At 59.0% G+C, this 115,343-nt stretch carries 87 protein-coding genes, 1 tRNA gene and 1 riboswitch; of the genes, 22 read left to right on the forward strand and 66 right to left on the reverse strand.

The annotated features are described in order from the left end of the window. Window positions 1-522: 522 nt before the first annotated feature. From AAY81_RS08235 to AAY81_RS10280, 8 genes are all read right to left on the reverse strand, one after another. The gene (locus AAY81_RS08235) at window positions 523-753 is read right to left on the reverse strand and encodes a NifU family protein (protein ID WP_066663823.1); all 231 of its coding nucleotides are present in this window, start codon (window positions 751-753) and stop codon (window positions 523-525) included. Between the two features lie 104 nt (window positions 754-857). Beyond that, window positions 858-2,312 (reverse strand): LCP family protein, encoded by a 1,455-nt coding sequence (locus AAY81_RS08240; RefSeq protein ID WP_066663826.1) that lies wholly within the window; start codon window positions 2,310-2,312, stop codon window positions 858-860. A gap of 6 nt (window positions 2,313-2,318) precedes the next feature. Further along, a complete protein-coding gene (murA, locus tag AAY81_RS08245) occupies window positions 2,319-3,596 on the reverse strand; it encodes a UDP-N-acetylglucosamine 1-carboxyvinyltransferase (RefSeq protein WP_066663829.1) in 1,278 nt (425 codons plus the stop codon). A gap of 192 nt (window positions 3,597-3,788) precedes the next feature. Then, on the reverse strand, window positions 3,789-4,664 hold the full coding sequence (tsf, locus tag AAY81_RS08250) for a translation elongation factor Ts (protein WP_066663832.1): 876 nt from the start codon (window positions 4,662-4,664) through the stop codon (window positions 3,789-3,791). Between the two features lie 61 nt (window positions 4,665-4,725). Beyond that, window positions 4,726-5,502: a 30S ribosomal protein S2 gene (gene rpsB / locus AAY81_RS08255; protein WP_066663835.1), complete on the reverse strand. Its 777-nt coding sequence runs from the start codon at window positions 5,500-5,502 to the stop codon at window positions 4,726-4,728. Window positions 5,503-5,723: 221 nt separating this feature from the next. Further along, window positions 5,724-9,911 (reverse strand): S8 family serine peptidase, encoded by a 4,188-nt coding sequence (locus AAY81_RS08260; RefSeq protein ID WP_066663844.1) that lies wholly within the window; start codon window positions 9,909-9,911, stop codon window positions 5,724-5,726. Continuing rightward, window positions 9,901-12,765, reverse strand: coding sequence for a S8 family serine peptidase (locus AAY81_RS10275; protein ID WP_169815807.1), 2,865 nt, complete (start codon window positions 12,763-12,765; stop codon window positions 9,901-9,903). Before AAY81_RS10275 ends, AAY81_RS08260 begins: the two co-directional genes overlap by 11 nt. A 35-nt stretch (window positions 12,766-12,800) precedes the next feature. Further along, window positions 12,801-15,701 (reverse strand): S8 family serine peptidase, encoded by a 2,901-nt coding sequence (locus AAY81_RS10280; RefSeq protein WP_082867936.1) that lies wholly within the window; start codon window positions 15,699-15,701, stop codon window positions 12,801-12,803. A gap of 306 nt (window positions 15,702-16,007) precedes the next feature. On the opposite strand from AAY81_RS10280, the gene dmsD reads away from it, so the two are divergent. Then, on the forward strand, window positions 16,008-16,670 hold the full coding sequence (gene dmsD / locus AAY81_RS08275) for a Tat proofreading chaperone DmsD (RefSeq protein WP_066663846.1): 663 nt from the start codon (window positions 16,008-16,010) through the stop codon (window positions 16,668-16,670). A 504-nt stretch (window positions 16,671-17,174) separates the two neighbouring features. Here the strand turns inward: dmsD and AAY81_RS08280 are convergent. After that, window positions 17,175-18,287: a coiled-coil domain-containing protein gene (locus tag AAY81_RS08280; RefSeq protein WP_066663848.1), complete on the reverse strand. Its 1,113-nt coding sequence runs from the start codon at window positions 18,285-18,287 to the stop codon at window positions 17,175-17,177. 521 nt (window positions 18,288-18,808) lie between these two features. Between AAY81_RS08280 and hpf the strand changes: the two genes are divergently transcribed. Continuing rightward, window positions 18,809-19,369: a ribosome hibernation-promoting factor, HPF/YfiA family gene (gene hpf / locus AAY81_RS08285; protein ID WP_066663850.1), complete on the forward strand. Its 561-nt coding sequence runs from the start codon at window positions 18,809-18,811 to the stop codon at window positions 19,367-19,369. 367 nt (window positions 19,370-19,736) lie between these two features. Here the strand turns inward: hpf and AAY81_RS08290 are convergent, their stop codons facing one another. From AAY81_RS08290 to tatA, 18 genes are all read right to left on the reverse strand, one after another. Continuing rightward, window positions 19,737-21,269, reverse strand: a complete 1,533-nt coding sequence (locus AAY81_RS08290) for a helix-turn-helix domain-containing protein (protein WP_066663851.1) — start codon at window positions 21,267-21,269, stop codon at window positions 19,737-19,739. A gap of 57 nt (window positions 21,270-21,326) precedes the next feature. Then, entirely contained in the window at window positions 21,327-22,322 is a 996-nt protein-coding gene (locus AAY81_RS08295) for a 4Fe-4S binding protein (RefSeq protein WP_066663852.1), read from the reverse strand. Continuing rightward, complete coding sequence (locus tag AAY81_RS08300) at window positions 22,319-22,915, reverse strand: 4Fe-4S dicluster domain-containing protein (protein ID WP_240480572.1); 597 nt, start codon at window positions 22,913-22,915, stop codon at window positions 22,319-22,321. Before AAY81_RS08300 ends, AAY81_RS08295 begins: the two co-directional genes overlap by 4 nt. 2 nt (window positions 22,916-22,917) lie before the next feature. Next, window positions 22,918-23,658, reverse strand: coding sequence for a TorD/DmsD family molecular chaperone (locus AAY81_RS08305; protein WP_066663855.1), 741 nt, complete (start codon window positions 23,656-23,658; stop codon window positions 22,918-22,920). Between the two features lie 185 nt (window positions 23,659-23,843). After that, window positions 23,844-24,656 (reverse strand): DmsC/YnfH family molybdoenzyme membrane anchor subunit, encoded by an 813-nt coding sequence (locus AAY81_RS08310; RefSeq protein ID WP_066663857.1) that lies wholly within the window; start codon window positions 24,654-24,656, stop codon window positions 23,844-23,846. A gap of 13 nt (window positions 24,657-24,669) precedes the next feature. Then, entirely contained in the window at window positions 24,670-25,302 is a 633-nt protein-coding gene (locus AAY81_RS08315; protein ID WP_066663858.1) for a 4Fe-4S dicluster domain-containing protein, read from the reverse strand. Then, complete coding sequence (locus AAY81_RS08320; protein WP_066663859.1) at window positions 25,292-28,006, reverse strand: molybdopterin-containing oxidoreductase family protein; 2,715 nt, start codon at window positions 28,004-28,006, stop codon at window positions 25,292-25,294. The genes AAY81_RS08315 and AAY81_RS08320 overlap by 11 nt, the downstream gene beginning before the upstream one ends. A gap of 47 nt (window positions 28,007-28,053) precedes the next feature. Continuing rightward, a complete protein-coding gene (locus AAY81_RS08325) occupies window positions 28,054-28,770 on the reverse strand; it encodes a hypothetical protein (protein ID WP_066663860.1) in 717 nt (238 codons plus the stop codon). Between the two features lie 431 nt (window positions 28,771-29,201). Further along, window positions 29,202-30,035, reverse strand: a complete 834-nt coding sequence (rhaD, locus tag AAY81_RS08330) for a rhamnulose-1-phosphate aldolase (protein WP_066663861.1) — start codon at window positions 30,033-30,035, stop codon at window positions 29,202-29,204. A 137-nt stretch (window positions 30,036-30,172) separates the two neighbouring features. Continuing rightward, window positions 30,173-30,655, reverse strand: coding sequence for a hypothetical protein (locus tag AAY81_RS08335; RefSeq protein ID WP_066663863.1), 483 nt, complete (start codon window positions 30,653-30,655; stop codon window positions 30,173-30,175). A 70-nt stretch (window positions 30,656-30,725) separates the two neighbouring features. After that, window positions 30,726-32,393, reverse strand: coding sequence for an FAD-dependent oxidoreductase (locus AAY81_RS08340; protein ID WP_066663866.1), 1,668 nt, complete (start codon window positions 32,391-32,393; stop codon window positions 30,726-30,728). A gap of 130 nt (window positions 32,394-32,523) precedes the next feature. After that, window positions 32,524-34,041 (reverse strand): helix-turn-helix transcriptional regulator, encoded by a 1,518-nt coding sequence (locus AAY81_RS08345; protein WP_066663871.1) that lies wholly within the window; start codon window positions 34,039-34,041, stop codon window positions 32,524-32,526. 139 nt (window positions 34,042-34,180) lie between these two features. After that, window positions 34,181-34,954: an amino acid ABC transporter ATP-binding protein gene (locus tag AAY81_RS08350; RefSeq protein WP_066663874.1), complete on the reverse strand. Its 774-nt coding sequence runs from the start codon at window positions 34,952-34,954 to the stop codon at window positions 34,181-34,183. 12 nt (window positions 34,955-34,966) lie between these two features. Beyond that, window positions 34,967-35,620, reverse strand: a complete 654-nt coding sequence (locus tag AAY81_RS08355; RefSeq protein ID WP_066663876.1) for an amino acid ABC transporter permease — start codon at window positions 35,618-35,620, stop codon at window positions 34,967-34,969. Window positions 35,621-35,773: 153 nt separating this feature from the next. Next, entirely contained in the window at window positions 35,774-36,583 is an 810-nt protein-coding gene (locus tag AAY81_RS08360; protein WP_066663879.1) for a transporter substrate-binding domain-containing protein, read from the reverse strand. A 276-nt stretch (window positions 36,584-36,859) separates the two neighbouring features. Beyond that, window positions 36,860-38,155, reverse strand: coding sequence for a molybdopterin-guanine dinucleotide biosynthesis protein B (mobB, locus tag AAY81_RS08365; protein WP_082867938.1), 1,296 nt, complete (start codon window positions 38,153-38,155; stop codon window positions 36,860-36,862). Between the two features lie 133 nt (window positions 38,156-38,288). Then, entirely contained in the window at window positions 38,289-39,509 is a 1,221-nt protein-coding gene (locus AAY81_RS08370; protein ID WP_066663881.1) for a 4Fe-4S binding protein, read from the reverse strand. A 231-nt stretch (window positions 39,510-39,740) separates the two neighbouring features. Further along, complete coding sequence (gene tatA, locus AAY81_RS08375; protein ID WP_066663890.1) at window positions 39,741-40,019, reverse strand: twin-arginine translocase TatA/TatE family subunit; 279 nt, start codon at window positions 40,017-40,019, stop codon at window positions 39,741-39,743. Window positions 40,020-40,381: 362 nt separating this feature from the next. Between tatA and AAY81_RS08380 the strand changes: the two genes are divergently transcribed. Further along, window positions 40,382-41,794 carry a helix-turn-helix transcriptional regulator gene (locus tag AAY81_RS08380; RefSeq protein WP_066663899.1) on the forward strand — a complete coding sequence of 471 codons (1,413 nt, stop codon included), beginning with the start codon at window positions 40,382-40,384 and terminating at the stop codon, window positions 41,792-41,794. A gap of 44 nt (window positions 41,795-41,838) precedes the next feature. Here AAY81_RS08380 and yihA read toward each other — a convergent pair whose 3' ends face one another. The 4 genes from yihA to AAY81_RS08400 form a co-directional block, all read right to left on the reverse strand. Beyond that, window positions 41,839-42,435 carry a ribosome biogenesis GTP-binding protein YihA/YsxC gene (yihA, locus tag AAY81_RS08385; RefSeq protein WP_066663901.1) on the reverse strand — a complete coding sequence of 199 codons (597 nt, stop codon included), beginning with the start codon at window positions 42,433-42,435 and terminating at the stop codon, window positions 41,839-41,841. A 9-nt stretch (window positions 42,436-42,444) separates the two neighbouring features. Continuing rightward, window positions 42,445-43,116 carry a hypothetical protein gene (locus AAY81_RS08390; protein ID WP_066663903.1) on the reverse strand — a complete coding sequence of 224 codons (672 nt, stop codon included), beginning with the start codon at window positions 43,114-43,116 and terminating at the stop codon, window positions 42,445-42,447. Between the two features lie 78 nt (window positions 43,117-43,194). Continuing rightward, a complete protein-coding gene (gene panF, locus AAY81_RS08395) occupies window positions 43,195-44,688 on the reverse strand; it encodes a sodium/pantothenate symporter (protein ID WP_066663906.1) in 1,494 nt (497 codons plus the stop codon). Further along, the gene (locus AAY81_RS08400; RefSeq protein WP_066663911.1) at window positions 44,681-44,944 is read right to left on the reverse strand and encodes a YhdT family protein; all 264 of its coding nucleotides are present in this window, start codon (window positions 44,942-44,944) and stop codon (window positions 44,681-44,683) included. The genes panF and AAY81_RS08400 overlap by 8 nt, the downstream gene beginning before the upstream one ends. A gap of 132 nt (window positions 44,945-45,076) precedes the next feature. On the opposite strand from AAY81_RS08400, the gene AAY81_RS08405 reads away from it, so the two are divergent. From AAY81_RS08405 to AAY81_RS08415, 3 genes are all read left to right on the forward strand, one after another. Then, entirely contained in the window at window positions 45,077-46,726 is a 1,650-nt protein-coding gene (locus tag AAY81_RS08405) for a hypothetical protein (protein ID WP_066663912.1), read from the forward strand. Window positions 46,727-46,900: 174 nt separating this feature from the next. After that, entirely contained in the window at window positions 46,901-48,121 is a 1,221-nt protein-coding gene (locus AAY81_RS08410) for an LL-diaminopimelate aminotransferase (RefSeq protein ID WP_066663914.1), read from the forward strand. Between the two features lie 233 nt (window positions 48,122-48,354). After that, a complete protein-coding gene (locus AAY81_RS08415; RefSeq protein ID WP_066663916.1) occupies window positions 48,355-48,987 on the forward strand; it encodes a GyrI-like domain-containing protein in 633 nt (210 codons plus the stop codon). Between the two features lie 847 nt (window positions 48,988-49,834). On the opposite strand, the gene AAY81_RS08420 is transcribed toward AAY81_RS08415, so the two are convergent. From AAY81_RS08420 to ribD, 5 genes are all read right to left on the reverse strand, one after another. Then, a complete protein-coding gene (locus AAY81_RS08420; RefSeq protein WP_066663918.1) occupies window positions 49,835-50,506 on the reverse strand; it encodes an HAD family hydrolase in 672 nt (223 codons plus the stop codon). Between the two features lie 110 nt (window positions 50,507-50,616). Next, complete coding sequence (gene ribH / locus AAY81_RS08425) at window positions 50,617-51,084, reverse strand: 6,7-dimethyl-8-ribityllumazine synthase (protein WP_177168493.1); 468 nt, start codon at window positions 51,082-51,084, stop codon at window positions 50,617-50,619. A gap of 48 nt (window positions 51,085-51,132) precedes the next feature. Continuing rightward, window positions 51,133-52,353, reverse strand: coding sequence for a bifunctional 3,4-dihydroxy-2-butanone-4-phosphate synthase/GTP cyclohydrolase II (locus AAY81_RS08430; protein WP_082867940.1), 1,221 nt, complete (start codon window positions 52,351-52,353; stop codon window positions 51,133-51,135). A 46-nt stretch (window positions 52,354-52,399) separates the two neighbouring features. After that, window positions 52,400-53,107 carry a riboflavin synthase gene (locus AAY81_RS08435; protein ID WP_066663923.1) on the reverse strand — a complete coding sequence of 236 codons (708 nt, stop codon included), beginning with the start codon at window positions 53,105-53,107 and terminating at the stop codon, window positions 52,400-52,402. Beyond that, entirely contained in the window at window positions 53,107-54,321 is a 1,215-nt protein-coding gene (gene ribD / locus AAY81_RS08440; RefSeq protein ID WP_082867941.1) for a bifunctional diaminohydroxyphosphoribosylaminopyrimidine deaminase/5-amino-6-(5-phosphoribosylamino)uracil reductase RibD, read from the reverse strand. The genes AAY81_RS08435 and ribD overlap by 1 nt, the downstream gene beginning before the upstream one ends. A 163-nt stretch (window positions 54,322-54,484) precedes the next feature. After that, window positions 54,485-54,618: riboswitch (FMN riboswitch) on the reverse strand. Between the two features lie 118 nt (window positions 54,619-54,736). Between ribD and AAY81_RS08445 the strand changes: the two genes are divergently transcribed. After that, window positions 54,737-55,870, forward strand: coding sequence for a zinc ribbon domain-containing protein (locus AAY81_RS08445; protein ID WP_082867942.1), 1,134 nt, complete (start codon window positions 54,737-54,739; stop codon window positions 55,868-55,870). A 163-nt stretch (window positions 55,871-56,033) separates the two neighbouring features. Here the strand turns inward: AAY81_RS08445 and AAY81_RS08450 are convergent, their stop codons facing one another. From AAY81_RS08450 to AAY81_RS08470, 5 genes are all read right to left on the reverse strand, one after another. Further along, entirely contained in the window at window positions 56,034-56,567 is a 534-nt protein-coding gene (locus AAY81_RS08450; RefSeq protein ID WP_066663928.1) for a flavin reductase family protein, read from the reverse strand. A 192-nt stretch (window positions 56,568-56,759) separates the two neighbouring features. Further along, window positions 56,760-57,638 (reverse strand): NrfD/PsrC family molybdoenzyme membrane anchor subunit, encoded by an 879-nt coding sequence (nrfD, locus tag AAY81_RS08455; protein ID WP_066663930.1) that lies wholly within the window; start codon window positions 57,636-57,638, stop codon window positions 56,760-56,762. Between the two features lie 6 nt (window positions 57,639-57,644). Next, a complete protein-coding gene (locus AAY81_RS08460; RefSeq protein WP_066663933.1) occupies window positions 57,645-58,184 on the reverse strand; it encodes a 4Fe-4S dicluster domain-containing protein in 540 nt (179 codons plus the stop codon). Then, window positions 58,184-60,358 (reverse strand): molybdopterin-containing oxidoreductase family protein, encoded by a 2,175-nt coding sequence (locus AAY81_RS08465; RefSeq protein WP_066663936.1) that lies wholly within the window; start codon window positions 60,356-60,358, stop codon window positions 58,184-58,186. Before AAY81_RS08465 ends, AAY81_RS08460 begins: the two co-directional genes overlap by 1 nt. Window positions 60,359-60,382: 24 nt before the next feature. After that, the gene (locus AAY81_RS08470; RefSeq protein WP_066663940.1) at window positions 60,383-61,099 is read right to left on the reverse strand and encodes a 4Fe-4S binding protein; all 717 of its coding nucleotides are present in this window, start codon (window positions 61,097-61,099) and stop codon (window positions 60,383-60,385) included. Between the two features lie 310 nt (window positions 61,100-61,409). Here AAY81_RS08470 and AAY81_RS08475 point away from each other — a divergent pair, with 310 nt between their 5' ends. After that, the gene (locus AAY81_RS08475; protein WP_066663943.1) at window positions 61,410-63,527 is read left to right on the forward strand and encodes an aldehyde ferredoxin oxidoreductase; all 2,118 of its coding nucleotides are present in this window, start codon (window positions 61,410-61,412) and stop codon (window positions 63,525-63,527) included. An 86-nt stretch (window positions 63,528-63,613) separates the two neighbouring features. Here the strand turns inward: AAY81_RS08475 and AAY81_RS08480 are convergent, their stop codons facing one another. Then, window positions 63,614-65,185, reverse strand: a complete 1,572-nt coding sequence (locus AAY81_RS08480; RefSeq protein WP_066663946.1) for a response regulator transcription factor — start codon at window positions 65,183-65,185, stop codon at window positions 63,614-63,616. Window positions 65,186-65,393: 208 nt separating this feature from the next. Here AAY81_RS08480 and AAY81_RS08485 point away from each other — a divergent pair, with 208 nt between their 5' ends. Both AAY81_RS08485 and AAY81_RS08490 read left to right on the forward strand, forming a co-directional pair. Further along, entirely contained in the window at window positions 65,394-66,170 is a 777-nt protein-coding gene (locus tag AAY81_RS08485) for a hypothetical protein (RefSeq protein WP_066663948.1), read from the forward strand. Between the two features lie 13 nt (window positions 66,171-66,183). Next, complete coding sequence (locus tag AAY81_RS08490; protein WP_066663957.1) at window positions 66,184-66,798, forward strand: iron-sulfur cluster assembly scaffold protein; 615 nt, start codon at window positions 66,184-66,186, stop codon at window positions 66,796-66,798. A gap of 14 nt (window positions 66,799-66,812) precedes the next feature. Here AAY81_RS08490 and AAY81_RS08495 read toward each other — a convergent pair whose 3' ends face one another. Then, window positions 66,813-68,276: a helix-turn-helix transcriptional regulator gene (locus AAY81_RS08495; RefSeq protein ID WP_066665163.1), complete on the reverse strand. Its 1,464-nt coding sequence runs from the start codon at window positions 68,274-68,276 to the stop codon at window positions 66,813-66,815. A 217-nt stretch (window positions 68,277-68,493) separates the two neighbouring features. Between AAY81_RS08495 and AAY81_RS08500 the strand changes: the two genes are divergently transcribed. From AAY81_RS08500 to AAY81_RS08510, 3 genes are all read left to right on the forward strand, one after another. Next, window positions 68,494-70,215 (forward strand): FAD-dependent oxidoreductase, encoded by a 1,722-nt coding sequence (locus tag AAY81_RS08500; RefSeq protein WP_066663959.1) that lies wholly within the window; start codon window positions 68,494-68,496, stop codon window positions 70,213-70,215. Window positions 70,216-70,645: 430 nt separating this feature from the next. Beyond that, window positions 70,646-71,650 carry a Fic family protein gene (locus AAY81_RS08505; RefSeq protein WP_169815808.1) on the forward strand — a complete coding sequence of 335 codons (1,005 nt, stop codon included), beginning with the start codon at window positions 70,646-70,648 and terminating at the stop codon, window positions 71,648-71,650. A 114-nt stretch (window positions 71,651-71,764) separates the two neighbouring features. Beyond that, complete coding sequence (locus AAY81_RS08510; RefSeq protein ID WP_082867945.1) at window positions 71,765-72,745, forward strand: Abi family protein; 981 nt, start codon at window positions 71,765-71,767, stop codon at window positions 72,743-72,745. Window positions 72,746-72,948: 203 nt separating this feature from the next. On the opposite strand, the gene AAY81_RS10475 is transcribed toward AAY81_RS08510, so the two are convergent. Next, a complete protein-coding gene (locus tag AAY81_RS10475; protein WP_156501509.1) occupies window positions 72,949-73,164 on the reverse strand; it encodes a hypothetical protein in 216 nt (71 codons plus the stop codon). A gap of 60 nt (window positions 73,165-73,224) precedes the next feature. On the opposite strand from AAY81_RS10475, the gene AAY81_RS10480 reads away from it, so the two are divergent. Both AAY81_RS10480 and AAY81_RS08530 read left to right on the forward strand, forming a co-directional pair. Further along, window positions 73,225-73,536, forward strand: a complete 312-nt coding sequence (locus AAY81_RS10480; protein WP_156501510.1) for a hypothetical protein — start codon at window positions 73,225-73,227, stop codon at window positions 73,534-73,536. 700 nt (window positions 73,537-74,236) lie between these two features. Then, a complete protein-coding gene (locus tag AAY81_RS08530) occupies window positions 74,237-75,340 on the forward strand; it encodes an acyltransferase (RefSeq protein ID WP_066663978.1) in 1,104 nt (367 codons plus the stop codon). Between the two features lie 91 nt (window positions 75,341-75,431). Here AAY81_RS08530 and AAY81_RS08535 read toward each other — a convergent pair whose 3' ends face one another. The 5 genes from AAY81_RS08535 to AAY81_RS08550 all read right to left on the reverse strand — a co-directional run bounded on the left by AAY81_RS08535 (window position 75,432) and on the right by AAY81_RS08550 (window position 84,165). Beyond that, complete coding sequence (locus tag AAY81_RS08535) at window positions 75,432-76,580, reverse strand: acyltransferase (RefSeq protein WP_066663981.1); 1,149 nt, start codon at window positions 76,578-76,580, stop codon at window positions 75,432-75,434. 79 nt (window positions 76,581-76,659) lie between these two features. Continuing rightward, window positions 76,660-81,054, reverse strand: coding sequence for a glycosyltransferase (locus AAY81_RS08540; protein ID WP_066663983.1), 4,395 nt, complete (start codon window positions 81,052-81,054; stop codon window positions 76,660-76,662). Between the two features lie 109 nt (window positions 81,055-81,163). Continuing rightward, window positions 81,164-81,298 carry a hypothetical protein gene (locus tag AAY81_RS10800; protein ID WP_276203441.1) on the reverse strand — a complete coding sequence of 45 codons (135 nt, stop codon included), beginning with the start codon at window positions 81,296-81,298 and terminating at the stop codon, window positions 81,164-81,166. Between the two features lie 63 nt (window positions 81,299-81,361). After that, window positions 81,362-82,456 carry a non-hydrolyzing UDP-N-acetylglucosamine 2-epimerase gene (wecB, locus tag AAY81_RS08545; protein WP_066663991.1) on the reverse strand — a complete coding sequence of 365 codons (1,095 nt, stop codon included), beginning with the start codon at window positions 82,454-82,456 and terminating at the stop codon, window positions 81,362-81,364. An 83-nt stretch (window positions 82,457-82,539) separates the two neighbouring features. Then, window positions 82,540-84,165, reverse strand: coding sequence for an ABC1 kinase family protein (locus AAY81_RS08550; RefSeq protein ID WP_066663997.1), 1,626 nt, complete (start codon window positions 84,163-84,165; stop codon window positions 82,540-82,542). A gap of 507 nt (window positions 84,166-84,672) precedes the next feature. On the opposite strand from AAY81_RS08550, the gene AAY81_RS10285 reads away from it, so the two are divergent. Further along, window positions 84,673-87,408, forward strand: a complete 2,736-nt coding sequence (locus AAY81_RS10285; RefSeq protein ID WP_169815811.1) for an InlB B-repeat-containing protein — start codon at window positions 84,673-84,675, stop codon at window positions 87,406-87,408. A 425-nt stretch (window positions 87,409-87,833) separates the two neighbouring features. Here AAY81_RS10285 and AAY81_RS10485 read toward each other — a convergent pair whose 3' ends face one another. Together AAY81_RS10485 and AAY81_RS08565 are read right to left on the reverse strand one after the other, a co-directional pair. Then, a complete protein-coding gene (locus tag AAY81_RS10485; protein WP_143117317.1) occupies window positions 87,834-88,397 on the reverse strand; it encodes a hypothetical protein in 564 nt (187 codons plus the stop codon). Window positions 88,398-88,399: 2 nt separating this feature from the next. Then, window positions 88,400-89,863 (reverse strand): hypothetical protein, encoded by a 1,464-nt coding sequence (locus AAY81_RS08565; RefSeq protein WP_066664001.1) that lies wholly within the window; start codon window positions 89,861-89,863, stop codon window positions 88,400-88,402. A 239-nt stretch (window positions 89,864-90,102) separates the two neighbouring features. Between AAY81_RS08565 and AAY81_RS08570 the strand changes: the two genes are divergently transcribed. Beyond that, window positions 90,103-90,438, forward strand: a complete 336-nt coding sequence (locus tag AAY81_RS08570) for a cupin domain-containing protein (RefSeq protein WP_066664004.1) — start codon at window positions 90,103-90,105, stop codon at window positions 90,436-90,438. 142 nt (window positions 90,439-90,580) lie between these two features. Here AAY81_RS08570 and AAY81_RS08575 read toward each other — a convergent pair whose 3' ends face one another. Then, complete coding sequence (locus tag AAY81_RS08575; RefSeq protein WP_066664006.1) at window positions 90,581-91,102, reverse strand: ferritin; 522 nt, start codon at window positions 91,100-91,102, stop codon at window positions 90,581-90,583. Between the two features lie 203 nt (window positions 91,103-91,305). Next, window positions 91,306-92,973: an FAD-dependent oxidoreductase gene (locus AAY81_RS08580; RefSeq protein WP_066664009.1), complete on the reverse strand. Its 1,668-nt coding sequence runs from the start codon at window positions 92,971-92,973 to the stop codon at window positions 91,306-91,308. 189 nt (window positions 92,974-93,162) lie between these two features. Here AAY81_RS08580 and AAY81_RS08585 point away from each other — a divergent pair, with 189 nt between their 5' ends. Further along, window positions 93,163-94,074 (forward strand): LysR family transcriptional regulator, encoded by a 912-nt coding sequence (locus AAY81_RS08585; protein WP_066664011.1) that lies wholly within the window; start codon window positions 93,163-93,165, stop codon window positions 94,072-94,074. A 75-nt stretch (window positions 94,075-94,149) separates the two neighbouring features. Here the strand turns inward: AAY81_RS08585 and AAY81_RS08590 are convergent, their stop codons facing one another. The 6 genes from AAY81_RS08590 to AAY81_RS08615 form a co-directional block, all read right to left on the reverse strand. After that, the gene (locus tag AAY81_RS08590) at window positions 94,150-94,653 is read right to left on the reverse strand and encodes a VanZ family protein (RefSeq protein WP_240480573.1); all 504 of its coding nucleotides are present in this window, start codon (window positions 94,651-94,653) and stop codon (window positions 94,150-94,152) included. A 138-nt stretch (window positions 94,654-94,791) separates the two neighbouring features. Beyond that, window positions 94,792-94,867: transfer RNA gene (locus AAY81_RS08595), tRNA-Thr, on the reverse strand. Between the two features lie 214 nt (window positions 94,868-95,081). Next, entirely contained in the window at window positions 95,082-95,447 is a 366-nt protein-coding gene (locus AAY81_RS08600) for a NifB/NifX family molybdenum-iron cluster-binding protein (RefSeq protein ID WP_066664015.1), read from the reverse strand. 24 nt (window positions 95,448-95,471) lie between these two features. Continuing rightward, complete coding sequence (locus AAY81_RS08605) at window positions 95,472-95,849, reverse strand: ArsR/SmtB family transcription factor (protein WP_066664023.1); 378 nt, start codon at window positions 95,847-95,849, stop codon at window positions 95,472-95,474. A gap of 212 nt (window positions 95,850-96,061) precedes the next feature. Continuing rightward, window positions 96,062-98,029 (reverse strand): molecular chaperone HtpG, encoded by a 1,968-nt coding sequence (gene htpG / locus AAY81_RS08610; protein WP_066664025.1) that lies wholly within the window; start codon window positions 98,027-98,029, stop codon window positions 96,062-96,064. A 283-nt stretch (window positions 98,030-98,312) separates the two neighbouring features. Then, window positions 98,313-99,167, reverse strand: a complete 855-nt coding sequence (locus AAY81_RS08615) for a glycoside hydrolase family 25 protein (protein ID WP_082867950.1) — start codon at window positions 99,165-99,167, stop codon at window positions 98,313-98,315. 396 nt (window positions 99,168-99,563) lie between these two features. On the opposite strand from AAY81_RS08615, the gene AAY81_RS08620 reads away from it, so the two are divergent. Beyond that, window positions 99,564-100,241, forward strand: coding sequence for a YczE/YyaS/YitT family protein (locus AAY81_RS08620; protein WP_066664033.1), 678 nt, complete (start codon window positions 99,564-99,566; stop codon window positions 100,239-100,241). A 77-nt stretch (window positions 100,242-100,318) separates the two neighbouring features. Here the strand turns inward: AAY81_RS08620 and AAY81_RS08625 are convergent, their stop codons facing one another. The 6 genes from AAY81_RS08625 to rplM form a co-directional block, all read right to left on the reverse strand. After that, the gene (locus AAY81_RS08625; RefSeq protein ID WP_066664037.1) at window positions 100,319-101,728 is read right to left on the reverse strand and encodes a response regulator transcription factor; all 1,410 of its coding nucleotides are present in this window, start codon (window positions 101,726-101,728) and stop codon (window positions 100,319-100,321) included. 249 nt (window positions 101,729-101,977) lie between these two features. Next, the gene (locus AAY81_RS08630) at window positions 101,978-103,759 is read right to left on the reverse strand and encodes an FAD-binding protein (protein WP_082867951.1); all 1,782 of its coding nucleotides are present in this window, start codon (window positions 103,757-103,759) and stop codon (window positions 101,978-101,980) included. Between the two features lie 216 nt (window positions 103,760-103,975). Continuing rightward, entirely contained in the window at window positions 103,976-104,149 is a 174-nt protein-coding gene (locus AAY81_RS10490) for a hypothetical protein (protein WP_156501513.1), read from the reverse strand. Window positions 104,150-104,589: 440 nt separating this feature from the next. Then, entirely contained in the window at window positions 104,590-106,680 is a 2,091-nt protein-coding gene (locus tag AAY81_RS08635) for a glutamine synthetase III family protein (RefSeq protein ID WP_066664039.1), read from the reverse strand. A gap of 892 nt (window positions 106,681-107,572) precedes the next feature. After that, complete coding sequence (rpsI, locus tag AAY81_RS08640) at window positions 107,573-107,965, reverse strand: 30S ribosomal protein S9 (protein WP_066664042.1); 393 nt, start codon at window positions 107,963-107,965, stop codon at window positions 107,573-107,575. A gap of 3 nt (window positions 107,966-107,968) precedes the next feature. Then, window positions 107,969-108,403 carry a 50S ribosomal protein L13 gene (rplM, locus tag AAY81_RS08645; RefSeq protein WP_066664045.1) on the reverse strand — a complete coding sequence of 145 codons (435 nt, stop codon included), beginning with the start codon at window positions 108,401-108,403 and terminating at the stop codon, window positions 107,969-107,971. A gap of 481 nt (window positions 108,404-108,884) precedes the next feature. Between rplM and AAY81_RS08650 the strand changes: the two genes are divergently transcribed. After that, window positions 108,885-110,063, forward strand: a complete 1,179-nt coding sequence (locus AAY81_RS08650; protein WP_066664048.1) for a cysteine desulfurase family protein — start codon at window positions 108,885-108,887, stop codon at window positions 110,061-110,063. Then, complete coding sequence (mnmA, locus tag AAY81_RS08655) at window positions 110,060-111,148, forward strand: tRNA 2-thiouridine(34) synthase MnmA (RefSeq protein WP_066664051.1); 1,089 nt, start codon at window positions 110,060-110,062, stop codon at window positions 111,146-111,148. Before AAY81_RS08650 ends, mnmA begins: the two co-directional genes overlap by 4 nt. Window positions 111,149-111,326: 178 nt before the next feature. Here the strand turns inward: mnmA and AAY81_RS08660 are convergent, their stop codons facing one another. Then, window positions 111,327-112,937 (reverse strand): FAD-dependent oxidoreductase, encoded by a 1,611-nt coding sequence (locus AAY81_RS08660; RefSeq protein ID WP_066664054.1) that lies wholly within the window; start codon window positions 112,935-112,937, stop codon window positions 111,327-111,329. A 325-nt stretch (window positions 112,938-113,262) separates the two neighbouring features. Between AAY81_RS08660 and AAY81_RS08665 the strand changes: the two genes are divergently transcribed. Beyond that, complete coding sequence (locus AAY81_RS08665; RefSeq protein WP_066664059.1) at window positions 113,263-114,723, forward strand: LuxR C-terminal-related transcriptional regulator; 1,461 nt, start codon at window positions 113,263-113,265, stop codon at window positions 114,721-114,723. Window positions 114,724-115,343 lie beyond the last annotated feature (620 nt).

Below are 115,343 nucleotides of genomic sequence, written 5' to 3' on the forward strand. Positions count from 1 at the left end.
CGCCGGCTCGGCAAGGTTGCCCCTCTCGCGAACGAACCGGCGGCGCCAGTCGGGAACCATATGACCAGCCTGGCAGCAGATGCCCGTCGATTCTTTTAGTAAACCGTTCTCCCGATCGGGAATCGTCAGGACCGCAAACGGGCACAACCCGCTCGCCCATCCAAGGCCGGGTCGGGATTGCCCCTTGGGGGCACTCTGAAAGCAAAAAACTGAAAGCGCTGCTTAGCGCATGGGCTGCGCGAGGAGGCAACAAAGGCAAAGCCGAAGTTGCATCGTCGCGCAGCCCATGCGCTAAGCAGCGCCAGTAAATGCATGAAGCAGCGAGCGCACGAGCGTAGGTTTCGGCCCATGCAGGGCCGAAACCACGCGAGCAGCGGAGCGGGTGCCCCAAGGGGCAATCCCAACCCGGCCCCGCAACGAGTTACAACCCAAACAGCGACCCCGAATACGCCCACGCGGGAACCCGGACAACAAAAAAGCCGCCGGCAATGCCAGCGGCTTTAGGTTCGCGAAAGCGATGGATTATTCGGCAGGAACAACCTTAACAACGCCGGGAACGCGATCCTTCAGGATGCGCTCGATGCCGTTGGCAAGCGTCATCTGAGACATGGGGCAACCATGGCAGGCACCCTGCAGCTCGACAACGACGGTGCCGTCTTCCTGCACGTCCACCAGGCTCACGTCGCCACCGTCGGCCTGAAGGCTGGGACGGATAAGCTCGAGCACTGCGGCTACATCTTCACGATTAGGCATAGGAATCTCCTTCTGTAATCTCATTATGCTAGGCGCATTCTACCATAGCGCGGTAGAAGCGCAATCAACGGTTAGCTGTCGTTACGCCAGGATATGCGGACGGGCTAATTCGCCACCCAGTCTTTGCCGATAACGATCAAAATGTCGCTGCTGAACGAGTAATACGCACTCGCCGAGGTCACGCGACCGCACCCCAGCACGTTCACGAGGTTCTTCGCGGCATCGGCCATGTCATCGGACGAATAGATGATAAGCGTCTCGTCGTACACGTACGTTTCGGTATTGCCCGTTTCGGAAACGGTGTACCCCGCCGCCGTAACCTCGTTTGCGGTCGTGCTAGCAGCACCCGTGATGCCCGCGCCATTGCGCACGGATACGGTAATGCCCGTGGGGTCGACATCGGCCAGCGTTTCCTCGGCATTGGGGTCGCCGCCCGCGTCTACCGTCTGCATGAGCGTGGAAAGCGAGCTACTGGATACCGAGAAGGTGGAGCCATCGGAAGACGTGGAACCAGGAACGCAACCCCCATACACCGTAACGCCATTCAGCGAAACAGCCTTCGCCAAAGACGCCAGGTCGCTTGCCGACAGGTCCGTCTGGAAGTCGGAAGCGATAGTATCGAGCGTCAGGACCGATTCCAAGCCAGAACCGCCCAGAGCCTTCTGCAGCAACGCGGAAAACACGTCTTGCTGTACCTGTGCCTGAACGCTTTCGGGGTTGGAGTAATTGCGCGCACGGCACACGAACAGGGCCGTTTCGCCATCAAGCGCCGTTTCGCCCGCGGGAAGCCACTTCGTCCCCACACGCGGGTCGTCGACTTCTTCGGGAAGCGTTACGGTAACGCCGCCCAACTCGTCCACGAGCGTTTCGAACGAGCTCGCGCCAATCTTCGCGAAATGGGAAATCTTAACGCCCATCAGCGAAGACACCTGCGAAATAAGCTCGGCGTCACCGCCAATGGAAGACGCCTGGGAAAGCGTATGCGTATTGCCGTCGGACATAGAGGCCGTGATGTTGGACGGAATGGACACGAACGTGACCACGCTGCTCTGCGGATCGACGCGCATGAGCATGAGCAGGTCGGACGAATCGGATTCTTCGCCGGGCTTCGCAAACTCGCCCACGATAAGCGTGTAATACGGGTCGGTATCGGCAGACACACTGGTAAGCGCGTTCAGCGTATCGCTATCGGAAATGCGCATCTGTCCGTCGATAGACGTGGCATACACGAACCGGGAAACGGAAACGACCGCAACGATGGCCACGACGACAACCGCCAGGAAGCCAAGCACGCGACGGCGACGCCTGCGGCGCATGTTCGCCTCAACGTAGTCGCGCCGATGCGACCTGCGCGAATAATCGCGATGAGACTCGCTCGTGCGCGTATGCGGCACCACATGGCTAATCTCGCCACGCACGGCACGCTGGGCACCACGCTGGTTGCCGAAGTTCACGTTGGTGCGTGCGGCACGGCGTGAATTCGCAGCGGCATGCGTGCCGATGACGGAACTATTCACCGCGCGGGCGCGCTTGCGCAGTCGTTTCTGTTCGCGGCTCATGGGGGCCTACAACTCCTCGATGGTGGTGCGCTCTACGCGGGCACCCAAGCTGGAAAGCTTGCCCACATAGTCCTCGTAACCGCGGTCGATATGGGAAATCTTGCGTACGATGGTCTCGCCCTCGGCAATAAGGCCCGCGAGCACCAGCGCGCCACCTGCGCGCAGGTCGGTGGAAACCACCGGCGCACCCTGCAGCCCCTTCACGCCATGCACGAGCGCATGGTGGTCGTCGATGACGACGTCGGCGCCCATACGCGACAGTTCCGAAGCAAACATGAAGCGATTCTCGAACACGTTTTCCGTAATGACGGAGTTGCCTTCTGCCAACGCCGCAAGCAGCATGAACTGCGCCTGCAGGTCGGTGGGGAAACCCGGATGCGGAAGCGTTTGAATGTCGACCGAACGCAGCGGCTGCGTACGGCTAATGGTGATGGAGTCTTCGGCGGTTTCGACCGTGCAACCCATGGCGCGCAGCTTCATGATTGCCATGCGCAAGAAGGACGGGTCGATGCCCTCTACGGTAAGCGGACCACCCATGAGAGCGCCGCCCACCAGGAACGTACCAGCCTCGATGCGGTCGCCCACCGTAGTGTGCTCGCAAGGATGCATGCTGGAAAGCGGCACGCCCGTGATGGTGATGACCGACGTTCCTGCGCCGCTGACCTTGGCGCCCATGGCGTTGAGCATGTTTGCCAGGTCTTCGATCTCGGGTTCGCACGCAGCGTTGTCGATAGTGGTTTCGCCTTCGGCCACAACAGCGGCCATCATGGCATTCTCGGTTGCACCCACGCTGGGGAAATCGAGCACGATGCTGCCGCCATGCAGGCCCTCGGGCGTGGTGGCCACCAAGTAGCCATGCTCGACCTCGAAATGCACGCCAAGCTGCTCGAGCCCCACCAGGTGCATATCGATCTTGCGGGCGCCAATCTGGCAGCCGCCCGGCATGGCCACATGGGCACGACCGAAGCGACCGATGAGCGGGCCAAGCACGGAAATGCTGGCGCGCATCTTGCTCACGAGCTCGTACGGCGTTTCGTACGAATCGACCGTGGAGGTATCTATGGTAAGGACATGGCCCTCACGATGAACGGAAGCGCCCAGCGTTTCGAGCACTTCGCTCATGATGACGATATCCGAAATAAGCGGGACATTATGAATGGTGCTTTCGCCCTGGCCCAGAAGCGACGCGGCGATGAGCTTGAGCGCCGAGTTCTTCGCGCCCGACACGCGCACCGTACCCGTAAGGTTTTCGCTTTCGCGAACGATGATTACTTCTTCCGACATACACCGTTCCTTCGCAGTATCTTCTTCTCTCATTATCTCTTGCCTGAGTGATTATAGCGAGATTGCACGTAGCGCAACCCACCCGTTACAGAATGCGCAGAGGTTGGGCATTGCCACAGCCGCAATGAAAGCCGCGCATAAAAAAGGAGGATGCACGAGGCATCCTCCCAAAGAGATGTGGTTGATTCGCTGTTAGTCGCCCAGGGCGATGCGAGCGAAGTCGACAACCTTGATCTCGTCGCCGAGTTCCTTGGCAACGCCGGCGATGTAGGAAGCGACCGTCTGGTCGGGATCCTTCACGAAGTCCTGGTCGACCAGGCAGTTTTCCTTGTAGAACTTCTGCATGCGACCAGTGGCGATCTTTTCCTGGATGGCCTCGGGCTTGCCGGATTCAGCAGCCTGAGCCTTGTAGATGGCCATTTCGTGCTCGCGGATTTCCTCGGGAACGCTGGTTTCGTCGAGGGAAACGGGAGACGTGGCAGCGATCTGCATGGCAACGTCCTTGCCCATCTGAGTGAAGGCAGGAGCAGCAGCGGTAGCCTCGTTGTTGAAGCTGAAGGCCACCAGAACGCCGATCTTGCCGTTCATGTGGATGTAGGGAACCAGGGCGCCCGTGCCGGAAACCTCGAGGCGCTTGAAGTTGGCGATCTGCATGTTCTCGCCGATTACGTGGATGGCCTCGGTGAGGGCATCCTGAACCTTCTCGCCTTCGAACTCGCTTTCCAGCAGCTCTTCCACGGAAGCCGGGTTGTTCACGGCAACGGCCTTCGTGAAGTTCTCGGCGTAGGCCTGGAACTTATCGGTGAGAGCAACGAAGTCGGTTTCGCAGTTCACCTGGCACACGGAGCCAACCGTGGCGTTGTCTTCGCAGACCAGAGCAACGACGCGACCCTCGTTGGTGGCACGGCCAGCCTTCTTGGCGGCAGCAGCCAGACCACGGGTACGCAGAACGTCTACGGCGCCGTCCATGTCGCCGTCGGCTTCGGTGAGGGCCTTCTTGCATTCCATCATGCCGGCGCCCGTCATCTCGCGGAGTTCCTTGACCATTGCGGCGGTAATCTGAGCCATGTGGGTTTCCTCTCTCTATGGAAAGAGGGGCGGCGCGAAGCCGCCCCATTCGTTACGAATGCTATTCAGCGGCAGGAGCGGCAGCCTCGGCAGGGGCCTCAGCAGCGGCTTCGGGAGCAGCTTCGCCCTCGGCAGCCATTTCCTCAAGCGTGACAGGAGCACCGATGCCGTCGATGACAGCGGCAGCGATGAACTTGCAGAACAGCTTGACGGAGCGGATGGCGTCGTCGTTTGCGGGGATGCCGAAGTCGACGTCGTCGGGATCGCAGTTGGTGTCGATGGTGCCCACAACGGGGATGTGCAGGCGCTGAGCCTCATGGATGGCGATGAGCTCACGGTTGGTGTCGACCACGAAGATGGCGTCGGGGGCCTTCTTCATGCTGCGGATACCGTTGAGGTTCGTCTGCAGCTTGGTGAGTTCCTTGTGCAGCAGCATCTGCTCCTTCTTGGGCAGCAGCTCCATGCGGCCGTCGGCGTCCATAGCCTCGAGCTCTTCCATGCGAGCAACGCGAGAGCGGATGGTGACGAAGTTGGTGAGCATACCGCCGAGCCAGCGAGCGTTCACGTAGGGCATGCCGCAGCTGTTAGCAGCTTCGGCAACGCTTTCCTGAGCCTGCTTCTTGGTACCCACGAAGAGGATGGTGCCACCGTTGGCAGCCAGGTTGCGCACGAAGGTGTACGCCTGGTCCATGCCCACGAGGGTCTTCTTCAGGTCGAGGATGTAGATGTCACCACGATTGCCGAAGATGTACGGCTTCATCTTGGGGTTCCAGCGGCGGGTCTGATGACCGAAATGCGCACCTGCGTCGAGCAGGGTCTGGATAGAGACCTTCTCCATGTTTACTCCATTCGTTAATCCTCTGCGCGCGTTCAACCCCGGTCCGCAGCCTTTTTCGGTGGCCACTAGCGGGCACGAGTCCGGCACGCATGTGTAATAAGAAACTTCGCTATTCTAGCACGCTCACTCGTATGCGCAATACGAATCACGCATGGCACCACGGGCCCTACACACGGCGTTACGCCATGCGCCACACCTTGTATGCACGTTGAAAAGAGGCACTACACGCCATACCAACCGATACCCTCTGCGCGCCACCCCACGCGCACGAGCATGTCGTTTTCGGATTTGCTCGTCGTGTAGTTATGCGAACCCGACTTGGCATTCGGATTGTACTGACGGTACAGCGGCACCGACTTTGCGGTATCGGAATACCAACCAACGCCTTCGTAGCGCCAGCCCAGCTTGCGCAGACCATCGCGCTCTTCCTTGCTCTTGGTGTAGTGGTGGTCGCCACCATTGGGGTTGTACAGGCGGTATACCGGATCGCCCGTGGTGGGCGCATTCCAGCCAATGCCCTCGTAACGCCAACCCAACTTGCGCAAATGATCGCGTTCGCTCGAGCTCGCCGTATAGAAGTGCTCTCCCCCGTTGGGGTTGTACAGGCGATACATACCCTGCGATGGCTTCTTGGAAATCGTGAACGTACCCGCGGCGGTTCCCGCATACGAACCCGCGCCCGCGACGTGCACCGTGGCGGTTCCCACAGCAACGTTATTACTGTAGGAAACGGTATAGTCGGAACCCGCGGTAAGGGTTACGCCATTCAGCACGACAACGGGGGCGGGGGTAATAGCCGAACCCGTATACGTCGCGCCTTCCGCAGTAACGCTTGCCCCCGAGATATCGGCCCGCGTTACCTGGAACGTAGCCTGCGTAGAGCCTAGAAAATTCCCAACGCCCGTAATGGTTGCAGTTGCCTGCCCCACGGCCACATTGTTCGCATACGAAACCGTATAGTCAACGTCCCTGGTAAGCTGCTTCCCGTGAAACGTAACCACTGGCTCGGGCGAAACGGCAGAGCCAGTATACGGTGCATCGCTCACCTGGACGGTCGCATCGGCAATGTTGCCGCCCGTTATGTCAAACGTAGCGGCGGCGCTTCCCTCGTAGTTACCCACGCCCGTAACGGTGACGGTTGCCACGCCTGGAAGCTCATTGTCCGCATAGGACACAGCGTAATCGACGCCCTTCTGCAGCACCACGCCCCCAACCGTTACCTGCGGTTCGGGCTCAATTGCGGCACCCGTGAACGCATACGACTGGTTGGGCAGCGCAATCTGAGCCCCTTCGAGCGAAACGGCCTGAATGGTAAGCGTGCCATTACTGCAGGTAACGCTATAGTTGCCCGCCTTGGCGCCCAGATCGACGGAGGGAACCAACGCATACGAACCCGCAGCCAGTTCGCTGATATCCTGGATCACTTCAGTCGTGCCGCCCTCATAGCACACGCGCACCGCAACGTCGCACGTGTCACTGCCCCGCAGGCCCGAAACCGTGCTTTCGTACGACGCGGGCGCCGCAGAGCCATACGGCAAGGCAAGGTCCGCCACAACGACGGTAAGGGGCGCGGGCGCAATCTGGAACGTACGCTCCTGCTGGTTCGCATAGTACGGACCCAAGCCCGAGATAGTCATCGAAGCCTCGCCCACGTCAACGTTATTCGCATAGGAAAGCTGGTAGTCCACCCCACGCGTAAGCCCCACGCTCGCAAAGCCAATAACGGGATCTGGCTCTATGGGACCGCCCGTGTATTCCATGGGATGCAACCCCACCACCTGGACAAACGACGTATTGTCCATAAGCCCCATTACGACGAAGTAACCCGACGCCTGTCCCTCGTAGTTGCCCGTCCCCTGAACGGTAACGCGCGCAAGGCCCGGACGAACGTTATCCGCGTACGACACCACCGTGAAATCGGTATTGACCGCAAGCGTCTTGCCAGCCAGCGATACCGTGGGCACGGGAGTCAAGGCGGCCCCCGTGTATGCCTGCGCCGATGCGGAAACGGATGCCGAAGAAAGGGAGGCCTTCACGATGTTGAACGACCCCGTGGCCGTACCCTTGTAATTCCCCTTACCCGTAACGGAGACGGTGGCGGTGCCAACATTCACGTTGGCGTTATAGCCAACGGTATAGTCCGCACCCGAACGCAGCGTAACGCCATTCAGCACAACGGTTGGCGCGGGAGACTGCGCCTGCCCGGCATATTCGCAGTCGGGCGCGGTAACAACGGCTCCCGACAGATCCTTTTGCGCAATGGTGAACGGAGCGGAAACGCTGCCGGCGTACTGCCCCAAGCCCGTTGCCACGGCCACAGCTTGCCCCGCGTTCACATTGTCCATGTACGAAACGGAATAATCGACGCCCGGAGTGAGCACCGTGCCGCCATAGCGCACGACGAACGAGGGCATTATGAGCGAGCCGGTAAACGTCTGGCTCGCAATGGCGTCGATCGTGGCGTCCGAAAGGCTATAGGGGCGCACGTCAACCGTACCCGTAACGGAGGCGGTAAGGCCAAACTCATTCGAGAGCGTTGCCGTAACGGTTACCGAACCCACGTTGTAGCCAGTGACAACGCCATCCTGCGTAACGCCGGCAACGGAGGGATTGCTGGAAACCCACGTCCATGAGCCGTCGCCATCGTAGGGAACGGTAAGGGTACACGACTCGCCAGGAATGACGGAATGACCGCCCAACGTGGCGTTGCCATTCACGATATCAAGCAGCTGAAGCGCATGGTAGGCGTTAACCAGACCGTAGCCCGTGTAGGGATCCCAGCCCGCCGTGGCATTGTCGCGCACGGAACCATTGGTGTTGTAATTCGTGTAGACCAGGTCGGTGGCGGTGGCGTACATGACAGACTTCGCCCTATCGACGCTCAAGCCGTCATCGCGAGCGTACAGCAAAGCAGCGACGCCCGCCACATACGGGCAGGCCATGGAGGTGCCCGACTTGTAACCATACGAACTCGTCGAACCATACACGGTACTGTAAATCGTCGTTCCCGGCGCGCAAATGTTCTTGTTGGAGTTCCCCTTCGTCTGGCTGGAGGTATTGTAATTGGAGCTCGTATAGCGCGTAATCACGCCCGTCGAAGTATTTCGCGTCACGTTGATGACGCCCAGGCACGTGCCGTAGTCGCTGGGATAGTTCACGTCGGGGCCATCGGTGCCATCATTGCCAGCCGCACCAACCGAAAGAATACCCTGCGCAGAGGCGGCATCCATGGCGTTAACGAACGCCTGGTCCTCGGAGCCCAGTGAGTCCATCGAACCACCCAGACTCATATTGACCACGCGAACAGGGGCCTCGGGATGCTCGGTGTTATACGACGCGATGTACGCATACGCCCGCACCAGGTCGCTGCTGTTCGCGATGGTCATCGACTTCTGTATGCCCGTATCCTTCTTCGTTTCCGTAAGCGAATAGAACACCTTGACGGGCATCAGGCCTGCATTGTAGGAAACACCCGCAACGCCCTTCCCGTTATTCGCCACACCCGCCACAATACCCGCCACGTGCGTACCATGACCCAGAATATCCGTCATGTCCTCAATGGACGATTCATCGACGTCGTATATATAATCCTTGTCCTCGTAATCATGGGCGTCGACGGCCATGTAACTATCCACGATGTTATCGGCCAGGTCCTCATGATCCATGCGGCACCCGCTATCCAGCACGGCAACCACCACGCGGCCCTCCGTGCGCTGAATATCCCACGCCTCATACGCCGCCATGGAAGACAGGCCCCACAAGAGAGATTGTTTCGAGTCATCAATCGACGTTACCGCAGGCAAAAGAGCCGAAGACGGAGCAACCAATCCGTCGTCGGACGAATCCGTAAACAACGAACCAGCCGAAGAGTCATCGTCTTCAGCCAGGTAGTAGCAATAATCGGGCTGAGCCACCCGGCCCGCCGTTTCCAGGGCAGACACCGCCGCCGGCACGTCGTAGCCCTCGGCAAGGTGAAGCACGACGAAACCCAGATCGACGTCTTCCTGGGCAACCTTCTGCGGTTGCACGCACTCCATCGACGCCACGAACGTGGAAACCTCTTCGGGGGCATCCTCCTCGCCCAACAGCAACATGACCTCGTAGGGAACGTATGGCTCGCGCTCCATAGCGGATTCATCTTTTACCAGCTCGTACGTGGATTCAGAATGCGATTGCGATTCGCTTGCGGCCCCGGAATCGCCTGGCGCGTCATCGCCATTCTGGGCATCGAACACCATCGCCTTATTCTGGACGGAATCACTCACGTCAGGCTCAGGCACCGTGGTGCCACCCATGCCGCACCACCACGCAACGACAGCAACCGCCACGCATGCCACGGCCGCCGCTATGCATGCGATGCGCTTGCGCCGCCGATATGTCGTCGTACCCCACGCCATGCTACAGCCCATACCAGCCAATGCCCTCGCCACGCCATCCGGCCTTTACAAGGAAATTGTTCTCGGCCTTACTCGTGGTGTAGTTATGCGAACCCGACTTGGCATTCGGGTTGTACTGGCGATAGAGCGGCGTAGTCTTGGACGTATCGGAATACCAGCCCACGCCCTCGTAGCGCCAGCCCAGCTTGCGCAGGCCGTCGCGCTCGGAAGTGCTCATGGTGTAATGGTGGTCTCCCCCGTTGGGGTTGTAGAGGCGATACACCTCGGCACCCGACGTGGGCGCCATCCAGCCTACGCCCTCATAGCGCCAGCCCAGGCGCTTCAAATTGTCGCGCTCGGAGGTGCTTGCCGTATAGAAGTGCTCGCCTGAATTGGGGTTATACAGGCGATGCATCGACTGGCTGCCCTGCGTGATGGAAAACGTACCCGTGGTCACCCCCGTGAAGTTCCCGCCCGACACCGCCTTCACGCGCACCGAGCCCGTACCCGGATTCACGTTGCTCGAATACTGCAACGTGTAATCGGTTCCTTCCTGCAGCGTCTTGGCGCCATATGTCACCGTCACCTTGGGCTTTAGCTCCTTGCCGGTATAGGTAACACTGGGAATGGATATATCGACCTGCGCAATGTCGGCATGCATGATGTTGAACGTCCGGCTGGTGGTTCCATAGCATTCGCCCTTGCCCTGAATCGTCACCGTGGCAAGACCCACGTTCTCGTTGTTTGCGTACGTGAGCACGTAGTCCACGCCCTCCACCAACGAGCGTCCGCCCTGTTCGGCCGTAGCAACGATACCTGGGCAAATGGGGCTTCCCGCATACACCTGATTCTCGATATAGCCAATGACTGCCCTGTTGATATTGAGCGGCGTTACCTTCAGCTCGATGGAGCAGGTGATGTCTTCCGCCAAGGGCTCGCCCATGCGGGCCGTAATGGTCACCGAACCCGAAGCATGCGCCGTCACCACGCCGTTCGCGTCGACCGTGGCTATGGACGCGTCGCTCGTTTCCCACGAGAACGGATACGATCCATCGAACGGCAACGCAAGCGTAAAGGAATCGCCCACCTCGGCCGTGACGTACGTATGCGTCGAACCGTCAGTTGTCGTCATCTGCTTGAACGTCGCATCGCTGCGCTCTTGGAAGTCGGCTTCGCCACGCTGTATCTTCAGCAGCTGCAGCGCATGATACGCATTCACCTCGCCGTAGCCCGTATACGGGTCCCAGCCCTCCGCGGCCTCTTCCACCACCGTGCCTTCATCGTCATACGTCGTATACACCACGTCGGTCGCCGACGCGCAGAGAATGCCCTCCACCTCGTCGGGCGTGAGCGACGGGTCGTAGGCGAACAGCAGCGCCGCGATGCCCGACACGCACGGAGCAGCCATGGACGTGCCATTCATCAGGGCATATGATGTGGTCGTCCCCGAAAGCGGAAAACTCGCATCCCACGTGCTCGCAATGCTCGTGCCGGGGGCGCTAATCTTCTTGTTCGTAGCCCCCTGTACCTGCGAAGCCGTGTTGTAGTTCGAGGATTCCGAGCGCGTAACCCCGGCCGATGCCTGGTCATACTGCAGGTTCATCACATTGAGCGTTTCGGAAAGATCGCCAGGGTAGCACACGTAGGGCACCGTAGCCTCTGTGCTGTTCCCCGCCGCGCTCACGGTGAGAATGCCCGCATCGTGAGCTTCCTTGATACGGGCAACGAGCATCTTGTCGGAACTCATTACGCCCGAATTGAGACGGTCGATCTGTTCCTGCGTGTACACCATCCCCACGCTCAGATTGATCACGCGGACGGAGCCGTAGGCGTCCTTGTTGTTTAGGACGAAGCTATACGCGCGGGCAATCTCGTTCGAATAGGCAGTCACCCCGCTGCCCACCTGCTTAAACACGGTAATGGGAAGCAGATTTGCATTGTACGAATAACCCGCCACGCCCTTGGCGTTGTTCGCCGTTGCCGCGGCAATGCCCGCAACGTGCGTGCCATGGCCCGACACGGAGGTGACGTTCGTCGACGTCTGGCGCACCGCATCATAGGCGAAGACCACGCGGTCCTTCAGGTCCTCGTGATTGACATCGCAGCCCGTATCGAGCGTCGCGATGGTTACCGTGTTTGATCTGGGCTCCTGATCGGTATCCAAGCACCGCACGATACTCCACGCCTCGCGGGCATTCACCGAGTCGATGCCCCACAAGTAGCCTCGCTCGATGTCGTTCGTCTTGGTGTAATAGTTGTCATTGATCACGTACGCATCGGCCAAGGGGGAAGATGCCGAAAGCGTCACGAGGCCACCATCGCCTGACGCCCCTTCCGAGCTTGCGGCCCCAGCCGCAATCTGGGCGCTCACATCTTGAGCTGCCAGCCCATCGTCCATAAGGTGATACACGTAGTTGGGTTGGCACGACCTGCCCGCCTCTTCCACGGCAGCCTGCGCCGTGAGCACGTCCACGCCTTCGGCCAGCTCGAGCACCACAAAGCCTAACGCGATGTCCTCGCCGGTCACACGCTTGGTTACGGACACATCCAAGTCCGCTAAAAACGCCTCGGCGCTCTGAATGGTGTCGGATTCCTCGAGCAACAAGAGCAGCTGATTGAGAACATAGATGTCATCGGGGCCTACCGTAGCCGCGGCAGGGGAAGCAACCGCCTCCGTGCCAGCCTCACCGGCATCGCCGGCATCACCAGGCGCGGGGTCTTGCAGCTCGTAGCCCCCGGACGGAGTGACATACGCCTGTGAAACGTCGTTCACGGGCCCGACCAGCACCTCGCTGGGCCCCTGCGAACCCGGAACGCCCAGCACGAACGCAAGCGCCACACCTGCACAAGCGGCCAGGACGACCCCCGCAATAGCGCCACGCTTCACACGTCCATTCGTTTTCGCACGCAGGGCCATGAGCATCACAACCCATACCAGCCGATGCCCTCGGCACGCCAGCCGAGCCGCACCAGCTTGTCGTTTTCCGACTTGCTCACGGTATAATTATGCGAACCCGATTTGGCGTTCGGGTTGTACTGTCGATAGAGCGGCGTTGCCTTGTACGTATCGGAATACCAGCCGATGCCCTCATAGCGCCAGCCCAGCTTGCGCAGGCCATCGCGCTCTTCCACGCTCATGGTGTAATGGTGATCGCCGCCATTGGGGTTATACAGGCGATACACCGCATTGCCCGTCTTCGGGGCAAGCCATCCAACGCCCTCGTAGCGCCAGCCCAGCTTGCGCAGGCCATCGCGCTCGGAGGTGCTCGCCGTATAGAAGTGCTCCCCCGAATTCGGGTTGTACAGGCGATACATATTCTTCGAGCCCTGAACGATATTGAACGCAGCACGTATCGAACCAGTGTAATTGCCCTTGCCGGAAACGATGACGGACCCCTTGCCCGGCGCCACGTTGTTCTCGTAGGAAAGCGTATAGTCCACACCCTCTTCCAGCGTTACGCCATTGGCGGTAACCACGGGCTTGGGCTTCACGGCAGAACCCGTGTATTCCTGCGAGGAGATGGCCTGGATGGAGGCCTTGGATATGCTCGTGGGCCCCACCGTTACCGTCTGCTCGAGCGTGAGCGAGGGATTCGAAAGCATGGACGCCCTGATCGTGGCGGTTCCCACGCCCGCGCCCGACACCGTGCCGTCGGTTTCGTCCACTGCGGCCACGCTTTCGTCCGACGAGCTCCACAGCCACGTTGCGTTGGGGTCACATGCAACGGAATACGCTGTGGAGCCGCCGAACTCTATGGATTGGGCATCGCAGATGGAGGCGTCGTATACGGTCACGGTCGCACTCTCGGTAACCGTCCTCATTCCGTACGGCCACACATATGCCGTATACGTTACGGAAACCTTCGCCTCACCCGACGAAAGCCCCGTCACCACGCACGACGAGCCCGCTCCTTCCAATGAAATAGTTCCCTGCGGTTCGCAGCTCCATTCGTACGAAGAGCCGCCCGTGTTATTCGCGGACACGCGCAACGTGCCGCCCACGAACAGGGAATTCCCACTTGCGATGTACTGCATTTCCTGCTTCACGGCTTCATAGGCGTTCACTTCACCATAGCCAGTGTAGACATCCCAGCCTTCCCCGGCGACTTCCTCGCCGTTGGTGTACACCAGGTCGTTCGCCGACTGGGCAAGCAGGTACGTTGCGCCATACGGGGTAAGGCTGCCATTTACGCCGAACATGAGGGCCGCGACGCCCGCCACGCACGGGGACGCCATAGACGTGCCAGATTCCGTCGCGTACGAGCCATCGCACCAGGTACTCGTGATATCCGTGCCAGGCGCCGAAATGTCCTTGGTGGTCTGGGACGCCTCATTGTAGTTCGAGCCCGTGGCACGGCGCACGGAATCGCCCGCGCGGTCCAGATTGATAACACCCACCGTGCTTTCCACGAAGTCGCACGGGAAGCAGCTATAGGGCACCTTGTGCGACGTAGAATTGCCCGCGGCGCACACGGTGAGGATGCCGTTTTGGTACGCGCGATTCATGTAGCTCATGAGCTGGAGGTCGTCAACGTCGGTCGAGGTTTGATACCCGCCGATGCTCAGGTTGATCACGCGGATGTTGGCTCCGCGTTGCTTTTGGGCGATAAGGTGGCTATACGCTTTCGCCAGCTTTGCGGAGTCGGTGGAACGGCCCGTCATAACCTTCACGGGATACAGCTGCGCGTTATACGAAACGCCTGCCACGCCTTCGGCGTTGTTCGCCGTGGCTGCAATGATGCCCGCTACGTGTGTGCCGTGGCCGTTGGTGTCAGTCATGGCGGAAAGGCCCGATTCGCCCGTTACCACGTTATACGCACCCGCGAAGTTCCCCGTCAGGTCGGGATGGCTCACGTTGCAGCCCGAGTCCACGACAGCGACGATGACGGGCGAAAAGCCACTTGCCGCATCGTCGACACCGGCAAGCTCCCACGCCGCACGCGCCTTCACGGAATCGAGCATCCAAGACGCCTTGGGATCGTCGATAACGAGCGACTGCGCCACCAGGTCCGATGCCGCTTCTTCCCCCGACTGCGCCGGCAGGGTACCGGACTGCACGGTATCGACGGATGTTGCACCCAAGGAGGAATTGGAGTGCGCCGCTTCGGGATCATCACCCGCGTCCGAGCTCTGGGATTCGGGCTGGCCCGCTGCGACTCCACTGGGCTGGTTGCTTCCGGCATCGCCGCTTGGAGCCTCTACCCCCTCCTGCTCACTCCGCTCGGCTGCCGCCTCGATTGCCTGCGCCGACACGTCGTCGTCCATGAGGTAATACACGTAGTTGGGCTGCGCCTGCGCACCCGTTTCGCGCAGGCGTTCGCTCGCCTGCTCGGGCGTTACGTCATCCGATAGGGCAACCTGCACGAAGCCCAACGATAGGTCCTGGTCGGAAACATCTTCCGTAACGATGAAATCGACTGAACGAAGAAACGCGTTGACGCTTTCCGCGGTAGCGCCCTCGCTAACGGAGAGCAGCAATTCGCCCGGAGTACTCACGATGATATTCGCGCGAGCGGCTTCTTCCAGGGAAAGGGCCGGGGCGATGGCGGATTCGGGCGATTCGCCATCGGAGTCATCCGAGTCGCCAGTCGAATCGCTGGGCTCGGGGGAGGCAGCCAAGGGAGTATCGGGCTGAGATGCGTCATCAGCCTCTGGGGCTGCCGCGCTCTTGAGTGGTTCCTGGATCAGGGCAGACTGCTGAGCTGGGACAAAGGAAACAACGCCCCAAATTACCAGGCACAGCAAAGCACAAGCAACGCCAAGCGTTCGCCCCATTCGTGCACGACGGGCATAGAACATGCCCTTTGCATTTTGCTTCTTCATGCGCGACCAACTAACCCGCGGTACCCCATTCCGCGTCTCTCGAGTATAGCAAGATTGGGCTAAATGGCATGAGATTAGTCACATAAGGAAAGCAAGCCGTTACGAAACGAAGAGGCTATACCTTCAGGACGCATAAGCGCATGTCGAAGGGACGTCGCGCGAGCGGCGCACGCAACCGACACCGAGTCAAGCCAAAACGCATACAACGGACGATGCCGCCTCATACGTTGTTGCCGTGTATACGATATGCGAAGGGGCGCAGCTACCGTACAATACGCGTGAAATCAGACGAGGAAGGGGCATGCCATGACGCAAAGCCAACCCGAAATTACGCAAGAGCAGCTCGAGGCCATCGCCTTCGTGGGTAACACGCTGGGCCCGCTGTTCTACCACGACCCCGCAAGCGGCACCACCGACGCGCTCTTCGAGGCGCTTGGCGGCATCAACGTCACCGAGACCGCTGCTGCCTGGCCTTTCGCAAAGGAAGCCGAGAGCGCAGAAGCACTTGAGCAAATCGTTGCGGCTCTGCGCGAAGTGAAGGACGACAAGACGGCTCTGGCCGAGGAGTTCCGTCGCTTGTTCGTGGGACCGGCGCGCAAAGCCGCCGCACCCTGGGGCTCGGTCTACACCGACCGCGAGAGCGTCATCTTCGGCAAGACCTGCCTTGACCTGCGCGATTGGATGGGCGAGCACGGGATCGAGGCAGTCGTGAAGGAAAAGCATGAACCCGAGGACCACATAGGCCTCATGCTCATGCTGGCGGCATGGATCGCAACGAACCGACCCGAGCTCACCCGCGAGTATCTGGAGCTGCACCTGCTCACGTGGGCGCCGCATTTCCTGGAGCTCATGCAGCAAGAAGCGAAACACCCCTTTTACCAGGGCCTCGCCCAGCTCACACACGCAACGCTCGTAGGAGCCCAGGAGGAGCTCGCACTCGACGTAACCGTCCCGCGCTTCTTCCGCTAGAAATCCGCCTAGCTTTTACCGCAACGAGAGGCCCTATTGGGCCTCTCGTTTTGCGTATGGACCCGCTGACTCATTCGCAACTGATGTATCGGCAAAAATGATAAACTCTCCGACCCCCGGGTTCCAGTGAGTCCCGTACCTTCCCCACCAGCGGCAACCCCGCTTCGGCGTAAGCGCCGCAAGCGGAAACCCGGAACGGCAGCGCCCGGCCATGGTGGCTCCTCGGGGCACTGTGAAAGCATTCAAAAGAACGCGCTATGTTCGGGGCTTCGCTGAGTCGGGCGGGAAACGAAGTTTCCAGCATCGACGCAGCGAAGTGCCGAACAGCGCAAGCAAAAGCATGAACCAGCGAGCGCACGAGCGTAGGTTTCGGCCCGCGCGGGGCCGAAACCAGGCGAGCAGCGGAGCGGGTGCCCCAAGGAGCCACCACGGCCGGGCGCGGTCGGGACAGAAACCGAGAGCAACAAAAAGCCCGCCGAAGCGGGCTTTCAAGTTCAGGGGAAGTTACGGGCGAACGATCTTCATGCCGCTCTGCACGGAACCGACGATAACGCCAATGCCGTAGTCGGCTGCATGAATCATCTGGCCGCCACCAATGTAGATGCCGCAGTGACCAGACTTTACCGCAACGTCGCCGGGGCTGGGGTTGCTCACTGCAGAGTAGCCCATCAGGCTGCTAGAGGTGAACACGCGCGCATGGCGACCGGTGATGCAGTAACTTACCAGACCCGAGCAGTCGTAGCTGGAGGGGCCAACAGCGTCCCACACATAGGGAGCACCCAGGCACGAGTACGCACGGCTTACGGCATCGCTGCCGCCTTCGTACACGCCGCCCGAAGACGAACCAGAATCGTCGTCATCGTCGTCGTAGTAGCTAGAGCCGCCACTGCTGCTCGAGCCGCCGCTCGAAGATTCGTTGGCAGCGCCTTCATCGGCGGAAGCTTGAACAACGGCTGCAGCCGCTGCCGCTGCGGCAGCTTCTTCGGCCGCACGCTTCTGCTCGACGAGCTCGGCGACTTCAGCGCTGAGGCTGTCGTAGTATGCCTGCATTTCGGCAACCGTAGCCTCGGCTTCGGCCTGCACCTGAGCAGCTTCCTCGGCCTTCTGGCGAGCGGTTTCGGCCTGCGCGGAGTATTCGTCCTTGGCCTCCTGCAGAACCTGGCGTTCCGTCTTCACGTCCTCGACGAGCTGAGCGTCTTCTTCGTTCATATCGGAAAGCAGGTCGAGACCCGTGGCAAAATCGGCAAACGTAGCCGCACCCGTGAGCACTTCCAGGAAGGTGCTGGAACCGTTGCGATACATGGAGCGAGCACGCGTGCCCAGGCGCTCCTGAAGAGCGGAAATCTTTTCATTCTGCTCGTCGATCTTGACTTGCGCTTCATCGCGCTTCGTCTCGGCGTCCTCCTGCTCTTGAAGAGCAGTGGTGTAATCGTCGGAAGCCTGATCCAGGCTTGCCTGCATAGCTTTAAGGGAAGCAAGCGCGGTATCGGCCTCTGCCTGCTTGTCGGTGATTTCATCGGCAAGCGCAAACGAGGGATTCGCAAGCGTCATAGCGCCAAGGGCGGCTGCTCCCGCAATGAACGAACGTCGAGGGAACGAGGTGATTTTAGTGTTCATGTATTCCCTGCCTACTTTAGTCGGTAGTACTTCGGCTTCAGCCATTTTAGGGTGACATTGGACAAAAGGCAACTAATGTGGAGACGAGCGAGACGAAATAGTGGCTGTTCGGAGGGGCAATTTTGTCGACTGGGTATACATCCACTAGATTCATTGGGGCTAATTCCGCCATGTCAACTAGATATTGTGGTCGTTAGATACTGGCACGGTATCATTCCGCAAATGAACCCGTTTTCCAAGCTCCACATTTCTGTGAAGATTCTACGCACGGCTTGTGCCGGAGCCCCTTTCGAACAGAGCGAACCTCCCCGTGCGCCACGCCGCGCCCAAACGCTCCCTACGCAGGCCCCCTTACCACTGCCCCGGGCGTGCCATTCCATGGCCTATTTTCCTTAAAACCTCCAATAAAGCGCTATACTGGATATACCAGCTCGGAAAGGAGTCGCCGCACACGTCATCACCCTGTGCCCGCCGCTCGTCCAGCTGTTTTTTATACCCCATATTTCTGAGAGGTGATTTTCATGGAGATTACCGTCACCGGCCGCAAGATGCCCATCACCGACGCTCTCAAGTCCTATGCGGAAGAGAAAATCGGCAATTCCATGAAGGTTATGGACATCGATCCGCTGATTGCGGAAGTCGTCCTGCACATGGAGCAGAACCCTGCTATCGCCTGCCCCGCCGTGTGCGAGGTAACCATGACCGCCAAGGGCCACATCATCCGCGTTGAAGAGCGCGAAGAAGACATGTACGCGGCAATCGACGTCGCAGCCGCCAAGGTCCTGCGCCAGCTGCGCAAGTTCAAGACGCGCGTTGTCGAGCACAAGACCCGCACCAAGGCCGAGAGCATCCGCACCACCGCCGAGGAAACCGACTTCGACGCCCTCATGGAAGAGCTCGCCGACGATGCCGTCGTGCGCGAGAAGGACGTTGAGTTCCTGCCCCTCACGGAAGAGGAAGCGCTCGTGCAGATCGACCTGCTGGGCCACGACTTCTTCGGCTACATCGACCGCGACACCGATACCTTCCGCATCCTGTATCGCCGCGACAATGGCGGTTACGGCCTGCTGAAGCAGATCTAGTATCTAGCTCGCATAGCTAAACCAAGGGCGTCCGTTCCAATTGGAGCGGACGCCCTTTTATGCCCGGAATCGCTTGGCGGAAAAGACTAAAACCCTATTTGGGCAAAATCGGCCTTGCCCGTGTAAAAAATTCGTCGTTCTGAACATTTTCGAGGGCAATAACTCGCTCATCGAAAGACGCCACCAGGCGTTATGCGTACGAGACGTAGCGCATGCACGCAAAATAAGGTGTCAAACGGCAAAACGATGTTCAGAACGACGATTTTTTTACAATATGAGCCTCGATTTTGCCCAAACGCCTCTGACAGGCAGGAAATGGGAAGCCAGGTGACAGAAGAACCGTCCCACTGTCACCTTTGTCACCTTGTCACACCCGCATGGCGTTGCGGCGCGTTTCGATGAGGGAGAGCAGCTCTTGGCGCGTATGCACGCCCGTCTTCTCGTACACGTGACGCACGTGCGATTTCGACGTATTGAACGAAATGCCCAGGTCCTCGGCAATAAACTCGATGGTGCGGCCCTTCGAGAGCAGCACGAGCACCTCGCGCTCGCGCTTCGAGAGATTGGTCTCGTCGGCAAGCTCCTCGCAGCTACGCATCCAAGAACCCTTGCCCGCCAGAGCCGCATCCTGCGCAAACGGGTCGAGCAGCGCCGAAAAGCCCTGCGAGGTATCACCGCCTGTCTTGGCGAACATGTCATCAAGCGCGCCCTCTTTGAGCACCACCATGGCCGTAGCGGCAAGCGCAAACAGCAGGGCAACCGAGGCAACGACCATCATATTCGTAGGGTCGCCGCTGGCCGTTTGGATTTCCATGGCAAGCACGTTTCCAACGGTCGTGCCCAGGGCAGACGCCCCACGCCCCCAGCCAAACACCTGCACGGCGGAAAGCTGCGTACGATCGGATACGTGCGAAAGCAGCACCCAGATGAACATGATGAACACGTTGTACACCACCGTGGGCAGCAGGCCATGGCCCTCTAGGTGGCCACCCGTCACGGGGATGACGAGCAAGCTGATGCTCGCCAGCAGAATGAGCGGATAGTACAACCGCACGAGGTCAAATCGAGCGGACAGCACGCCGGAAATGATGAATACGACAATGGCCACAAGACCAATGAGGAACATGGCGATGGACCCATCGTCGGAAACGGACGAAAGACCCACCGCAGAATGAGCACCCCCGCTTGCAAAACTCGCGGCAAGCGAGAATACGAACGTCGCAAGGACGAGCCTGACCAAGAACCCATGAGGAAGGTGATGAGCGGGGCTTTCCGCGGACTTCTCTGCAACGCCACGCTGCCCGCTACCCGTAAACGAAAGGGTAAGCACAGCCGCGATGAGCGGTAACAGCGTAAGAATGTCGAGCCCGAGCACGGCGGGCACGCCAACGCACACGAAGTAGATCATGGTGGCGAACAGGAACGACACCGACGTGAGCATGAGCGCCTTACGCGCAGAGAGGCTCCCGTAGATCGTGCCTATGCGCAGCGCAATCAGCGCCGTGCCCACGCCCGTAAGCACGCAACCAGCATGGTAGATGGGACCCTCGGGGTCGGACTGCAAGCCATACGCAAGCGCAGCCGTGGCCAGAGAGGCCAACAATGCCGCAAGCATGACGAAGCGGCGGCGCTCCAGCAGACGTTCGAAACGACGATGGAACACAGCCGCAAGCACCAACGTCACCGTGAGTGCGATGGTGGATGATATGTACATGGAAAACTTGGGCACGAAGGATTCGACCCCTGCCCAAGCTTCCAGTACCTGGCTGCTATAGCACAAGAAAATCCATGCGTAATAACAACCAAGAGATAAGTATTTCAAACTAGGCCATTGCTCTTCGATTTCGCGAGCGAGATCGCCCACGCCACGCGATTCGCGGCCCTTGCTCTCCGTCTGCATAACCGCTTCCCTCCGTAAATACGTCCTCCCCCGACGTAAAACGTTATCTAGGATAGCCTACGGTTCCACCTTGTCCATTCTTGACTTTTTGCTGGCCAAGTCCCTCAAGGGGAAGGTAATCGCATGCACGGGGCAGGCATCTGCGCACTTGCGACACTTCGTGCAATCGTGCATGGGCTGAGAATTCACGGCGTCGTGCAAATCGATGCCCTCGGGGCACGCCTTCGCGCACGCGTCGCACTTCTGCCCCTTCGACTCCTTCAGGCACACCGACGCATCGCTCTTTGGACGGAACGTGCGATTGGCACGCGAAATGAGCGAGAGCAGCGCCCCCAGCGGGCAAAAGCGATGGCACCACGAACGCAGCACCACGACTTCGACGATCAGCAGCGCCGGGAACACCACGAGCGACAGCGTCGTCTCGTTCAGCTGAAGCAGACGCCACAGTGCGATGATGGTGGCAAACGATAGACCCACGGGGCAGATCAGGCAGAACACGGGGAAGCCGAACACGGCCGTGGTGAGCAGCGTTCCACCAAGCACCCAATTGCGCGAATCGTCCAACCCGCCGCGCTTGACGTTTGCGGGGAACAGTTTCGAAAGCACGCCGCTCTTCCCCGAAGCCTTGGCGGAACCGTCCGCGTCCTCGCCGTGCACCTCGGCGCAGCGAGCAGCGCTCGCGCAGGCAGCACAGTCCGACTTCTCGGCATCGTCGGATTCGGCCTTCTCGATAGCCTGCGCCTCGGCCTTCGCATGGCGCTTGTCAGCACCAAACAGGCGCTTCACCAGCGGAACGGGACAACCCCATGCGCAGAATGCGCGGCCCAGGATAACGGTGACCACCACGGTAATGGCGAGGGCGATAAGCGCTGGGGGCACGAACGTCTTCGAGGCAATGAGCGTCTCGAGCGCACCCAGGGGACAAATGGCCGTAATGTCATACAGACCCCATTGCGACGGCGTGCCCACGCCCGTATGGAACGCAAGCCCCACGCAGACGATGCCCAGCACGCACAGCACGCTTATCGTGCGCAAAACGGAGCTCTTCTTCATCGGACCACGTATCCTTCCACTTCAGATGCAGGGCGAACCACGATGCCGCGGCGCTTGCCGCCCGCAAACTGCCCATATACCAACGCTGGGCACACGTTTTCGCAGACGCCACACCCATTGCACAAGTCGGCATTCACCACGGGATGACGTCCCGAATCGAGCGTGATGGCCTGGTACGGGCATGCATTCACGCAGTCCTCGCACGACTGGGTGTACGACAGGCACCTATCCGACTGAACCACGGCGATACCGATCTTCTCGGTCTCCTCGTTGAAGGGAACGATGGCGCCGGTTGCGCACACGCGCGCGCAGTCGTCGCAAAAATCGCAGATGCCACGATGAAAATCGAGCGTGGGCGTACGTGCATTCAAGAAGCCATCCTCCACGGTCGCCAGGGTAATGGCGCCCGTATGGCATACGCTGCGGCAACGATCGCACTTCACGCAACGCGAGATGAACTGAGCCTCATCCTGACCGCCCGGGGGACGCAGCAGCGAGCCGTCGCCCGCGAACGCGCGGGTAGCGCCACCAAGCGCACCCAGAGCCGCAGTGGCCCCCAGGAATCCGGCAAATGCCCTTCTGGTAACAGCCACGACTACACCGCCACCGCTTCGGGAAGCTCTTCGTCCATCCAAGCCGGGTGCAGATCGCCCGCATCGCCCTGAACCCCGGCCAGTTCGGCTGCGCCATCAAGAAACGCCGCCTCTTCTTCCAGGTAGCCACGCGTGATCAACGCAATGGCGCGGTAGAAGTCGGTCTGCGCATGCGTATCGACGGCGTCGCAGAAGCGCGGGAACCAGTTCTTCTGGTGATACAGGAAGAAGCCACGCTGCAGGGCCACGAGCTCGGCAAAGCGATCGTAGTTCCCCGCCTCGAGCACGCGCGCCGATTCTTCGGCCAGAAGCGCCGCAAACTGAAGCTCGAAGCTAATGTGGTCTTCGGGAATGGTGTTGCCCTCGGGAAGGTCGTAGCCAAACGTGCGATAGTACGACAGAGCCTTGTCGCGGGCATCCTGCATCAGGAGCCCATCGTCACTCGTAAACACGGATTCATACGGCGGCGCCGTGATCTTGTCGTACTGACCTGCGCCCAGAAATACTCGAGCGTAGTCGACGGCCAGATCCTGCCGTGTTCCCGAATCGCGATACTTCAAATAGTCGGCAATGCGGGCATACCCACGGGAAACCAGCGAGTCATCGCGCTCGAATTCGATGCGGGAAAGAGCCTCGATCTGCTCTTCGGTAAGCTCCTTGAAATACACGCTTGCCAGGAAGCCGCAGAACTCGGCACGCGCCTTGCACGCCTCAGCCAACTGCTTCGCATCTTGTACGTCCATGATTATCTCCTCATCTTGCGAAACGGGATGCCCCGCCGCGTTGAAACTCGCCGCCCGTCGCAGGGACTGCGACGGGGTGCCCGGATGCCATACGGTCTTGCAGCGAACCTGACATCCGGGACCTTTATACATGGGCTCGCGGGTTGGAGGGAGGAAGGGACCCCGCGAGCCCCGAATGCTGTTACTTACAGCGTGACGCCAAACAGCGCCATGAGCGCATCGCTACCGAGCCACATGAGGCAGCGGAACGCGATTGCGCCAACGCAGCCACATGCCAGCGCCAGGCCAGCGAAGGCAAGCGCGGATGCGGGCTTGCGGGTGATGGCAACGCCGCATGCCAGCGGGGCAACGCCACCAACCAGGACCACGGCGCCCCAGAACAGCGGAGCCTGAGCGCCAGCGGAAACGCCGGAGACCATGCCGAACACGAGCGCGAACACCACGGCAAGCGCGCCGCCGAGCACGGTTTCCCAGCCAGCGAACACGAGGGCCTCTTCGGCCTCGCCGCGATAGGCGCAGAGCAGGGCCCACAGGGCGCAACCAGCGGCAGCAGCCGTACCCAGGTAGCCCAGGGGCAGGCCAATGTTGTTCCATGCGAGCTGGGAGGACATCATGTAAGAGAAGCCGCACGAGAACGAGAACACCGGAGCCATGATGACGCCCAGGGCAGCGAACGCCTTACGAGCGCCCGCAGAAGCATCGCGCTTCCACAGCAGCACCAGGATGAGACCGATGAGCGCATCGATGCCCAAGAGCAGTGCCTCCAGGAAGATGCCCGGAGCGGGGTGAGCCAGAACGCCGAATATCCTATCGACGTGGGACAGGTGCGTTGCCGAGACGATGCCGCCCGCGATCAGGAGGACGATCGCGATGATGGCAGCCAGGGAGGTCGTCTTCTTTGCCATGCCCTTGAACTCGTCAATGCACGCGCATCCCAGCAGCCACGAACCAGTGCCCGCGATAGCGGTGAACAGAACGAGGGACCATTGGATTTCCATTACGCTCTCCTTCCTATTCGCCGTCTACCGGATACGCATCGGTACGCGGATATTCGGGCGCCTTGATGCGCGGATACCACGTGCCGACCATGTCGGTCATGATGTAGTGGGTTGCAGGATGATTGCCCACGTCCTGCAGCGTGTGGATCTGGTCGTCGGAGTACTTCGCGAGCTCCTTCGAAACGTCGGAGTTCGGATCGTCCAGATCGCCGTAGAAACGAGCGCCGGCAGCGCAGCTCTTCACGCATGCGGGAAGCTCGCCCTGGCTGGTCAGCTGGCCGCAGAGGGTGCACTTCTCAACGCACTTCTCTTCCTTGTTCCAGGCGCGCACGCCATAGGGGCAGGCCATCATGCAATACTTGCAGCCGATGCACTGCTCCTTGTTCACCAGCACGACGTTGGTCTTCGGGTCTCGGTAGCTGGCGCCCGTGGGACACACGTTCACGCAGGGAGCATCTTCGCACTGCTGGCACATGGTGGGCAGCGCGTAGCGCGTCATATTGGGGTACTCGCCCACGGGGCCCACGGTCAGCACGCGCGACCAGCGCTCGCCCAGGGCCACGCCATTTTCCATCTTGCACGCCACCTCGCAGCTGAAGCAGCCGGTGCAGCGGTCAAGGTTAACGACAATGCAATTATGCGCCATAGTCAAACACATCCTCAGTGGTATCAGAGAACTCGGGCATCCAGGGCTCGAACTGCTCGGGTTCGGACCAGATGGACTTCAGGATCTCGTCATTGCTGGGCGACACCTTTACCTGGAAGCCACGCAGAATGTACGAGCCATATACCGGGTCATAGGGGGGATCGTTCTTCGTGAGCACGTTGATATTGCATGCACGATACGCCTGAGCCGGGTCATCGGAGTCAAGCAGCTCGGGCAGCCAGAAGCGCTCCTGGTAGAGAACGCCCTCGGGGATGGCCGTGGTGACGCGAGCCTTGCCATGCGTCTTGCCGCGACGGCTCTCGATGTTGACCCACTCGTTGTCGGTGATGCCGTACTTTTCGGCATCCTTGGGGTTGATCCACATCTCGGGCACGGGATAGATCTCGCGCAGATACGGGATGTTGCGCAGCGTGCCATGGTGATACATGGGCAGACGGCCCTCGGTGATGACCAGCGGATATTCCGTGTCGGTCAGCGGGGACTCAGCGGGCTCATGATAGATGGGCATGGGCTCGTAATCCTGCGATGCCGCGGGAAGCTCCAGATGCTCGGCCTCCTTGCAATGAGCCCAAGGATAGCCCGTGCGACCCAGAATGGTGTTGGACTCGCAATAGACCTCGATCTTCTTCGAGGGCGTGCCGAAGCCCTTGGGCTTACCGGTGCTCTCGTCGGTCTTCAGATAGGTGTAGTACGTACGGTACTCGTCAGCCGTGCACCACTCGAACACGCCCTTTTCGCAAGCCTCTTCCCAGGTCATCTTGTCGGCCAGCTTGAAGAGGTGCTGCTTCTGCTTCTCATACTCGTTCTTGTAGAACGGCGTGGTCATGCACTCGTTGGCATCGAATGCCTTGGGGCAATGCGTGTTGCCCAACTCGGCACACTTCTGAACAATCTGTGTCCAGATAATGCCCTCTTCAACGGTCTCGTACAGATGCGTAACAGCCTGACGCATGACGACCGTGTTGAGCTGCGGAATGGGGAGGTTCGTCTCGAGCCATTCGGTGCAGGGAAGAATGAGGTCGGCGCACAGCACGGAGAATGCCGTGGGATACATGTACACGTGCACGATGTAGTCCAGGTTCGGCACGATGTCGTCCAGGCAGGTGGAGTTGCCGAGCACGACGTGCTTGTTGCCCGAACGTTCGATCCACATGTGGATCTGGTAGGGGTCGCCGTCTTTCATGGCCTTGAACACCGAGGGGATGTGAGCCATATCCCAGCAGATGAGGCCCTTGTACTCGGTGTAGCCGCAGCGCTTCATGACCTTGTCCTGCGTGAGCAAGCGCGGGGTGTTGCCTAGCTGGTCCTTCACAGGTGCGTTCGGGAACTTCTGAAGCATGGTGCCAGGCTTCTCCACGTTGCCCATGAGGAATTCCAGGGTGAGCGCGGCGAGGGCGTTTGCCTGAGTCTGACCGGTCTGGTCGGCATACACGCCCTGCATCAAGCTCGACTGGCCGTTGGGGTCGGTGTAGATCTCCAGGGCCTTCTCGATCATCTTGGCATCGAGCCAGCAGATCTCGGCAGCCTTTTCGAGCGTCCACTCCTCGCAGTTCTCCTTCAGCAGCTGGCCAGCGGTGCTGCACTTCATGCCATTGACCTCGTAGGTGCCAAAGAGTGCAGGCTGAACGCCTTCGGCCATGGGGAACTGAACAACCTCGGGCGCGTTGATGGCAGGATTCCAGATAACGTAATCCTTGTCCGTGCCGTCCAGGCCCGCTTCGGTCGCCTTCAGCGTGAGGCGCGTGTTCGGGTTAATCAGATACGGCATGTTGGTCCAGGTGGTGCAGAAATCCTTGTCGTACTTCTCGTTCTCCAGGATCCAACGCGTCCACGCCAGGAACAGAGCGATGTCCGTGCCGGGGCGAATGGGCAGCCACACATCGGCCTTTGCGGCATCGAGCGTGTAGCGGGGGTCTACGACGACCGTCTTCAGGCCCTGGGGACGATTGCGCAGCTCGGCGAGAGCGCGACCACCCGTGGCAGCCGAAGAGTTGCTGGGGTCGGTGCCCCACAGCACCAGCGACGTGACCTTGCTGTCGGTGAAGTAGTAATCCCAGCCGTTCGAGTCAGAGAACGACAGGTTGTTCGGCTTGCCAGCGCCATACGCAAGCAGCGATGCGCCCATGCGGGGCAGGTAGCACTGCGAGCAGCCAGGCTCCCATACGTTCGGGGTGTTGATTGCCTCGCCAAAGCGCTTGATATTCGAAAAGTGCGGATTTCCGCCACCGCCGGTGGAAACGCTGATAGCTTCGCTACCATACTTGTCGGAAACCTCGTTAATCTTCGTGGCCACTTCGGTAAGGGCCTCGTCCCAGCTGATGCGCTCCCAAGTATTCTTACCACGCTCGCCCACACGACGCATGGGATACTTGTTGCGGTTCGGATGGTACAAGGCCTGAATGCCTGCCATGCCCTTGGCGCATACGCCGCCCTGGCTCATGGGGCTCTCGGGGTTTCCCTCGATACGCACCACGCGGCCATCACGCACATGCGCCAGAACAGCGCATGATGCGATGCACGCGCGACACGAGGTCTTGTAGATCTTCTCCTCCCCACTGGTAGCTGCTTTGGCGGGATCGGCTTCAACCAGACTGTCCTTCAGGCTGATTCCCAAACCAGCCACGGCGCCAAGCGCTACGGCGGATTTGCAGAATCCCCTGCGGGTGATTTTGGTTTCTCCCATATTCCTTCCTTCTCCCTATATCCTGTCTTTCCTCATCAATCCCAGTGCTATGCGCAAACCGGAATAGAATCAGCCATGTGAATGCCCTCTTCGGTGGTGCGCCAGGCGCCATCCCACACGATTCCGCCCACCGTTTCCAGCTTCGATACGAAATAGCCGGCAAACACGGTCTTGGGGGAATACAGGGCCGGATGCCCCGAAAGGGCTGTCTCGATTGCGGGAAGGCCAACCGCCTCACGGCAGGTATCGAGCACAATGCGATACGCATCGGCGTAGCCTTCCGGCTCCTCCTCAATGAGCTGCGCGAAGCGAGCGCAGGGATCGTACTGTTCAAGGGCGCGCAGACCCGCTTCCGACGTCACGAGCTCGTAGTCGTAGGCACGCGCGTCCTCGGCTTCGGGATCCACGTCCTCTTCGTAGATAGGGGTCGCATCAATCGCACCCGCATCAATGAGAATGCGCAGCAGCGTATGAGGCGTCTGCGTGCTCATGTTCATAACGGGTTCGTCGGCCAGGGCCACTTCCACTTCGCGATAGGAAACGGACTCGCGACATGCGTTCATGCACGCGCACATGGGCAGCGTGTTCGAACGGTTCAGGGAAAGATGGGAGCAAACCTCCGCAAACACGACTTCGGGGTCGCTCGGGCAATCGAGCGCCTTCGTCATGATCTCTTCGTTGTTGCTTGCGTCAGGGCATTCCCCGTCTTGCGCCGTACAAGACACGGCTTCTGCGGGGGCCACAGCGTGGTCCTGATATTCCATTGCTCCTCCGATTTCGTCTGCGACGGCCTCCTCCGCCGTCTCCGAACGGTACCGAAGGTACGGGAAGGTCCCAGGGAGCAACAACTTCAATTGTTCGTGAAATCCACTCTCACCAACGGGTTTTTCTTGGTGAGACAACGCTCACCAACTATTGGTGAAATCTACGTTTTCGCAGGTAGGGCGCAGAGTATTAGACGAGAATATGTTCGTTTAGCCTAACTCGAATCCCCGCGAACAAGACACGTAAGGGCGTTCCTAACCAATGGAAACAGGAGACGAAAACGCGTTTGCGCCTCAAATTTCCGCGCGTCGACCCCCCACGTCTCAGCAAATCGCGCGCAAAAAAAGGAGGCCCGCCCACGCAGCACCCTGCATGATGCAAGATGCGTACGTGAACAAGCCTCCGTCCCTTGTTCAGATGGGATATGGGGCTACTGCAGCAGATCCTCGTTGAAGCTTGCGCCGATGGCGTCGCACACTTCCCGCAGTTGCGCAGGCGGCACCAGATGGTCGGGCACCCTGCCCCCATTCGCGGCGCGAGCCTTCAGGTAAATGCTTGCGGCCTTTTCGATAGTGTGGGTAAGGCCGAACGTCTCGTCGAAATCGGGGCCCGTGGCAATAAGGCCATGCTGCGACCACACGACCGCCGCATGCTCGGCAATCTTCAGCGCGGTCTGCTCTGCCAGCTCGCGACCGCCAGGCAGCATCCACGGAAGCACACCCACTCCCTGCGGAGTAAGCATGACGACTTCGGTCATGGCGCCCCACAGCGCACGGTTCCATTCGGCTTCGCTCGCATTCAGAATGAGGCTGAGCGCAATCACGTTCTGGCAATGCGCGTGATACACCACGCGGCTATCGCCGTCGGCATCGCGGATGAGCGCAGCGTGTGCAAGCAGATGACCCAGAAATTCGCTGGTAGGACGCGCATTGCGCAAGCCCCATACGCGGCGCCACGCAGAACCGGACTCGTCGATTTCCACGATGCCGCAGTTCAGCGTAGGGTCGATGCTCACCTTGCGCATAGGAGAACCCGCTGCCGTTACCAAGAAGAGCGCATTGGCGATATCGGGCTCCTTGCGGCCGATGCCCACCCAATCGTGGCCTTCGCCCGACACCTTCAAGTACGGCATGACCACGCGGATGTCTTCCTCGTCCAGGCGATAGGAAAGGTTGCCACCGTTGCTTTCGTGCCAGCCTTCTACCCAGCCATCATCGCACATGCGGATGAAGCGCCTCATGCAGTTAGCCTGTTCGATACCCATGACAGCCCCTCTCTCTAGCGGTTGAGTTGTCTTTATTCTATCGCAGTTCACGCGAATTACGGCAGTCTCCCAGTAGCAAAAAGGCCGGACACGATGCGCATGCACCATGCCCGGCCCCACAGGCGAAACCAGCAGTCCTACGCTTCGGAAGCAGGCTCCAACTCGCGAGCGCGCTGGAGCGTCTGGGCGTAATCCGCCTGGAACGCACGCAAGCGCTCGGTTTCTTCCTCGAGCTCCCCAGCAGGCATAACAGCCTCGCGCGCAGCATCCGCCGATACGAAGCCACCCGCTTCCAGGGCCGCAGCCAACTTGCGTTCCGCATCCTCGCGTGCGCCCTTTCGAATGGCCAGCATGTTGCCACACTGAAGGGCCGCCTCACGTGCGGCACGTTCGGCTTCGGCGTCGCCCTTGGCAAGCGCCTCCTCGCGTTCGGCCATATAGCCGTCTACGTAAGACTTGATCTGCGCTTCCTGATTCACCTGGCCCACACGATGCGCATCGGCGTCCACCACCGCCTGCGCAGCGCGAGCCGCATCCAGGCGCGCCCCCAGGGCTTCCATTTCGGGAATCTGGTCCATGAGCTCCTGAAGATGGGCGAATACCACATCGGCTTCTTCCATGAGCACCCCTTCCTGGGCAAAAGAAAAGGGAGGTGGGGCGCGAACCCCACCTCCCGGTAATGGTTAGTGGCTATGCCTTTACCTTATCGTACACGCCAGCAAGCTGCTCGCCAAGGCACTTGCCTTCGACCAGGCAGCGGCCATGGCTGTTGCCCTGTACGTTGATCGGGTAGTCGTAGGCGTAGATGTCGCCTGCGCAGTTGCCGATGGCATACAGGCCGGGGATGGGCTCGTCGTCGGCGGTCAGCACCTCGAAGTCGTCGGAGATGTGGATGCCACCCACAACGGCCAGCAGGCCAACGCCCAGCTTGGTTGCGTAGAAGGGACCCTGCTTGATGGGATACAGGAAGTGCGATTCCTTGTAGAAGTCGGTGTCTTCGCCGGCTTCGCACATCTTGTTGTAGCGATCGATGGTCTCCTTGGCCTCGGTCACGTCCACATCGAGCTGCTTCAGCAGGTCCTCGATCGTGTCAGCGGTCTTGTAGTAGTCGGGCGTCTGCGTAACGCCGTTCTTGACCGTCTCGGCGTTCTTGGCGGAAGCGTCGGCGTAGGTGGTGCCCACAGCGCGGAAGCTATCCCAGAACATGCCGCCGCCATACTGCAGCGAATCGGTGTTGTCGGCTTCGAAGTTGGCATCGAAGATGGACCAGCAGTGGTCATCGCCGCCGTTCACCATGGTGCCCACGCACTTGCCCTGCACCCAGGTGGCCTCGTTCATGAAGCGCTTGCCCTTGGGGTTGATGAACAGGAACGGGCCGGAGTACATAGCAGCAGCCTGAGGATGCATCATCAGAGGCCAGGGGCCATCCTGGAATGCAGCGCCAGCCCAGGCAGCCATGTTGTGACCGTCGCCCACGTTGCCCTTGTCGGAGCAGAGACGCGTCATAACCTTCTTGGCGATGGGAGCGTACTCCTCGAGGTATTCGTCGTTGTAGCTTACGTCGCCCGTAGCCAGAACCACGCCTTCGCTGGCGTTGTACTGCACGTAGCCTTCCTTGGTCTTGCAAATGGCGCCGGTTACCTTACCGGAATCGTCCTGCACCAGCTGAACCGCGGGGCTCTCGTACACGAACTCGCAGTTACCCGTGGCCAGAGCCTCGGACTCGAACATGTACTCGACAAAGTCGGCCATGGTGTGCTGTTCGAAGATGGGGCCGCCCATGATCATGTGGTAGCAGTCGATCTCGGGATGAACCGTGCTGCGAGAACCAACAGTAACCATGCACTTGGCACCATTCTTCTCGGCCAGGTCCAGGAACCAGTTCATGCAGCGTTCGCTCTCGCGGAACCACTTGCCGACCAGAGACTCACGGCAGCGATTGCCGCACGTGGCAACCCAGCGCTCCATCTCGACGGGCTTGTCGAAGCTGATGCCCATCTGATCGAGCACCTTCGAGCCCACGGCACCCGTGCCGCCAACGCCATGGCCATTCAGCATGGCATCCTTTTCCACCAGCACGACCTTCGCGCCATTTTCCGCAGCGGAAAGCGCGCAGCAGGTGCCGGAATAGCCGCCGCCGATGACGAGCACGTCGGTGTCAACGGTCTTGGCGATATCGGTGATGGGATCGGGCTTCACTTCCCACGTGTGCTGACCGTCGGCCTTAGCAGCCTCTTCCTTCTTGGAAGAAGAGGAGCTGGGGCTGGCGCAGCCAAACATGCCCAGAGCCGCGACGCCTGCGGCAGAAAGGCCCGCTCCGCGGAGCAGGCTGCGTCGAGAAATGTTCTTCTCAGTCATATTCCCTCCTACAAGGTTCTGGCGTCCCTCCCACGGACGCCGCCTGGCCAAAAAGATAGTTTCAGCACATAAAACCTGCACCCCTCAAAGTGGGTGAATTGACAAAACCCCTGGTAGAAAGGAAGAGAAACTAGGCAGAAAAGAGCCCGATGAGCTCCTGGCGGCTGTGAACGCCGAACTTGCGGTACAGGCTCTTGGTATGACTGCGCACCGTATTTTCCGAGATATAGAGCTTCTGGGCAGCAGTGGGAACGTTGCAGCCATGCAAATACAGCTCGAGAACGTCGATCTCGCGCTTGCTCACGGCCTCGGCAGGGGCAAGATCTTCGATAGCGGCCTCGAGCAGTTCGCGCTCGCTTGGCGCGGACTCAGCCATAACATCACCGGCCAATTCAGCTTCGCTCGCGTCGACAGGCGCATCGGCAACCGCCTCTTCGAGCTCCACATCGGGCACGGCGACTGGCGCATTCTGGGCCTGCGCGGGTACCCCAACGTTCACGGCGTCAACAGCCTGAGCGCGCTTGCGCGGAGCAAACGAAACGAGCGACATGGCCACGGAAAGCAAGTACGCGCACACGAACAGCGCACCCGCCATGATAGTCATGTCGTACAGGACATGGCCTTCGGCCGCATAACCCACGATATCGCCCACTAGCAACGCCACCAGGGAAAGGCCCACGCAGGGTACGTACACCTGGGAGGGCTTGAGGTGGTTCTTGCTCGCATAGGCCGCGCACGTGATGATGAGCATGAGATTGAGAATCTCGAACCCGAACATCAGGCAACCCGAAAGGAACGGCAGCCATTCGCTGCCCAGAAGCACGGGAAGCAGCAAAACGCCCGTGACCACGGGGAAGATGAATTGGTACAGGCGCATGATGTCGAAGCCACGGCCCCAGAACAGCTCCAAGCCCGCAACCAGCAACGCAGCAAACACCATGCCCGTCGTTGCGGCGATCGCGGCCACATCGGAGGCGCCGCCATTCAGATGGCTTACCGCCTTCCACACGAAGCCGACCACGCACACGCAGATGACGGGGCGCGCCATGTCGGATGCAAGCATGCCCACGAGTTCCTTCGTGAGGGGTTTTGCCTGGTAAGGCTCGGTTTCGCGCAAACATAGAGCGAGCGAAGCCGAGGCCGCTAGGGGCAGCACGAGCGTAAGCGCCACAATGCCCGCGATGGCTGGCATGATTGCGATAAGCGCCGAAAGCGCCACGGAGAGAGCGGCGGAAAGAGGAATGCACACCACGGAACGTTCCGTGCCGGCGTTAGCGAAGAAATTCTGCCAGGCAACCATGAACACGCCCGAGGCAACGCCCAGCACCACGGAGCCCGCGCACGCCACGGGCATCTGCGCCACGCCCGCATGCGGCGCAACCCAGCGCAGCACGAGCCCCAGGCACATGGCAGCGCCCAGTGCCCAGACGACACGACGATCTATGCGCTCGCGATGACGCCCCATAATGGCCAGAACGGCCAAGGCCGTAATGAGGCACGTCTGCTGAAGCACATTACATATAAATATGGAAGTTGGTTCCACCCGACCGAATGCCTGCGCAGCGGCGGTGGCCACGGCGGCATTTCCAAACGGACCCGTGGAATACAGAGCCCAGAAAAAGGCAAAGCCCAGATGATACCAACTCATACCACGTATGAGATTTCCTGCTCTTTGCAGAGACACGCGTTCCTCCCTATTGCCGCATGTTCCGCTGAATTATACCGCTCCCCCGCCCCCTGACAAGCGACGGGAGAGCAACGGTTCAGCCCCTAGCAGTGCCGAAAAGCTAGTCGGCAATCTTGCTCAAGAAGGCCTTCGTGCGATTGTGCTGGGGATTCTCGATGACTTCTTCGGGACGACCCTCTTCAACGATAACGCCGCCATCCATGAAGACAATGTGGTCGGCCACGTCGCGGGCAAAGCCCATCTCGTGCGTGACGATGACCATCGTCATGTGGCGAGAGGCGAGGTCGCGAATGACGCGCAGAACCTCCTGCGTAAGCTCGGGGTCGAGGGCGCTCGTGGGCTCGTCGAAGAAGAGCACTTCCGGGTTCATGCACAGCGCACGCGCAATGCCCACGCGCTGCTGCTGGCCGCCGGAAAGCTCGCAGGGCACCTTGTTCTCGTTGCCCGCCAGGCCCATGCGCTTGATGAGCTCGCGCGCTTCCTCTTCCACTTCTTCGGGATCGCGCTTCTGCACGCAGATGGGCGCGTCCATGATGTTCTTCAGCACCGTATAGTGCGGGAACAGGTTGAAGTTCTGGAATACCAGACCGAAATGCTGGCGCGCCTCGTGCAGGCGCTCCTTGCCGGCATACACGGCGGCGCCGTTCTCGCTATGGGCAACCTCCAGGTCGCCAAACGAGAGGCAGCCGTCATCGAAGCGCTCGAGCAGCGTGGCGCAACGCAGCAACGTGGACTTGCCACTGCCCGAGGGGCCGATGATGCTGACCACATGGCCATTGCGCACATCGAGGGAAATATCCTTCAGTACCTCGTTCTTGCCAAAGCTCTTGCGTACGTGCGAAAGGCGCACGACCGTATTGGAATCCGTTTTCACCGCGCGTCCTTTCTAGTCGTGGTAGTAATCGAGCTTCTTTTCGGCTCGATTCATGAGGAATTCGATGATGAGGCAGCATGCCCAGTAAATGAGCGCTGCGATAAGGTACGGCATCATGGAAACCTGGCTGGCGGCAATGGCCTGCGCACGCGTGAACATTTCCATGAGGCCAAGCACGAACGCCAGGGACGTGTCCTTCACCAGCGTGATGACCTCGTTGCCCATGGCAGGCAGAATGCGCTTGATGACCTGCGGGAAGACGATCTTCATGAAGGTCTGCATGCGGGAATAGCCCAGCACCTCGGCGGCCTCGTACTGGCCACGGGGAATGGACTGAATGCCGCTACGATAGATTTCCGCGAAGTAGGCAGCGTAGTTCAGGATGAAGCCAATGTCACACGCCCAGAACTTCCAGTCGGAGCCCATCTGCAGGCCAAACAGGTAATACGGCCCGAACATGAGCGCCATGAGCTGCAGCATGAGCGGCGTACCGCGCAGGATGGAGATATAGAAACGCGCGAACCAAGCCAACGGCTTGAAACGGCTCATGCGTGCAAGCGCCACCAGCACGCCCAACGGCAGGGCGCCCACCAGCGTGACGAGAAAAATCTGCCCCGTAAGCAGCAAGCCACTGCCAAGCAGACCCATCATCGTTGCAAAATCCATTACACACCTCTTATTGAACTCGTCTGAGCAACGGAAGATACGCGCCATCAGGTGCGCATGTTCCGGTGTTCAGCACTCCGAAACCGTTGGGAGCAAACCCCGCGAAAACGCAAAGAACCCGCCTGCCAAAGCAGACGGGTTCCCGATTATCGCCTATTTCAAAATCCAGTTGGAATAGTCCAGGCCATATTCCGCATATTTCTCGCACAGGCTCTGGATGGTACCGTCGGCATACATTTCCTTCAGGGTAGCCGTAACCTTGGCAGCGGTCTCCTCGTCGCCCACGGCGAAGCCAACAGCATAGTGCTCGCTGGAAAGAGACTCGCTCAGCTGGGTATACACGCCGTCCTTGGCAGCCATCTGGTACTGCGCGATGGAAAGGTCGCAGGCAACGGCGTCAACCGCGCCGGATTCCAGCTGCAGGAAGGCATTGTTGTAATCGCCGATGGTCTGAGGAGCGCCGTCCTTGAAGGTGGCAGCCAAGCTGGCCTGATCGCCCTCGAGCACATCGAGCGCAGCGGAATCGACCTGCGTGAGCACCGTCTTGCCCGACAGGTCGGACAAACTCTTGATGCCGCTATCGGCACGCACCACGACTACCTGCTCGTTGAGCATGTAGGAATCGCTGAAGGCGTAGTTGCCCTCGCGGCCTTCCACGGTGAAGCCGTTCCAAATGCAGTTGATGGCGCCACTACCCAGCAGCGCGTCCTTGGCGTTCCAATCGATGGGCTCGGCCTTGAACTCCCAGCCGTTACGGTTGCACACTTCCTTGGCCAGGTCCAGATCGAAGCCCGTATAGCTGCCATCGTCGGCAATGAAGCCATACGGCGGGTAAGCGCTATCGAAGCCCACCACGAGCGTCTTGCTGTTGCTTGAGTTCGAGCCCGAGCAACCTACCAGGGCGAACACAGCCATGCAAGCCGCGAGCGCACATGCGGCAACTGCCGCGATCTTCTTCTTCATGAGTCCCCTCCCCAGGCGCAAAGCGTCCTTCCGGTTCCTATCATGCATCGTTTATGTTCACTTTAGCACGCTAAAGCACCCGAATATTCTAACACAGTAAAGCGCGGGAGCGAGGGACGTGCGGCAGACGCACATAGGTTACGGTGGCGTGCGCCTTACGGAGACTTGCACACGCATGGCAACGCACGTACGTGCCGCAGCGTCGCCAGCGCGCCGGAAACGCAAAGGCCCCACCGCCGCGTGGCAATGGGGCCAAATGGTCATACGCTGAGCTTGCTAGTCGTCGTCGCTACCATGCAAGATGGCGTGCTCCATGGCGCGCAGCTCTTCGGGCGTGTTCACGTTCACGAAGCAACGGCCACGCGGCTCGGCATCGAGCACGCGCTTCTGCGGGAACTCGCACACCTTCACCAGGGGGTAGAAGCTCTGCACGCGCTTTTCACCCTGCTCGAGCATCTTTTCGACCGCATCCAGGCACGTCTTGCGGCGATACACAGCATGCATGGGCTCGAAGCCATGCTTGTTGACGGGCACCACCACGTCGGCACGCGTCTGGCACAGCTCGAACGCCTCGGCGCTCACCAGGCGCGGCGAAGCAAACACCATGTCGCACGCCACGACGGCCACGAACGGGAACGTTGCGGCCTGAAACGCCGTGAGCATGCCAGGAAGCGCGCCGCGTTCATCGCGCACATCACGCACCAGGCGAATACCGCGTTCGGGATACACGCTATGCAGGAATTCCAGGTTCTCGGGCTCGTTCGTGGTGATGATGAGCTCGTCGGCCACGGGAGACAGGCGCTCCACCAGGCGCATGATGAGCGGACGACCGCAGAAGGGCACCGTCGCCTTGCTGCGCCCCATGCGACTGCTTTCGCCGCCGGCCTGAATGACCACGCTCACGCGATGGCGCGTAAAGCGCTCCTGTAGGAAATCGCAAAGCTCTTGCGTGTCATTGAGGCCGAACGCGGGAATGTCGTACAGCTGAGCTGCCTCGATGGCTGCCGGAATGTCAGTGGCCACGGCGACGGTAGCGCTCGTGGGCATCTTGCCGGGATGCACCGCGGAACCAGGAGCAGGAGCTTCCTCGGGAGCGCCCAAGCGCGCCGCACGCGCGGCCTGCACGAAGTCTTCCGTAAGGGGTTCGCCTGCGCGGGCGGCAGCGAGAAACGTTTCCGCCACCTGCTCGTCATGAGGATTGCCGGCACGCATGACCTCAATGGTGGGCAGGCCGCTCTTGCGATATCCTTCCACCACCACCAGATCGTGACCAGGCATGCGATGCACGATCTCGTTGCATTCGGCTTCGCCGTCGAACGTGCGGATGGTGGCAATCTGGCCAGGCGAAGAAATCACTACTTCCGTAGCGCCCGCCTGGCGGTGGCGCCACGAGTCCTTGCCGGGGATGTCGATGTCGAACCCGCTATGACCATGGTGCTTCACGCTGCCCACGTCGAGCCCGCGCGCCGTCAGCTCGGCAATGATCTTTTCCACGAGCGTGGTCTTGCCCGAATTGTGACGTCCCACGATGGCCACCGCGGGGCTTTGTAGCATCATGCGCGTTGAATCCATGTATCCTCCCCGAAAATCGTCGCTGATTTGCCAGTATAGCAATCCCGACATGCAGGAAAAGCGCCGTCGGCAAACGGCTTGAAACCATGCGTTGCGCGCAGACAACCTCCCTCGATCGCCCGCGCGCGTCCGCCTATTTATTCTTGTTCTTGTGGTACTTCAGGCTGCGGCGATAGTTCATCATCCCGAAATTGTTCTCCATCTCGGGATATTCCATCTCGGTGCGCTCGGTGCGCCCATTGGCCACGTCCTGCGCAAATACCTCGGTAGAGAGCGTAAGCGCATCGCGCAGGCACACGTCTTCGCACGTACGGCACTGCACGCAGTAGCCAGGGTAATGCTCGATGCCGAAGCGCTCGTCGTCATCGTTGTCGCCATTCCACATGCGAATGGCGCCCGTGGGACAGAACACGGCGCACATGCGGCACCCCGTGCACTTGTCGCCATCGATAACCACCTGGCCAAACATGCGCGACTCAATAAGGTAGTCTTCGGGTTCGCCCAGCTCATTCAAGCTCGAAAGCAAACGCTCGCGACGAGGCGGAACGCTATGCGGCAACGTGCCGTCTTCCATGACGCGACTGAACTTAGGCTCCTCGGGAGGCTTCACGCCCAGCGTGCTCTCGAGCGCAAAATCGGCGGTGACCACCGCGGCTTCGCGCGCGCTACCACGCATGCCGCGGAAGAAATCGCGACGTGCGGCGTCGAATGCGGCGTCACCCTTGCGTGCCGCACGCGGCAACTTCGCGGAAAGCTTCATACGCGCATCGCTGTTCCAGGTTTCCAGCAGCAAGTTCGCATTCGCCTCGACCGCCTGCGCCATGAGGAACCCCGTCGCATGCGGGCACTCCTCGCATTCGCCATGCACGACGCGCACGCGATGCGCCCCCGCGGATGCCAGCGCGCACACCGCGCTTTCGTCCACATGCCCCACGCAGGGAACAGATACGACCTTCGCAGGTTCGAACAGCCCTTCGGCTTGCTTGAGCATGCGCTCGCAGGCAATGATGACCAAGCGGGGTTCTTCCTCGCCCGCCACGCGAGCCGCCTCGTCCACCGCAGCCATGGCGGCAGCGCACTTGTGCAGGAACTCGCCATCGGAAGGTTCGCGAGGCTCCAACGCACCCGTGGGGCATGCCGTGGCGCACGTGCCGCAGCCGATGCACGCATCGGGCTCCACCGAAAGGCTGTTCGTGGCGGGGTCGATGGAGATTGCACCCGTAGTGCATACCTCGGCGCACCGACGGCAACGCACGTTGCGATTGCGCACGACCACGCACTTGCGTTCGTGAACCCTAATAGCCGAACCCTCAAGCTTCTGAAGCAGTTCGACGGTATCTGCGATGTTGGGCATACCTTCTCCTTATGTTGCGCGCACGCGCGCATTCGCCCGAGCAGAATCGGGCTTTCTCGTCTTGCAGCATTATACGCACAGCCGCTCATGCGGCATCGTCCGCTGCGGACGGTTTCCAAGCCGCAACCAAAACCAAATCGGGCCAGATGCATATCACACGCATCTGGCCCGAGTCATGCACACGCCGGCAGTGGGAGGGATGCGCCGGCAGGCGATTAGAAGATGGGTGGCCTACGCCTCTTCGGCTTCAGCTTCCTTCTTCACGACCTTCTTCTTCACGACCTTCTTCTTGGGAGCCTCGGCCTCGATCTTCTCGGGCTCGGACTCTTCCTCGGCCTCTACTGCCTCGGTCTCGGTCTCCTCTTCGCCTTCCTTCATGCCGGAACGCAGGTTCTTGATGGTACGACCGATGGAGCTACCGAGCTTTGGAAGGTTCTTGGGCCCGAAGATGAGCAGAACGACAACGAGGATGATAACGAGCTCGGGAACGCCAATACCGCCAAATTTCATGAGTGCCTCCTATGGCTTCATTCTTCGCATGTTCGCATGCATTGCTTCTCTATGTATGCCCCATTCCGGAGCCCGTGCCTTCGTTTTCCTGCGCATGACAGCCTATTTCGCTGTCATGCACCGCATTTCGGGGTTTGACGCCCCGTGCGGTCGGCACGTTGAGCAGTATGCCTTATGAGCTGGGTGTTCTTCTATCACGCAAAATAAGGAAATCCAAAAATATCGTCATTTTCTTGTCATGCAAAGTGAGTAGTGGCCCGATTTTCGCCCGAATCGCGCATCTGGTATCATCAAGGCAGCAGGAAACGAGATTGGCGCGGAACCGGTGGCAGTTGCCACCCGCGCAAGAGAGGTTCACGGTCATGACGGAAGCGCAAAAGCCCGTAAACGAGCTCTCCTCGCGGCGCATTGTCGGCTTCGCGTGCAACCAAGGCTTCGTCTTCTTTCTGTTTTACATGGGCCTGAATCGTCCGCTCGATTTGGGGGCCTTTTCGTTCGAACGTGCCGACTTGGCATTCGTGCTTCTTTTCATGGTGGTGGGCTTCGGCGTGCCCCGCGCCCTGCCGCACAAAGCACGCGAAACGGTACTCGCACGACCCTTCATGTTCGTGTATGCGGCCATCATGGCAATTGCGTCGCTGCTTCCCACGCTCTTCCCCGATGCGCCCCAGGCGCTCGTCGTAGCCGAAGGCGCGCTCATCGGCATCCCCAATTCGCTGTTGCTAACTGGTTGGGGCCGCTCGTTCGGGCGCGTGTCCACCCGCACCTCGGTGCCCGAAGTGTTCACCGGCTCGCTTCTGGGCGCCTTCCTCTGCGTGGTGTTCTCATTCGTCACCACGAGCGAAATGCTCATCGCCATTCGCCTGCTGCCCATTATCAGCGCGCTGTACATCTACGCGTCCGACCCTGGCGATCGCGCGCCCCTAGCCGCCAACGAATCGGTGCGCGAACAGGCAGGCAACCTTACCCTCAAGATTCTCAGCGGCACACTGCTCTTTGGCATGGCGGCAGGCCTTATGGAAACGTTCGGCACCGACCCTGGCACCGCGGCCAGCCCCCACTACCAGCTCTCCATGGTGCTGTTCGGGGCATTCCTCATCGGGTCCATCTCGTTGCTTACGTCCGATGGATTCGGCAAGGGCGCCGCGCTGAACAAGACGTACCGACTGGCCGTATTCCTCATGCTGTTCGGCACGCTCATGGTACCCCTGGCGGAATCGGGCGCCGTGCCCCTACCGGGCGATGCCGTGGTGCTTGCCGGCTACCTGGGCCTGGAAGCGGTTCTCATTTCGTTGTTCCTGGTCATGGCTAGCATCGAGGGAATCGACGCCTTCGCATCATTTTCGGTTGGGTTCACGGCCCTGTTCGCCGGCGAACTTGCTGGCGTACTCGTAGCCAACGGCATCGACGCTGCATGGGACACGGGCACCACGCCCTACGTAGTCGTCGTTATTGCCGGCACGCTCGTACTGCTTTCCTACGTGTTCCTGTTCGGGGAGCGCGATTTCTCGGATCTTTCGGAAATCGTTACCGACCGCGACGAATTCGATCTGGTTTGCACGCATATCAGCAACCAAGCCAAGCTCTCGAAGCGCGAAGCCGAAATCCTGCCCTACGCCCTGCATGGCCGCACGAGCGAACGCATCGCAACCGAGCTGGGCATTTCGAAGAGCACCGTCGACACGCACCTGCGCCGCATCTACGGCAAAACGGGCGTGCATAGCCGCCAGGAGCTCATCGACCTGGGCGAGAAGATCGGCAAGAAGCTTTCCTAACAAAAAACGGCCCGCAGATGCGGGCCGTTGCTTTTGGGATTCCCCTACGCCATCTGGGCGACGGCGTCCTCGATGAGCGTGCGTATGTCGTCCACGCCATCGCCGGAATGCGAGCTGCATGGCACAACCACCACATCACCCGCAACGGCAAGCTGACGGCAAAGCGAAGCCACCTGTTGACGACGCTTGTTCGTGCCAAGCTTGTCAGACTTCGTGAAGGCAATCATGAACGGAATCTCGTTCGCCTGCAGGAACTCGATCATCTGCACGTCGAGCGGGCTAGCGTCGTGACGAATGTCCACCAGCAGCACGCAGAGCGCATACTTGCGGTCCTGCGTGAAGTAGCCCTCGATCAGGGGGCGCCAGGCGTCCATTTCGGCCTTCGAAACCTTGGCGTAGCCGTAGCCCGGAAGGTCGACGAAATCCACGTCACCCACGTTGAAGAAGTTGATCTGCCTGGTCTTACCCGGCGTTCCGCCTACCTTCACCAGGTCTTTCCTGCGAAAGATCTTATTCATGAGCGAGCTCTTGCCCACATTGGAACGCCCCACGAACGAGATTTCGGGGCGCACCGAAGGCGCCACCTGCTCGGCTTTGGCGTTCGACGTAACGAATTTGGCAAGCTGATAGTTAATAGCCATTGCGTTCTCCTACATTCCGCCGCGCAGGAAGTTTTCCCACCACGAGCGCGAGGCCATACCGAAATTGCCCAGCATGTCGAGTAGCTGATTCTGCTGATCGGCGGGAAGCGAGCGGAACTCGCGCTGCATGTCTTCCTTGAACGCCTGGGGGTTCGCCTGCGCCTCGCTGAGCATGTCCTGCATCTGCCGAATCGCCTCGGGGTCGAGCCCTTGCGGAGCGCCCGCACCGCCAAACAGCGCAGACATATCGGGCATGCCCTGCTGCGTGCTCTGGCTGGCCGCCTCGGGGCGCGGCAGGTCGAGCTTGTACATGGCTTCCAGCAGATCGTCAAAATGCGGAGGCGTAATGGACCCGCCACGAGAGCGCATGCTGAATACGCCTTCTTTGAATACGACCGAGAGGTTCCACTTCATGCCGTGGTCGATGGCGGTGTCAGCGTATTCCTCTTCCCAGCCGAACACGCCCGCCGCGTCAAGCTCATCCTTGAAGCGCTGCGCGGCTTCCTGGCTCATCTCGCGCGTGAAGCGCACGGCAGGAGGATTGCCCACGCCCTGTTCCACCTGCAGTTCGTACAGGTTTTCTTCGGTTCGGCGCATGCGGAACAACGAACGGCCGCGCCCCACCTGGACCAGGGTAAACGTAAAACTATCGAAAGGCGGATTCGCCTTCACTTCAGACATTGGTACTCCTTCGTTGTGTTTCGCTAGAAGGATACCAGAAGGTGGCGGCACCACGCGGTACCGCCACCAAGCCGCAATCTAGTGCTGCGGGAAGAACGCCTCAAGACGCTTCTCGTCGGAAGGTTTGCCCAGGTAGGAACCGATTACCATGAGCAGGAACGCCACGGTGATGCCAATGACGATTTGGTGCAGACCGAAGGGTTTGAATCCAATGGCCATGCACAGGCAGTAAGCGAACGTGCCACCCGCCATGCTGGCGATGGCGCCCGTCTTATTCGCGCGCTTCCAGAACAGCGCGCCCACGAAGACCCAGCAGAACGCCGTCTCCAAGCCGCCGAAGGCGAACATGTTGATCTTCCAGATCACGCTGGGCGGCACGATGGAGAGCACGAACACCGCAACGCCGATGACCAGCGTTACCACCTGGCTCGCACGAGCGATGGTGCGGTCGGACGGCTGCTTTTCCGCGCGCTCGCTGCGATGGAGCCACAGGTCCTTCACGATGGCAGAAGAGCTGGCGATGAGCAGACTCGACACCGTGGAAATGCTGGCTGCGATGGGGCCCACGATGGCGATGCCGGCAAGCCAAGGCGGCAGGCTGCCCACGATGGCCTGCGGAATGATATTGTCGACGCTTCCGCCATAATCGGCCAGACTACCAGGCAGAATGCCGGCAGCAAGCACGCCCAGGGCAGTGACGCCAATCATCATGGCGCCAATGATGACGGTGCCCAGGATCATGGCGCGGCGCAGCGACTTCGTATCCTTGTAGCCCATGCAACGTACCACCGACTGCGGCAGGCAGAACGTGAAGATGCCTACGAGCAGCCACTGCGTGAAGTACAGCGAGATGGGCATGTTGCCGCCCGACGTGGGCTCGAGCATTTCCGGATGGTTCGAGGCGATGGCGTCCATGATGTTCTCGTAGCCGCCACCTGCGGAAAGAATGCCACCCGCCAGCACCACGATGCCAATGAGCATTACGATGCCGCACAGGGCGTCGGTTATGGCAACGCCGCGGAAGCCGCCCACCGTAGTGAACAGGATGACTGCGATGCCGAAGATGCACAGGCCAATGTTGTAGGAATAGCCCGTTACCGCCTCGAACAGCTTGGCGCCGCCCACGAACTGGGCGACCATAGTGGCCGCGAAGAAGACCACGATGATGAGCGCGGCAATGCCCGCAAGCACATTGGACTGATAGCGCTCGCGAATGACGTCCACCACCGTTACCGCTCCAATGCGACGGCTGATGAGAGCCATCTTCTTGCCCATGATGCCGTACAGGATGAACAGCGTGGTCACCTGCACGCCAGCCATGTACACCCAGCCGAAGCCGATGCTCCACGCCTGACCAGGGCCACCCACGAACGAGCTCACCGAGCCATACGTGGCAATGGTGGTCATGGCAAGCACGAAACCGCCCAGGCTTCGATTGCCGATGAAGTATTCCGAAACGAATCCGCCCGAACCCGTGGCGCGCGCAGCGCGACGGGCGTAAATCGCCGCCGCAAGGGCAACGAGCAAGAACAGCGAAATGGGCAGCAGACCTGCCAAGACTTCGTTAGTCATGGTGCGCCTCCCCTTCCGCATCGTCGAGCGAGAAGTCCGCAAAGACCTTCTTGCCCAAGAAAACGGCGACGGCAATGGCAAAGAGCCAGGTACCCACCGTGCCTCCAATGATCCAGATGGGGGTATGGAACAACTGCACGTCGAGCCCCGAAAGGCCAAAGCCCAGCAGGATCCACACCACGATGGTCGCGAAGAGCGCAACTACCGTCGCCTTCGCCTCCTTGTTTGCCTGGAGTAATTTCTCCCTGTAGGTCATGCAATCCTCTCCTACATATATGCGCGCTTGCGCCTAACCCCTACGCAAGCAATGTAACTTGGTGATTGTATCGACTCGCAACAACGACTACCATTGCTTTGAATGTGTGCGGGTAACCCGAAGGAGCAAGCGGTGCATCTGAAGATTCAAAAGCGCAAGGGGCGGCAGTACCTTTCCGTGGTGCAAAACTATCGGGAGAACGGCGCCACCAAGACGCGCACCGTGGAAACCATCGGGTACGCCGACGCGTATGAGGGGGAATACGACGATCCTATCGAGCACTTCCGCGCCTACGTTGCAGAGCTAAACGAACGAGAAGCCGAGGGGAACGCAAAAGTTGAACTGCGGTTTTCCCGAGACGCCCAAATTGGCGACACCGACGCGCCGGCCATGCGCCTGGGTTCGGCCGTGGCGCTGGGATGCTTGGACGCGCTGGGCGTGAAGCAATTCTTCAATGCTCGCTGCAGCCACGAGCATTTCCCCCATGCCGCGGGGCGCATCTTCGAAATGCTCGCCACCGAGCGCATGATGCACGTGGCATCCAAGCGCGAATCGTGGGAGCGCCGAGGGGCGTTTCCGCGCGCTTGCGCATTCTCGTTCGAGAACGTATACGCCGCACTCGTGTGCTTTGCGCGCCACGACGCTCAGCTTACCCGCGCTATGCGCGTGGCCTGCGAAAACATACGTCCCTACGACCGCTCGTGTGGGTACCTGGCATGCGCGCCCTTTGCGTTTTCACCCACGACCGACGTGCATCCCGCAGGCCCGCAGCGCGAAGACGCGAGCGCAGCGGGCAGCACGACCCACGAATCCGCGCGCGAGACGCACTGGATGTGCATGCTCATGGACGCCGAGGGGATTCCGCTGGACTACCAGCTGGTGGAGGGCGAACCCGACGCACACGCGCTTGCCGAGCTAGCAAGTTGGGGGCGACGCGAACACAGGCTGCAGCGCGTGGTGGTGATTGCAGGTCGTCTTTCCCATCTGGGGAATGCGATGCTGGAGCTTTCCGCCCAAGGGGACGGGTTTGTGTTCTACGAACCCATTCACGCAGGCAGCACGCTGGCGGAATGGGCGAGCGCGGCACAGGGCTACGTACGCAGCGAGAAGGGGACGTACCGCATCAAGTCGCGCACGCGCACGGTGAGTGTGGGGGAAGACGGAGCGCTGGGCGAGCCGGGCAGCGAAAGCGGCGGGACGCAAAGCCAAATCGACCAGGTGGATGCGAACGGGAACTCAGGAGCGAACGACAACGCGACCGCGAACGGCACCGTGAGCACCGCCGGCAAGGCAAGCGCGAGCGACCACGCAACACTCGGGGCCAGCCTCACCGTCAAGGAAGTGGTGCTGCGCAGCCAGGGGTACGCCTGCACCATCACAAGCGAAACGCGCTTGAGCGCCGCGCGCATCTTCAACCTGTTCCGCGAGCTCTGGCGCCTTACGGAGCCATTCCAGGTCATGGAAGCCGATTTCAGCCCCATGCCCTACCCCGTTGCGCATGCCGACCATATTCGCGCGCACTTCCTGGTGTGCTATGCAGCGTTTATGGCGCTGCGTATGCTGCGCTGGCGCACGAACTGGCAATACAACGCTGCGGGCATGGCCGACGCGCTGTTGCACATGGAGGGCATGCACCTGCAGCAGAACTGGTATTTGTTCAACTATCGCACCCCCGTAACCGACCTGATAGAAGAAGCATGCGACATCCCCGTCGCGCGCAGGTTGCGCACCCCCGTCGACGTGCGAAGCGCGATTACGAGCGCGTGCAAGGCGTTTGGGTAAGGGGCGTGGACCCGCGTACAGCATCTGGCAAACCCCGCCTGCATCAAGCCAAAGATTGCGGCGGCGTTTCCATTCCCTGTCACTTTGATGGGCTAAAGCGCGTGAGGGATTTACGCACGTAGCGTTCTCCTATAATGAGCGCCAACAAAAAGCGAACACGCGGAAGGAGCCCGCATGGCCAAAGTCAACGAAAATTACGCCAAGCTGCCCGGCAGCTATCTGTTCACCGAGATCGCCCACCGCACAGCGCGCTACATGGAAGAGCACCCCGACGCGAAGATGATCAAGATGGGCATCGGCGACGTCACGCGCCCGCTGGTTCCCGCAGTACTGGAAGCCATGCACGACGCCGTGAACGACATGTCCACCAGCGAGAACTTCCACGGCTACGGCCCCGAGCAGGGCTACGACTTCCTGCGCAACGCCATCGTCGAGAACGACTTCGCCGCCCGCGGCGTCGACATCGCCGCCGACGAGATCTTCGTCTCCGACGGCGCCAAGAGCGACTGCGGCAATATCGGCGACCTGTTCGACGTGGACAACGTGGTTGCCGTCTGCGACCCCGTCTACCCCGTGTACGTGGACACTAACGCCATGGCCGGCCGCGCGGGCGACTACGACGAAGCCGCCCAGAACTGGACGAACATCGTCTACATGCCCACCACCGCGGAAAACGGCTTCTGCCCCGCCCTGCCCGAGCGCGACGCCGACATCATCTACCTGTGCTCGCCCAGCAACCCCACGGGCACCGTTCTCAACTTCGACCAGCTAAAGGTCTGGGTCGACTACGCCAACGAACACGACGCCATCATCCTGTTCGACGCTGCGTACGAGCGTTTCATCACCGAAGAGAACGTACCGCACAGCATCTTCGAGGTACCCGGCGCCAAGACCTGCGCCATCGAGTTCCGCTCGTTCTCGAAGACGGCCGGCTTCACTGGCGCACGCTGCGGCTACACCGTGGTGCCGAAGGACCTGGTGCGCGATGGCCAGAGCCTGAACGCCATGTGGAACCGCCGTCAGACCACGAAGTTCAACGGCGCAAGCTACATCATCCAGCGTGGCGCCGCGGCCATCTACACGCCCGAAGGCAAGCAGCAAATCGAGGACACGCTCGATTACTACCGCGCGAACGCACGCGTAATCAAGGAAGGCCTGGAAGCCGCCGGCTTCACCGTATTCGGCGCTGTGAACAGCCCCTACGTCTGGTGCAAGACGCCCGAGGGCATGGGCTCCTGGGAGTTCTTCGACCTGCTGCTGACCAAGGCGAACATCATCACCACGCCGGGTGCGGGCTTCGGCCCCTCGGGCGAGGGCTACATCCGTCTTACCGCCTTCGGCGACGCCGAGGCAACCAAGGAAGCCATGCAGCGCATCGCTCAGCTGGAGCTGTAAACTAGCGCCGCGAACAACCCGCAAACGCAACCCCGCCTGCGCCAACCCATGGCGCAGGCGGGGTTTGCTTTATTCCCGACCGGCAAACAACAAAGAATTAGACAGCCAACGCCCAATCGTCAAGCAAGCATTATCAGCAATCGGACACCAACCACCGGCACCCCATTGCCAGACCGCTCGGCACCTGATATACAACCTGTACAACGTAATCCGCTCATAAGGGAGGGCACGCCATGGCATTCGACTTCAAGAAGGAATACCGCGACCTATACCAGCCCAAAACGAAACCGGCCATTGTCGACGTGCCAAGCATGCGTTTCATCGCCGTAGAGGGATCGGGTGACCCCAACGAAGAAAACGGCGCATACTCAAATGCCGTGGGCGCTCTCTACGCCGTGGCCTACACGCTGAAAATGAGCTACAAAACCGACCACGTCATCCCCGGCTTCTACGAATACGTCGTCCCGCCACTGGAGGGTTTCTGGTGGCAGCCCGGCATCGCCGGCGTCGACTACGCCAACAAGTCCACCTTCCATTGGGTCTCGGCTATACGCGTACCGGAATTCGTCGATGACGCCCAGTTCGCCTGGGCAATCGAAGCCGCCACCGCAAAGAAAAAGCTCGACCTCTCGCATGTGCATCTCATCGAGCTAAACGAGGGCACCTGCGTCCAATGCATGCACATTGGCCCCTACGATAACGAACCCGCAACCATCGACCTTATGCACGAGTTCGCAGCATCACAGGGCTACGAACTTGACTTCTCGGACGACCGCAGGCACCACGAGATCTACCTCTCCGACCCGAACAAGGCCAAACCCGAGAAGCTAAAGACCGTCGTGCGCCACCCCATTCGCAAGGCGTAGCCCCGGGGACTTTCACCCCTCGGCACGCACGAGAAAAGCCACACACGCTAGCCAATACGAGCAACGGGTGCGCCATCTCGCAGCGAACAACAACATCCGCAGCGGCTTCCGCCACTGCAAAGACCAAATTGGGCAAAATCGGCGATGGTTTTGTAAAAAGTGTCGCCGATTACACGTCGCGAGAGCCCGCGGAGGCAACACTCTCCGTGAGGCAAAATCGCGACCTGGGACAATACGCTCTCGTAACGCCCAAACAAGCCATCTGAAGCCCAAATCGCCCTCATCAAGAGCTCATTAACGTGCAAACAGCGACATTTCTTACATTTAGTTGGCCAAATTTGCTCATTTTCCTGCCGAGCGCGGTCAAACGAACCCATTTCACCGCCCGCGCGGCTTATTTCGCGGGTCGGCACCATCCCGCTACGCACAAAGAGGGGGCATGATGCGCCCCGATTTCCACGCTGGGAGCCCAGTCTGGCAAAATAGACGCCCAAATTGTAAAAAATTTGCCTTTCGGAACATTTTTCGACGCCGCCGGCAACTATGCGCGCCTACGTCGGAAAAGCGACCTGGGAAAACGCCTACCGCAATCGCATGCTCCGCCCACCAAACCGCAAAATCCCGCTCTCAACGCATCAACAATGTTCAATACGGCGAATTTTTTACAAAAGCGGCGCGGTTTTTGCCAAAACGGCCCTTCCAAGCGAATCCCGGGAGCAAATTACCGCGCCGAGGCGCCCAAGCGGACAAAAAAACGCCGGCCGTTAGGCCGGCGCTATCCAGACGCCACTAGCAACACCCGGGCATCAAGTATGCAGTCGCTCCAGCCTCCGCATGCGCAACCGCGCTACGCCCGAGCAGCCTCGATGCGCGCCACGAGCGCGGGAATATCCGCGGGCGCATGCGCGAGCTCGGTGGCATCTGCCAGCTCTTCGGGCGTGCCAAAGCCATACAGGCAGCCAATGCACGGCAAGCGATGCGCCGCTGACAAGGCAATATCCTTATGCCTGTCGCCAATGGCAATAAACGGCCCCTCGAAATCACGCTCGATGGACTTGAAGATCTCTTCCTTGGGCGCGTAATCGAACTGCTGAGCGTTGTAATACCCGGAAAACCACTGGTCCAAGTCAAACGCCTTGCGCGCGGCCTCCTGATACTCCGTCGCGCAATTGCTCAGGAACACCAGCGTATGCCCTGCCGCCTTCACGGCATCGAGCATCTGAGGAACGCCATCGTACAGCCGCGCCTTGCCCGCCGCCACAGCCTGAAGCATGACATCCTTCACGTGCAGCGCCGCCGGCTCGGCCACCTCCCACGGAATCTCGGGCGCCAGGCGCGCCCAGGCCTCGAACACGTTCAAGCCCAGGTTGCGCTCCAATTCCTCGCGTGCGAACGTGCGCGGACGAGCCTTCCCCGCATCCACCAGCGTCTGGTATCCCGCGGGAAACGCATCGGCATACACGTACATGCTGTCATGCAGCGTGCCGTCATAATCAAAAACCAACGTGGAGGGCCTCATGCCCGCTCCTCTCGAACGCACGTAAGCAAACGGGGCAACCGGCCAGCCGATCGCCCCATAGCTCTACCCTAAACGATGCAGCGCGCAAACAGCGCCGCTATCGCAAAACGCTAAATTTGCCCCATGACATTGCAGAGCTCGATAGCGCCCAACGCGCACTCGCTGCCCTTGTTGCCCACCTTGCTGCCCGCGCGCTCGATGGCCTGCTCGATGGTATCGGTGGTAAGCACGCCCATCATAACGGGGATGCCAGCCTTCAGCGACACCTGGGCGATGCCCTTCGAAACCTCGTTGCAGACCACATCGTAATGGCTGGTAGCGCCACGAATCACCGCACCCAGGCAAATGACTGCATCAAACTTGCCGCTTTCGGCCATGCGCTGCGCTACCAAGGGAATCTCGAACGCGCCCGGCACCCAGGCGGCCGTGATGTTCTCCTCGGGCACGTTATGACGCACCAAGCCATCGATGGCGCCCTCGAGCAGCTTGCCCGTGATGAACTCGTTGAAGCGCGCCACCACGATGCCCACGCGCAGATTCTCGTTTACGACCTTACCCTCGATTACGTTGATTGCCATGTTAGTTTCCTCCTATTGGAATGCCTGATACTTGCTCGTTTCCCGCGCTTACGCCAAAGCGGGCTCTTGCAGAATGCTCTCGAATACGTGGCCCATCTTCTCGCGCTTCGTCTCCAGATACGCACGGTCGTGCTCCTGCGGCTCGATCTCGATGGGCACGCGCTCCACGATTTCCAAGTTGAAATCGCCCAGTCCATACACCTTTTCGGGGTTGTTGGTGAGCAGACGAATGCTACGGCAACCCAGGTTGCGCAGAATCTGCGCCCCGGACCAGTATTCGCGCAGGTCGGGCTTGAATCCCAACGCCACGTTGGCCTCTACCGTGTCCATGCCCTGCTCCTGCAGCGCATATGCCCTAATCTTGTTGATCAGGCCAATGCCGCGGCCTTCCTGACGCATGTACAGCAGCACGCCACGACCCTCGGCCTCGATCTGCTTGAGGGCGCTATGCAGCTGGTCGCCGCAATCGCAGCGCTGGCTGCCGAACACATCGCCCGTCAGGCACTCGGAATGCACGCGGCACAGCACGTTGCGGCCGTCGCCAATCTCGCCCTTCACCAGGGCAACATGTTCTTCGCCGGTGATGTCGTTCACGAAGCCGTGAATCTGGAACTCGCCATACTGCGTGGGCAACTTGGCCGTGGCGGCCTCGCGCATATGGTTGTCGTGCGCGCGGCAATAATCCTGCAGCTGCTTGATGGAGATAAGGCACAGCCCCCATTCGCGAGCCTTTTCGACCAGCTCGCTCGTGCGCATCATAGTGCCATCCTCGCGCATGATCTCGCAGCACAGGCCGCACTGCGCCATGCCAGCATGACGTAGCAGGTCGACCGTCGCCTCGGTGTGCCCGTTGCGCTCCAGCACGCCACCGCGCTTGGCTACCAAGGGGAACATATGCCCAGGCCTGCGGAAATCCTCGGGGCTCGCCGCAGGATCGACGCACTTCATAGCCGTCAGGCTGCGCTCAGCCGCCGAAATACCCGTCGTGGTCTCCACATGGTCGATAGACACGGTGAACGCGGTCTCGTGATTGTCGGTGTTCTCGGAAACCATTTGCTGGAAGTTCAGCTTATGGGCGAGCTCCTGGCTCATGGGCATGCAGATAAGGCCCTTGGCCTGCGACGCCATAAAGTTCACATTCGCCTGCGTGGCGAATTCCGCCGCGCAAATCAGGTCGCCCTCGTTTTCGCGATCGGGATCGTCCACCACCATGATCAGGTGGCCCATCTGCAGTTCGGCAATCGCCTCTGCTACGGTGTTCAGTTCCATATGAGTTCCTCTCTCCTTGAAGAAGTTGATTCCGAATGACGCGCGGCTAGAATCCATTGCGCGCGAGAAATTCCATGGTGAGGCCCGACGGGCGGCCGCTCGAGTCGTCTGCCTGCGCAGACGCGAGCGGAGTTGCGGGTGCGTCGGCCGCAGGCGTGCCACCCACCGTGACCCCTAACAGCTTTTGCACGTACTTGCCCAGCATGTCGTTTTCCAGATTGACCGTGTCACCAGGGCGTTTCCCCAGCAGCACCGTCTGGGCACCGGTGTGCGGGATGATGGACACCTCGAACTCGTTACCCTGAACGCTGGCTACGGTCAGGCTGATGCCGTCGATGGCGATAGACCCCTGCGGCACCACGAGCGCCGCGATACGCGACTCGGTGCGAATGCGCACGCGCACGGCGTTTTCCTCGGCGCGACGCTGCACGATCGCACCCACGCCATCGATGTGCCCCGATACGATATGACCCCCGAACCGCCCATTCGCAGACATGGCGCGCTCCAGGTCGACGGGGCTTCCAGGCGCAAGTTCGCCCAGGTTGGACGCGCTCAGCGTTTGCGGCATGACGTCGGCGCTAAACTCGTCGGCACCCATAGCCGTCACGGTAAGGCACACGCCATTCGTGGCGATGCTGTCGCCAATGCGCGTGCCCTCCAGGACGGTGCGGCACGCAATGACGATCTTGCCCGCCTGGCCTCGCGGAGGCATGCACCGAACAGCGCCCACTTCCTCTACAATGCCCGTGAACATTACCTATCTCCTTCCGCCCGCGAAGGCTGCATCAGGGAATACGTAAGCTTGACATCGGAACCCAGCACCTCGACGCGCGGCGCACCTAGCGGCAGGGCGTTCACCATGAGCTCCACGCCCAAGCCCGCCACCGGCGTCTTGGCGTCGCCACCCACAATCTTGGGGGCGACGTACGCAATCGCCTCATTCACAAGGCCGTCCGCAAAGGCGCTCGCCAGCAACGTGGCACCGCCCTCCAGAAGCATCGAGTCGACCTCGCATTCGCCCAGGTAATCAAGGAGCGCCGCGAAATCGACGCGCTCATCGGCGGCAGGCAGGCACGCAAGCGCCACGCCCGCGGCCTCCAACGCCTCGCGTTTTCCGTGGGGGTCGGCCGCATAGGCTACCAGCACGGGCACCTCGCGTGCCGTGCGCACGAGCGCGCTTTCCAGCGGAATGCGCAGGTTGCTATCCACGATCACGCGCAGGGGCTGACGCGATTCGCCCTCGCGACGGCACGTGAGCAACGGATCGTCGGCCAGCACGGTGTTCACGCCGACACAGATGGACGCCAGGCGATGACGAAGTTCATGCACGTCGGCACGCGACTCCTCACCCGACACCCAGCGGGCATCGCCCGTGGATGTGGCGATCTTCCCGTCGGCCGTCATGGCCCACTTGGCCACCACGTACGGACGACGGCGCGTGATGTAGTGGAAGAACGCGGGATTGAGCGCATCGCATTCCGAACGCAGGCAATCCTGGTCAACCTGAATGCCCGCCGCGCGCAAGCGCGCCACGCCTCGGCCGCTTACCAGGGGATTCGGGTCGCGACTGCCAATTACCACGCGCGAGACGCCCGCATCTACCAACGCGTCGGCACACGGGGGCTGATGCCCCGTATGGCTGCACGGCTCCAACGTGACATACACGGTCGCACCTGCGGGGTCCTCCCCCACCGCCACGCAGACCGCAAGCGCATTACGCTCCGCATGGGCTTCGCCAAAACGCTCGTGGCATCCAGCGCCAATCACGCGACCGGCCTTTACGACTACGGCACCTACCAGCGGATTCGGATTCGTCCAACCCGCAGCGGACCGCGCAAGCTCGACGGCCTGCGCCATGAAGCGCTCATCGGTGGAACGCTGCACGCCGCGAGAGATGCCCGCCGCAGCGTCACGCACCACGAACGCAACCGCCTCGATACGATGCAAGCTGGAAGCATCGTTTGCCATCGCATGTCCTTTCGTTGCCAAGCGGGCCCCGCCCGCCATACCGCCCACACGCGTATTCGCGCAGGTAAGCGGGCATGAAAAACGCCCGCCAGAAACCTGACGGGCGTAGCAACCGAAAGACATGCCACTACGGCATGTACAGCACGACATACATCGCGCTTCAGTTTCCGTTCTTCCATCCGGACTGTAACCGTTGGTCCTGGATTCTCACCAGATCAGCCGCTTGCGCGGGTCGCGGACTTAGGGCTTGCGCCCCTTACCGCCAGTGAGGAATTTCACCTCTCCCTGAACAGATATCTTGGGAGCACTATAGGCCAAGCGCCCCATGCCGCGCAAGACCTATTTTCGTTTGCAATAGGATTCTTGAGAGACCATTACGAACGTGCGATAATTGGGGGCGTTAAGGTGCCGTTTGATGGCGTCACTCGCCCGCGGCATGGCCTTTAGGGGGAAGGGAGTCATCATGTTCTGCCCGCACTGCAACGCATCCGTTGCCGACGGATCGAAGTTCTGCCCCTCGTGCGGCAAGCCGCTCGAGACACCAGAAGCAAGCCCGCAAACAGGGCAAACTCCCCAATACGGACAGCCCCTAGAAACCTCGACACCTGCCACTGCGCCCGTGGAGCCCACCGCCGTCATACCTCCCGTGGGCGCCGCCAGTCAGGCAAACGCAGCTGGTACGCCAACCACCCCAACGCCAGGCTACACGCCTCCGGGAACCGTCCCACCCGCGGCTACGGAACCCTGGTACGGCAAGACCTGGGTCATCATTCTCTTCCTCATCTTCTTCTGGCCCGTGGGCCTCATCCTCATGTGGATGAAGACATGCAAATGGGAAAAGGCGGTCAAGGTCGTCGTCACCGTTCTGTTTGCGGTTTACGTCGCTGCATCGATATTCTTCGTCACCAGCATAATGAGCAGCCTTACGAACCTGGCCGCGACGAGCGCCACGCAAAGCGCCGTCACGAGCACCCAGCCAAGCACCAACTCCGGCAGCTCGAGCGACAACAAGGATTCGGGAAACTCCTCGAACTCGGGCTCATCCAACTCCGGCTCCTCGAACTCGGGCAATTCCGGTAGTTCGGGCAATTCCGGCTCTTCCGGCAGTGGCTCGTCGGGCTCTAGCTCCAGCTCGTCGGCCATCAACTACTCCAACACCCGCTATGGGTACAGCTGCACCCTGCCCGCCGGCTTCACGCTGCTGAGCGAGTCAGCCAACGGAGACGGCGCCACGTACTTCAACTCCCAGTACAACATGACCGTGAAGGTGTTCGGCTTCAACAACACCGATGGCATGGATGGCAGTCAGCTGGAAGAAGGCTGGTGGAACGGATCGACCAGCGCCAGCACCCAAAATATCGACAACCTCTGGATGCTCTATCAGTACGACAGCACGAAGGAATACGTATACGCTGCCTACGTGGGAACCGGCTCCATCGTTGAAGTCGATATCGACTTCCCCCTGCAGTCGGACAATACCGACGAAATGGACATCGCCTCGGAAATCATGGTGAGCTTGACCCCGGGCGACCTCACGGTCGCACACTAGGCCAAACAGAAACAACGCGCTGTACGCACAAACGAAAACCGGGCTGCCAGCACATGCGGGCAGCCCGGTTTGTTGTGTCATTGCAGCAGTTACGCCAAAACCTGACGCACCATACGCGGTACGACGGTTACGCCAAAACCCGACGCACCATGCAGCGCAGACGCTACAGCAAATACGCGTCGACGATCTCAGCGTAGTAGGCGATATGCGTGTCCTTGTTCGCACCCACAAACGTGCTGGGCTTGTCCTGCGGATACCACTTCTGCTCGTCGGGAAGCATGCGGTCGATTTCCTGCGCCTGCGTGTAGAGCACGCGGCATTCCAGCGTAAGCGGCAGCTGCGCCACGGCAGGCACGCTGATAACGCGCGGCTCGACCAGCTGCATGCCAGATTCCTCGATCTTGTTCACGTCACGACCCGAACGCGAACCGCAGATGTTCAGGATTTCCTTGGCGGCGGGGCCCTTCGGAACGCTAATGGTGAACTCGGGATTCTTTTCGAGCAGGCTTACCGTATGACGACCCTCGCGAATGTACGCCGTGAAAATGGGCTTGTTCCATTCCATGCCAATGGAACCCCAGCCGATGGTCATGCTATTCACCACGTCATCGGCCTTGGTGGTTAGCAATACGCCGCCGTTGAAGAACGCGCGAATCACATCGCTGGCATAGCCGGGAAAATCAAGCGTACGAGCCATACGGGCCTCCTATTCAACTGCGCCCATAAGGGCGCATGCAGATATTCCGCCGTTTAGTATAAACGTCCCACCCGCCAAAAAACGTTTGCCACACAACACGCCACGCAGAAACGAAAAATGCGCGCGGACGTAGGGAGCGTCCGCGCGCATTTGGGAGGAACAGGCGCTCACCCAAGGGAGGCGCCTAGCGAATTAGGCAAAGGAGACCACGATGGTGGCGGGAAGCGCAGCGAGCACGATGAGCGCACGCAACGCAAAGCCACCGATGAGCACGCCAGCCTCGCTGCCCATGCCCAGGGTGCGAGAGGGGGCACCCGTGTTCACGAACAGCTCGAAGGTTTCGATGATCGCCGGCAACACCAGGCCCGCAAGCACGAACGCAATCCAGAACGCAGGCGCGAACGAGCCAGCTACCAGGTTCGATACCGTGGCATGAGCCGTATCGCCGGAAGAATTCACGATGAACAGCATTGCCACCACCAGCACCAGCTCCACGATAGGCAGCCAATAATGGGCGCGCTTCAGCGCGGGCAGCGATTCGGCTTCCTGGGGAGCCTTGATCAGCGAGCCCAGCACCACTGCGGCAGCGCCCGTGGAAACCGCCGATACCAGGAACAGCACGGGAAGGATCGCATTGTTCCATAGCGGATACGTCTTCACCACACCCAGCAAACAGCCCGTGTAGGCGCCCACGCAAACGGCGAACACGACGCCCACCAGGTCGAGCCAGCGCGGAATGTCGATCTTGCGAATCTCGAGAAACGCAACGACCAGAGCGATGACCTCGAAAACGGCAAGGAAGTAGACGCCCCAGGTCATTACCGACCCCACATTGTGGATAAGCAGCGCGAAGCGCCACGGATTCAGCAGGCCGCCCTTCGCGTCGACCATGAGCAGCACCAGGCCAATGGCCACCACCACGGGGGCGATGAAATGCCCGATGCGACGCGTGGTTACGGCATGCGGATGCTTCCACGCCACGAATGCCGAGGTGATGAACGCACCGCCACCCAGGCCGGCCAGAAACAGGTAGAGCGCGATGGGAATGCCCCATACAGGTTCAAATTGCATCTTCTATCACCTCACGTAATAAATCTTGGCCTTGGTCAAATCGCCAGCGATGGGCTGGGCGCCCGTTTCGGCGATGGCCCGCGAAAGCTCGCTATTCGGGTCGTCAAGGTCGCCGAAGATGCGCGCGCCCGTAAGGCAGGCCTCCACGCAGCTGCACATCGTCGTGCCATCGGAAGCGGAAGCGGTGCAGAAGCGGCACTTGTCCACCGTGCCCGTCTCCTCGTTCACCTGGCGAATCTGATAGGGGCACGCCGCCATGCAATACTTGCAGCCAATGCAACGGCCCTGGTCGACGGCAACGATACCGCTTTCGGTAATGTGCGTTGCACCCGTAGGGCACACGCTTGCACAAGGAGCGTCTTCGCAATGCATGCACTGCAGAGGAATCGTTTCCCATTCCACCGAAGGGTAGGCACCCTCCTCGGCTTCCTCGAAGCGAATGAACTGCTCTGTTGGCTCCAGGCCATTCTGACGCTGACATGCAGTAACGCATGAATAGCAGCCCACGCACTTAGTAGTATCGATAAGCATTCCTAAACGGGTCATTACGCACCTGCTTTCTGAACGGTAAGCACGGCGTCACGCACCATGCCGGAGCCATACGCGGCTTCCACGGCAAAGGGAACCAAATCGGCGACGTTCACGCCCACGCCCTTTGCATGGGCCTCACCGGAGCTCGTACGGCCGAACCCTTCGGGAACGAACACTGCACCAGGAACAACGCGGTTCGTCACGCGCACGCGCGCTGTAAGATCAGATTGGTTCGCCAAGGTCACAGTATCGCCATCGGCAATACCCAAGCGCTTCGCATCGGCCTCGTTCAGCCACACGCGCGACAGATCGTACTTGGAAATAAGCATGGCAATGGCATCGTCGTCTGCAGCAAGCCCACCGGCATTCACGGGCAAAGCGCCCGAAGCCAGCGCAAGCTGGCCGTCGGCCAGGACGTGCGTCGGCTCGACCCACATGGGCGATGCCGACAGGTCCGCCGCCTTGCACGTATCGCTTGCGAATTCGATCTTGCCGCTGGGAGTGCCCCACACGGGCAGTTCGCCATACGTCACGGCATCTTCTGCGAGCGAAACGGTGCCCACGCTTGCGGCGCCGTCGTAGCTTACGCCCACGCTTTCCAGCTGGGCGCGCGCAACGTCTTCCAAGCTGAAATCGAACGCATCGCCCACGCCACACGCTTTGGCCAGCCCGCCAAAAATCTCGTCCAGGGGCTTCGTTCCGGCATGCAGCACATCAATCGCTGCGCCATGCGTGACCACGCTGGGGACGGGACCATCCACGAACGATGGCAAATCCGCGCGCTCTAGATAGCTCACATCGGGCAGCACGTACTGGCACGCCTGTGCCGTTTCGCAGAGCTCGGTACCCACGTACACCGAAAGGTCGCACCCTTCGATGGCGGAACGAACATACGAAGGGCTCGAAGCGTCGGCAGCATAATCGGTTTCGCAGAAGATGACGCCATGCAGCGCACCCTCGTGCGCAGCCTTCAGGGCAACGGCGGACGAACCGCCCACCTGCGCAGCCAACGGGTAGTCGACATCGCCCACACGCTGCGCGTTTGGCGCTGCGACGGCTTCAATGCCATCCAGTTCACCAGGGCGAACGCATACGTCAACAAGCGCGCCGCCCTTCTGGTTGTAGCAGCCAAGCAGTGCGTTCAGCAGCGCCGTCGCACGAGCAAGCTCGCCCGAGTTGCCGTACAACGCGCCGTTTCCCTCGCGAAAGCCAAGCGACACCGAGCACGCCGGCGCGGCATTGCGCAGCTCCGCAGCCAAGCGCTCGATGCTATCCTCGGGCAGGCCCGTAACGCCTTCCGCCCACTTCGCGCCATACGAGGAAACGGCAGCGCGATACTCGTCGAACCCAGCGCCCTGGGCATCGACGAACGCCTTGTCGTACCCATCTCGCAGCAGCTCGGCCGAAAGCGCGAGCACGAGCGCAAGCTGCGAACCGGGCTTGATGCCAAGCCATTCACTGGCAAAACGCGTATCTCCCGACTGTACGGGACCCGCCATGACGATGCGCGCGCCGTTCTGACGTGCGGTTTCCAGGGCGGCAATATGCGCCGGCCGCATACCATCCAAAGCGCCATCGCACACGAGCAGCGTCATCTGGGAATGTTCCACATCAGGCGTATAGCCTTCCGCCCCAATGGCGGCATAGGTGCCCGCCTTGCGCGAAAGGGAATGGGCGGCATCGTCGGTATAGACATTCGCGCTTCCCAAAGCCCACATAAGGCGCTTGCCATAAAACGAGCTCGTGGGCCTGCCGTCGCCAATGAAGGCCAGCTCCTGCGGCTCCATGCCGCCAATGCGCGCGGCGATCTCGCCGAACGCCTGGTCCCAGGTAATGGGGTCGAACCCACCCTGGGCATTCCGCTTCAGCGGCTCCACCAGTCGGTCTTCGCCCTCCGCCACGCGCGGGTACGCATAGCCGATAGCGCACAACTTGCCAGCGGCAGAGGGATTCTCGGCATCGCCGATGACCTTACCCAGCTTGCCCTTGTTTACATATGCGGTGAACCCACAATTCGCGCCGCAGCCATAGCACGTCGAGTGCACTTCGCGAACGTCTTCATCCGAATGGTAATTCACGCCAAACGCCTGGTCCCATGCGGAACGCGAGGCGCCAACCGCAGCGGTGGCAACTGCGGCGCCCGCCGCCGTCGCCAGAAAACCCCTGCGGGTTATCGTTGTATCTTGCATCGTCTCATCCTTCCACGTGCACATTTACGGACGGACGAGCGCGCCGGCGATGTCGGCCGTGTTGATGATTCCGGCTTCGATGCATTCCTGATAGATGTCCTGCCAGTCGATGAACTTGATAGCGCCATTGGGGCACTGCTCGGCACAGCGGCCGCACGAAATGCATTTCGTGGACTTGCCGGTTTCGCTGGAAACCTGCGGCATGTTCCAGGGGCAGGCCTCGTGGCACATGCCACAGCCAATGCATATGTCCTCGTTCACCACGCGCGCACCCGTTTCCGGATCGGCGGAAATCGCATGCACGGGGCAATTGTCCACGCATGCCGGGTCGCTGCATTGCTTGCAGCTCTTGATGGTGAACTGGCAATTGTCGTAGATGCCGTCAAGCGTGTCGGGCGATGAGCCAAAGTTGTAGCTCTCCCACACGCGCACGCGTGCGGTCTGCTGGCTCACCCAGCCATCATTGCGCAGCGAGCACATCATCTCGCAGCGCTGACAGCCACTGCATCGTCCACGATCGGTGACGATGAATTTCTGCGGCGTCGTCGAAATTTCGATACGACCGGCGGCGATGGCCTTTTCCGTAGCGCCCCATTTGGCAACCACGCCACCAACGATAAGTCCGGCGACGCCGCAGCCGCACATGGTCAACACGTCGCGGCGGGTAATCCTCTTCGCAGGGGCAGCGGCTTCCTCCGCTCCCCGTACGGCAGCATCGTTCTTCTGCTGTACGTCTGACATACGCGTTACTCCTCCTTGTTGTCAGAAAAGCATCGCTTGCGAATGCGCTCCCGCATTCGCGCTCCCTCGTCTTCCACCTTCGCAACGCGACCACTATCCCAGCCGCCGCACGCTACCCTTCCCCTCTTGTGGGGTAAAACCCACGCACTCGAAATCGTTTCTCGTTTTACCCCACAAGAGGGTACGGAACGTTTCCCACAGGGGATACAGTGCAGGCATTCGACTTATCAGACGAGTCGAGCGCATCGCCATCCATCTTTCCCTGGGCCACCCCGCAACGTGAACACCCACAGAGGATTTGGAGAGATACATGGCAGACGAGAAGTCATTCGGCTGGACCGGAAAGATGCTCCGCGTGAATCTGACCACCGGACGCATCACCACCGAACCCACCGAACCCTACAAGGCCTACATCGGCGGCATGGGCCTCGCGAACAAAATCATGTACGACGAAGTGCCCGCCGGCACCGAACCATTCGACCCCGAGAATAAGATCATTTTCGCCGTGGGGCCGCTCACGGCAACCGGCGTACCCCTGGCAGGGCGCACCACCATCTGCAGCCTTTCCACGTACACCACCGACCACCTGGTCGTCGACGCACACTGCGGTGGCATGCTGGGCGCGAAGATGAAGATGGCCGGCTATGACGCCATCATCGTGGAAGGCGCCAGCGACAAGCCCGTATACCTGGCCATCCACAACGACGACGTAAAGATCAAGAGCGCGGCGGCCGTTTGGGGCCAGGGCACCCGCGCCACCACGGAAATGCTCAGCCGTCTAGAAGGCACGCGCACGTGCGTAGCCGCCATTGGCCAGGCAGGCGAAAACCTGCTCCCCTATTCCTGCATCATCAACTCCCGTAATCATTCCGCAGGCGCAGGCACGGGCGCAGTCATGGGCTCCAAGAAGCTGAAGGCCCTGGTCATCGAGGGCGACAAGCCCATCTACGTAGCCGACCCCAAGGCAGTGGCCGAGCTTTCCGACTACATGCTGCGCGAGATCATCGGTTCGAACAACAACCACGTCGTGCCCAGCACGCAGCAGGAATGGGCCGAATTCTACGACGCCGATTCCCGTTGGACGGCCGCAAAGGGCCTGAACTGGGAGCTCGCCGAAGGCGGCCCCATCGAAACCGGCGAACCGAAACCTGGCGAGCTAAACACGGTAGGCTACCGCTGCATGAAGTCCACCAAGGACCTGGGCCCCGCGGCATCCGCGTACACCATCAAGATGAACGGCTGCCACAGCTGCCCGATTCACTGCTATAGCGACCTTCGCGTAGAGGGGTCGGGCGAAGCGGGCGCATTCGAGACCTCGGGCAACACGTGCGCCGCAAACTTCCCGTGGCGCTACGCGGAAACCATCCTGAAGACGGGCATCAGCCAAAAGGAAATGCCCGACGAATACGTCACCTTCAACGCAGCCATCGGCACCACCATGGACGACCTGGGCCTCTGGTGCAATTACGCAAGCCTGCACCGCGACATTGCGCACTGCATCAAGGAAGGCATCTTCAAGCGCGTGCTGCCCGCGGAAGAATACAACATGTTCGACTGGAGCAAGCTCACCCCGGAAAACGCCGACCCGAGCGTCTGCGTGCAGATTCTGCGCCACATCGCCCAGAACGACAACGAAATGGCCTACGTCGCCCACGGCGACATCGTCTGGTGCGAGCGCTGGGACGACATGGAATGGTTCGACAACAAGGCGTCGACCATGATCAACTACCGTGGCTGGCCCGTGCATCATGCCGCCGAATGCTTCGGCCAGGTGGGCATGCTGTACAACATGGTGTTCAACCGCGACGACATGATTCATTCCGCCGTGAACTTCCAGGGCAGCGGCCTGCCGCTCGACCTGAAGAAGGCCATCGCAGCCGAGGTATGGGGCGGCGAAGATGCCATCGACCCGCCGAAGAATTACACGCCCATGAACGAGCATAAGGCGAATTTCGCCTGGTGGAGCGTGGTTACCGACGTACTGCACGACAGCCTGACGCTGTGCAACTGGGTATGGCCCATGACGTGCAGCCCCACGAAGGCGCGCGACTACCGCGGCGATTTGGACCTGGAGGCAAAGTTCTTCAAGGCGGTCACCGGCCAGGACGTCACCACCGAGGAACTGTACGAAATCGGCGAGAAGATCACCACGCTGCAGCGCTGCAACACCATGCGTGGCATGCACACCGACGACTTCCGCAACGTGCATGACGTTGCAACCAAGTGGACCTTCACGCAAGACCCCGACATCCCCGCATTCAGCGAAGGTACCGTAAAGCTGGACTGGGAAGACTGGCAGAAGGCGCTGAGCATGTTCTACGCGCGCTTCTCGTGGGACGAGCAGAAGGGCTGCCCCACCGCCGCCTACCTGGATGCGCATGGCATGAGCGACATCAAGGCAGACCTGCAGGCCGAAGGCCTCATGTAGGCACACGGCGCTACAACAGCCAAACTAATAGGGCTCGCGAGATCCTCCCTCTCGCGAGCCCTTCTTCATGTGATGATGACCCGAATCTAGCGGGCGTATTCCCTTAGGTAATCCAAGACGTCCTGGCGTGAATGCAAGCCCGTCTTGCCGTAGATCCTCTTGATGTGCGCATGCACAGTGCCAGGACTAATGAAGAGCTCCTCGGCCACGCGCTGCTGGGTCTTTCCCAAGGCGTACTGCACGAGCACTTCCTCCTCGCGCTCGGTGAGCAGGAACTGTTGACCCAGCTCATGCACGCCTTCTTCCATGGCCATGCGCATGGCGTCTTCGCGCGACGTAGGCTCGACACCCTCATCCAGACCCATGAGGTTCTTGATCACGGGATGGTTAGACGTTACGACTTCGTGGCTGGTATCGGCGCCTTCGCCGCCGTGCGCAGCGTTTCGCCCATCCATGTACACCAAGATGAGCTGGCCCAAAATAAACTGGGCGGAAATCACCATCGCAACGCCCATGATCGCCATAATCTGAACGGGATCAACGCCCAAAACGGCCAAACCGCCTTCGGCCATGCGAGCAAGAGCGCGCGGCGCCAAAAACACGGCGAACCCGCTGAGCATGTAGTACCACGGATCGCGATAGCCATAGCTCATAAACGCAATGATGACGTACCCGTCGAACACCACCATCAGGGCGTTCGTCGACGTGCTCAAGCATGCGCCCACGCCCATGTCATCCGGCAGCAGCGCGTACGCAACGATGGCCAAGCAGCCTAGCGCCTGCATGATTTGCCAAATGCCCACCGTCATGACGCGCGTGCGTCCACGCAGCACGGCAACTACGATACTCATGCGTAAGGTGATAACAATTACGGCATACGCAACGCGATGCACGGGCCCCAAGGCAATGCCCTCGCCTGCAGGGTACCCACGCAAAAGGCCAATAACCACCGACAAGAACGCAATGCCCAGGCCCGTTACCATAAGAAACTTGCTACTGGAAACGTTGTCCTCCATAAAGCCGAAGTAATCGCTACGCAGCGTGGGGCTCTCTATCTCGAATGCTTTCTTGCGCTTACGCGCAGCGCGAATAAGGGGAACCTGGAGCGCAGCCAAGAGCGGCGAGCACACGTTGTCGACCGGATCGGGCAGAAACGCGAATACGAGCAGCACCACTTCGCTGATGGCAAGCGCACCCATGGCAACAACGACGGCCGTACTCGTGCTGCAGCCCCGCACTCGTCGCAGCCAATAGCCAATGTTCATGTAACCCAGGAATTCATTGGCAGCATGCATCACGAGCAGCACATCTACCGACACCCCGGGGGTATGCTCGAGCGCGCTCAATAGCACAAGTACAAGCGCCTGCAGCCCAATGAGCGCATGTCCGATGATGTTGACCTGGCGCTTCGTGAACCGAACATTACCCAGCCACAACCATGCCGCAACGATGAACGCCGGAATAAGCGACACGAGCGTGGCGCCATCGGTGAAGAGACCCTGGTCGGTTTCAACATAGCTTCCGTAGCTTCCGACAATCAGACAGTCGCGTGCGCATACAAGACCGATAATCGTAGGAATCAAGGGCGCATACACACGCACGGCCTCACGCACCCCCGAAAAGACGCCCGCCTTACGCGCGCCCTCTTCGTTATTCATAACCCTCCCTCAAAAACCATGGCTCACCGTCGCTCCTCCTCGCGACGAGCCATACCCACTCTACCCTAAGCCTAGGACATTCCCAATTTCTCCTCTTATAGGAGACGGAAGATTTAACCAGGTTATAACGCCGTTTTTAGATTTACCCCCTTATAGGGTACGGGAAAATGGGCCCGCTTCTCATAATGAGGGCCCAAGGAGGAGGCCCATGGAAACGCAAAGCGCCGAAGCGCCCAACTACAAACAGCAAGCAGAAGAGCTGCATGCCGCCCTTGGCGCGGCACTCGAGAACATCCGCAGCCAGTCATGCGACAGCGCCCTCGTTACCCCCGAGCGCTGGAACGCAACGGGCATGGCTCCCGCATGGATGGACGTCGAGGCATTCACCGACGCCGTAAGGGATGCGTTGGCCAAATTCCACGCATCATCCAGTGAACACGATTGCGGCGCCACCAGCGGAGCCGAACAGATCGAGCCCACAAACGAAGCTGAGGCCGCTACCGAAACGTCATCGGACGAAGAGGAAGCCATACCGGCGAGCGCATCGAGCGAGCAACCTGCATCGCTCGACGAAGCGCTTGCAGCGCTACCCGCGATTCCCTGCGCGGACATCTGCGTTCTTGAGGGCAAGAGCACAACGTACTTCTACTCGAACGCTTACATGACTGACGCGTACGCAAACTGGGCATTCCTTGCGCAGGAAGACGACAAAGTTCAAACCTTCGTTTCCGTGGTGCGCGAGGACTCGCGCGTCTATCCGCGCCCCATGGTGTATCGCTCGCTTTTGAACCCACCGTTCCGCATGACCGAAGACGAAGTGCTGCAATGCTGGCAGACGGTGCAGGAAACGGGAAAGTTTCCCGACATTGAAAGCTGCGAGGCGAGCAACGGCGACGTCTACTTCTTTTCCACCGACTACCTTTCGCCCCGATACGCGCAATCGCTTGCCGAGTACGAATCGGTAGAGCGCCTGGCAAACCCGTAGAAACGAGGACGACATGCCTTCCGACGAGGTACGTAACATATACAAGGAGATCGAAGATCGCCGTGTCATCCGCACGGCAGACGTCTACCAGACGCACATGGAGAACGGCGTGCGAGGCTATTCCGACAAGCTGCTTTCCGTAGTGGCGGACTTCACGAACAGCGGCATACCCGAAGGCTGCAACGCGCGCGGCATGGCTGGCAAGAGCAAGCGCGGAGAAGTCGCCTGCCAGATATTTGGCACCATCAACCCCGAAACGCGCATCATCGAGCGCGCCGGCTTCCGCAGCCGCGGCTGCATCGCCATCACGGCCTCTGCTAGCATGCTCTGCCGGATGATCGAGGGCAAATCGATCGAAGACGCGCTTGCCATCTGCGACAACGACATCGTGCGAGCGCTTGACGGCGTGCCCTCGGACAAACGCGACACTCCCATATTCGCCATGGAGGCATGCCACGCCATGATTGGCGACTGGCTTATCGCCCAAGGGGAACTCGATGCGCTCGACACGCTTACGCCCTGCGACATGGGTGGCATTACCTGCCTGCTCTGCGAACATTGCAGTCTGCGCGACCTGCGCTACGACCTTCTTGCCGAGCAAGCCGGCGCAGCCAGCGTACGCAGCTAGCAGTCAAAGGCGCCCTACCCTACGCGCGCATCAACCAAATCAATGAGTTCCTGCTTGGAATGAACCCCAAGTTTGGTGTACACGTGCTTCACATGCGTGGCAACCGTATTCCTGGACAAAACGAGCTTATCGCGAATGTACGGCTGCGATCGGCCACGCGCCAAATAGCCCAGCACTTCAAGCTCGCGAGCAGAGAGGCCATACGCACCGGCAAGCTCACGGCAACGCACGTCAATGGGGTCCTCCGCTGCAGCCCGGCCCGTTTCCGCAGCGCCACCCCCTGTGCCATCCTCAGCAACGCTTACAACAGCGGGAAGCATACCGGAGTCGAGGATGGATTCGAATTCGGGAAGCAGCGACTGAGAGGCAACTACTAGGCAGATGAGCGATAGCACCAGCACAAACACGCTCAAGCTACCATCCAAGACAAGGGGGAACACCAGCAAGCCCGCAATATTGCCCATCAAAACGCCCAGCTGGATCACCCCCTGGCAGAGGCCCGCCGCGAAGTACACGTTCAACACACGTTTTCGGACCAGCCACACGAAGCACATGAGCGACAACGCCTGCATGGCGGTATCGGCCACATTCAGAATCGCTGCATGCAAAAACATGGGCACGAGCTCGATCCAGGGAAACAGGGCGAGCGAGAGCACGATAAGAGGTATGAGCCAGCGAAAGAGCTCACGGAACGTAATGCTCATCGAGAAACGCGAAAAGGCGACCACCAGGGCAATGCCAAAACCGGCCCCGATGAAAGAAACGACGTCGAAGCCCAGAACGTCAAACATTGCCCCGGAAGAATCACGCATCGCCTCGATGCATCCACCCACAAAGTAGAAAACGGCAACCACGAACATCATGCGCAGGAAGGACCCAAGCTGGACTCCCATGCCACCAGTACGCTGAGGCGCACGTTCGGGCGACGACCCTCCCGTCGCCCCAGATTCCGCAACGAAAAGGCAAAGCGCCGATAACAACGGCAGCGAGGCAGCGGCCACTACGCCAACGACGCCCGACAGATAGGGGAACACAAGCGTTCCCAGCAAGGGCAGGGCCCCGCTCAGGCAGATAAAGCGTTCGGCTTCCGCAATGGGAATGCGGCAATAGAACGCGAGCCATAGCACAAGCAGCATGCCCGTGCCGACGCCGGAAAGTGAACCGGCAATCGCAGATAGGACAAGCACCTTGGAGCCTTGCACCGTCACGACAGAAAGCGCCGTACCTGCGGCAGAGGAAATGCCCGAGATGGCCAAAAGCGCCCGCGAAGCTTTGCGCCCATTGCGCTTCCGCCACGCAAGACCCATCAAGAACAGGGTCACCACGACGGCAATGGACGAAGCAAGCCACGATGAATCGGCATTGATCCCCGAACCTAACCTGGCGCCGTACACCGCCGATGTGGAGTAGGTGGCGTACACCCACATCCATATAAATCCAATGCCCCAATAGTGGGGCTTCACAGCCTTCCAGCGCATTCCCACAACCTCCCAACGCGCATCGTCGCGCGGCCAAAACCACATATAGGCCCACTACGACATATCACATTCTTGCGTAAACCCCGCAAAAACACGTCACCTGTTCCACGTGATATCAGGCAAAACGCCACGACAAACACGAATTTCAGGTGATTACAAGCGCAAGGGACCGCTGCACGATACCTCCATCCGCAACCATTGGAGGGAAAGGCAACACATGACTCGCGAAGCACATCTTTCACGCCGATCGTTTCTCACGGGCCTCACGACCGTAGGAGCAGCGGCCGTTTTGGGAGCATCGACAGGCTGCGCACCGAAATCGTACGGCAGCAAGCCGCAAGAAGCCGAAGCCGCTCAAACGGCCACCGATACCGCCGATTGGCTCGGCGAAGCACCTGCCATCACCGACGCCGATTGCGCGCAAACGCTCGATTACGAAGTCGTTGTCGTAGGCGCAGGCACGTCGGGCTACTTTGCCGCAGCATCTGCCGCAGAAAGCGGAGCGAAAACGCTCCTCATCGAAAAGGGTGGCTCGGGCAACAGCGTTCGCTCTTCGTCGCTGGGCGCCGTCGACACCACTGCGCAACGCGAGCAAGGCATCAGTATTGACGTGCAAGAAATCGTCAATGACATGTCCGGCTATGCGCAAGGCCGCGCCGATACTCGGCTCATCAAGATGTGGGCCGAAAAATCGGGCGAGGCCATCGATTGGTACACCAATCTGCTGCGTGCGCATGACATGGAAGTGCAGCTCGAATGGAATATGCCCGACGGCACGCGCTACAAGGAATGGCCCGTCGGGCATGGCACGAACGGCGAATACCCCTCGCGCGAAAGCGATGTGGCAGCCATCATGAACGAATACATCGAATCGTTCGAGGGATGCGCGACGATGTTCAACACCGCCATGCAGTGCCTCATCACCGACGGCGAAAACAAGGTCGTAGGACTATACGCAAAGAGCAACAAGGGCTACATCCGCATCAACGCCTCCAAGGCCGTCATCGTGGGCACTGGCGGTTACGCGTATAACAAAGACATGTACAAGGCCCTGCATACCGAGGAATACCAGAGCCACGGCACATTCGACGCTTTCCCCAACTGCACGGGTGATGGCATCAAGGCTCTGCTCTGGCTGGGATGCCGCATGGACTCCGTGCCTTCCGGCGTCGTGTTCAATCGCTGCCTGCTTACCGCCGACCAGCACGAGGGCGACCCCTACAACGTGCACAGTGACTCGTACGGCTACTTCTTCTTCAGCTCGCAGCCGTTCCTGCGCGTCGATAGCGCAGGCCATCGCTTCCACAACGAAAGCGAGCCCTACGAGTACGTCATGAAGACCTCGGCCAATCGTCCCGTAGGCGATCGCTACTGGCATCAGGTCTGGGACGGCAATTGGAAGGACGACGTCTACCGCTTCCACACGGTGGGATGCTCCACGATTTGCTATCGAGAAGGAGCCGACCACGATGCCTACCCCACCATGATGGACGACTGGATCGAACCGGAGATGGAAAGCTTCGTCGACGCAGGCTATATCGTGAAGGCGGAGACGCTCGAAGAATTGGCAGACAAGCTGCAGGTTAGCGACAAGGACGCGTTCCTTGCCACCTGCGCGCGCCAAAACGAGAACTACGACAACCAACACGACCCCGATTTCGGCAAGGAAGCCTTCCGCCTGAGCGAGCTGCGCACTCCACCGTTCTACGCAACCGTGAAGTCGTGCGGCTTCAGCCTGTGCACCACCGACGGCATCAAGGTGAACACTAACCTTCAGCCCTACGGCAAGAACGGCCAGCCCATTGAGGGCGTATACGTCGTAGGCAACGACCAGGGCGGCTTCTACGGCGGCGTCTATCCCAACCTGGCTGTCGGCATCAACGCAGGCAGGAGCGCCACCTTCGGACGCTACGCAGGCAAGATGGCCGCAGCGCTCTAAAGCATACGGCATGCGTGGGGCGCCTACCGCACGGGCGCCCCAACCCAGCCTCCAGCGCCAACCAAAGCGCAACAGCGCGACGATTGGGCCAGGAAGTATCGGCCTATGCACGCAACTCACTTCCGTTTCGACACCCTTACGGAAGTGGAGTGCGTTTCACTTCCGTAAGGGTTGCATTAACGGAAGTGAATTGCGTTTCGCTTCCGTAAAGATATACTGAAAGGAACGGAATCGGCGTTAGCGAGGAATCATGTGGCCACAAGTCGTATACGAAACCCTTCCATGGCATCGTGACGACGATGCGCTCGCCTATGCATCAAAGACGCAACGTCGAAAGATACAGGGCACCTACGAAGCTGCACTACCTGCGCATATTGTCGAACTCAGCGTTACCCTTAATTCCGAACTAAGCCGACGCGCGGAAGAGCTCATGGCATCCATAGCGCGATACGACCAAGAGCAAGCTAATCGCGCTTACAACCTGCCCGCGCTCATGCTCCGAAGCGAATCGTCCTCGAGCTCCCAGATCGAGCGCCTCACCTCGAGCGCGCGCAACGTGGCGCTAGCGGAACTCAGCGACAAGACATCCCAGAATGCACAGCTCATCGCAGCAAACATTGCGGCCATGCACGAGGCCCTTGCACACGAAAGAGCCATCGACGCTCCGCTCATCACACGCATACACGACACCCTTGTGGAAGGCACCGACGCGGCAGCCGGCATCAGAACCGAACAGGTATGGATTGGGGGCGGCTTTTACAGTCCGCACGGGGCCGTTTTCGTTCCGCCCCATCACAGCCGCATTTCGTCGTATTTAGACGACCTCGTGGCCTTTAGCGCTAAAGCAGACATATCACCCCTGGTAAAAGCTGCCATTTTCCATGCACAATTCGAAACCGTTCATCCCTTCACCGACGGCAACGGGCGCACGGGGCGCGCGCTGCTACATGCAATGCTCGCCTGGGATGATGTGCTTCGTTGCACCACCATCCCGCTTTCGGCAGGGCTCCTGAGCAACGTCGACGCATACATGGCTGCGCTTGATGCATACCACGATGGCCACATCGAACCAATCGTCGAACAGCTACTCGACGCAGTGGAACTCGCCATTGCGCTTGGGGCGAAGATGTCCGCGCAATTCGATGCCTTACTTAATGCATGGAACGAGTCGTTTATCGAGCGCAAGGGGGCGAAAATCTACGAACTGCCCGCGCTGCTCGTAGAGCAGCCCGTGGTCAATACAGCATACGTCGCCAAGCGGCTCGGCATCTCCGACAGGGCAGCACGCGACCTTATCGCCAAGGCTTGCGACTACGGCATCCTATCCAAGATGGGCAACGCACGGCGTGGCGCATTCTACCAAGCGCTCGAACTCATCGAGATTATCGAGGAGGCTTCGAGCGCGAAGGGGCTGCGGAGAGCGAAAGCTAGATAGTCTCCTCTTTGCGCCAAACCGCCATCCGCTTCAGCGCTACGACAAAAGTCAAACCAGTTCTCTTTCACAAAAAATCGCATTTAGCCATATAGATACATTTCAAAACAATATCTTATGGAAATTGAATATAATCCACTCATGACGAGTGACCCCAAACATATCAAGCCCTGGCTTAACCCCCAAGAGCAAGTCGAACACCTGAAAAGCAAAGGCGTTCGGTTCAACCTTATTTCCGAAAACGAGGCAATCGAATACCTATCTAAGAACAGTAATTACTTCAGGCTGCGGTCATACCGAACCGGGTTCCCAAAAGTAGACGCGGGACCTCGCAAGGGAGAATACGCTAACCTCGACTTCAAAATGCTCATCGATTTATCCATCGTTGACATGCTTCTTCGTTACGAGATGCTCCCCATGACGCTCGATATCGAGCATTTCGCAAAGGTAAGGCTGCTTCAGAGGATTGAAACAGAGGGCGAAGACGGTTACGAAATCGTCGCATCATTTCTTAAAGAGGACGAGCAGAGCTTTACGAGAATCAAAAGGGAGCTCGAGCAATGCAGAAAAAGCCCCTACATCAAAGGCATTGTCGATAAATACCCCAATTACGATTTCCCTGTTTGGGCTTTCCTCGAATTGCTGACTTTTGGCTCATTCGTTTACTTTCATCAGCATTGCGCTACCCAATTCAACGACAAAGAAATGCGCAAGCGGTTCTACGCCCTTCAAAGCGTAAGAAGCATTCGAAATGCCTGTGCCCACAACAACTGCATCCTAAACGAACTAGCTAGCGGCAAACCCATGCACTACCCCCAGAAAACCGTTTCGAATGCAATCAGCAAAATCAACAGCATCGGAAAAGAGCAACGAACATCCAAACTCAAAAACGATCGAATGCAAGAAATAGCTACAACCCTACACACTCACAGCATAGTAGTTTCGCCGGGAGTTAAAGCAAACAGGGCGGCTCACCTTCATACTTTCGCAGCAAGAATGAACAAGCACATTAACTACTACGAAGGCAATTACCAGGTCTCATCTGCATTTGATTTCATCTCCAAACTCATCAACGCCTGGTACCCTCAGAATAGATGAATTTCGCACTAATTTAGTTGAATGCAACGAACCAAAGGGCTAAACTATGCCCACGATGCAAAACGGCTTGCCGTTTTATAAAGGGGGGTCTCCGCAAGGGGAAACCCCTTAATTTTTTCAAGCGCAAGTAGCTAACGAGCGAAACCCCGCAGAAAAGCTGACGATTTGCCACGCACGTCTTTCATTCCCGCAAGCAACCCCACCTAAAACTGGAAGTAGATAAACGGGTTGAACGATCCGGAAAGCACGTTCGCTGCGGAAAGGGCTAGCAGGCCCAGCAGCAACACATCCCAAAGCGTTAGAACAACCTGGTAGATGACCGCCTTGCGCGCGTCTGCAGGCTTGGCATCGGTCACGCACAGCAGGTCGGCCGCGGCCGTTTTGGGGTGCGCAGTGCCACCCGGAGCCAACACGCTCATGCGCTCGCGGCTAATCTCATTGGCCCCGAAGCTTACATCTACGGCGAATCCGTCATCGCAATGCTCGACCTCGCACCCACGGACCCAAGCCTCATCTACGTCGCGACGCCAAAACGAGTCCGGAAAAAGCTTTCCTCCAACATCGTCATGGTGCATACGCCCAACCAAACCACGACTATCTATGACAGCATCGCTTCTCAGACAGCAACTGCCGCCATCCAATCCTGCATAGGCAAAATGACACCAGAGCGTCTAGCGCAAGCAGCATATAACGCGATGCAGGACGGCTATATCACCAAACGCGAACACAAAACGCTCGTAGAGAAAATGGGGATGGGACGCTTACTCGCAAGGCGCACTCATCACTTATAAGGGCGAGCCGATAATCACACCCATCTTATGCGACCAATTCGGAAGCAATCAAGCTTACAACGCCTTGCTAAATGCAGCGAACCCAAACGCTTAGTCACCTACTCATCAACTTGACGCATTGGCACCCCATCCAACCCGCACTCAGCGAAGCCCCATCGCTCATCAAACGCCCGCCTCCGCCACTCAAGCTCTTCAGGACCAAGCTTTCTTATCGCCCATGCAATATCCCGTCCGCATAAACTGGGCCGACTGGACAATACATCGCCAAAAAACTCGAGCAGCATCTGCATCCCAAGCGTCATAACAAACATTGTAAACAGGGACAATAACGCTCGCCATCAACGGCGATTCCGCTGCAGCCCGCATCCAAACTCCTCATATAACTCAACGGCAAAGTCGAGCCAGCAAGTCTGACGCGACAAGAGAATACTATACTTATTGCCCGACTGCGGCATATGCTCTTCATGACGCCCAATAACACCCCCCACATCAAACACCAGCGCATTCATCGCAATCATTCTTACCCCGGAATCGAAACACACCCGTTTGCGACGCCCCAAACCGATCAAACATAGGTGTCGTTATATACGCCTCTCGCTTAATCATCGAGCAACCATGCCTCTGACTTCGTATAATATCGATTCAAGAAGTCAGATTACGCACTATGCGACACATACCTGACGGGGGGTCAGCGCATACCATGGAAGCGAAGCAAGCAACGCAACCGACGAAAAGCAAACGAAATTACGGGGTCGACTTACTTCGCGTGTTTGCGATTCTTTGTGTGGTGCTCCTCCACGAGGGGTCGCATGGCGGACTCATTGGCGCAACAACCGGCGTTCACCACAATGCCGTAATGCTCGTGATGGCCTGCGCGTATTGCGCCGTCGACTGCTTCGTGATTATAGGTGGATTTTGCCAGGTTGACCTGCGATTCAAATCAAAACGCATTCTCTCGCTTTGGGCAACGGCACTCTTCTATTCGGTGGCAGTTACGATCTTCATGCTGTTCTATAACGCAACGGCGCTACCCGAACTCCCATTCCTAAGGATGTTTCTTCCCGTTCTCACTAATTGCTGGTGGTTCTTCACGGCCTACTTCGGATTAATGCTTGTTTCGCCCCTCATAAACCTCGTGTTCAAGCACCTCGACGAGCGCAAAATCAAAACTCTCTTCGCACTATGCCTCATTGCATTCTGCGTTGCGCCTTTCATAGCCGGCACTGACATCTTCAGGTTCAACAGTGGTTATTCCTTTGGATGGTTCGTTGTTCTATATGTCATCGGCGCTTGCATTCGCAAGATCAACCCGTTCGAAAACTGGCACAAGCGATGGCTCATCGTCTACGCGATATGCGTTGCATGCTGCTGGATCATGGCCACATACGGCAATGGTGCCGGAATCCAACCAGCCCTCATCCCCGACCATCCCTGGCAATGGCTGTCCTACCTATCGCCATTCATCCTCGTATCTAGCATTGCGCTACTGATGTTCTTCTCTCGCCTAAACATCCAAGGGAAGGCGCTCACATCAATCATCGCATTTCTTACGCCTAGCGTATTCGCCGTATATCTAATTAGCGATCATGAGCTCATTCGAAACGAGTTCATGAAGGGCGGGCCCGCGTTTGCGGCATCCCTGCACACCAGCGAAATGATTCTCGTCATGCTAGGTATCGCTGCTGGCGTCTTCGTCATTTGCACCCTAATCGACAAGCTCCGCGCGCTCGTTTTCAAGCTATTCAAAGTCGACAATGGGATTCTTGCTTTGGGCAAACGCATAGACGAACGACTCGGAATCTAGCAGAACCGAAGTATACGCCACCCTTCCTAAACTATAGCGACAACGCAATAAGCAACCCCTTAGACGCACGAAAGCCAATCAACGCAACAGATTACGTAAGCCACTTGCCCACACGAGGAATTGCTCGAATGGCGGCAACAAGGAGCAGCGACACCCCGAACACAGCAAGCGTCGCAACAGGAATTGCCAAAAACGTATTGAACGACACAGCATTGAGGCCAACCGCCTCAAAAGCATAAATCACAAAGAGATGGACGAGGTAGACGCCGAAAACCCTATCCGATAGCCACCGTACACACCCAGCTACTTTTGCAGACGGACTCCAGAACTGCATTGTCTCCTTGGCGAAGGCGAATAGCCCCACAGACCCTGTGAAAACAAACACCCTGAAATTTGTCATAAGGGTCACATTTGGCTTGCCCTCCATGCCGGACTGCATAAAGACCAGCCACGTACCCGCAGCCAAAGCCAACACGCCTACAACTAAAAAAGCTATCGGCCGATGGACTTTGATGGTGCTGAGATGATAGCCCAGAACGAAATAGAACGAATAGCCAACTGCGAATTGGAAATTGAAATCCCCAACCAAGTTGTTGTAAGCGGACGCGAACGCAACAACATGAGGCTCGCTCGAAAGAGCGAGTAAATCCGATATGCTTGGCAGCGCAAGAGCGAATATGAGGCCCAGGAGCAAAAAGGCCTTTCTCAGATTCGCATCAGACGTAAAGGATCTCAGCAGCGGCGTAATAAGATACAAGCCCGCAATCATCGGAATGAACCAGAAATGCAGCGGGCCCCTTATCAGATTGCAAACATAGGTAAGCAGCAAGCCATTAGACTGAATGCTCTCCGTCGCAATGGCGGTCAGGTAGAACGCATACAGCACGGACCATACGGCAAACGCCACGCCCAGCCTGGGAAGGTACTTCTTGAATACTCTATCGTACGTTACTTCTTTTGCGGGATTCAGAAACAGCACGCCACTAATCATTACGAAAACGGGAACGGCTACGTGTGCAAATTCGTCAAAGAGGCACATCGCAAAATACCTCGTGGAAGCAATATCAACTTGGTAAAAATGCCAAGCGCAAACATGAATCATCACAACGCAAAAAATGGCAAAAACCCTCAAAACATCAAGGTAATACAGTCGCCCCTGTAAGGACATCCCACTAGGCTCCGAATCTATCCTAAGCGCCCTAACCGACCGACCATCGGCATTCACCTGTGGCTCATTCATCACGGATGCTCCCGCTTCGTCCCTATCCAACAAAGAGCGCCCATCACCATTCCGATGGGCGCTCAACAGCGTACGCAAACTAAAGGTCTAACGCGAGCTCTTTGAACGAGTTTTCGCACTCGAAGCAAATCGATAAATTCCGCGTCGTAACAGGAACTTTAACCTTGTCAAACACTGCCACATTCAGGCCACCAACAATCGAGTGATCGAGGGAGACGATTTCGTAATCGGTCCTATCTGCGTTATAAGCGCGCAGGTAAACGCTCTCATTGGCTATCTCACCATTGGGGAATGTACCCTCAACGGAAAGCGTTCCCCTTATCGTCACCGTGGACATATCCCTCAAGGAACCCTCGTCCGCAAACGACATCGACGTCATTCGGTTGAAGCGCATCTTGTCCTCGATAACGGACTCGATACAGTGAATCCACTTCGACCTGTACGAATGGTACGAGAACGCAGACATCGATTCGTAGGCAAACCAGGAGAAGTGCGGCAGCAAATCTTTGACGTTCTTGAAATAGAAAACAATCTGGTCGACAAGGGCGTCCTCGTTGTTCGCAGGAACCAAAAACCCGTTCTTGCCATTCTTGATAAAGTCGCTCGGACCAAACTTGATATCGTAAGAAATCGCAGGACAACCATGAGACAAACTCTCGCCAAGAGCAAGAGGCAGACCCTCGCATTTGCTTGCCATAATGGACAACGCAGCGTTGTCGTAAACCTCGCCGGGATTATCGACATACGACATCACCGAAATGCAATGGCTGTATCCAAGCTTCTTCACGAGTTCGGCGGTTTCATCACGCAAAGCGCCAGAGCCATACATTTCAAGATGAATGCCTGGCACACGCTTCTCAGCCCTGCCAAACGCCCGCACGATAGCCGCCGGTTGCTTCTCAGGCGAAAAACGACCGATAAATACAGCTCGTTTCGTATTGCGGCTCCCTGGAGACACCCTGGGCGACTTGGTGAATACATTGGGAACGACATGAAATATCGTGCGCTTCCCAAGACGCTTTTCCGCCTGACGCTTAGCGGCTTCGGTTAGGAACACCATACCGTCAACCTCAACAGGAAGTTTCTCGATATTGTTCGTCATCCTGGGGTTGATGGAGGAGTACCAATTGCGCTCTCCGCCATAGCCAACGCCATGAGAAATCGCAATTCGGTAGACATTCTTGTCCGATTCGTCGATGTACCTGAAGCCAGGCTCCGTATCCAGCATGGGGTCATGGAATACGACAACGTCCTTCGCGCTCAGGTCGTTAACGTACCCAGAGTAGAACTTTTCCCTGAGAACAGAGCGATTCCGAAGAGCCTCCTCGTTGCCATCCGACTGCCTCTTCAGAATGACGCTTGGGTCCTTATCCGGCCCTTTCGCATCGCAATACTTAAGCGACATGTAATTAAAGCGCGAAGGCGAATAGAAATGCTCGAAATACACCTTGTCGGTGTTCGGCAAATAATTCGTACGAGCAACGCGAACAGAGCCCTCATACTCATCGATGCTATAATAATCCGCCTCGTTAATTACAGGCAAATTACCTTCCCCGTCGGACAGTTTCTCGCCAAAATAGTCTTCGATGGCAACAAACTTGATTCCCGTGATTTCCGGGTAGGCATTCTCAGCCCAGTATTTCACATTGCCCAGCTGCTTCTTTCCCAAAGCGCCAAGCAGGACGGTCACGGAGCAGCCCTCTCGGACCAGCATGCAGGCCCTATCGAGCATTGCGCGGGTCATGCCACCTGCACGTGATTGCAGCTCGCCCCAAAGGAAAACGTACTCGCAATCGGGAAACGGCTTATCCAAAGCCAAAGGAACCGGATTGCCAGTAAGAACCGCATTGTAGATACGGTCACAATTATGCAAATCTCGATGGAGGAAGAAATCCTTCATCTGGTCAGCGTACACCGCTTCCGGCTCACCATCACGCGCAAGGATTTCGCCCAATTCCGTAACAGCATCATCCGCAGAAAGCAAGCATTTGCCAAACGTGCCATCAAGCGGCAAATCAGTTTCGCGATAGGTACACATTCCTGACTTGAACTGCATGTAGTCGGGGAAGAAGTACATGATGGCGCGCTGAAGGTACACGAAATCAAATCGATACGACGAATAGTCGGTAATGAAGACCTTATAGGACGTCTCGTCTACAGATTCCGCAGCGGATCTGATACGCTCGAATTTGCTCTCGAGCATATCGCCATACAGTTCTTGCAAAATTGGATGAAGCTTTACGTCGAGCGTATAGTCATAGCGCTCGAGCAAGTCATTAAGACGTTCGGAATTCAAAAACGCTTCTATTTCCTTGTAGAACTCCGAAGCCTTGAACGCCTTCACCGTGGGCTCCCACTGGCCATCCTTCTTCTGCTTGACCACGTACGAACGCCAAGACGGCGCAAAGAGAATCTTTCGCTCAGGAGTCGCAGATAAATCCATCGTGTCATAACGCGGCATGCCAGACGCAATGAGCTCGTTTTTCTTGAAGCCGTACACGTTAATAAGATTCGACACTTCGAATGAGGTAGAAACGACTTCCTTGTCGATGAGCAAACGGTCCATCGAATACTTCCACGGCTGATGCGCATGGAGTACGCCATGCTGTAGATAGACGATTTCAGCATTGAACAGGTCCGCGTATCTCCGATACATAGACTGGCCAAATGCCATGTAATTCGCCTGCTCAACATAGGCAGTTAGAATCTTTTCCGCGAGCAGAAAGAGAAGCTTGTGCTTGCGTCCACGGAAGGGAATAACGTGAGAAAGCTGGTTCTTCGTGAAGAGATGCTTACGCGTGGCGATGTCGTCATTCACAACGTAGTAGCGTTCTATGCCATCATTTTTATCCCAGTCATGCTGGAATTGGAAGTAAGCATTGTTCTTCTCAACTCCATGGCAATCATGATAAAGCCAAACCCGTTTTCCCTGAGCACGATATCGCCTAACGAGCTTACGCATGAACCATTGCTTGGAGCGCTTCTTCTCAAGCGAATCATCAATCGCGGTAACAGCCTTCCGGAACGCTTCATCCGACAGCGGGGTAATGAAAAACTTGTTTGACGAGAAACGTACTACGGTATTGTCCTTGACGTACTCGTGGCGATCGGGCTTGGAGTTCGAGAAAACAGCCCTGAACATGAAATAATAGTTGGTGTCAATTTCCCTGCCCTGAAGAAGAACGGTGAAATCGACCACATAACCCTTGTTGGTGGGAATAGAGAATTCGAAATCCCAGAACCTATCGGTTTTCTCCTCACACTTGTAATAGCTCCAGGAAGATTCACCAAGGGGGATGTAGACCTCTTTACTGCCATCCCAAGACTTAATGCGCGCACGCAATTTTGGCTTTTCGCAAAACGAGAAGCAGGGGCTCTTCAGATAGCCGCGAATCTTAAATATCCCATCGCGAATCATGCTCTTCAGAACAACGATTTCGACCTTAGTACGGCTATACAGAGTCGAATTGTTCACGTTCAGAGAAAGCGTATTGCCATTTGTGGCGAAAATGAGCTCACCCTTATGCCCACGAGCGTAGAAATATGTCTTGCGGAAGCTATCCATCGTTGGATGGTCAACCAGGATGTCCGAATCAACCCTTGCAAGCAAGGCATCGATTCGATCGATAGCCTTCTGGAACTCCTCTCCCTCGTAGTGATAGGGGAAGAGCTTATTCGCATTAAGCTTCCATGCGATATCGCAAAGGTAAAGAGACTGGAGATACACAGGCACAGCGCCTTCATACTTCGCGAATTCGCTCTCCCAGAGCGCCATCGACGTCTCGAAGATGTTATACGCATACAAAGTGGTGCTCTGGATGCCGCCATCCTGCTGCTCGTAGCAATAGCATCCATGATTGGAGTAACCGATAGCCTGCTTTTCCAGAACGGTCTCGATGTTATACTTCAAATCTTCCTGAAAGCCCAAATTCTCGTCGAAATGGATGTTCTTCCCAGCTCCCCGGTTCTTATACACTGCCTCCAACCTGGTAATATGCGCATAAGCATACGTTGTGTTACTTACGTCATACACACCCGAGGTAATGAGAACCCGGTATCGATAATGCGGCGAAGACTCTTTCCCGTTCTTGAACGTTCGAGAAGGGAACGCGACCAAATCGACCACATCGTAGTTGCGATCAAAGAAGGCGACTGCCTTATTGAGCGTATCTTTCTTGAGATAGTCGTCACTGTCGACAAATGCGAGGTACTTGCCCGTAGCGACATCGATGCCGGCATTGCGAGCGGCAGAAACGCCCCTGTTTTCCTGATGGATGACCTTGATGTTGTCATGCTTGCGAGCAAGTTCGTCACACAACTCGCCGCTGCCGTCGGTAGAACCATCGTCAATCAGAATGACCTCGCAGAAGTTCTCCTTGCTGGATTGGTCCAAAATGGACGAAACGCAGCGAGACATCGAATCGACGCGGTTATAGATAGGTACGATTACGCTAATGACGACGGAACCTGCCATCAGGCATCCTTTCTAATGCACATTGCTCTCCCCTAGGCCACGAATGCAGCAGTTAATAATTATACCGCTGCATTCGGACGTCCTGGAAAAAGAGCGGCTAAAGCGCCCTTTACACCCTCACAATGGCATCAACCAGGGTGCGAGCGGCGTCGGATGCGGGGTTCTCGAACACGCGAGAGGTAGGACCCTCTTCCGCGATGCGACCCGCCTCCATCACGTACACGCGCGAGCACAGCTCGCGCACGAGGGCCAGGTCGTGGCTGACAAGAAAGCGCTCATCAAGGAATAGCCCAGCTACCCGAAACCATCAGTCCCCCAGCAACGCTTCAACGATACGCTCGCATGCATGCCCATCACCATAGGGGTTGGATGCATGCGCCATCTTATCGTATTCATCTCGGTTCGTCAGAAGCAGCTTCGCCTGTTCAAACAGCACTTCCTCGTCCGTCCCAACAAGCTTGAGCGTACCTGCGGCCACGCCCTCGGGACGCTCGGTCGTATCCCTCATGACAAGCACGGGCTTACCCAAAGAGGGAGCTTCCTCTTGGATTCCGCCACTGTCGGTGAAGACAACATAGCTACGCGCAAGGAAGTTATGAAAATCGAGCGCGTCGAGCGGGTCGATAAGGTGAATCCTATCGCTATCACCCAGCTCCTCACTTGCGATCGCGCGCACTACGGGGTTCAGATGAACGGGATAGATTACCTTTACGTCCTCGAACTCATCGACGATGCGCCTGATCGCACGGAACAAATGGTGCATGGGTTCGCCAAGATTTTCCCGCCTATGCGCAGTAACGAGAACGAGTCGCGAATCGGAAGCCCAATCCAATTCCGGGTGGGAATAATCATCGCGCACGGTGGTCTTAAGCGCGTCGATTCCCGTATTACCCGTTACATAGATCTTCTCTTCAGGCTTACCCTCGGACAGCAAATTATGCTTGGACTTTTCGGTAGGAGCGAAATAGTATTCGCAAAGCAAATCCACCGCCTGGCGATTGAATTCCTCAGGGAATGGAGAATACAGGTTATTAGTTCGAAGCCCCGCCTCCACGTGGCCAAGGGGAATCTGCTCGTAAAACGCAGCTACCGCAGCAGCAAAACTCGTAGTTGTATCACCATGCACGAGCACGATATCGGGGCGAACCTCCTGCAGCACATCCCGCATCTTCAGCAGCACGTTCGAGGTGATGTCATAAAGCGTCTGACGGCTCTTCATGATTGCCAAATCGTAGTCGGGCGTAATGTTGAACGTCTCGAGGACCTGATCGAGCATCTGGCGATGCTGACCGGTAACACACACAATGCCTTGGAGCGAAGGATGCTCGTTAATAGCATTTACCAGGGGGCACATCTTGATTGCCTCCGGACGCGTTCCGAACACAATGAGTACTTTTTTCATACGATTCCCCTTGGCAGAAAACTAGACGCGAATTCCCAGCCGCGCCCACACGACAGCCCAATAAACCGCTCGCGCACCCACGCTCATTTCAGGTACGGCCGGATCTTCACGAACACGTATACGGCAAGCCCCACACCCACTACCAGGCCCAGCCCGCCAAACAAGGGCACGCCACCCAGCGTAACGGCACTCGAGCTTGCGCCCAGGATGCACGCGCCAATGACCAGGCCCATGGCAATAAGCGCAATGGCCACGAGCCCCGCCGCAGCGCGGATATCGCGCGAGAACTCCTCGTTGCTGGAAAGCTCCATGCCTATCTTCACATGGCCCTTCTGCACCATGTCGAGTGTCTGCTCGGCCTTCGCCGGCAGCGTAACGAGAGCTGCGGCACTATCAACCGCCTGTCCCACGAATTTCTTCGCCATGCGCTCCATGCCACCTGCGTCAAAGCCCGACCTCAGGTATTCAACCAGCACGTTCATGATGTTCAGACGCGGCGATATCAGACGAATCGTGCCCTCCAGCGTAACCAGGCCGCGACCCAGGCTCGTAAGGAACGGGTCGATGTCCATGCCCTGGTTTTCCAGCGTGCCGGTAATGGAGGCCATAAGCTGGCTCGTATCGAATTCTTCCAGGTCAACGTCAATGAACTGCTCGACCACGCCCTCGCACGCTTCCAGCAGCTTCGCATGGTCGAGCGCCCCCGTGGGCGTTGCCACCTTCAGCACCGAACGCTTCAGGCTATAGGCATCGCCCTTCACGAGCGCCAAAATCAATTCCTTAATCGTGTCGCGTTGCGTAGACGTGATCGTACCCATCATGCCAAAGTCGATCCACTCGATGCCGCCATCATCCATGACCATGATGTTGCCGGCATGCGGATCGGCATGGTAGAAGCCATCTTCCATGATCTGCTGCATATAGTTATGCGCAATGAGATAGGCCAGTTCGTCGCGCTCGTCGTCGGTCTTGCCCATATCGTCGATCTGCTCGACAGGCGGCGCTTCCACGAAGTCCTCGGTAAGGATGGAGCTCGTCGAAAACTCGCGATAGCACTTGGGGCTGCTCACGCCTTCGCGCGGTTCGTTATTGCGATAGAAGCGGTCGAGATTCGACTCCTCGTTGGCGAAGTCGAGCTCCTCCATCGAGGTCTTCACCAGCTCGGCAACGAGTTCCTTCAGCGAAAGCCCACCCTTGCCCTTGCTCACCAAATCCAGAATCTCTACGATGCGTTCCATGATGGCCAGGTCATTGGTAACCGTCTCCACCACGCCAGGGCGTTGCACCTTCACGGCAACAACCTCGCCGCCCGGCAGCTGCGCCTTATGCACCTGCGCGATGGACGCCGAACCAAGGGGCTCCTCATCGAAGCAACCGAACAGCTCGTCGAGGGGCTTGCCGAACTCGCTTTCGATCTGCTCTTTCACAACGGAGAATTCAAGCGGCCGGGCATTCGTGCGCAACGCCCCCAGCGCCTCGCAATACTCTGGCGGCAGCATATCGGGATGCGTAGACGCGATTTGCCCCAGCTTCACGAACGTCGTTCCCAGGTCCTGGATAAGCTCGACCGTCATTTCGGGAGTAAGGCCGTCTTTCAGGTCGTACTTTCTTACGATGCCGAGGATTTCCTTGAAGCGCGCCTGGTTGGCGGCCCGCTCCTCTTTCGAGCTCTTGCGAGCCCTCTTCAACGAAAGACCGAAATTCGCCATCCACATCCCCCTTCGCTTGCCAGTCCTAAACCCCTGCAACCGACCATGCGTCGTTAACGGCCCCGCACGGCGGGAACCCATCACATGAATAAGAGTATAGTCGTGCCATTTCCCTCAAACGCGCAGCGTTACCGCAGCGAAAACGAAGAATGCCCCGCAGCCTGTGCGATAGCTGCGGGGCGATGCAAGGTATCAGCGGAAGGAGGGAAGGAAGGGAGGTGTGGGAGGGAACCTTCCGTTGATGTGAGTACAGTATGCCTACCAGCCCTTAAACCATCCTGAAAGCCCCGTGACGCATCCGTAACGTGCAATGACGTGGCCGATCGAGACGCAGGGGCATGCGCGACGAATGCCCACCCATCCCGCGCGTTCGTAACGACGTGGCGCGGCCAACAAACCGCCAACGCATACGCTCATTGAGATACGTGCGATAGCAAAATATGCGAGAATATGAGGGTTGGAAAACACCGCACGACAACCGTGCGGCTTTCGGGATTGGGGGTCCCCATGGCCAACGCTCGCATTCGCATCACGCTTCTAGCGCTGGGCGCAGCGCTTGCACTCGCATGCGCCTTTCTCCTGCCCGCGCCAGCCTGGGCGGCCACCACGTTTACAGTCACTTACACCAACGCCGACAGCACGCCGCACTCCCCCACGGTTATAGACCCCACCAACGTACTCGACGGCGACGCCGTTGCGGGAACGCCCCTTGCGGCAACGCTAACGACCTGGGGCGCCACGGGCCAAACCACGTGGTACGTCGTAGAGGCCATGACAAGCATCACCATTTCCGAGCGCATTGAAACCGCAGGTGACGTACGCCTGGTGCTACTTGACGGAAGCACGCTTACGGCGCAAAACGGCATCGCGGTAAACGAAAACGCTAGCCTGACGATATACGGCCAGGGCAACGGCACGGGCAAGCTCGTTTCCACCTACGACGCCGTACAGAGCGGCGCGGCCATCGGCAGCGACACCAGCCATGCGCCCGGCGCGATTTCCCTGCTGGGAGGCATGATTCACGCTAGCACGGGAGTGGCGGGCGGCGCGGCCATCGGCGGCGGGTACGAATGCGCGGGCAACATCGTGACCATCGCACGCGGCACCGTACTTGCAGAAACGGGCGCCCTAGGCGGCGCCGGCATAGGTGCGGGCTCAGGATCTTCCGACGGAGGCTCGCTCGTAATTACCGGCGGCAACGTACAGATTACTACTACCAACGCACAGGTAACCAACGGCACAGACAATGGAGGCTTGAGAATTACCAAGCAAGATTACCCAACCTCAACCGACTATTACGCCACGAGCACGCGCTTCACGTATTACGACACGGCGGGGTCGAACTCCTTCAATGGCGCCTACGTTGCGTGGATCCCCGCTTGCGCGGTCGCCTTCGACAGCAACGGCGGGTCGGGCACCATGCCCACGCAGCCCTTTGCCAAGGACGCTGCGCGCAACCTCACGCCCTGCGCTTTCACGTGCACGGGCTATGCATTCGCCGGTTGGAGCGATAGCCGCACCGCCACGCTACCCACCTACCTGGACGGCGCTAGCTTCTCCACCAACACCGATACAACACTCTATGCCGTCTGGAATCGCATCATCGACGAACCTACGCCCGTCCAGGGACTCGTCTACAACGGGCAGCCCCAGATTGGCGTCAGCACCAACGCGCGCTACGTCCTCTCCAACGCCTCCGCCACGAATGCAGGCGAGTACACCGCAACGGCCACGCCCGCTCCAGGCTACTGCTGGAGCGACGGAAGCACCGAAGCACGTGAAATCGCCTGGTCAATCGCTCCTGCGCCTCTTACCGTGCTAGGAGCGCAGGCCACGGGGCGCGTATACGAAGAGGGCAATACCACGGTCACTATTTCCGGAGGCACGCTTGACGGCGTCATCGCGGGCGAAGCCGTGACGCTTGGGGGCGCGCCCTTAGGAACGATGACCAGCGATTCCGCGGGAACCAACAAGCCCATCACCGTAAGCGGCTACACGCTTGTGGGTGACAGCAGCATCTGCGCGAACTACGCGCTCCAGCAGCCCACCGACCTCGTCGTGAACATCGAGAAGGCACCCGTGGAATACACGGCCCCCATGCCTGCGCCCGACCTGGTATACAACGGCACGAGCCAGGAGCTCGTCACCGCCGGCACCGTTACAGGGGGCACGATCACGTACTACCTCAACGACGTCATCCAAGAAGAGGCTCCTCGGGGAATCGACGCCGGAAAATACAGCATCACCTGGATCATCACGAGCGATAGCAATCACACGACCGGCGCAAGCGGCGTCATCACGGGTTCCTTCGACGTTAACATTGCCCAGGCCACACCCGCCTTCGCGCTCAATGGCACGTCCGATCGAGCCTTCCCCAATGCATTCACCATTACGTTCAACGCCGACAGCGAGCCAAAGGTGAACGTAAAGGGAGCCAAGTTCAGCGCCAACGTCGCCGATGGCAAGATTACCATCACGCCGCGGGAAACGGGCACCGCCACCGTCACGGTAGCTACGGCAAAGACCAAAAACTACGAGGCGAGCGCACACGTATTCACGCTCATTTCCACGACGGGAGAAATCCAGGTTACCGTGAACGCGCCCGCCCTTACGTATACCGGCTCGCCGCAGAGCCTGGGCAGCATCTCGACCATCCCCGCGAACGCCACCGTGAAATACGGAACCACCGCCGATGAATGCACGCTTTCGAGCGCGCCTTCGCGCACCGTAATTGGCACCTACACGACGTACTACACCGTAGAGGCGCCGTACTACACCACGAAAACGGGGTCATGGCAGACGACGATCAGCGCACCTGGCGGCGATACGCCTACGATTTCGCAGGCCATGTACCGCCTATACAACCCCAATGGCGGCGAGCACTTCTACACCGCCAGCGCCGAAGAGCGCGATGGGCTGCGCAAGCTGGGCTGGAAGTACGAGGGCATTGGTTGGAAGGCGCCCGTCTTCAGCAACACGCCCGTGTACCGCCTGTACAACCCCAACGGCGGCGACCACCACTACACCTCCAGCGCCGAGGAGCGCGACTGGCTGCGAGGGCTGGGCTGGAAGTACGAGGGCATCGGCTGGTACTCCGACGACAACAAGACGACGCCGCTCTACCGCCTGTACAACCCGAACGCCAAATCCGGATCGCACCATTACACGACGAGCGCGAGCGAACGCGATGGGCTGCGCAAGCTGGGCTGGCACTACGAGGGCATCGGCTGGTACGGGCTGTAGCTCTTATCCCCCTCGGTCTATCCCGGGGCTGGCCCGCGTCCCCCTGCGGGGCACCGCTCCGCTGCTCGCGTGGCCTGGGCCCCTCACGGGCCCAGGCCTACGCTCGTGCACTGCGCTGCTTCATGCTTTTACTTCGCGCTGCTCGGGGTTGTCGCGGATTTGCGTGAGGCTTCGCCTCCCGCTCTCCGCGACAACCCCGAGCATAGCGCGTTTCTAGTTTGCTTTCAGAGTGCCCCGCAGGGGGACGCGGACCGGCCCAACAATTGGTGATTGCGCTACAGCCCGTCCCATCCGTGCGGGACTTCTAGGTAAATCGGGAAAACAAAAAGCCGAAACAATCAGGTTCGATACACAAGGCCGCACAAATCAAAATGACGTAAATAGGCGGAAGGCACGGTTTGCTCGCACTCGATGATACTTGTCTGTTAAAGTACGCTAATTGACCCCATCAGGGTTTCAACTACGTCCTGATCGTAATTGAAGACCGTGATTACGTATACGCGATTCGTACCATCGCTGAGATTGATGCACTTCACTGTGCCCTTGGAGCTATCGGTTGGAATGCCATCCGCTACGACGGCCTCATGACCGTCAATCGTCAAATGTTCAACATTGACGAGTTGCATATCGGACATAACCATGCCATCTTCGATGCTGTCGAAAAGATCGATAACGGTTTTAACGGAATTGGAATCGAAATAGTTAATAGCGACAGCTTTAGCACCGCCTTGGCCGCTTACGCTGCTAGGGATTCCAAAGAGCCGGAAGCCACCTTCCCATTCCATATTCTGTTCTTCGTATTCATTCGGAAGTTCAAAGGTGAAAGCGTCCATATACGTGAAAGCATGAGTCTCACATTGAGTAGAAGAGGGGGAACCGGCACTCGACGCCTGCTCTCCACCCGAATTAGAACCGCTGCAGCCAGCTATCGTAGCGGACATAACCAAAACAGTCAGGCAAATTGCCAATCGTTTCATTTTTGCTTCCATGTCTACCAGCTCACCGTCCAATTCCCATCTGCGTTCACAATTAAAAACGATTTGCTTTCATTCCAGGATTTCGTACCACTGTAAGAGCCGATCTCATTAACAAGGTGATCCGATTTTTTGAGACCAATTGCATGAACGATAAAATTATCGTCGCCATCATGGGTAAAGCTGAGTTTGGTTATTCCGCCCTCATCGATATAGACAACGTCATCACCGTCAAATTGAGCGCCATTGGTTGCTCTAACCATGTTTTTCATTGGCGCAAAGGTCACGGACCACTTGCCACTGGATTGAATCTCTAACTGCGTAACCTTCTCATAACGCTCGTAGTCTGTCACGGTACCCTCGTAGGGTCCGATCTCATTAATCAGCCCGTCAACGGAATCCCCGGACGCATCAAGGGTATGGACGATGAAATTACTTGATCCGCTGTTTGAGAACGCCATAAGACAAGGCTTTCCAGCGCATGGCACGTCAATGACGTCATCTCCGCTTCCCTCAATGGTTTGAGGCTCAAAGGCCCCAAGGCCACCCAGGGTGGAAACGAAGCTTGTCCCCGTTGAACCCGAAGACCCTGCCGAGCTGCGGCCGCTTGAGGAAGATGAACGAGCAGAGTTGCTGCTCGAAGAGGCTCCTCCAGATCCAGAAATAGAAATGCTTTGGACGAACTCCTTGTAAAACGAGTCTTCGAAACCAGACAAGACAATGTAATAAAAATTATTATCCCCATCGCCGAAAACAACGACGAACTCTTCCGGAGTTTTGGCAGTGTCATAAGCGTAGTGAATGCAATAAACACCAGAGTACGCCTTGCCTTCGTTCCGATAAGAATGTTTTGCGGCGCTAGAACCGGAATCCGACTTAGAGCTTGACGGCTCGTCAAACCACCCTTCTACCAAATAATCGGCATCAACGGCGGGATTGTCGACGGAAACGTATATCCTACCCGCACTTGTCTTGCCGTCCGCCGTGTATGACGAATAACTTTTGCTAAAGCCGTCGGGCACAGAGAAGGTGGCGTTGGCTTCGGTAACGGTATGGGTAGAGGTTACGGCAGTGAGCGACGCACTGCCCGAGGAAGTCGTTCCTCCACCGCGAAGAAAGAGAGCCACAATGACCATAACAACCAGAATAGTGCCTGCAATAGCGACTGCCGCCCATGTGGGAAATGAGCTCGACGGCTTCTTGGAATCCCGGGAGGGATCAACGGCAGCAGGCGCATCGCTATTCTCCGACATAGGCGAAGCCTCACCATCAGAGGGAGCATCGAAGTCCGAATCGTGCTCAGACGCCAGCACCTGAGGGCTCTCGTCGACATCAGTCGCCAAGGGCTTATCTTTGCCGCTCGCGGCATCTTCAGTTTGTTGCAAAAGCGCTATCTTCTCGTCGTACTCAACCTGCGTGAGAACGCCTGAAGCAAGTAGCTCTTGAAGAGCCCGAACCCTACGGTCCTTCCCCTCATCCATCTTTGGCCCCCTCCGTGCCCAGAATAATAAGCAGTCATGCTATCTTAGCACCGCATAGCCTCCTAAGTGTCCGTACTTCAGGTCAGCTCAAGTTCGTTTGCCTAACACATCAGCATCGACCCACCTCACGTACACGCCTCGGTGCAAAGGCATGTGCATAAACATGTAGCTTATTCGTCAGTCTGCAAGGTATCCTATTCGGGAAGCTTACCGCCGTACCCCGAACGAAGGAGGGCCGCATGAAAAACAATCGCTGGGTGTTTCACGAAGATGCCGCGCCCGAAGAGGCTCATGGGGTCATTCGCCGCGTTCTCGCGTATTCGGATGACCTGATGGTGGTTGAAAACACCTTCGAGCGGGGCGCCGTGGGGGCATTGCACAGTCATCCGCACACGCAGATTACCTATGTGGTGAGTGGGAAGTTCGAATTCGAGATTGATGGCGAAAAACACGTGGTAAAAGCTGGCGACACCATGCTCAAGCGCGATGGCATCGTTCATGGCTGCGTTTGCTTGGAGCCTGGTATCTTGCTCGACACGTTCACGCCATACCGCGAGGACTTCGTGCAGGACTAGCGAACATGAACAAGGGGCAGGGTTGTTGACGACAATCGCCTCGCAATCAGCGAGGCCATCTCGTGAACAACCCTGCCCCTTGATCACACACAAAAGGGCCGGCGGAGAGTCTTCCCCGCCGGCCCACATTTTAGGTCGTCAACTATTCGGCAGCCAAGGGCGAAGGCACATTGTAGGCACGTGCCAGATACTCGCGATCAAGATCGTACAGGCCCTTCGGGTCGCTCCCGAACAGCTGCATGTTCGAAATCATTTCGCTAGCATTGGCCTCTTCTTCCAGCTGCTCGTCCACAAACCAGTTCAAGAAGTTCATGGTACGGAAGTCGCGGGCATCATAGGCCGCAGCGTAAATGTCGTTGATCAGGCTCGTCACGTACTTCTCGTGCACCAGCGCAGCCTCCAGCGGGCCCATATGGTCGCCCGCCTCGAAGGTTTTATCGGGCTCGTCGATAGCCTTCATCTTCACCGGACAGTCGCTGTCCAGCAGATACTTGCGGAAAATCAGGGCGTGGTCGCGCTCTTCCTGCGCCTGAATCATGTACCAGTTGGCAAAGCCCTTTAGGCCCTCCGCTTCGTAGAAATCTGCGAAGGTAAGATACAAATACCCGGAGTAAAGCTCCTTGTTGATTTGGTCGTTGATTAGTTCGTACACCTTTGGATCCATGTGTGCTCCTTTCGGCGAACACGAAATAGACTGGACGCTTTCCCTCTTCGAAGGTCCTAGATCGATGATACCCCCAAAGCACGACCACGACAAAGCGTACGGCCTAGCCGCTACAAGCCAGACCGTACGCTAAATAATATGCCGCCACGGCTGCAGAATCGTGACGGCATATCAGGGAGGGAGGGAAATATGAAAACGCGTAATTACTTGGAATCGTCCACGGACATGCCCAGGTAGCGCGCAGCCTGCTTGGCTGCCAGGCGCCCGGAGTTAATAGCCCAGGAAGCGCACGAACCGGGGCAGTACGCTACGTCGTAGGTGTCGCCGTACAGGCCACCTGCGTCGCAACCACCTGCGAACAGGCCGGGAATGATGTTGCGATCGGAATCCATGACCTCGGTGTTCGGGGTAACGCTCACGCCACCCACGGTGCAGAAGTAGCCGTTAAACACCTCGAACGCGTAGTAGGGGCCGCTCGTGATCGGGCGCATGTACTCGGCAGGCTTGAAGAATTCCGTATCCTGGCCAGCTGCGCACATGGCATTGTACGAATCGACCGTTGCGGAAAGAGCGTCAGCGTCGATTCCCATGGCATTAGCCAGTTCCTTGATCGAGTCAGCCTGGAAGACGTACTCGTTCTTGGACTCCAGCAGCGCGGGGAACGTCTCTGCCAGGTCGGTCATCGGCTCACCAGCAACAACGTACACGCCAACGCCTACGTCACCGCCCTTGTTGATGTACTGGTCGATGATTTCCTTGTTGCATACCGTGAACGCACGCTTCTGGTTGTGCACTGCGTTGCCAGCGTACGCGAAGTTCTTCAGGAACATGTCTTCGCGAACGAAGCGCTCGCCGTCCTGGTTGACCCACAGGTGCGGCTCAAGCGAAGTGGCAGCCTGCAAGTTGGTGCCATACGTGGTTTCCGGAAGGATGGGGCCATAGGTAGCCATCGTGCCAGCGCCCAGCGCCAGTGCACCACCAGCATCCTTGACCATCTTCAGACCGTCACCATCGCGCCCATTCATGCCAGATGCGGTCACGCGTGCGGGGTCGGAACCATTCAGCTCGCGGATCAGCTCGGGGCTATTGGCCCAGCCACCCGTGCCGACGATTACAGCCTTGCAGTTGATCTGCACGACCTTGCCGTTTTCGCGCTTTGCCAAAACACCGGCAACTTTGCCGTTGTCCATGATGATCTTCTTGCCCGAGCAGCTCATTTCCATCGGCAGGTTGATCTGCTTGGCTGCCTCACCAAAGGAGCGCATAAACGTGGTGCCCGTGCCTTCAGAGCCAATGCCCTTGTACACGTGCCACGCGTTCGGCGAATCGCCCAGCGACTGCACGTGGTCGAATTCCACGCCCAGGCTTTCCAGCCATTCAACCGTACCAGCAGTGTGCTGGAAGAAGTTCTTGTACAGCGCGGGATTGGCAATCCAGTGATGGTAGTCCAGGCAGTCCTCGATCAGCTGGTCCTCGGAATAGTTGATGCCACTTTCCTTCTGCCAATGGGAACCCACGGCAAACAGACCCTCGGAACCGATGAACGAACCGCCGGTCACGGACTTCTTCTCAAGCATGATTACGTCGATGCCCAGCTGCATAGCCTGAATGCCAGCAGCCAAGCCAGTGCCGCCGCCACCAACGACGCACAGGTCGCACTCCAGGGTTTCGCTCGGCTCGCCCAGCTCCTCGATAGCCCACGCATCGCTCGTCGTTGCGGAGCCCTGAGCCGTGGGGCCACTTGCCTTGTTCGCATCCGTCGATTTCGGCTGGCTGCAACCTGCCATGCCGGCAGCCGCCGCCAACGAAGCAATTGCTGCCGCACCCGAAACGAAGCTGCGGCGCGTGATGCCCCTCATCTTTTCCTCCATTACATTCCTCTCTCTACCAGGCAGTTCGACAATCATTCCTGTAGACTGAACTGCCTTGTCCCTCGTGAGATCCCTTGCTCACTTCGTGTCTATACAATATTTGCGACAGTTGCTATTTTGGTTACGAACCGCATAACCATTGGTATCGCAAGCGAGACAACTAGTTCGAGGTGCCTGGAGGGGGACGCCGTGAACGACAACCACGTTCGCTATTTCAAAGTGCTATACGAACGCCCGAATATTCGAGCGGCGGCGCAAGCCATTCCGCTGTCAAGGCAAGGGCTGCTAAAGTCAATCGACGCCCTGGAGCGCGAGCTAGGCGTAACGCTATTCGAAAACATAAAGGGCGACCTGTGCCTCCCCACTCCGTACGGGGATGCGTTCTACGAATTCGCCTGCGATTGCGAAGCAGCAGGTAGCCGTCTGAAAATGAGATTCCGCGAAATCGAGGACGCCAGAAACAACCATCTGTCGCTATGCGCGGCAATTGGCGTACGAGGAACCATTGGAACCGAGCTCTTCACATCGTTCAAGAAGTCGCACCCCAACGTGATGATTGACTGCGACGAGCAGCCCGACGCGCACTGCGACGAAAGCATCCACGCCGGAGAAAGCATGCTGGCGTTCACCGTATACCCGTACGACCCAGACTTCGAAACGACCGAGCTGTACTCATGTGACCGCCTGGCCTGGGTGAGCGCTTCGGACCCCCTTGCCCAACGCGAGTCCATTTGCATAGACGACCTGAACGGCTACAGCGTGGGGCTGGTGGGGCCCTCGTTCAAGAACTACCCGGAGTTTTCTAGGCTTTGCCAGGAAACGGGTGTGCAACCAGCGGAAATAGAGACCTTTGCGGAAATGTCGATCCTGTACGCCTATGCGTGCAACCCCAAGCACCTATCCTTCACTGCGCCATGCGTCGTTTCGCTCTTCGATGGGTTGTTCGGCAATCAGGAAGCCCCCGTCAAGGCGATCCCATTCGTTGGCACGCCTTGGCGCTTCGGCATTTCCTACAAGAAGGACCATTCGCTGAACTCCCTGGAATACGAATTCATCGAGCACTGCAAGCAGTACGCGAAAAAGCTGGTCCCGCAGAACTAGCTTGCGGTTCCAGGGGCTGGCGGTCGACCGCCCAAGAATCAGCGGGATAGCGGGATTGCAACCCAAGGAACGCGATTACCGCAGTTCCGAGCCCAGCGCAGCGTCATGCGTACCTTGTCGGCCACGGTCGCATGACGCCCCGTGGCGAAAACGAACGACGAGGTAGAGAACAAGAGCGCCCAATGCCGCTCCGCAGGTATCAACCACCCAATCGGCAGGGTCGCAAAAGCGTCCGGGCACGAAAAGCTGATGGATTTCGTCGGTGATACCGTAGGAACTGGCAATGGCGACGCCTGCAAGGCAGGCAGTACGCAGGCTTCGCATGTGGGCCCGCAGGGCATTAGCCAGCAGACCGCCCAGCACCGTGTACTCGCAAAAATGGCAGAAGGGCGAAACGGGGTCCTCGTGATAGCCGAACAGGGCATTCAGCACTGCAGCAAGCAGCTGTTTCGCCTGCTCGAAGAACCCCTCGGAAAGCTGCGTGGCATCGCGGCTCGACATGAAGAAGATGAAGATCACCCACAGGACAACGGCAAGCCATCGCAATACGACCCGCCTATTTCCCAACTTCCTTGCCAACAACATCGCTCCTTCGCATCACGCAACCGACCGCACGGACACTCTCATTTTCGCATAGGCGCACGAGACGATTCCCGCGGCTTGGAGTCGGCTGAAAAAGAAAACAGGCTGCCGGCGAACCGACAGCCTGTAAGTTTCTGGAGCCAACGAGCGGATTCGAACCGCTGACCTACGCATTACGAGTGCGTTGCTCTACCAGCTGAGCCACGTTGGCAAACCTCGTTTCATTGCGAAACGCAAGGTAGGAGTATAAAGGAATTTCCTGCAGTGCGCAACACCCCTATGCACCCTCACAATCCGCACATGACCTTGCTGTTGCGGCAGCGAAACGCACGTGTACACCAACGCGCAAAAAGGGCGTTGGCCCGAATGGAGTACCACCCGGGCCAACGCCAGCAGCAAACGGAAGCGCTTACTCTAATGCCCCGCTAGTGGCGGCACGCCGCCTCGGGGGACATGACGTTGACCTTGCCCTCTGCGAACAGCTGCGCAACGTCGCCCACCTTGGGGGTCTGCGTTTCGGAATACACCGTCACGCCATTCTGCGTGAAGCGCATCAGCGGCGGCATGCCCATACCCACGGTAAGAATGCCATCGACGCCCAGACCAAGCACGTAATCGATAACGCCACCGCAACCATACTGGTCGTGGTCGACATTCTTCACGGCCTCGGTGCCAAGGATGTTCATATCCTCGTCGAAGTTCACGATGGTGAAATACGGCGTATGGCCAAAGTGGCCGCTGCGCACGCTTTCCAGCTGGGCATCGGTTTCGCTAGGGATGGCAAGCTTCATGGACGCGCCTCTCTCTTCTCTCGTCTATTCCGAACGGTACAAGCACCCATTCGTGCCGTCGTCCAACTTGAAGCGGCACGGGTTCGTCTCGTGGCAATCCTCAATGCGTTCCGTACGTTCAATCCACTGCTCAAGATGCGCAACCATCGCGCGAAGCGCCTCGGGGCGCAGCACGTAATGCACGTGATACCCATGACGAAAGCCCTCGACCAAGCCGGCCTTCTTCAGCACCGACATGTGCTGCGACACGGCCGATTCGCTAATGCCAAGCGTCTTCGAAATGGAGCGCGAGCAATGATGCCGCTCAAGCAGCAACTGAGCAATCTTGAAACGCGTTGGCTCCGCCAGCGCCTTCAAGGCGATTCCGAAATCGATGGATGTCCGTTCATTTACTTCAGTCATAACTTAAATGAATTCTAGCGTTCTTTTACCGTACGTCAATAACGACTCCCAACCCGAGAAGGTGAGCTTTCGCAAAGCGAAAGCAAGCAGGACGCAAAAGGGCCCGAGAGGCACAACCCCTCGGGCCCTAAAACCACCCAGCAGCAAGCGCCGCGCGAGCAGCGGAGCGGGTGCGTAGGGGAGCGCATGCCCCACCCTGCCCCGCGAGCGAGTTACTTCATGAGCGCGCAAACACGCTGGGCGAACGCCACCGGATCGTCGATGGGCAACCCCTCCATGAGAAGAGCCTGCTCATACAGCAGCTCGGTGTAGTCGGAAACCTTCTGGGAATCGCCCGCCTCCTGAGCGGCGGCAAGCGCCTTGAACACATCGTGCTTGGCGTTGACCTCCAGCACGCGCTGCGAATGCGGCATGCCGTTGGCGTCGGGCATGCCCGCCATGATCTTCTCCATCTCCAGGCTTACAGGGCCTTCGGAGGTGATGGCGGCGGGGGCGTCGGTGAGCACCGGCGACACCGCCACGCGCACGACCTTGTCGCCCAGGGCATCCTTCATCGCCGTGAACAGGGCCTCGTGCTCCTTGGTAGCCTCCTCGGCTGCCGTCTTGTCGCTTTCGCTTTCCAGGCCCAGGTCGCCACTGGCAACGTTCTTCAGGTCCTTCTCGTTGTAGTTCATCATGGCCTGCATGCAGAAGTCATCCACGTCCTGCGTGCACAGCAACACGTCGTAGCCACGGCTGAGGACGCCGGTGACCATGGGCATCTTCTGCAGGCGCTCGGCACTTTCGCCGGCGGCGTAGTAGATTGCCTTCTGGTCTTCGGGCATGCCCTCGATGTACTCGTCGAGCGTGACCATCTTCTCCTGCTTGGCCGAATAGAACAGCAACAGCTCGCCCAGCTCGCCCTTGGCGGAGCCATACGTGCTATAGATGCCGTACTTCAGACCACGACCGAAGTTCTCGAAGAACTTCTCGTAGTCTTCGCGCTCGTTGTCGCGCATCTTCTTCAGCTCGCCGGTGATCTTCTTCTCGACCTTGTGGGCGATGGCGCGCAGCTGGCTGTTATGCTGCAGCGTCTCGCGGCTGATGTTGAGCGTAAGGTCCTGGCTGTCCACCACGCCGCGCACGAAGTTGTAGTAATCGGGAACCAGCTCTTCGCACTTGTCCATGATGAGCACGTTGCTGCTGTAGAGCTCCAGGCCCTTCTGGTAATCCTTGCTGTACAGGTCGAACGGCGCGCGGCCGGGAATGAACAGCAGCACGTCGTAGGAAATGGCGCCCTCGGCATGCACGGAAACGGTGCGCGCAGGGTCGGTGAAGTCATGGAACTGGCTCTTGTAGAACTCGTTGTACTCGTCCTGCGAGACCTCGCTCTTGCGACGCTTCCAAATGGGCGTCATGGAGTTGATGGTCTCCAGTTCGGAATACGATTCCCATTCGGGCTTGTAGTCGTCGCCCGCATCTTCGGGCTTCGGCTTCTGACGGCTCTTCGTGCACATCATCTGAATGGGATAGCGCACGTAGTTGCTATAGCGCTTGATGAGGTCCTTAAGGCCAAATTCGCTGGCGAAGGTATCGAAGCTCTCCTCGTCGGTGTTGTCCTTCAGGTACAGGATGACGTCGGTGCCGTGGCCTTCCTTCTCGCCCGGCTCGATGGTGTAGCCCTCTACGCCATCGCTTTCCCAGACCCAGGCCTGCTCGTCGCCGTACTTGCGCGTAACGACGCGCACCTTCTTGGCCACCATGAACGCGGAATAGAAGCCCACGCCGAACTGACCGATGATGTCCACGTCGTTTACCTGGGCGGATTCCTCGCGTTCGTCGTCTTCGGCATTTGCAGCCTCGTCAGCGGCGCCCGCAGCGTTGGCGGCCTGTGCCGTCTTGAACTCCAGGCTGTCGGAATGGGCAATTACGCCCAGGTTCGCATCCAAGCCATCCTTGTCCATACCCAGGCCGTTGTCGGAAACGGTAACGGTACGCGCATCGGCGTCGAAGGACACGCGAATGGTAAGGTCGTTCTTCCCCAGCTGGATGCTGGAATCGGTAAGGCTCTTGAAGTAGAGCTTATCTTCCGCGTCGGACGCATTGCTGATAAGCTCGCGCAGGAAGATTTCCCGGTTGGTGTAGATCGAATTGATCATCAAGTCGAGAAGCTTCTTGCTCTCTGTTTTGAATTTGCGCATGTAGTCGACCTCTTTTCCATTTGCATATGACGTACCGGCTGCCATTGCGCACAAATTAGCAGTCGGACCATTTGAGTGCCAAAACATGATTATAGTGAGAGCAAAAAAGCGTGCAAGCGAAGGAGATTCGACTTCACGCCCGTGTCACCAATTGGTAACCCAGCGCGATAGCAAAGGTTGGGGCAATTGAGCGCCCACGCAACGGCGAGGGCAACCACATAACCACCCGTCGCAAAGGCAGGGCCAGACCTATCGCAACCTCGCCGCGACAGGAGGGGTTAGGCTAGGAAAGCTCGATTTGAATGCTCATGTCGCAGGCCGTGGGCACGCCCGACACGGTTGCCCCGTCGGTGTACTGCCACAGCATGAAGCTGGTCGCGCCATACGGCAGTTCATTGTAGCTGGCATACCAGAATGGATACGCGCTCAGATCCTGCACGTTGTACCGCGCGAAATCGTTTGCATTGCCATAGATGATGGCCTTATAGCCTGCCGCTTCGATGACCTCGCAAAACGCCTTGGCATTCGCCGTCATCTGATCCGCGGAAAGGCCTTCGATGCGCGAATCCAGACCACTTACCTCTTCGCAGTCGTAGGCAATGGGGTATTCCAGCGAACGACCGCCCAGCGCGTCGAGCACGAACTGCGCCTCCTCGCGCGCTTCGTCTTCGTTTATAGCCTGGGAAAAGTAGTACACACCACACGGCAAGCCGGCCGCCTGGGCGCCTGAAAGGTTGTCCTCGAACAGGTCGTCGGAATACAACGTGCCCGTTTCGGCACCGCGGTTCCCCACGCGCACGTACGCAAACGAAATGCCGTCCTGCGCCACGGCATCCCAGTCGATGGACCCCTGAAATTCCGAAACATCGATGCCCAGCTTCGATTTCACCTGGCCATCTACTACGTAGCTGTAGCGATCGCCTTCCACGTGCAAGCACGACCAGTCGTACGAGACGACTTCCGCCTGCGCGTCTTCCTGGGGCTCTACCGCAGCATTGCACGCGCGAAACGCGAAGACGGCGGCAATGGCAGCAAGCGCGATGAGGGCAAACCCCACGAAGCGAAAGCGCAACACGAACGTATCGCGATGCGGGGAAATCGCATGCGACCCACGCGGACTATTGTTTTGGTACGCCATATGATCCTCCCCAACATATGGTATATCCAGCACTCCGAATACCCATCTGCGGTACTTATGGAGCCGCAAAACAGGTTAGGCTCATGTATTCGTCATCTTCGAATGCTATCATTGCCAAGCGACAGAAGGAGATGTAAATGAGTAAATGTTGGGAAATTAGAGGCTGCGAAGGAGACGCAAACAACTACGATCACTGTCCTCACGCTATGCTCGGCGGGCGATGCCCGGTCGATTGCGCATTCGCCGAATGCTCACGACCACAACGGAAGCAGGCCGACGTGCTCGAATTGCTGGAGCCTACGGTAGACCGTAGCGCGGCCGTGAAAGAGTACTGCTGCACCTGCTCGTTCTTCCTACAACACGGACCCCGCATCGAGAAAGCTGAGGCATAACCACTTGAAGGCATCCGAGATCGTCTATCGTTATTTCATCCTGTTTCTTGGCATCTTCTGCATTTCGTTCGGCGTAGCGCTGTTTACGAAATCGGGCCTGGGAACATCCGCAATATCCGCGCTCCCCTATACCCTCTCGCTGGTCATAAGCCAGTTTTCCTATGGCACCTGGGTTGCAGCGTTCAACATCTTCCTGGTAGTGCTGCAGGCGGCACTTACCATCCACGAGATCAGCGTGCGCGAAATCGTGCAGGAAGTCATCTTTGCCCTGGCATTTGGCAGCGTCGTGGACTTCTCCATGTTCCTGCTTGGCGCCTTCAACCCAGAAATGTACGCAGTGCGCCTGCTAGGCGTGCTTCTGAGCTCGGCCATCATCGCATTCGGCGCGTACCTTACGCTCATTTCGCGCGTAGGCGTCATGGCGGGTGACGGCTTCACGAACGCCCTGGTAAAGCGCACGGGAAAGAGCTTTGCGCTCATGCGCGTCATTTCCGACACCACCATGGCGATCCTCGCGCTCGTGCTATGCCTGCTGCTCGTGCAAGGCGAGCTTTCGGTACGCGAGGGCACGGTTATTGCAGCCCTGCTCACGGGCACGATCGTAGGCTTCTACAGCAAGTACTTCGGCGCCTTCGAGCGCTTCATCCTGCCCAAGCCGAAGACCGAGCAGGCAGCCAAATAACCTAACGGCCCGCCCTGGCGGCACGGCAAGCTGCAAACAGCAGCCCACCCCGCAACCCAGGCGGGCGTCCAAGCAACCTATTCGCCCGCCTCGAGCAGGGCAATGATTTCGGCTCGGCTATGCACATCGCACTTTTCGTAGATGTGGCGCACATGCGTTTTCACCGTAGCCGGGCTGATGACCAGGTTTTCCTGGATGTACTTCGAGCCGTGGCCCGTGGCCCATAGCTTGAAGATTTCCGTTTCGCGCGCCGTGAGCTGGGCGTTTTTCGCAACCTCGTCGAGTCGCGCATCGAACGACGTGCCCGTGCGCTCTTCCATGGCCTCGCGCTCTTCGGGACTGGGCGCCTCGAAGACAAGCTCGGTATCCTCACTTTCGAACAGGAAGCCCGCGGCGATCATGAGCACGAAGATGGACACGATGGCAAAGGGCGCGCGCTCGTCTAGACAGGCAATCGCGAACAACTGCCCCAAGAGCATGCCCAGCTGAACGGCTCCGCGCCCCATGGCAAACACGATGAACGCCGGAACGCGCTTCGTACGCGCGAGGTCGGCCATGAGAATCCACGAGAGAATCTCGATGGTGACGTTGCATGCCGTAGCAAGCGAGCCAATCACGATGGGGCTTTCGCGCCCGAAGATTACCAGAACGAGCAACGTCGTAGCCAAAAACGGCAAAGCCATCTTGTAGATGTTCCCCAGGGAAGCGGACCCCTTGGTGAAGAACGCGCCCCACGCAACGGCCAGGATGGAAATGCCCAGGCTCATGAGCAGCGTAGGCGCCAGCACGGCCGCATCCTGACTGTCAACGGAGCCCACGTACACGCGAACGCCGCCGTACACGAACATGACCACCAAGATGCCAAGCATGATACGCCAGGGCAAACGCCGAGCAGGAACGATCATGGCCTGCTCGTTGGGCATAACCGCCGGCTCCTGCTGAGCAGCAAGCATGGAAGACACGTTGGCGGGCTGGGGCAGCAAAAGCGTGGCCGCAAGGGGCAGCAGCACTTGAACGGCGAACACCACGTATTCGGGTAGCTGCAGGACGCCGTAGTACACCAGGAACGCGAAGAAGAACGATGCACCTGTGGCTAGGACCATATTCCGTGGCTCCAGACTGCTGAACAGCGAGCCCCAGTACACGATGACCCAGCATGACGAAACGCCCGTGAGCGCACCGCCCGCGTACCTCACGACATCGGGGATTTCGGCCCCTGGCCACACGGACATTGCCGTGCCGGCCGCCATTACCACGCCCGCGATGATGAGCGCGCGCCTGGTGGCAAACTGCCTAACAGTACGTCGGGAAAACGCAACGATGCCCGCATAGGTGACCACGCCCACTACCGACGAGATGACGTGCACCCAAAGAAGCGTATGACCGCTTCGAAGATCTACGTTGATGGAGAGCGTTCCATTGAAAACCAGGTACATCCAGGCCAGGTAGAAACAGAGGCCGAACACCTGCGTCGTGCGGAACGACATAGTCGTGCGATTCGTGATTCTCTCCTCCCAAGGAAAGCATGTTCGTATGCGAAACGTACGAGCAAGCGCCCCCACGCCCACTCGATATGCACGCACTCATTATACGACACGGCCATTTGAACGCCCATGCGCACGGTGCGCACATGAAAAAGCCCGAGGCGCTGCAGACGCGCTCGGGCAGAGGAAAAAGAGAAAGCGGGAACTCGTGGGAGGGGGATGTGAGAACCCGCTTTCTGTCGAGGTATTCGCTTATGCCTGGTTGGCAGCGTTTTCGCCGGCAATCTTGCCGAACATCATGCACATGCCGCAGCTCATGCCCTTCAGGTCGATGGGGTACTGCACGTTGAAGCGGCCACCCTGGGGAGCACCAGCAACGTACACGCCCTTGATGATCTCGCCATCGGTGTTGTACACGTGGCAGTCAGCGTCGGAAACAACGCCACCCAGGGAACCCAGGTTCAGGGCAACGCCGCACTCAGCTGCGTAGAACGGAGGCGTGGACAGCGGGAACAGGCGGCTGGAGACCTTACCGAAGTCGGTGTCTACGCCGGCGTTCGCCAGCTCGTTGTAGTGCTCGATGGACTTCTTGGCGGTTTCCACGTCGATGCCCTCGAGCTGAGCAAGCAGGCCCTCGATCGTATCGGAGGTGACGCAGCGACCATCGGCGACGGCGTCCTCGATGTCCTTCTTGGTACGGCAGTTGATCTTCAGGCCGGAAGCCGTGTACTCGGGCAGATCCTCTTCCAGGTAGTAGCAGGCAATGCCGTGGGCCGCCGGGAAGTACTTCAGCTGATCGGGCCAAGCGGCATCGAAGAACTGGTAGGCAACCTTGCCCGGCTGGTTCTCAACCTGGTTCTCAACCTGCTGACCGGGAACGTCCTCGTTCATGAAGCGCTTGCCGCGCTTGTTCAGCCACAGGTAGCCGTTGTTGCCGATAACGCCGCGACCGTCGGCGCCAGCGCCAGCACCCATGTGATGGATGATGGAAGCGTGGCTGCGCTCGATTTCGGCGCCGTGCCAAGCCAGCATCTTCAGCGCGTCGCCCTGCAGGGCGTACTCGCCGTCGGCGTCCATGGCAACGCAGAGAATGGGAATCTCGTTCTCGATGTTGTTGGGCTGGAAGAACTTGGTCATTTCCTCGTTGGCCAGGTAGTCGCCCGTAGCGATGACGACGCCCTTCTTGGCGTTGCACTTGATGTACTTCTTGGAGCCATGAGCCTGGGCATACACGCCGGTCACAGCGCCGGAGTCGTCGACGATCAGGTCGACGACGGGCGTGGTGTAGCGAATGTCGGCACCCGCATCGATGGCAACCTGCAGGTTTTCCTTCATGCAGGTAGCGAGGCTGCTAAAGCCCACGGACGTGGGATAGCAGGGCATGGATTCCTTCGTGTAGTCATAGGTTTCCAGCATGGGCACGAAATAGGGGAACAGGTAGTTGCTCTGGCCCTCAGCGGGAATCTCACCGTAGCTGGTGCTGGAGATGTACAGGTCGGAGCAGGGCTTGATGAACCAGTCCAGGGCAGCGCCGGACTCGTCGGCCCAACGACGGACGATGCCGTAGTCGCTGCGATGGCTACCGCCGATCATGTGCTCTTCGCAGAGCATGTCCTTGTCGAGCAGCTCGTCGCCGTCGCCGCGGCCCCAAGCCTTCTGGGTTTCGCCACCATAGATGGCCATGTCGCTGGCAACGCTGTTGAAGGAAGCGGACTTCTCGAAGCACACGACGCTTGCGCCGGATTCGGCAGCGGCACGCGCAGCGGGAACGCCAGCGGCACCCAGGCCGCAGACGACGACGTCGCAGTCGATCTCTTCTTCGATGTCCGAATCGGTGATGCTGGGCTCTTCGGGCAGCCAGGGCATGGTGCCCGTGCCGTCATAGCCTACCGTAGTGCCGTTGGAAGTCGTGGTGGTCTCGGCGGCCTTGGAGCTTGCGCTCTTCGGGCTTGCACAGCCCGCCAGGCCCATGGCGGCAGCGCCTGCAGCAGCGATGCCCGCGCCGGTTAGAAAGTTACGACGACTGATTTCCATGATGTTGATCCTCTCGATCGTGCGCGCCCTGTTAGCGCGCCTCCCTCCCGCTGGGCCCAATTGGCGAGCCCCGCGTTCTATGGGTGCATCATGGCAACTTTTTCGACCCCGCAAACCGCCTCGAAGGGTTGAAAAATGATAAATCCCCTGTCAACCCTAAGGGTTGACAGGGGATGTTTAGCCTGTTGGGAGCAGGGTTGATGCGTTTTGTGCGCGCTACGCCCGCGAATCCAAGAACTTCGTGAGTGCGAAGAGCCCGGCGGCAATGAGCACGCCCACAATCACGAGCGCCGCAAGGTGCGCCACCACGCGCACGAGCTGCAAGACGATGCCCACGATAACAAGCAGGACAAGCACGCCCAGGATTACACGCAGCCAGTATTCCGTCATTCGATCCTCTTCCCTTGAATTGTTTCACGCCATTATAGGCACTGTTTTTCTCGCGCCCATTCCGCTCATCCGTATCTTCGAAAATCCCATGAGAGAGCAAGCGTTCCTTTTCTGAAAAAGGCACGCTCGCGACACTTTCCCCGACCGATTCGGAGCGCATGCGCAACAAAAGCCCTGGTCGACGAGAATCCAACGCGACGATAGGCTTCCTTTTTCAGAAAAATGCAGCGCCCTACCCCTCCTGCGCACACGAAAAAGCGGCTCGGGACAATCCCGAGCCGCTTAACAAGCACATATCGCGTGCTGCACATAGCCGATGCGTGTCGCCTGCGCACATTGCGCGCCCTCGCGCTACGCTGCAGCCAAGTCGCTCGATGCAACCCCTACCAGGAATAACCCTTCGGGCCGCCGCACATCCACTACGCCGCTAGGCACACGCCCTACACGTAGAACAGAATGTCGTTGTACGTGGGAACGGGCCAGTAACCGTGGTCGGTAATGCACTCCAGCGCGTCAACCTCGGCACGCAGGGCCTCCATGGCCGGCACAACCTTCGCAGCGTACGCGTTGGCCTGCTCCTGGCTATCTTCGATAGCCTCGGCAGCCGCATGTTCTTCCTTCAGAGCGTTGTACGCAACGTTGGTGGCCTTCAGACCATCGAGGAAGCGCTGCAGCAGCTCTTCCTGATCGGCTAGGTCGGCAGAAGGCAGAGCTTCCTTCACGGCCGTGATGCCCTTGGCGATCTTCGTAGCGTACGCATTGATGGCCGGAATGTAGTTGCGACGCACCATGCGCTCCATGACGTTCGCCTCGATGTTGAGCGTCTTGGTGTACTTGTCGAGCTTGACCTCGTAACGGCTGCGAACTTCGTCTTCGCTCAGGATGCCGAACTCGGCGAACAGGTCGATGGACTTCTGGTCGACGAAGCAAGGCAGCGCCTCGGCGGTGTTCTTGTGGTTCGCCAGGCCGCGACGCTCGGCCTCGATGGGCCATTCGTCGCCGTAGCCATTGCCATTGAACACGATGCGCTGGTGGTCGGTGAGCACCTGCTTGATGTACTTCAGGGCGGCAGCCTCGAAGTCGGCGCCCTCCAGACCCTGCATGGCGTCGGCGAACGACTTCAGGCTCTTGGCCATGGCAGTGTTCAGAATCATGTTGCAGTCGGACAGGTTCACCTGGCTACCCGGCATGCGGAATTCGAACTTGTTGCCAGTGAAGGCGAAGGGGCTGGTACGGTTGCGGTCGGTGTTGTCCTTCAGGAAGTTCGGCAGTACGTCGACGCCCAGGTCCATGGCCACGCGCTCGGCCGACTTGTACGGACGATCGTTGATCAGAGCTTCCACAATGGCGCCGAGTTCATCGCCCAGGAAGATGCTGATGATGGCCGGAGGCGCTTCGTTGGCGCCCAGGCGGTGGTCGTTACCAGCGCTGGCCACGCTCATGCGCAGCAGCTCCTGATATTCGTCGACCGATTCGATAACGCAGGTGAGGAACACCAGGAAGCGCAGGTTGTCGGCAGGAGACTCGCCCGGCTCGAGCAGGTTCGTCTTGCCGTAGCTGATGGACCAGTTGTTGTGCTTACCGCTGCCGTTGATGCCCTCGAACGGCTTTTCATGCTGCAGGCATACCAGGCCGTGATGGCTGGCGAGCAGCTTCATCTTTTCCATCGTGAGCAGGTTCTCGTCGATGGCGCGATTGGCGTTCGTGAAGATGGGGGCCAGTTCATGCTGGCAAGGAGCAACTTCGTTGTGCTTCGTCTTGGCAGCAACGCCCAGCTTCCACAGCTCGTCGTCGAGCTCCTTCATGTACTCGTTCACCGTGGGGCGAATGGCGCCAAAGTAATGTTCTTCAAGCTCCTGGCCCTTGCAGGGGGCAGCGCCGAACAGCGTGCGGCCCGTGAGCATGAGGTCCTGACGACGTGCGTAGTCCTTTTCGGAGATGAGGAAGTACTCCTGCTCGCTACCCACGGTAGTGATGATGTGATGGCCGCCCTCGCCGAAGAACTCGAGAACGCGATTGGCCTGGTCGGAAATGGCCTTCATGGAGCGCAGGAGCGGCGTCTTCTTGTCGAGGGCCTCGCCCGTGTAGCTGCAGAATGCCGTGGGGATGCACAGCACTTCGTCCTTGATGAAGGCGTAGCTAGTGGGATCCCAAGCGGTGTAGCCGCGAGCCTCGAACGTGGCGCGCAGGCCGCCGTTGGGGAAGCTGGAGGCATCGGGTTCGCCCTGAATGAGTTCCTTGCCGCGGAACTTCGTGATGGCGCGACCGTCGCCTACGGGCTCCATGAAGCTGTCGTGCTTCTCGCTGGTGATACCCGAAAGAGGCTGGAACCAATGAGTGTAGTGCGTAGCGCCGTTTTCGATGGCCCATTCCTTCATGGCATGGGCGACCGCATTCGCCAGCTCAATATTGAGCGGCTTGCCCTCCTTGATCGTATGCGAGAGTTCCGCATACGTATCGCTAGGCAGGCGATCCTCCATGACGGCGTCGTTGAACACCATCGAACCGTAGATTGCTTCGATATCCGACATCCTGTTGTGCTCCTCACTCATAGGCTTAACACGGTGCCGCCCCTACGGGCAACCAAATGCGCGAGCACTGCAGCCCGCTATAGTCATGGTTTCTGGCTACGATACCACGGAAATAAGTCTTTCCTCACCATGCTTAGGCAAACATACAAGAGCAATGTTTCATACTGGTTGCAAGTTCGTAAAATGCCGTATAACACAGGTCGTTTCATGCAAATCGCGACCGCGCGAGGAAAGCGAGGCGCCTAGTACGAGCATGCGCGCATTTTTGCTCTGCAACCCCGCATCAAGACGTCCAAACGGTCGCCAAACCGCAACTTGGGCAAAATCGCGGATCGTTTTGTAAAAAATTCGGCTTCCTACAGGTAAATCTTCGCATGGGACCCGCGCATGGAGTCAATCGAAGCAATCTCGCACGCTCGGATTAGCGTTACCCCCTAATCTCAAGCTCCCCACACAAAGGTTCAACCGAAGACAACCTGTACAACGACGATTTTTTTACATTTCGGCGGTCAATTTTGCCAAAAAGCCGCACCAAGCGACCCATTGGTGGTTTTACCCAACCCAAAGACGTATTTTCCCTTACAGCTCAATCCCATCCGCCTTGTTCAGGCCAACGCAGCAGTTAACACAAGGGCCCCATGCAACCAGCAACAAAAAGCCCCAGCCAAAGCCGGGGCAAGGTTTTGTACGGGCGAGCAAATCGCCCCGAACCGCGAGAGAGTTGGCTTAGGCCAACGACCGGAGCGGTGAAAGGCCGGCCCTAGCAGCAAAAACAAAAGGACCCCGGCAAAGCCAGGGTCCCGATTCTGGTGAGTGCGGGAGGCCCGCCGCGAACCCAAGTTGGCTTAGGCCAACGCAGCGGTTCGCACAAGGGCCTCCCGTGCCACCAGAACTAGCGCTTGCTGAACTGCGGGCGCTTACGAGCCTTCTTCAGACCGTACTTCTTACGCTCAACCATACGGCTGTCGCGCGTCAGGAAGCCAGCCTTCTTGAGCTCGGCGCGATATTCGCCAGCTTCGAGCAGGGCGCGGGAAATGCCGTGACGCAGAGCGCCGGCCTGACCAGAAACGCCACCGCCGTTGCACAGGGCGATAACATCGAAGTGCTCAACGGTATCGGTAACCTTGAAAGGAGCGGCCGCGTAATCGACCAGCTGCTGACGACCGAAGTAGACAGCGGCGTCCTTGCCGTTCACCGTGATCTTGCCGGTGCCGGGCACCAGGCGAACGCGAGCGACGGCATTCTTCCTACGGCCGGTGCCGTAATACATTGCTTCACCTGCCATTGGTTAATCCTCCAAGCTAATCTGACGGGGCTTCTGAGCCATATGCGGATGTTCGGGACCAGCGTAAACCTTGAGCTTCATGCCCATGGCGCGACCCAGCGTGTTCTTGGGGAGCATACCCTTAACAGCATGCTCGATAACGCGCTCGGGGTGCTTCTGCATGGCCTCGGCGAACGTTTCGCTCTTCAGACCACCCGGATGACCCGTGTGACGGAAGTACTCCTTCTGAGCGGCCTTGGTGCCGGTCAGACGGATCTTGTCGGCGTTCACGATGATCACGAAGTCACCGGTGTCGACATGCGGGGTGTACTGAGGCTTGTTCTTGCCCTTGAGAATGGTGGCAGCCTTGGTGGCAACGCGGCCGAGAACCTGGTCCTCAGCGTCGATCAAGACCCACTCACGCTCAACTTCGTTGGGCTTGGCGTAATACGTCTTCACTCTGTTTCCTCCAATTACGTTCCTTGTGCTCGCAAACGGCTTCTGAAGCTAGCCGCAAACGAACCCAAGGGGTGTCGTTTTCCAAAAGTGCAGGCACACACGGACGTCGGGATCCTACTCCGAACACGAATTTCCGGCCCTGGACGACCTTCTGTTTCGTTCCGCATTCGCACTGCTGTACGGGGCTTCTGAAAGCGAACTTTTGTAGTGTAGTTCCCTGATGCACGAAGTGCAATACGAGCACGCACCCGTTGAACCATTTTTCCGTATATTGCACACGATTCCGTTCCCCGCTTGTGCCCCACCCCCAAATGGAACCCACATATTGGGGCGTTCGCGCGGAGCCAAATCGCACGAAACGCGCACCAGGATATCAACCCACCCCTATAGCGCGCGTTGCACGTGCGCGTCTTCACGCCCTCACCGCATTCATAGGGTATAGTGCGAATACCTTTTCGCAATCACGAGAACACGAGGACGCATGCCTCAGCAGATAATCTACCTGGACCACGCCGCCGCCACACCGATGGACCCGCGTGTGCGCGCAGCCATGGCCCCCTTCGAGACCGAGTTGTTCTTCAACCCGAGCAGCCCCTATGCGCCAGCCGTTTCCGTGCGCAACGCATACGAGCAGGCTCGCGCCGACCTGGCACACGCCATCGGCGGCAAACCCGCTGACATCATCATCACGGCGGGCGCCACCGAATCCATCAACCTGGCATTCACCTGCCTGGACAACCCCGATGGAAGCGCCAGCGATGCCCATGTCATCACGACCGCCATCGAACACGCGAGCGTCCTTGCCAGCGCAAAGGCACACGACCACACCCTAGTTGGCGTAACGCCCACGGGTCGCGTGCTTCCCGCGGAAATCGAGACCGCCATCAAGCCCACAACGCGTCTGGTGAGCGTGGGTCTCGCCAACAACGAGCTGGGCACCATCCAGCCCATTCGCACCATCGCCGAAATCGTGCGCGCCGAACGTCTGCGCCGCCTGCAAGCCGGCGACGCCACTCCCCTGTTCCTGCACTGCGACGCAAGCCAGGGAGCAGGGCAAACGAACATCAACATCAGCAGCCTGGGCGTGGACATGCTCACCTGCAACGCCGGCAAAATCTACGGCCCCAAGCAAGTGGGGCTGCTGTGGGCGCAGCCCGACGTGGTCCTGCACGCCCTCGTGCACGGCGGTGGCCAGGAACGCAACCTGCGTTCGGGCACCGAAAACGTTGCCGGCGCCGTCGGGTTCGCCCGCGCGCTCACGCTGGCCGTAGAGGACCGCAAGTTCGAGGCCGAGCGCCTGCAAGTGCTGCGCGACGGGCTGCAGCGCTACCTCACGCGCGAGTTTCCGCAGGCCGTGGTGTCGGGCCACAAGAAGCACCGCCTTCCCGGGCACCTGCATATCTCGTTCCCCGGCATCGACGCCGAGCGCATCGTCTTCCTGCTGGAAGAGAAGAACGTGCTCGTAGGTACGGGCGCGGCGTGCGCGGCGAACAAGGACACGCGCAGCCACGTGCTCGAAGCCATCGGCATGGACCCGCAGCTGGCCGATGGCAGCCTGCGCCTTACGCTGGGGCATCTGTCCACGCGCGAGAACACCGTCGTGGCAGCCCAGCTCATTTCCGCGGCCATCCACAGCGAATACGAGAGGATGGCCCGATGAGCAAGCCAAACGTACTCGTGGGCATGAGCGGCGGCGTTGATTCCAGCGTTTCCGCAGCTCTGCTTTTGGAAGCCGGATTCAACGTCACCGGCGCCTACATGAAGAACTGGACGCTCGATGTACCGGGCGCTCGTTGCCCTTGGGCCGACGATCTGGCCTTCGCGAAGCGCACGGCCGTACGGCTGGGCATCGACTTTCGCGTCTACGACTTCCAGGAAGCGTACAAGCGCGACGTGGTGGACTACATGGTGGCGGAATACGCCGCAGGTCGTACGCCCAATCCCGATGTCATGTGCAACCAGGATGTGAAATTCGGGCTCTTCCTGCAGGCAGCCGAAGAGGAGAACTTCGACTTCATCGCCACGGGACACTACGCGCGCACCGAATGGAACGCCCTCGAAGGCACGGATGCGCTCGCCTTGCCGCAGCCCGACCGCCACTTGCTTCGCGCTGCCGACACGCACAAGGACCAGACGTACTTCCTCTATCGTATGACGCAGCACGCCATCGATCGCACGATCTTCCCCTTGGGCAACTTCACGAAGCCCCAGGTGCGCGAACTGGCAGCCGAAAGGAACCTGCCCAGCGCGAACAAGCCCGACAGCCAGGGCATCTGCTTTGTGGGCGAAGCAAGCATCCGTCATTTCCTGCGCATGTACGTGGAAACGAAGCCCGGCGACATCATCCATGCCGAAACGGGAAAGAAGCTGGGCGCACACGAAGGGGCTATCTATTACACGTTGGGCCAGCGCAAGGGCCTGAACCTTTCCGGAGGACCCTGGTACGTTGTTGGCAAAGACATGGATGCGAACGTAGTGCTGGTAAGCGAAAGCAAGGAATCGCTGGAGCGCGGCGAGCGCGAGGTCGCCCTCGACCGCACGTCTTGGGTGGCCGGCAGCGCCCCCGCACCCGGCCGCTATCTTGCACGCACCCGCCATACCGGCCAGCTGACCTGGGGAAATCTGGAAGCGCACGACAGCGAGGCCACCTTCACCTTCGAGGAAGAGCACGAACGCGTGGCCGCGGGCCAATCCGTGGTGCTCTACGATGGCGACATCTGTCTAGGCGGAGGAATCGCCCGCTAACCGCCAACCGACCCCCATACAACACAAAACGGGGCGACCACAATGGCCACCCCGCATGCCAAACGTCGCCCGCGTGGGAGGGTATTAACGCGGGCGACAAGGGAAGATCGCAGAGGAGGTGGGGCGTCGTCGCGCTAGGCGCGCAAGGGAAACAACGCCCCAACCGAAGGATTCCGTGCTACTTGTCGGCCAGAGCGCGACCCACCACGTAACCCTGCGTGTGCGCACGGCCAAGGGAAAGACCGGGCACCGTCATGGGATAGTCGGGGCTACCGAAGAAGTTGCCGGCGCAGTTGCCGATGGCGTACAGACCCTCGATGACCTTGCCATCCTTGTCGAGCACCTGCATGTCGCCGTTCACGTTCACGCCATGGATGACCGTGGAAACGCCCACATGACGATGGATGCCGTAGAACGGAGGCGTAGCGATCGGCGCAAGCCACTTGGCGGCCTTGCCCATGTCCTCGTCAACGCCCTTGGCGGCCAGCTCGTTGTAGCGCTCAACCGTCTTCACGAAGGTCTTCACATCGGTCAGGCCCAGCTTGTTGCCCAGCTCCTCGATGGTGTCAGCCTTGTACGTGTTGATGAGGTTCTCGTACACGCCCTTCTTCTCGCCGCTCTCTTCGGGCATGTAAGCCTTCATGCCCTCGGGATCGACCAGCTTGCCCGGCCACTCAGCGCAGGCGGTCATGTAATCGCTGTCGAACACCTGGGTGTACCAGCCAGCGTCTTCCTCGCTGGTGAGGAAGTTGCCCATAACGGCCATGCTCGAGCGCTGCTCGTTGCAGAAACGGGTACCGTCGTTCTTTACGCACAGGAACGGCATGTCGGCCATGGAGCCCGGGCCGGCATCGAAGTCGTGGATGACCTTGGAGCCGTTCACGGATTCCATGCGAGCGCCTGCCCACACCATCATCTTCTGGCCGTCACCGGTCTTGTTCTGCTCCTTGCGGTACAGGTTGGCCATGTCGGGATTGTAGTAGGCCATCATGTCGTCGTCGTTCTCGTAGTCGCCCGTGGCAACGACAACGCCCTTGGAAGCGTTGAACTTCACATACTTGCCGTCTGCCTTGGCGATAACGCCCGTGACCTTGCCGTTTTCCACGACCAGCTGCTGAGCCGGGGTCTCGTAGAAGATTTCCATGCCCTGGTCTTCGGCGTACTTGGCCACGTCACGCATGCCGTTGCCCGTGTTGTAGGGCTTGGGGCCGAAGTCGAACGCGAAGTAGTTCACGTTGTAGCCATCGATGGTCTTGATGGCGCTCGTCCACTTTGCGGTGGTATCAACGGTCTGGGCACCGGCCTTCTGGGCGATGTCCCACAGCCACTTCAGGGCCTCGTAGGAGTTGTTGGCCCACAGCTCGGCCTGTTCGCGACGCGTACGATGGCAGCAGTCCTGCGTGGTCAGCGAGATGCACGCCTGCACGCCAGCCGGATCGCTGTTCGCGATGTCGATGGAGTCGCAGGTGTTGCCCTGGCTGATGGCGGTCTTTTCCTTCTGCAGCAGAGCGACCTTGGCGCCCTTTTCGAAGGCGGAAAGCGCGCAGGGCACGCCAGCGGCGCCAGCGCCGATGACCACGATCTCGTAGTCCTTGGTTTCCGCGATGTCGGTAATGGCGTCGGGAGAAGCGAAGAAGCTCGGCAGCCCGTCGGCCGTGGCAGCGCTGCTGGCGGCCTTCTCGCTCGCGCCCTTGGGCGAAGAGCATGCCGCAAGCGCGCTTGCGCCCGCCATGGAAGCCGCGGCCACGCCGCCGAACTTGAACAGATCGCGCCTCGAAATGTTACTCATAGTTTCCCTCCTGTAGATTGCCCCTACCCGGGGCCCCTCTCGCCGGCGGCCCTTCCGCCGGCCGTCCCCTCAAGCGGTTCCCGCCCGCTTTTGGGAGTCGGCGGAAGCGCTGGCTGCAGGCTGGCGTCCCGCCGACTCCTGCACCATAGGTCTTCACATATCCTCCATGCATCGACCAAGCACCCTTTTTGCGGGGTTATTTCTCTAACCCCCTCATATAACCCTCTACCGACCTGCGGAAACAGAGTGAGTGCGTAGGACATTCACCTTTGATAAAATGCTAGGCGGGAGGAAGGATGCGCCGCGACAAGCGCATCGAAACAGAATGTCTGAAGAATGCGTTGCCGTAACCGGCACCGATGAACCGAGTGGAAAACGCACCTGGCGCGATAGATTGCCCGCCATACCCCTCGCATTTCTGGGGCTTGGTATTTACCGTGCGTGGATCGAAATCGTCTTCGTGGGGTCTTTCGTGCACTACCCCGCCGCCACGTTCACGCTACGCGATACGTTCGATTTCACCACAAGCGGCATGCTTCTCATATGCATGTTGCTGGCGAAGCGCATCGGGCCACTATACCGCCGCAAGCCCGTATTCGTGGCCAGCGCGGTTATGCTCGCCCTTTCCACCTGCGGCATGTTCGCATCCATATGGGTGCCCGAATATGCGTCGCTTCTGGGCCTGCCCTGCGCGCTGCTGGGTGGCGCAGGCATCGGTTTCACCATCCTGCTCTGGAGCGAACTCTACGGCTGCCTGAATCCCCTGCGCGTAGCCATGTACTATTCTGCCTCCATCATCGTGGGCGCCCTGATCATCTACATCTTCGAGGGCTTCAAGCTGCCCTGGCTGTTCACGCTCACAATGCTTCTACCCCTGATCTCGTTGGCGCTCGTGCGTCGCTCGTTTGGGCAGCTGCCGAAGGCCGAGCTTCCCAGTACCACCTGGGTGCGCTTCAGCGTACCGTGGAAAGCGGTACTCATGATGGCGCTCTACGCGTTCGCTTATGGCACGCTGGAACAGCCCCTGTACTCCAGTTTCTTCGGGCCGCACTCCGCGCCCGGCACCGTTATCGTGGCGTGCGTGGTATTCGGCGGCGTACTCATGCTGGGCGACAAGTTCGACTTCAACATAATCTACCGCATGGCCCTGCCCCTCATGATCGTAGCGCTGCTAATAATCCCCTCTCTGGGCTTTTCTGGTGCGGTGGTTTCCAACCTGTGCATTTCGGGCGGCTATACCGCAATGGCCATCCTCATCATGCTCATCTGCAGCAACATCTGCTACCGCTACGGCGTTTCGGCGGTATGGCTCTTCGGCATCGAACGCGGCGTGCGCATCCTGCTCATGTGCCTGGGGCGCATCCTCAGCTGGGCAGCGGGCACGTTCATGGTAGGTGCCATCGATGGCACCTACATAGTGGGAGCCATCGGCATCTGCGCCGTGCTGGGAGGCACCCTGGTGTTCCTTTCCGAGCGCGACCTTTCCAGTCGCTGGGGCGCCACGTTCCTCGACCAGACGGCCGCCACCCGCGAAATCGTGCAGAAGCAGGAAGTGGCCGACCGTTGCCACGCGCTCGCTTCGGAATACGGCCTCACCACGCGCGAGTCGGAAGTACTCCTGCTGCTGGCGCAGCGCAAGACCGTAGGCATCATAGAGCGAGAGCTGTTCATCGCAAACGGTACCGCCAAAGCGCACATCAGGCACATCTATCAGAAGCTCGACATCCATTCGCGCGAAGAGCTCTTCGAAAAGCTCGCCATCGACGGCCTCCAGCCCCTCGACTAGCGCATTCGTCCAACCGGAATAGGCGCATTCCGCCCGCAGGGCGGAACAGCGGGACGGACGCCCCCGACCCGGACAGACGAGCTTTCGCAACGCGAAAGCGAGCGGGATGCACCCCAACCCGGATAGGCGAGCTCTCGCCACCGGCGAGAGCGAGCGGGATGGGACGCCCCAACCCGGATAGGCGAGCTTTCGGCCCCGCCGAAAGCGAGCGGGACGGACCCCCCGGCCGTCGACCCGAACGGCCCCGAGACGGACCCCAGCTCGAACGTACCCGCGCCAGGCGCGGCCCCGGGATGGCCTGCCCCAGCCCGCGAAGCGGGCGGCGGGGCGCGTGGCCCATCGGGGGCACTGCGAAAGCAAACAAAAACGCGCTGTACCCGGGGTTGCCCGCGGAGAGCGGGAGGCGAAGCCTCACGCAAATCCGCGGGCAACCCCGGGCAGCGCGCAGTAAAAGCATGAACCAGCGCAGCGCACGAGCCCGGCGCCACCGACGCAAACGAAAGGGGAACGCGAGGGATAACCTCGCGTTCCCCTATGGGCGCAGCAACACGCCGGGCGAGCAGCGGAGCGGTGCCCCGATGGGCCACGCGCCCCACCGCCCGCACCCCGGGATGGGAAAA

The organism is Denitrobacterium detoxificans (assembly GCF_001643775.1).
GTDB lineage: Bacteria > Actinomycetota > Coriobacteriia > Coriobacteriales > Eggerthellaceae > Denitrobacterium > Denitrobacterium detoxificans.

Bases quoted from the DNA above. Each gene is read 5' to 3' on its own strand.
- AAY81_RS08235 (WP_066663823.1), bottom strand. From the start codon at position 753: ATGCCTAATCGTGAAGATGTAGCCGCAGTGCTCGAGCTTATCCGTCCC.
- AAY81_RS08240 (WP_066663826.1), bottom strand. From the start codon at position 2,312: ATGAGCCGCGAACAGAAACGACTGCGCAAGCGCGCCCGCGCGGTGAAT.
- murA (WP_066663829.1), bottom strand. From the start codon at position 3,596: ATGTCGGAAGAAGTAATCATCGTTCGCGAAAGCGAAAACCTTACGGGT.
- tsf (WP_066663832.1), bottom strand. From the start codon at position 4,664: ATGGCTCAGATTACCGCCGCAATGGTCAAGGAACTCCGCGAGATGACG.
- rpsB (WP_066663835.1), bottom strand. From the start codon at position 5,502: ATGGAGAAGGTCTCTATCCAGACCCTGCTCGACGCAGGTGCGCATTTC.
- AAY81_RS08260 (WP_066663844.1), bottom strand. From the start codon at position 9,911: ATGGGCTGTAGCATGGCGTGGGGTACGACGACATATCGGCGGCGCAAG.
- AAY81_RS10280 (WP_082867936.1), bottom strand. From the start codon at position 15,701: ATGAAGAAGCAAAATGCAAAGGGCATGTTCTATGCCCGTCGTGCACGA.
- dmsD (WP_066663846.1), top strand. From the start codon at position 16,008: ATGACGCAAAGCCAACCCGAAATTACGCAAGAGCAGCTCGAGGCCATC.
- AAY81_RS08280 (WP_066663848.1), bottom strand. From the start codon at position 18,287: ATGAACACTAAAATCACCTCGTTCCCTCGACGTTCGTTCATTGCGGGA.
- hpf (WP_066663850.1), top strand. From the start codon at position 18,809: ATGGAGATTACCGTCACCGGCCGCAAGATGCCCATCACCGACGCTCTC.
- AAY81_RS08290 (WP_066663851.1), bottom strand. From the start codon at position 21,269: ATGCAGACGGAGAGCAAGGGCCGCGAATCGCGTGGCGTGGGCGATCTC.
- AAY81_RS08295 (WP_066663852.1), bottom strand. From the start codon at position 22,322: ATGAAGAAGAGCTCCGTTTTGCGCACGATAAGCGTGCTGTGCGTGCTG.
- AAY81_RS08305 (WP_066663855.1), bottom strand. From the start codon at position 23,658: ATGGACGTACAAGATGCGAAGCAGTTGGCTGAGGCGTGCAAGGCGCGT.
- AAY81_RS08310 (WP_066663857.1), bottom strand. From the start codon at position 24,656: ATGGAAATCCAATGGTCCCTCGTTCTGTTCACCGCTATCGCGGGCACT.
- AAY81_RS08315 (WP_066663858.1), bottom strand. From the start codon at position 25,302: ATGGCGCATAATTGCATTGTCGTTAACCTTGACCGCTGCACCGGCTGC.
- AAY81_RS08320 (WP_066663859.1), bottom strand. From the start codon at position 28,006: ATGGGAGAAACCAAAATCACCCGCAGGGGATTCTGCAAATCCGCCGTA.
- AAY81_RS08325 (WP_066663860.1), bottom strand. From the start codon at position 28,770: ATGGAATATCAGGACCACGCTGTGGCCCCCGCAGAAGCCGTGTCTTGT.
- rhaD (WP_066663861.1), bottom strand. From the start codon at position 30,035: ATGGGTATCGAACAGGCTAACTGCATGAGGCGCTTCATCCGCATGTGC.
- AAY81_RS08335 (WP_066663863.1), bottom strand. From the start codon at position 30,655: ATGGAAGAAGCCGATGTGGTATTCGCCCATCTTCAGGAGCTCATGGAC.
- AAY81_RS08340 (WP_066663866.1), bottom strand. From the start codon at position 32,393: ATGACTGAGAAGAACATTTCTCGACGCAGCCTGCTCCGCGGAGCGGGC.
- AAY81_RS08345 (WP_066663871.1), bottom strand. From the start codon at position 34,041: ATGAGTTGGTATCATCTGGGCTTTGCCTTTTTCTGGGCTCTGTATTCC.
- AAY81_RS08355 (WP_066663876.1), bottom strand. From the start codon at position 35,620: ATGGATTTTGCAACGATGATGGGTCTGCTTGGCAGTGGCTTGCTGCTT.
- AAY81_RS08360 (WP_066663879.1), bottom strand. From the start codon at position 36,583: ATGAAGAAGAAGATCGCGGCAGTTGCCGCATGTGCGCTCGCGGCTTGC.
- mobB (WP_082867938.1), bottom strand. From the start codon at position 38,155: ATGGATTCAACGCGCATGATGCTACAAAGCCCCGCGGTGGCCATCGTG.
- AAY81_RS08370 (WP_066663881.1), bottom strand. From the start codon at position 39,509: ATGCCCAACATCGCAGATACCGTCGAACTGCTTCAGAAGCTTGAGGGT.
- tatA (WP_066663890.1), bottom strand. From the start codon at position 40,019: ATGAAATTTGGCGGTATTGGCGTTCCCGAGCTCGTTATCATCCTCGTT.
- AAY81_RS08380 (WP_066663899.1), top strand. From the start codon at position 40,382: ATGACGGAAGCGCAAAAGCCCGTAAACGAGCTCTCCTCGCGGCGCATT.
- yihA (WP_066663901.1), bottom strand. From the start codon at position 42,435: ATGGCTATTAACTATCAGCTTGCCAAATTCGTTACGTCGAACGCCAAA.
- AAY81_RS08390 (WP_066663903.1), bottom strand. From the start codon at position 43,116: ATGTCTGAAGTGAAGGCGAATCCGCCTTTCGATAGTTTTACGTTTACC.
- panF (WP_066663906.1), bottom strand. From the start codon at position 44,688: ATGACTAACGAAGTCTTGGCAGGTCTGCTGCCCATTTCGCTGTTCTTG.
- AAY81_RS08400 (WP_066663911.1), bottom strand. From the start codon at position 44,944: ATGACCTACAGGGAGAAATTACTCCAGGCAAACAAGGAGGCGAAGGCG.
- AAY81_RS08410 (WP_066663914.1), top strand. From the start codon at position 46,901: ATGGCCAAAGTCAACGAAAATTACGCCAAGCTGCCCGGCAGCTATCTG.
- AAY81_RS08415 (WP_066663916.1), top strand. From the start codon at position 48,355: ATGGCATTCGACTTCAAGAAGGAATACCGCGACCTATACCAGCCCAAA.
- AAY81_RS08420 (WP_066663918.1), bottom strand. From the start codon at position 50,506: ATGAGGCCCTCCACGTTGGTTTTTGATTATGACGGCACGCTGCATGAC.
- ribH (WP_177168493.1), bottom strand. From the start codon at position 51,084: ATGGCAATCAACGTAATCGAGGGTAAGGTCGTAAACGAGAATCTGCGC.
- AAY81_RS08430 (WP_082867940.1), bottom strand. From the start codon at position 52,353: ATGGAACTGAACACCGTAGCAGAGGCGATTGCCGAACTGCAGATGGGC.
- AAY81_RS08435 (WP_066663923.1), bottom strand. From the start codon at position 53,107: ATGTTCACGGGCATTGTAGAGGAAGTGGGCGCTGTTCGGTGCATGCCT.
- ribD (WP_082867941.1), bottom strand. From the start codon at position 54,321: ATGGCAAACGATGCTTCCAGCTTGCATCGTATCGAGGCGGTTGCGTTC.
- AAY81_RS08445 (WP_082867942.1), top strand. From the start codon at position 54,737: ATGGCGTCACTCGCCCGCGGCATGGCCTTTAGGGGGAAGGGAGTCATC.
- AAY81_RS08450 (WP_066663928.1), bottom strand. From the start codon at position 56,567: ATGGCTCGTACGCTTGATTTTCCCGGCTATGCCAGCGATGTGATTCGC.
- nrfD (WP_066663930.1), bottom strand. From the start codon at position 57,638: ATGCAATTTGAACCTGTATGGGGCATTCCCATCGCGCTCTACCTGTTT.
- AAY81_RS08460 (WP_066663933.1), bottom strand. From the start codon at position 58,184: ATGACCCGTTTAGGAATGCTTATCGATACTACTAAGTGCGTGGGCTGC.
- AAY81_RS08465 (WP_066663936.1), bottom strand. From the start codon at position 60,358: ATGCAAGATACAACGATAACCCGCAGGGGTTTTCTGGCGACGGCGGCG.
- AAY81_RS08470 (WP_066663940.1), bottom strand. From the start codon at position 61,099: ATGTCAGACGTACAGCAGAAGAACGATGCTGCCGTACGGGGAGCGGAG.
- AAY81_RS08475 (WP_066663943.1), top strand. From the start codon at position 61,410: ATGGCAGACGAGAAGTCATTCGGCTGGACCGGAAAGATGCTCCGCGTG.
- AAY81_RS08480 (WP_066663946.1), bottom strand. From the start codon at position 65,185: ATGAATAACGAAGAGGGCGCGCGTAAGGCGGGCGTCTTTTCGGGGGTG.
- AAY81_RS08485 (WP_066663948.1), top strand. From the start codon at position 65,394: ATGGAAACGCAAAGCGCCGAAGCGCCCAACTACAAACAGCAAGCAGAA.
- AAY81_RS08490 (WP_066663957.1), top strand. From the start codon at position 66,184: ATGCCTTCCGACGAGGTACGTAACATATACAAGGAGATCGAAGATCGC.
- AAY81_RS08495 (WP_066665163.1), bottom strand. From the start codon at position 68,276: ATGCGCTGGAAGGCTGTGAAGCCCCACTATTGGGGCATTGGATTTATA.
- AAY81_RS08500 (WP_066663959.1), top strand. From the start codon at position 68,494: ATGACTCGCGAAGCACATCTTTCACGCCGATCGTTTCTCACGGGCCTC.
- AAY81_RS08505 (WP_169815808.1), top strand. From the start codon at position 70,646: ATGGCATCCATAGCGCGATACGACCAAGAGCAAGCTAATCGCGCTTAC.
- AAY81_RS08510 (WP_082867945.1), top strand. From the start codon at position 71,765: ATGGAAATTGAATATAATCCACTCATGACGAGTGACCCCAAACATATC.
- AAY81_RS10475 (WP_156501509.1), bottom strand. From the start codon at position 73,164: ATGAGCGTGTTGGCTCCGGGTGGCACTGCGCACCCCAAAACGGCCGCG.
- AAY81_RS10480 (WP_156501510.1), top strand. From the start codon at position 73,225: ATGCTCGACCTCGCACCCACGGACCCAAGCCTCATCTACGTCGCGACG.
- AAY81_RS08530 (WP_066663978.1), top strand. From the start codon at position 74,237: ATGGAAGCGAAGCAAGCAACGCAACCGACGAAAAGCAAACGAAATTAC.
- AAY81_RS08535 (WP_066663981.1), bottom strand. From the start codon at position 76,580: ATGAATGAGCCACAGGTGAATGCCGATGGTCGGTCGGTTAGGGCGCTT.
- AAY81_RS08540 (WP_066663983.1), bottom strand. From the start codon at position 81,054: ATGGCAGGTTCCGTCGTCATTAGCGTAATCGTACCTATCTATAACCGC.
- wecB (WP_066663991.1), bottom strand. From the start codon at position 82,456: ATGAAAAAAGTACTCATTGTGTTCGGAACGCGTCCGGAGGCAATCAAG.
- AAY81_RS08550 (WP_066663997.1), bottom strand. From the start codon at position 84,165: ATGGCGAATTTCGGTCTTTCGTTGAAGAGGGCTCGCAAGAGCTCGAAA.
- AAY81_RS10285 (WP_169815811.1), top strand. From the start codon at position 84,673: ATGGCCAACGCTCGCATTCGCATCACGCTTCTAGCGCTGGGCGCAGCG.
- AAY81_RS10485 (WP_143117317.1), bottom strand. From the start codon at position 88,397: ATGGAAGCAAAAATGAAACGATTGGCAATTTGCCTGACTGTTTTGGTT.
- AAY81_RS08565 (WP_066664001.1), bottom strand. From the start codon at position 89,863: ATGGATGAGGGGAAGGACCGTAGGGTTCGGGCTCTTCAAGAGCTACTT.
- AAY81_RS08570 (WP_066664004.1), top strand. From the start codon at position 90,103: ATGAAAAACAATCGCTGGGTGTTTCACGAAGATGCCGCGCCCGAAGAG.
- AAY81_RS08575 (WP_066664006.1), bottom strand. From the start codon at position 91,102: ATGGATCCAAAGGTGTACGAACTAATCAACGACCAAATCAACAAGGAG.
- AAY81_RS08580 (WP_066664009.1), bottom strand. From the start codon at position 92,973: ATGGAGGAAAAGATGAGGGGCATCACGCGCCGCAGCTTCGTTTCGGGT.
- AAY81_RS08600 (WP_066664015.1), bottom strand. From the start codon at position 95,447: ATGAAGCTTGCCATCCCTAGCGAAACCGATGCCCAGCTGGAAAGCGTG.
- AAY81_RS08605 (WP_066664023.1), bottom strand. From the start codon at position 95,849: ATGACTGAAGTAAATGAACGGACATCCATCGATTTCGGAATCGCCTTG.
- htpG (WP_066664025.1), bottom strand. From the start codon at position 98,029: ATGCGCAAATTCAAAACAGAGAGCAAGAAGCTTCTCGACTTGATGATC.
- AAY81_RS08615 (WP_082867950.1), bottom strand. From the start codon at position 99,167: ATGGCGTACCAAAACAATAGTCCGCGTGGGTCGCATGCGATTTCCCCG.
- AAY81_RS08625 (WP_066664037.1), bottom strand. From the start codon at position 101,728: ATGTCGTTCCGCACGACGCAGGTGTTCGGCCTCTGTTTCTACCTGGCC.
- AAY81_RS08630 (WP_082867951.1), bottom strand. From the start codon at position 103,759: ATGGAAATCAGTCGTCGTAACTTTCTAACCGGCGCGGGCATCGCTGCT.
- AAY81_RS10490 (WP_156501513.1), bottom strand. From the start codon at position 104,149: ATGACGGAATACTGGCTGCGTGTAATCCTGGGCGTGCTTGTCCTGCTT.
- AAY81_RS08635 (WP_066664039.1), bottom strand. From the start codon at position 106,680: ATGTCGGATATCGAAGCAATCTACGGTTCGATGGTGTTCAACGACGCC.
- rpsI (WP_066664042.1), bottom strand. From the start codon at position 107,965: ATGGCAGGTGAAGCAATGTATTACGGCACCGGCCGTAGGAAGAATGCC.
- AAY81_RS08650 (WP_066664048.1), top strand. From the start codon at position 108,885: ATGCCTCAGCAGATAATCTACCTGGACCACGCCGCCGCCACACCGATG.
- mnmA (WP_066664051.1), top strand. From the start codon at position 110,060: ATGAGCAAGCCAAACGTACTCGTGGGCATGAGCGGCGGCGTTGATTCC.
- AAY81_RS08660 (WP_066664054.1), bottom strand. From the start codon at position 112,937: ATGAGTAACATTTCGAGGCGCGATCTGTTCAAGTTCGGCGGCGTGGCC.
- AAY81_RS08665 (WP_066664059.1), top strand. From the start codon at position 113,263: ATGTCTGAAGAATGCGTTGCCGTAACCGGCACCGATGAACCGAGTGGA.